104 protein-coding genes (2 of these 104 cut by a window edge) are annotated in these 115,343 nt (G+C 59.1%); 21 read left to right on the forward strand and 83 right to left on the reverse strand.

The features are described 5' to 3' along the window. The 8 genes in view from P9L99_01055 to P9L99_01090 are tightly spaced (at most 44 nt apart) and all read left to right on the forward strand, a layout consistent with a single transcriptional unit that may run on beyond the window. On the forward strand, positions 1-661 hold the 3' portion of the coding sequence (locus tag P9L99_01055; protein MDP8221920.1) for a YebC/PmpR family DNA-binding transcriptional regulator. It extends 89 nt beyond the left edge of the window; 661 of the gene's 750 nt are visible here — the last part of the coding sequence; its start codon lies off the left edge, out of view; it ends in the stop codon at positions 659-661. A 31-nt stretch (positions 662-692) separates the two neighbouring features. After that, on the forward strand, positions 693-1,202 hold the full coding sequence (gene ruvC / locus P9L99_01060; GenBank protein ID MDP8221921.1) for a crossover junction endodeoxyribonuclease RuvC: 510 nt from the start codon (positions 693-695) through the stop codon (positions 1,200-1,202). Further along, positions 1,199-1,807, forward strand: a complete 609-nt coding sequence (gene ruvA, locus P9L99_01065) for a Holliday junction branch migration protein RuvA (GenBank protein ID MDP8221922.1) — start codon at positions 1,199-1,201, stop codon at positions 1,805-1,807. The genes ruvC and ruvA overlap by 4 nt, the downstream gene beginning before the upstream one ends. Before the next feature lie 3 nt (positions 1,808-1,810). Beyond that, a complete protein-coding gene (ruvB, locus tag P9L99_01070; GenBank protein ID MDP8221923.1) occupies positions 1,811-2,848 on the forward strand; it encodes a Holliday junction branch migration DNA helicase RuvB in 1,038 nt (345 codons plus the stop codon). Continuing rightward, positions 2,845-3,354, forward strand: a complete 510-nt coding sequence (locus tag P9L99_01075; GenBank protein ID MDP8221924.1) for a hypothetical protein — start codon at positions 2,845-2,847, stop codon at positions 3,352-3,354. The genes ruvB and P9L99_01075 overlap by 4 nt, the downstream gene beginning before the upstream one ends. Further along, positions 3,338-3,745, forward strand: a complete 408-nt coding sequence (locus P9L99_01080) for a cupin domain-containing protein (GenBank protein MDP8221925.1) — start codon at positions 3,338-3,340, stop codon at positions 3,743-3,745. Before P9L99_01075 ends, P9L99_01080 begins: the two co-directional genes overlap by 17 nt. Positions 3,746-3,754: 9 nt before the next feature. Further along, the gene (locus tag P9L99_01085; protein MDP8221926.1) at positions 3,755-5,149 is read left to right on the forward strand and encodes an MBL fold metallo-hydrolase; all 1,395 of its coding nucleotides are present in this window, start codon (positions 3,755-3,757) and stop codon (positions 5,147-5,149) included. Between the two features lie 44 nt (positions 5,150-5,193). Next, on the forward strand, positions 5,194-6,087 hold the full coding sequence (locus tag P9L99_01090) for a TIGR01212 family radical SAM protein (GenBank protein MDP8221927.1): 894 nt from the start codon (positions 5,194-5,196) through the stop codon (positions 6,085-6,087). 51 nt (positions 6,088-6,138) lie between these two features. Here P9L99_01090 and P9L99_01095 read toward each other — a convergent pair whose 3' ends face one another. The 14 genes from P9L99_01095 to P9L99_01160 form a co-directional block, all read right to left on the reverse strand. Beyond that, a complete protein-coding gene (locus P9L99_01095) occupies positions 6,139-8,190 on the reverse strand; it encodes a hypothetical protein (protein ID MDP8221928.1) in 2,052 nt (683 codons plus the stop codon). A 109-nt stretch (positions 8,191-8,299) separates the two neighbouring features. Next, positions 8,300-9,424 (reverse strand): hypothetical protein, encoded by a 1,125-nt coding sequence (locus tag P9L99_01100; protein MDP8221929.1) that lies wholly within the window; start codon positions 9,422-9,424, stop codon positions 8,300-8,302. Between the two features lie 9 nt (positions 9,425-9,433). Further along, on the reverse strand, positions 9,434-10,504 hold the full coding sequence (locus P9L99_01105) for a hypothetical protein (GenBank protein ID MDP8221930.1): 1,071 nt from the start codon (positions 10,502-10,504) through the stop codon (positions 9,434-9,436). A gap of 9 nt (positions 10,505-10,513) precedes the next feature. Further along, positions 10,514-11,203 (reverse strand): hypothetical protein, encoded by a 690-nt coding sequence (locus P9L99_01110; protein ID MDP8221931.1) that lies wholly within the window; start codon positions 11,201-11,203, stop codon positions 10,514-10,516. Between the two features lie 22 nt (positions 11,204-11,225). Continuing rightward, on the reverse strand, positions 11,226-12,545 hold the full coding sequence (locus P9L99_01115; GenBank protein MDP8221932.1) for a hypothetical protein: 1,320 nt from the start codon (positions 12,543-12,545) through the stop codon (positions 11,226-11,228). Positions 12,546-12,697: 152 nt separating this feature from the next. Further along, positions 12,698-16,324 carry a hypothetical protein gene (locus P9L99_01120; GenBank protein MDP8221933.1) on the reverse strand — a complete coding sequence of 1,209 codons (3,627 nt, stop codon included), beginning with the start codon at positions 16,322-16,324 and terminating at the stop codon, positions 12,698-12,700. Between the two features lie 151 nt (positions 16,325-16,475). Then, complete coding sequence (locus P9L99_01125) at positions 16,476-17,297, reverse strand: DUF547 domain-containing protein (protein MDP8221934.1); 822 nt, start codon at positions 17,295-17,297, stop codon at positions 16,476-16,478. A gap of 136 nt (positions 17,298-17,433) precedes the next feature. Next, positions 17,434-18,189 carry a triose-phosphate isomerase gene (gene tpiA / locus P9L99_01130; protein ID MDP8221935.1) on the reverse strand — a complete coding sequence of 252 codons (756 nt, stop codon included), beginning with the start codon at positions 18,187-18,189 and terminating at the stop codon, positions 17,434-17,436. A gap of 34 nt (positions 18,190-18,223) precedes the next feature. Continuing rightward, positions 18,224-19,411 (reverse strand): phosphoglycerate kinase, encoded by a 1,188-nt coding sequence (locus tag P9L99_01135; GenBank protein MDP8221936.1) that lies wholly within the window; start codon positions 19,409-19,411, stop codon positions 18,224-18,226. Continuing rightward, positions 19,401-20,444, reverse strand: coding sequence for a type I glyceraldehyde-3-phosphate dehydrogenase (gap, locus tag P9L99_01140; protein MDP8221937.1), 1,044 nt, complete (start codon positions 20,442-20,444; stop codon positions 19,401-19,403). Before gap ends, P9L99_01135 begins: the two co-directional genes overlap by 11 nt. A gap of 132 nt (positions 20,445-20,576) precedes the next feature. Then, complete coding sequence (gene asnB, locus P9L99_01145; GenBank protein MDP8221938.1) at positions 20,577-22,373, reverse strand: asparagine synthase (glutamine-hydrolyzing); 1,797 nt, start codon at positions 22,371-22,373, stop codon at positions 20,577-20,579. Between the two features lie 9 nt (positions 22,374-22,382). Next, on the reverse strand, positions 22,383-23,036 hold the full coding sequence (locus tag P9L99_01150; GenBank protein MDP8221939.1) for a DUF366 family protein: 654 nt from the start codon (positions 23,034-23,036) through the stop codon (positions 22,383-22,385). Positions 23,037-23,117: 81 nt separating this feature from the next. Further along, positions 23,118-23,432 carry a hypothetical protein gene (locus P9L99_01155; protein MDP8221940.1) on the reverse strand — a complete coding sequence of 105 codons (315 nt, stop codon included), beginning with the start codon at positions 23,430-23,432 and terminating at the stop codon, positions 23,118-23,120. After that, the gene (locus P9L99_01160) at positions 23,429-23,761 is read right to left on the reverse strand and encodes a glycoside hydrolase family 2 TIM barrel-domain containing protein (GenBank protein MDP8221941.1); all 333 of its coding nucleotides are present in this window, start codon (positions 23,759-23,761) and stop codon (positions 23,429-23,431) included. Before P9L99_01160 ends, P9L99_01155 begins: the two co-directional genes overlap by 4 nt. A 196-nt stretch (positions 23,762-23,957) precedes the next feature. Between P9L99_01160 and P9L99_01165 the strand changes: the two genes are divergently transcribed. Then, complete coding sequence (locus tag P9L99_01165) at positions 23,958-24,554, forward strand: PilZ domain-containing protein (GenBank protein ID MDP8221942.1); 597 nt, start codon at positions 23,958-23,960, stop codon at positions 24,552-24,554. 139 nt (positions 24,555-24,693) lie between these two features. Here the strand turns inward: P9L99_01165 and P9L99_01170 are convergent, their stop codons facing one another. The 24 genes from P9L99_01170 to P9L99_01285 form a co-directional block, all read right to left on the reverse strand. Further along, positions 24,694-24,981: an EscU/YscU/HrcU family type III secretion system export apparatus switch protein gene (locus tag P9L99_01170; GenBank protein ID MDP8221943.1), complete on the reverse strand. Its 288-nt coding sequence runs from the start codon at positions 24,979-24,981 to the stop codon at positions 24,694-24,696. Then, positions 24,978-26,054, reverse strand: a complete 1,077-nt coding sequence (locus tag P9L99_01175; GenBank protein ID MDP8221944.1) for a flagellar hook-length control protein FliK — start codon at positions 26,052-26,054, stop codon at positions 24,978-24,980. The genes P9L99_01170 and P9L99_01175 overlap by 4 nt, the downstream gene beginning before the upstream one ends. Before the next feature lie 57 nt (positions 26,055-26,111). After that, positions 26,112-26,423 (reverse strand): hypothetical protein, encoded by a 312-nt coding sequence (locus P9L99_01180; protein ID MDP8221945.1) that lies wholly within the window; start codon positions 26,421-26,423, stop codon positions 26,112-26,114. A gap of 212 nt (positions 26,424-26,635) precedes the next feature. After that, positions 26,636-27,895 carry a hypothetical protein gene (locus tag P9L99_01185; protein ID MDP8221946.1) on the reverse strand — a complete coding sequence of 420 codons (1,260 nt, stop codon included), beginning with the start codon at positions 27,893-27,895 and terminating at the stop codon, positions 26,636-26,638. 64 nt (positions 27,896-27,959) lie between these two features. Next, positions 27,960-29,486, reverse strand: coding sequence for a sulfatase (locus tag P9L99_01190; GenBank protein MDP8221947.1), 1,527 nt, complete (start codon positions 29,484-29,486; stop codon positions 27,960-27,962). Continuing rightward, a complete protein-coding gene (locus P9L99_01195) occupies positions 29,467-30,258 on the reverse strand; it encodes a FliA/WhiG family RNA polymerase sigma factor (protein MDP8221948.1) in 792 nt (263 codons plus the stop codon). Before P9L99_01195 ends, P9L99_01190 begins: the two co-directional genes overlap by 20 nt. Continuing rightward, positions 30,246-30,434 (reverse strand): hypothetical protein, encoded by a 189-nt coding sequence (locus tag P9L99_01200; protein ID MDP8221949.1) that lies wholly within the window; start codon positions 30,432-30,434, stop codon positions 30,246-30,248. Before P9L99_01200 ends, P9L99_01195 begins: the two co-directional genes overlap by 13 nt. Before the next feature lie 43 nt (positions 30,435-30,477). Next, on the reverse strand, positions 30,478-31,365 hold the full coding sequence (locus tag P9L99_01205) for a MinD/ParA family protein (protein ID MDP8221950.1): 888 nt from the start codon (positions 31,363-31,365) through the stop codon (positions 30,478-30,480). A gap of 17 nt (positions 31,366-31,382) precedes the next feature. Continuing rightward, positions 31,383-32,609 carry a flagellar biosynthesis protein FlhF gene (gene flhF, locus P9L99_01210; protein ID MDP8221951.1) on the reverse strand — a complete coding sequence of 409 codons (1,227 nt, stop codon included), beginning with the start codon at positions 32,607-32,609 and terminating at the stop codon, positions 31,383-31,385. A gap of 3 nt (positions 32,610-32,612) precedes the next feature. Next, a complete protein-coding gene (flhA, locus tag P9L99_01215) occupies positions 32,613-34,685 on the reverse strand; it encodes a flagellar biosynthesis protein FlhA (GenBank protein ID MDP8221952.1) in 2,073 nt (690 codons plus the stop codon). A gap of 1 nt (position 34,686) precedes the next feature. Further along, the gene (flhB, locus tag P9L99_01220) at positions 34,687-35,757 is read right to left on the reverse strand and encodes a flagellar biosynthesis protein FlhB (GenBank protein MDP8221953.1); all 1,071 of its coding nucleotides are present in this window, start codon (positions 35,755-35,757) and stop codon (positions 34,687-34,689) included. A gap of 18 nt (positions 35,758-35,775) precedes the next feature. Beyond that, positions 35,776-36,561 (reverse strand): flagellar biosynthetic protein FliR, encoded by a 786-nt coding sequence (locus tag P9L99_01225; protein ID MDP8221954.1) that lies wholly within the window; start codon positions 36,559-36,561, stop codon positions 35,776-35,778. Then, entirely contained in the window at positions 36,561-36,830 is a 270-nt protein-coding gene (gene fliQ, locus P9L99_01230; protein ID MDP8221955.1) for a flagellar biosynthesis protein FliQ, read from the reverse strand. Before fliQ ends, P9L99_01225 begins: the two co-directional genes overlap by 1 nt. A gap of 16 nt (positions 36,831-36,846) precedes the next feature. After that, positions 36,847-37,632 carry a flagellar type III secretion system pore protein FliP gene (gene fliP, locus P9L99_01235; protein MDP8221956.1) on the reverse strand — a complete coding sequence of 262 codons (786 nt, stop codon included), beginning with the start codon at positions 37,630-37,632 and terminating at the stop codon, positions 36,847-36,849. Between the two features lie 22 nt (positions 37,633-37,654). Further along, on the reverse strand, positions 37,655-38,788 hold the full coding sequence (locus P9L99_01240) for a flagellar biosynthetic protein FliO (GenBank protein MDP8221957.1): 1,134 nt from the start codon (positions 38,786-38,788) through the stop codon (positions 37,655-37,657). A gap of 11 nt (positions 38,789-38,799) precedes the next feature. Beyond that, on the reverse strand, positions 38,800-39,366 hold the full coding sequence (gene fliN / locus P9L99_01245) for a flagellar motor switch protein FliN (GenBank protein MDP8221958.1): 567 nt from the start codon (positions 39,364-39,366) through the stop codon (positions 38,800-38,802). Between the two features lie 5 nt (positions 39,367-39,371). Then, a complete protein-coding gene (gene fliM / locus P9L99_01250) occupies positions 39,372-40,397 on the reverse strand; it encodes a flagellar motor switch protein FliM (protein MDP8221959.1) in 1,026 nt (341 codons plus the stop codon). A 12-nt stretch (positions 40,398-40,409) separates the two neighbouring features. Then, positions 40,410-40,928: a flagellar basal body-associated FliL family protein gene (locus tag P9L99_01255; GenBank protein ID MDP8221960.1), complete on the reverse strand. Its 519-nt coding sequence runs from the start codon at positions 40,926-40,928 to the stop codon at positions 40,410-40,412. Continuing rightward, on the reverse strand, positions 40,921-41,805 hold the full coding sequence (locus P9L99_01260) for a flagellar motor protein MotB (protein MDP8221961.1): 885 nt from the start codon (positions 41,803-41,805) through the stop codon (positions 40,921-40,923). Before P9L99_01260 ends, P9L99_01255 begins: the two co-directional genes overlap by 8 nt. Position 41,806: 1 nt before the next feature. Further along, the gene (locus P9L99_01265; GenBank protein ID MDP8221962.1) at positions 41,807-42,568 is read right to left on the reverse strand and encodes an OmpA family protein; all 762 of its coding nucleotides are present in this window, start codon (positions 42,566-42,568) and stop codon (positions 41,807-41,809) included. Positions 42,569-42,581: 13 nt separating this feature from the next. Further along, on the reverse strand, positions 42,582-43,346 hold the full coding sequence (locus tag P9L99_01270; protein ID MDP8221963.1) for a motility protein A: 765 nt from the start codon (positions 43,344-43,346) through the stop codon (positions 42,582-42,584). Between the two features lie 376 nt (positions 43,347-43,722). Then, positions 43,723-44,931, reverse strand: a complete 1,209-nt coding sequence (locus P9L99_01275) for an IPT/TIG domain-containing protein (GenBank protein MDP8221964.1) — start codon at positions 44,929-44,931, stop codon at positions 43,723-43,725. 9 nt (positions 44,932-44,940) lie between these two features. Then, entirely contained in the window at positions 44,941-45,921 is a 981-nt protein-coding gene (locus P9L99_01280; GenBank protein ID MDP8221965.1) for a hypothetical protein, read from the reverse strand. 18 nt (positions 45,922-45,939) lie between these two features. Then, positions 45,940-47,043: an HDOD domain-containing protein gene (locus tag P9L99_01285; GenBank protein MDP8221966.1), complete on the reverse strand. Its 1,104-nt coding sequence runs from the start codon at positions 47,041-47,043 to the stop codon at positions 45,940-45,942. A 353-nt stretch (positions 47,044-47,396) separates the two neighbouring features. Between P9L99_01285 and P9L99_01290 the strand changes: the two genes are divergently transcribed. Both P9L99_01290 and P9L99_01295 read left to right on the forward strand, forming a co-directional pair. Beyond that, positions 47,397-50,282, forward strand: coding sequence for a hypothetical protein (locus P9L99_01290; GenBank protein MDP8221967.1), 2,886 nt, complete (start codon positions 47,397-47,399; stop codon positions 50,280-50,282). A gap of 71 nt (positions 50,283-50,353) precedes the next feature. Further along, a complete protein-coding gene (locus P9L99_01295) occupies positions 50,354-52,171 on the forward strand; it encodes a hypothetical protein (protein ID MDP8221968.1) in 1,818 nt (605 codons plus the stop codon). Positions 52,172-52,249: 78 nt separating this feature from the next. Here the strand turns inward: P9L99_01295 and P9L99_01300 are convergent, their stop codons facing one another. The 5 genes from P9L99_01300 to P9L99_01320 form a co-directional block, all read right to left on the reverse strand. After that, a complete protein-coding gene (locus tag P9L99_01300) occupies positions 52,250-54,004 on the reverse strand; it encodes an AMP-binding protein (protein MDP8221969.1) in 1,755 nt (584 codons plus the stop codon). A gap of 77 nt (positions 54,005-54,081) precedes the next feature. Next, positions 54,082-55,302: a response regulator gene (locus P9L99_01305; protein MDP8221970.1), complete on the reverse strand. Its 1,221-nt coding sequence runs from the start codon at positions 55,300-55,302 to the stop codon at positions 54,082-54,084. Between the two features lie 2 nt (positions 55,303-55,304). Next, positions 55,305-56,249 (reverse strand): PleD family two-component system response regulator, encoded by a 945-nt coding sequence (locus P9L99_01310; protein MDP8221971.1) that lies wholly within the window; start codon positions 56,247-56,249, stop codon positions 55,305-55,307. After that, positions 56,246-56,614, reverse strand: a complete 369-nt coding sequence (locus P9L99_01315) for a response regulator (protein ID MDP8221972.1) — start codon at positions 56,612-56,614, stop codon at positions 56,246-56,248. The genes P9L99_01310 and P9L99_01315 overlap by 4 nt, the downstream gene beginning before the upstream one ends. Further along, on the reverse strand, positions 56,614-58,596 hold the full coding sequence (locus P9L99_01320) for an ATP-binding protein (protein MDP8221973.1): 1,983 nt from the start codon (positions 58,594-58,596) through the stop codon (positions 56,614-56,616). Before P9L99_01320 ends, P9L99_01315 begins: the two co-directional genes overlap by 1 nt. A gap of 148 nt (positions 58,597-58,744) precedes the next feature. Here P9L99_01320 and lepB (P9L99_01325) point away from each other — a divergent pair, with 148 nt between their 5' ends. Together lepB (P9L99_01325) and lepB (P9L99_01330) are read left to right on the forward strand one after the other, a co-directional pair. After that, positions 58,745-59,629: a signal peptidase I gene (lepB, locus tag P9L99_01325; protein ID MDP8221974.1), complete on the forward strand. Its 885-nt coding sequence runs from the start codon at positions 58,745-58,747 to the stop codon at positions 59,627-59,629. A gap of 78 nt (positions 59,630-59,707) precedes the next feature. Beyond that, complete coding sequence (gene lepB, locus P9L99_01330) at positions 59,708-60,592, forward strand: signal peptidase I (protein MDP8221975.1); 885 nt, start codon at positions 59,708-59,710, stop codon at positions 60,590-60,592. A gap of 9 nt (positions 60,593-60,601) precedes the next feature. Here lepB (P9L99_01330) and P9L99_01335 read toward each other — a convergent pair whose 3' ends face one another. From P9L99_01335 to P9L99_01420, 18 genes are all read right to left on the reverse strand, one after another. Continuing rightward, positions 60,602-61,672: a metallophosphoesterase gene (locus tag P9L99_01335; GenBank protein MDP8221976.1), complete on the reverse strand. Its 1,071-nt coding sequence runs from the start codon at positions 61,670-61,672 to the stop codon at positions 60,602-60,604. A gap of 7 nt (positions 61,673-61,679) precedes the next feature. Further along, positions 61,680-62,963 carry a serine--tRNA ligase gene (gene serS / locus P9L99_01340; GenBank protein MDP8221977.1) on the reverse strand — a complete coding sequence of 428 codons (1,284 nt, stop codon included), beginning with the start codon at positions 62,961-62,963 and terminating at the stop codon, positions 61,680-61,682. A gap of 85 nt (positions 62,964-63,048) precedes the next feature. Then, positions 63,049-64,371 (reverse strand): ribonuclease H-like domain-containing protein, encoded by a 1,323-nt coding sequence (locus P9L99_01345; GenBank protein ID MDP8221978.1) that lies wholly within the window; start codon positions 64,369-64,371, stop codon positions 63,049-63,051. Beyond that, a complete protein-coding gene (locus P9L99_01350) occupies positions 64,368-66,722 on the reverse strand; it encodes a DEAD/DEAH box helicase (protein ID MDP8221979.1) in 2,355 nt (784 codons plus the stop codon). Before P9L99_01350 ends, P9L99_01345 begins: the two co-directional genes overlap by 4 nt. A gap of 5 nt (positions 66,723-66,727) precedes the next feature. Next, positions 66,728-68,161, reverse strand: a complete 1,434-nt coding sequence (locus P9L99_01355; GenBank protein MDP8221980.1) for a HAMP domain-containing sensor histidine kinase — start codon at positions 68,159-68,161, stop codon at positions 66,728-66,730. Between the two features lie 75 nt (positions 68,162-68,236). Continuing rightward, on the reverse strand, positions 68,237-68,872 hold the full coding sequence (locus tag P9L99_01360; GenBank protein ID MDP8221981.1) for a cyclodeaminase/cyclohydrolase family protein: 636 nt from the start codon (positions 68,870-68,872) through the stop codon (positions 68,237-68,239). Positions 68,873-68,882: 10 nt separating this feature from the next. Beyond that, positions 68,883-69,878, reverse strand: coding sequence for a glutamate formimidoyltransferase (ftcD, locus tag P9L99_01365; GenBank protein ID MDP8221982.1), 996 nt, complete (start codon positions 69,876-69,878; stop codon positions 68,883-68,885). A 29-nt stretch (positions 69,879-69,907) separates the two neighbouring features. After that, entirely contained in the window at positions 69,908-70,924 is a 1,017-nt protein-coding gene (locus P9L99_01370; GenBank protein MDP8221983.1) for a tetratricopeptide repeat protein, read from the reverse strand. Positions 70,925-70,989: 65 nt separating this feature from the next. Beyond that, entirely contained in the window at positions 70,990-71,346 is a 357-nt protein-coding gene (locus P9L99_01375; GenBank protein MDP8221984.1) for a LapA family protein, read from the reverse strand. Then, positions 71,343-71,858 (reverse strand): HIT domain-containing protein, encoded by a 516-nt coding sequence (locus P9L99_01380; protein ID MDP8221985.1) that lies wholly within the window; start codon positions 71,856-71,858, stop codon positions 71,343-71,345. Before P9L99_01380 ends, P9L99_01375 begins: the two co-directional genes overlap by 4 nt. Positions 71,859-71,863: 5 nt before the next feature. Further along, positions 71,864-72,388 (reverse strand): metallophosphoesterase family protein, encoded by a 525-nt coding sequence (locus P9L99_01385; GenBank protein ID MDP8221986.1) that lies wholly within the window; start codon positions 72,386-72,388, stop codon positions 71,864-71,866. Further along, complete coding sequence (locus tag P9L99_01390) at positions 72,385-72,675, reverse strand: integration host factor subunit beta (protein MDP8221987.1); 291 nt, start codon at positions 72,673-72,675, stop codon at positions 72,385-72,387. Before P9L99_01390 ends, P9L99_01385 begins: the two co-directional genes overlap by 4 nt. 15 nt (positions 72,676-72,690) lie before the next feature. Next, positions 72,691-73,581: a signal peptide peptidase SppA gene (sppA, locus tag P9L99_01395; GenBank protein MDP8221988.1), complete on the reverse strand. Its 891-nt coding sequence runs from the start codon at positions 73,579-73,581 to the stop codon at positions 72,691-72,693. Between the two features lie 78 nt (positions 73,582-73,659). Further along, entirely contained in the window at positions 73,660-75,822 is a 2,163-nt protein-coding gene (locus P9L99_01400) for a 30S ribosomal protein S1 (protein MDP8221989.1), read from the reverse strand. Positions 75,823-76,252: 430 nt separating this feature from the next. Next, a complete protein-coding gene (locus P9L99_01405; GenBank protein MDP8221990.1) occupies positions 76,253-76,402 on the reverse strand; it encodes a hypothetical protein in 150 nt (49 codons plus the stop codon). A gap of 51 nt (positions 76,403-76,453) precedes the next feature. Next, positions 76,454-77,230 (reverse strand): HAD family hydrolase, encoded by a 777-nt coding sequence (locus P9L99_01410; protein ID MDP8221991.1) that lies wholly within the window; start codon positions 77,228-77,230, stop codon positions 76,454-76,456. After that, positions 77,205-77,960: an EI24 domain-containing protein gene (locus P9L99_01415; GenBank protein ID MDP8221992.1), complete on the reverse strand. Its 756-nt coding sequence runs from the start codon at positions 77,958-77,960 to the stop codon at positions 77,205-77,207. The genes P9L99_01410 and P9L99_01415 overlap by 26 nt, the downstream gene beginning before the upstream one ends. A 12-nt stretch (positions 77,961-77,972) precedes the next feature. Then, the gene (locus tag P9L99_01420; GenBank protein MDP8221993.1) at positions 77,973-79,307 is read right to left on the reverse strand and encodes a hypothetical protein; all 1,335 of its coding nucleotides are present in this window, start codon (positions 79,305-79,307) and stop codon (positions 77,973-77,975) included. 167 nt (positions 79,308-79,474) lie between these two features. On the opposite strand from P9L99_01420, the gene P9L99_01425 reads away from it, so the two are divergent. Both P9L99_01425 and P9L99_01430 read left to right on the forward strand, forming a co-directional pair. Continuing rightward, entirely contained in the window at positions 79,475-80,506 is a 1,032-nt protein-coding gene (locus P9L99_01425; GenBank protein ID MDP8221994.1) for an rRNA adenine N-6-methyltransferase family protein, read from the forward strand. A 19-nt stretch (positions 80,507-80,525) separates the two neighbouring features. Next, positions 80,526-81,818, forward strand: a complete 1,293-nt coding sequence (locus tag P9L99_01430; GenBank protein ID MDP8221995.1) for a PQQ-binding-like beta-propeller repeat protein — start codon at positions 80,526-80,528, stop codon at positions 81,816-81,818. On the opposite strand, the gene P9L99_01435 is transcribed toward P9L99_01430, so the two are convergent. The 6 genes from P9L99_01435 to P9L99_01460 all read right to left on the reverse strand — a co-directional run bounded on the left by P9L99_01435 (position 81,815) and on the right by P9L99_01460 (position 88,470). After that, positions 81,815-82,633 (reverse strand): SUMF1/EgtB/PvdO family nonheme iron enzyme, encoded by an 819-nt coding sequence (locus tag P9L99_01435; protein ID MDP8221996.1) that lies wholly within the window; start codon positions 82,631-82,633, stop codon positions 81,815-81,817. The two genes, P9L99_01430 and P9L99_01435, sit on opposite strands and share 4 nt — an antisense overlap. After that, positions 82,630-83,322, reverse strand: coding sequence for a glycosyltransferase (locus tag P9L99_01440; GenBank protein MDP8221997.1), 693 nt, complete (start codon positions 83,320-83,322; stop codon positions 82,630-82,632). The genes P9L99_01435 and P9L99_01440 overlap by 4 nt, the downstream gene beginning before the upstream one ends. Next, positions 83,319-84,053 carry a glycosyltransferase gene (locus P9L99_01445; protein MDP8221998.1) on the reverse strand — a complete coding sequence of 245 codons (735 nt, stop codon included), beginning with the start codon at positions 84,051-84,053 and terminating at the stop codon, positions 83,319-83,321. Before P9L99_01445 ends, P9L99_01440 begins: the two co-directional genes overlap by 4 nt. A gap of 11 nt (positions 84,054-84,064) precedes the next feature. After that, complete coding sequence (locus P9L99_01450; protein MDP8221999.1) at positions 84,065-86,269, reverse strand: DUF2723 domain-containing protein; 2,205 nt, start codon at positions 86,267-86,269, stop codon at positions 84,065-84,067. A gap of 142 nt (positions 86,270-86,411) precedes the next feature. After that, positions 86,412-86,762: a prepilin-type N-terminal cleavage/methylation domain-containing protein gene (locus P9L99_01455; GenBank protein ID MDP8222000.1), complete on the reverse strand. Its 351-nt coding sequence runs from the start codon at positions 86,760-86,762 to the stop codon at positions 86,412-86,414. 298 nt (positions 86,763-87,060) lie between these two features. Beyond that, entirely contained in the window at positions 87,061-88,470 is a 1,410-nt protein-coding gene (locus tag P9L99_01460; protein MDP8222001.1) for a sigma-54 dependent transcriptional regulator, read from the reverse strand. Positions 88,471-88,587: 117 nt separating this feature from the next. On the opposite strand from P9L99_01460, the gene P9L99_01465 reads away from it, so the two are divergent. The 3 genes from P9L99_01465 to P9L99_01475 all read left to right on the forward strand — a co-directional run bounded on the left by P9L99_01465 (position 88,588) and on the right by P9L99_01475 (position 91,128). Beyond that, entirely contained in the window at positions 88,588-89,952 is a 1,365-nt protein-coding gene (locus P9L99_01465; GenBank protein MDP8222002.1) for a YchF/TatD family DNA exonuclease, read from the forward strand. Between the two features lie 61 nt (positions 89,953-90,013). Continuing rightward, a complete protein-coding gene (locus P9L99_01470; protein ID MDP8222003.1) occupies positions 90,014-90,673 on the forward strand; it encodes an outer membrane beta-barrel protein in 660 nt (219 codons plus the stop codon). Positions 90,674-90,744: 71 nt separating this feature from the next. Then, on the forward strand, positions 90,745-91,128 hold the full coding sequence (locus tag P9L99_01475; protein ID MDP8222004.1) for an AgmX/PglI C-terminal domain-containing protein: 384 nt from the start codon (positions 90,745-90,747) through the stop codon (positions 91,126-91,128). A gap of 7 nt (positions 91,129-91,135) precedes the next feature. Here P9L99_01475 and glmS read toward each other — a convergent pair whose 3' ends face one another. The 12 genes from glmS to rsmD all read right to left on the reverse strand — a co-directional run bounded on the left by glmS (position 91,136) and on the right by rsmD (position 104,675). After that, positions 91,136-92,551, reverse strand: coding sequence for a glutamine--fructose-6-phosphate transaminase (isomerizing) (glmS, locus tag P9L99_01480; protein MDP8222005.1), 1,416 nt, complete (start codon positions 92,549-92,551; stop codon positions 91,136-91,138). Positions 92,552-92,566: 15 nt separating this feature from the next. Further along, complete coding sequence (locus P9L99_01485; protein MDP8222006.1) at positions 92,567-92,965, reverse strand: hypothetical protein; 399 nt, start codon at positions 92,963-92,965, stop codon at positions 92,567-92,569. A 52-nt stretch (positions 92,966-93,017) separates the two neighbouring features. After that, complete coding sequence (locus P9L99_01490; GenBank protein MDP8222007.1) at positions 93,018-93,998, reverse strand: sugar phosphate nucleotidyltransferase; 981 nt, start codon at positions 93,996-93,998, stop codon at positions 93,018-93,020. Between the two features lie 159 nt (positions 93,999-94,157). After that, the gene (locus P9L99_01495; GenBank protein MDP8222008.1) at positions 94,158-95,120 is read right to left on the reverse strand and encodes a hypothetical protein; all 963 of its coding nucleotides are present in this window, start codon (positions 95,118-95,120) and stop codon (positions 94,158-94,160) included. A 340-nt stretch (positions 95,121-95,460) separates the two neighbouring features. Continuing rightward, positions 95,461-97,011 carry an acyl-CoA carboxylase subunit beta gene (locus P9L99_01500; protein ID MDP8222009.1) on the reverse strand — a complete coding sequence of 517 codons (1,551 nt, stop codon included), beginning with the start codon at positions 97,009-97,011 and terminating at the stop codon, positions 95,461-95,463. Positions 97,012-97,392: 381 nt separating this feature from the next. Further along, a complete protein-coding gene (locus P9L99_01505; protein ID MDP8222010.1) occupies positions 97,393-98,562 on the reverse strand; it encodes a pyridoxal phosphate-dependent aminotransferase in 1,170 nt (389 codons plus the stop codon). A gap of 571 nt (positions 98,563-99,133) precedes the next feature. Further along, positions 99,134-99,700, reverse strand: coding sequence for a hypothetical protein (locus tag P9L99_01510; protein MDP8222011.1), 567 nt, complete (start codon positions 99,698-99,700; stop codon positions 99,134-99,136). A gap of 111 nt (positions 99,701-99,811) precedes the next feature. Next, positions 99,812-100,141, reverse strand: coding sequence for a cytochrome c3 family protein (locus tag P9L99_01515; GenBank protein ID MDP8222012.1), 330 nt, complete (start codon positions 100,139-100,141; stop codon positions 99,812-99,814). 85 nt (positions 100,142-100,226) lie between these two features. Beyond that, positions 100,227-102,266 (reverse strand): cytochrome c3 family protein, encoded by a 2,040-nt coding sequence (locus tag P9L99_01520; protein ID MDP8222013.1) that lies wholly within the window; start codon positions 102,264-102,266, stop codon positions 100,227-100,229. Between the two features lie 145 nt (positions 102,267-102,411). After that, the gene (locus P9L99_01525) at positions 102,412-103,605 is read right to left on the reverse strand and encodes a pyridoxal phosphate-dependent aminotransferase (GenBank protein ID MDP8222014.1); all 1,194 of its coding nucleotides are present in this window, start codon (positions 103,603-103,605) and stop codon (positions 102,412-102,414) included. Between the two features lie 12 nt (positions 103,606-103,617). Then, positions 103,618-104,124: a pantetheine-phosphate adenylyltransferase gene (coaD, locus tag P9L99_01530; GenBank protein ID MDP8222015.1), complete on the reverse strand. Its 507-nt coding sequence runs from the start codon at positions 104,122-104,124 to the stop codon at positions 103,618-103,620. Next, positions 104,121-104,675 carry a 16S rRNA (guanine(966)-N(2))-methyltransferase RsmD gene (gene rsmD, locus P9L99_01535; GenBank protein MDP8222016.1) on the reverse strand — a complete coding sequence of 185 codons (555 nt, stop codon included), beginning with the start codon at positions 104,673-104,675 and terminating at the stop codon, positions 104,121-104,123. The genes coaD and rsmD overlap by 4 nt, the downstream gene beginning before the upstream one ends. Positions 104,676-104,835: 160 nt before the next feature. Here rsmD and P9L99_01540 point away from each other — a divergent pair, with 160 nt between their 5' ends. The 3 genes from P9L99_01540 to P9L99_01550 all read left to right on the forward strand — a co-directional run bounded on the left by P9L99_01540 (position 104,836) and on the right by P9L99_01550 (position 110,121). After that, complete coding sequence (locus P9L99_01540; protein MDP8222017.1) at positions 104,836-105,108, forward strand: hypothetical protein; 273 nt, start codon at positions 104,836-104,838, stop codon at positions 105,106-105,108. A gap of 96 nt (positions 105,109-105,204) precedes the next feature. Then, the gene (locus tag P9L99_01545; protein MDP8222018.1) at positions 105,205-107,436 is read left to right on the forward strand and encodes a transglycosylase SLT domain-containing protein; all 2,232 of its coding nucleotides are present in this window, start codon (positions 105,205-105,207) and stop codon (positions 107,434-107,436) included. Positions 107,437-107,499: 63 nt separating this feature from the next. Beyond that, the gene (locus P9L99_01550) at positions 107,500-110,121 is read left to right on the forward strand and encodes a hypothetical protein (GenBank protein ID MDP8222019.1); all 2,622 of its coding nucleotides are present in this window, start codon (positions 107,500-107,502) and stop codon (positions 110,119-110,121) included. Between the two features lie 8 nt (positions 110,122-110,129). On the opposite strand, the gene P9L99_01555 is transcribed toward P9L99_01550, so the two are convergent. The 4 genes in view from P9L99_01555 to lpxB are tightly spaced (at most 3 nt apart) and all read right to left on the reverse strand, a layout consistent with a single transcriptional unit that may run on beyond the window. Next, complete coding sequence (locus tag P9L99_01555) at positions 110,130-111,392, reverse strand: glycosyltransferase N-terminal domain-containing protein (GenBank protein MDP8222020.1); 1,263 nt, start codon at positions 111,390-111,392, stop codon at positions 110,130-110,132. Then, complete coding sequence (locus P9L99_01560) at positions 111,389-112,912, reverse strand: glycosyltransferase family 39 protein (protein ID MDP8222021.1); 1,524 nt, start codon at positions 112,910-112,912, stop codon at positions 111,389-111,391. Before P9L99_01560 ends, P9L99_01555 begins: the two co-directional genes overlap by 4 nt. Positions 112,913-112,915: 3 nt before the next feature. Next, entirely contained in the window at positions 112,916-114,697 is a 1,782-nt protein-coding gene (gene msbA, locus P9L99_01565; protein MDP8222022.1) for a lipid A export permease/ATP-binding protein MsbA, read from the reverse strand. Further along, a protein-coding gene (gene lpxB / locus P9L99_01570) for a lipid-A-disaccharide synthase (protein MDP8222023.1) crosses the window boundary here: on the reverse strand, positions 114,690-115,343 show its final stretch. The gene runs 1,197 nt beyond the window's last position; the window shows 654 of its 1,851 coding nt (coding positions 1,198-1,851); its start codon lies beyond the right edge, outside the window; it ends in the stop codon at positions 114,690-114,692. Before lpxB ends, msbA begins: the two co-directional genes overlap by 8 nt.

Below are 115,343 nucleotides of genomic sequence, written 5' to 3' on the forward strand. Positions count from 1 at the left end.
CGAAATCTTGTTGGCGGCCAAAGAAGGCGGCTCCGATCCCGAAGCCAATATTCGACTGCGTAACGCGATCGCGGCGGCCAAGGGCTCCAATATGCCCAAAGACAACATCATGCGCGCCATCGCCAAGGGCACCGGCGAAGGCGTCGACGGCGCCCAATTCGTGGAATTCGTGTACGAGGGCTACGGCCCCGGCGGCGTGGCGGTGTTGGTGGAAACCATCAGCGATAACCGCAACCGAACAACGGCCGAGGTTCGGCATGCCTTCGCAAAATTCGGCGGAAACCTCGGCGAAAAAGGTTGTGTCGCATGGATGTTCGATCGCAAAGGGCTATTCGTTTTTGAAACGGACGGCTTGGACATGGACCGCCTCGAAGAAGTAGCCATTGAAAACGGCGCCGAAGATATTCGTGAAGAGGGAGAAATGGTCGAGGTGATTTGCGCCATTGAAGACTACAACACGTTGCGCGAAGCCTTCGAGCAAGCGGAGCTCGAGAGCGAAAGCGCCGATCTCGCCTTTTTGCCGCAAACGACTTTGGACCTTTCCGGCAAACAAGCCGGCAGCATGCTCAAGTTGATGGAGACGTTCGAAGAGCTCGACGACGTGGAAAACGTCTGGTCGAATTTCGACATGCCCGAAGGGGAAATGAACGAAGACGAGTGATCGCCGCCCCGTCCGCGCAGGAGACACGCCCATGCGGGTGATTGGGATAGACCCGGGCAGTCGCATCTGCGGCTGGGGGGTAGTCGAGGAACAGACCGCGCCGCAGAAACTAGTGCACGTGGATTGCGGAGGCATCATCACCCAAACACGCCGCGATTTGCCCGAACGTTTGAAACAGATCTACGACGAGTTATCAAACATCATTGCCCGCCACCAACCCCAAGAGGCGGCCGTCGAATCCCTTTTCTTTCATAAGAACGCCAAGAGTGCGCTCGTGCTCGGTCACGCCCGCGGCGTCGCGTTGTTGGCCTGCGTCAACGCCGGCCTGCCGATTTTCGAATACGCGCCCGCCCAAACCAAGCAAGCCCTGGTCGGCCACGGCCGCGCCGAAAAACGGCAGGTGGCCATCATGGTGAAAAACCTGTTGGGACTGCCGGAAGTGGCGATGGAAGACGCATCGGACGCTCTGGCTGCGGCCATATGCCATTTGAACAGCCGACGCATGAAGATCGCCATGCAGAGTCTGGGAGCCCAACGATGATTGCACGCCTGGCCGGTCGGCTTGCCGAGAAGGAATTGACCCGCGTGGTTGTCGATGTGGGCGGCGTCGGCTACGCGGTGAACATCAGCGCCAACTGTTTCTACGCCCTGCCCGAACCGCCAGCCGAAGTCACGTTACTGATCCACACCTCGGTCCGCGAAGACGATATCTCACTTTACGGATTCCTCACGGCGCTGGAAAAGAATCTCTTCCGCCACTTGGTCTCGGTCAGCAACGTAGGCCCGCGCGCGGCTATGAATTTGCTGTCGGCGTTCAAGGCCGAAGACCTCCTGAGCGCCATCGCCAACCAAGACGCCAAGGCGCTCTCCACGGTGACCGGCATCGGCAAGAAAACGGCGGAACGCATTCTGGTCGACCTGGGCGACAAAGCCGGCAAGCTGCTTGCGGAGGCCGAAATCGAGCTTCCCGCGCCGCCCTCCCCTTTGAGCGTAGCCGAACGTGACGCGCTGTCGGCACTGGTCAACTTGGGGTTCCGAGAGACCGAAGCGGAAAGCGCGGTCGCGCGCGCCCGGCAGGTCGTCGGTCCGGATGCCGGTTTGGAAGATCTGATTCGCGCCGCCCTGCGGCGGCACGCGAAGGGATAACGAATGGACAGAGACGCCATCGATCCGCAAGGCACAACCACGGAAAAGGAACTTGACGCTACGTTGCGGCCGAAAACGCTGGCCGGGTTTATCGGCCAAAGCGGCGTAAAGGATAATCTGCACATTTACATCAAAGCGGCGCGGGGACGCGACGAAGCCCTCGATCACGCGCTCTTGTACGGTCCGCCGGGACTCGGCAAAACGACGCTCGCGCATATCATCGCCAACGAATTGGGCGTGGGTTTGCATTCGACCAGCGGCCCGGTACTTGAGCGCCCCGGCGATCTGGCCGCGATTCTGACCAACCTGCAACCGCGCGACGTACTGTTCATCGACGAAATCCACCGCCTCTCGAAAGTCGTGGAGGAAAAGCTGTACCCGGCGATGGAAGATTTCGCCATCGACCTCATTCTCGGAGAAGGCGTCTCGGCGCGCACCGTGCAAATGCCGATACAACCTTTCACCCTCATCGGCGCCACCACGCGCATCGGCCTGATCGCCAATCCGCTACGTGATCGCTTCGGCATCATCGATCGCCTCGATTTTTACGAAGCCGAAGACTTGCACACAATCATTCGGCGCAGCGCCCGCATCCTCGGCGTCGAACTTGCCGAAGACGGAGCCACTGAAATCGCGCGCCGCAGCCGCGGCACGCCTCGCGTGGCCAACCGCCTGTTGCGTCGCGTCCGCGATTTCGCCCAGGTGGAAGGCGACGGCCGGGTCACGCGGGAGATCGCCGCGGTCAGCCTCAAACGCCTGGGCGTCGATTCGGTTGGTCTGGACAAGATGGACCAGCGGGTGCTACTGACGATCATCGATCACTTTCAGGGCGGGCCCGTGGGTGTGGACACGCTGGCCGCCAGCCTTTCGGAAGAAAAAGACACTATTGAAGACGTCATCGAACCCTTTTTGATTCAACGTGGCTACCTTAAGAGAACGCCGCGAGGCCGTGTCGTCACACCGCGGGCATACGAACATTTAGGCAAGACGATCCCCAAAGGCGCAACGATGGAACTTTTCACGAACGGAAGCGAAGAATGACGAGAATCCCAGACAACGTGCTCGACATCCTGGTGATCTGCTCGGGAAACATGTGCCGCAGCCCGATGGCCGCCGCCCAGTTACGCGCGAAATTGCAGGAAGCCGAAGTGCGTGGCGTGGCGGTCCGGTCGGCGGGCACCATCGCCCCACCCGGCTATCCGGCCAGCCCCGACGCCGTGGCCGTGGCCGAAGCACACGGTCTGGACATCAGCTATCATCGCACGACGCCGCTCTCCGTCGATTTGCTGCGCCGCGCCGATTTAGTTCTCGCCATGGACCGTGACCGTCACCTCGAAATCGTGCGGCAGTTGGAGCCGTCGGCAATGAGCAAGGCTTTCCTGCTAAGCGAGTTCGCTGACGCCGGCCCCGAGAAAGGCGCCACGATCCCCGACCCCATCGGCACAACCTACGCCTTCTACGATCTGATCTTCCACAAAATGGGCGGTATGCTCGACAACCTCGTCACCGTCCTGAAATCACAGCAGCCCGATGATTCCGTCGAGTGATTTCTTCCGGCTCACCGCGGTCGAAACAAGCCGCGATCAGCGCGGCTGGGTAAGCAATCTGCTGGATTTCCTACCCTTACCGGCCGAAGCGTTGCGCAACGTGCATCTCGTGGAAATGCAACCGGGATCCGTGCGCGGCAACCACGTCCACAAGAAGCAGCGTGAATGGATCATCCTGTGCGGCGGTCCACTACGTGTCGTGGTCACTGTCGGCGATGATCGTTTTGAAACCGTGCTCGCCGGCGACGCACCGATGATGCTGCACATCGAGCCGGGCGCCGCCCACGCCGTTCGTAACGAAGGCGCCGCGCGCGCCTTTCTAGTAGCGATAACCGATCAACTCTACGATTTCGAAAACCCGGACGTGCAACGCGTCCGGCTGTTGGACTAGGAGACGACCATGCAACTTGAATTCCACGGTGCGATTCGCGTCGTGACCGGATCTTGTTACCTGCTGCGCATCGGCGGTAAGCAGGTGCTCATCGATTGCGGCCTGTATCAAGGCGGACGCCGGATCGAACGCCGGAACCGCGAAGCCTTTCACTTCAATCCGCAAACCATCGACGCGGTGGTTGTGACGCACGCCCATATCGACCATATCGGCCTGCTGCCCAAGTTGGTGCGCGACGGTTACCGAGGGCCGATCCATTCTACGGCGGCCACCTCCGATTTGGCGCGCATTCTGCTGCTGGACGCGGCGCATATCGCCGAATTTGAAGCCGAGCGGCACAACCGAAAGGCAAAACGTTCCGGGCAACCGTTCGAGCGCCCGGTGTTCACCATGCGCAATGCGGAAGATGCGATCGAGTTGTTCGTCCAGCACCGCTACGGCGATGAATTCGATGTCGTCGAAGGCCTGCATGCCGTCTACCGCGACGCCGGTCACATTTTGGGAAGCGCTTTCGTGGAGATGGTCGCCTACGAAAACGGCGCCAAGCGTCGTATCACCTTCTCGGGTGACTTGGGCAATACCGACCAGGCGATCATCTGCGATCCGCAGCCGCCCAACCCGACCGACGTGCTGCTAATCGAATCTACCTACGGCGACCGCCAACATCGGCCGCGCGGCGACACGCTCAACGAGTTGGCCGAGATCCTACTGCAAGCCTACAAAGAGGGCGGCAACGTCGTTATCCCGGCGTTCGCTGTGGGCCGTACACAGGAAGTTCTCTACCGGCTTCGTGAGATGAACGACGAAGGCCGCTTGCCCGCTTTCAATGTGTTTGTCGACTCGCCGCTGGCGATTTCCGCCACGCAGATCGTGCGCGAGAACTCGCAATGCTACGACGACGAGACCGTCCACGAACTGACGGCCCTGGGCAGCGATCCACTCATGGTGCCCAGGCTGGCATTCACGCGGTCGACGGACGCATCCAAGCAGATCAACTTTGTCGACGAGCCCAGCATCATCATCAGCGCCAGCGGCATGTGCAACGCGGGCCGCATCCTGCACCACCTCAAGCACAACCTCTGGCGGCGCGAAGCGCATGTCGTGTTTGTCGGCTACCAAGGCGTCGGGACACTGGGGCGCCTCTTGGTCGACGGCATACCGCGGGTGAAAATCATGGGCGACGAGATCATGGTGGCCGCGCACATCCACACGATCGGGGGGTTGTCCGCCCATGCCGACCAGCAGGGTATGATGGATTGGGCGAAACCGCTTGCCGATAAACCGCCGCGCACCTTCGTTGTACACGGCGAAGAAGGTCCGGCGAACACGTTCGCCAAGCTGCTCAAGTCACAGTACGGATTCAACGCGCGCGTGCCGCTCTGGCATGAGACGGTCACGTTGTAGAAAACGGTCTTCCGTTTTTGCGCCACGCGCCGCATACTCGCTGCATGAGCGAAATTTTGCCGTATCTGCCCTTTTCCCGGTGGCTGAAAGAGCGCTACGGCACACCGGTGCGCAAGATTTCGCTGGATGCCGGCTTTGGCTGTCCCAACAAGGACGGCACGATTTCACGCGCCGGCTGCCTCTTTTGCGACTTGAACGAATCGGGCCCCGATCCGGAAATCGTCGCCGGCCGTTCGGTACGCGAGCAGCTTAACGACCAGATCGAACAATTCCGGCGACGTCACGGCGCGACCCACAAATTTCTCGCTTACCTGCAATCAGGTACCAACACGCACGCGCCTGTCGAAACGCTGCGCGAGGTTTACGGCCAGGCCATCGCGCACCCGGAAGTCGTATCTCTCTCGGTTTCAACGCGCCCCGATTGCGCACCGGAACCCGTGCTTGACGTGCTTCACGAGGTTGCCGGTCACCTGGACGTGTGGGTCGAATTCGGCGTGCAGTCCGCGCACGATCACACGTTGAGTGCCGTGAATCGCGGACACGATTTTGCCGCGGTGCAAGACGCCGTGGCGCGGTGCCGGCGGCGCGATTTCCTGGTTTGCGCCCACCTCATCGTCGGCCTGCCCGGTGAGACCGCCGCCGACATGGTGGAGACGGTGCGTCGCGTCGCGGGCCTGCGCGTCGCCGCGGTGAAGTTTCACCCGCTATGCATCACGCGCGGCAGTGCCTTGGAGCGTCAGTGGAGTGAGCGGCCCTTCCCGCTGCTGACCGAAGACGCGTACGTCGAGGCCGTGGTCGCCATGTTGCGTGAATTGCCGTCGGGGACCGTCGTGCAACGCATCAGCGGCTCCGGGCGACCGGAGGTTCACATCGCGCCGGATTGGACCCGCAACATCAATCGCACGAAGAACCTGATCGCCGCGCGATTCGAAAAGTAAAAGGGGCGGCTTTCCGCCGCCCCCGTTTTGTACCGCTATTTCTTTCGCGTGCTAGCAACCACACCCGCTGTCATCGTCATCGTCGTCGTCATCGGCAGGCACGCCGCCGGTATCGTCGTCGTCATCGCCGGTGGTGTCGTCGTCGTCAGTCGTATCGTCGTCGCCGGTGGTGTCGTCGTCGCCGGTCGTATCGTCATCGCCCGTGGTGTCGTCGTCGCCGGTGGTGTCGTCATCGCCGGTGGTATCGTTATCGTCGTCATCATCGTCGTCGTCGCCGAGCGGATCGCATATGTCGTCTTCTTCGACGCACATTTCGCCAGGTTCGCAGGGGTCGCCGCTGTGATTGCAGCGGTCGAAGAATTCGCCGCAGGTCTCGTCGCCGTTGCAGAACAACCCGTCATCGGGGCACGGGTCGCCACTGCTTTCGCAGATATCGTCCGTCTCGTTGCAGGTTTCGTCGCCGTTGCAGAATTGGCCGTCGTCTTCGCACGGATCGCCCGAGTGTCCGTCGCACGCGCCGGCCACGCAGACTTCGTCGCCGTTACAGAACACGCCGTCGTCACCGCAGATGAAACCGTCGCGGTTGGACCAATCGTCGTTGGCGAGGAAGGGTTGGCAGACTTCGCAATCATTGAGAGGATTCGCCTCGCCTGCGTCGTAGCACACATCGGCAATCAAACAACCCGTGCATGAGTTGTATACGAGGTCGCCGTATGTCTCCGGTACATACTTCGCGCCATCGGTGGGCCAAATGGATTCCGCGTAGTCGGTTTCCCCGTCAATGACGTTGATCAGGAAGCCGATCCGTTCACCGAAGCCGCCGTTGAGGTTTCCGGCGGTCAGGTCGATGGCGAACTCGTAAATGACGTTAGAATCGAAGCCGATGGCGCCGTCGAGGTCAGTCGGCGAAGCGCTCGACGTGCAATTCGTGGGAACCGTGTTGAGGTACGCCGTGCTGTGCAGGAACTCCGTCGTCGCGCCGCTCCACCGCAGATGATAGTACCCGTCGTCGGTCGGGGTGCCGCTGCAACTGTCGTCAAGAGCATCGTCGTTACTGTTGTCATAGTACAAACGCACCAGGTCGCCTGCGTCGGCGGAATCGTCACCGTAAACATCCAACGCGACCCACAGGGTGTCGCCGTCGGTCTTTAAGTAGGCTAGGAAGCCGGGCGTCCCCGCGAAGTCCATCTGGTAGGCATCGGTCCATTCGCCCAGGCCGATGCTGCCGTCGATCGTCGGCGCGTTGATGCTGTAGTCGGCTTCGACCATATCGGGGCGGTCGGCCACGAGTTCGACGATGAACACCGTGTCCGGCTCAGCCTGCATCAAGCCGATCAGCGCGGCCGACATTTTGGAACCGTCGATGTAGGGGACCACGCCCAAGCCGCCGGCAATCGGGCCGGAACCGCCGCCGGGCAAATCGCCGATCGTCACGCCCGTGTAATTGCCGGCCACCGGGTCGAACTGGTGGATTTCGTTGGCATCCTGTTCGAAGACCCACAGCCATGGGCCATCGGCGCTGATGTTGTCCCAGGCCATGCCGTAAACGGAGTAGGTGTTGGTGAAACTATGATAGACCGTGCCGTCGGCGTCGAATTCGATAATGTTCGAAGTAAAATTCGCCGTCCAGAAGTGGCCCGTCGCCGGATCGTACGCCAAGGCGCGATTCGGGTCTTGCGCGCCGGCAAAACTACCGACCACAGTACCGTCGGTTGTAAACGCGTCGATGTTGACGCTGTCGCTGGCATACAAGTACGCGCCGTCGTAGGCCATATCGCGCCAGCCCCACTCGGACGTGGTTTCCTGGTCAAATTGGTCGACAAGGGACGTTCCTTCAAAAACGTAAACCTGGTTCTTCCCGCCGACTTTACAGGCACCGGTTACAAATATTTGGCCGTCCACCCACTCCGCGGCGAGCATGCGGTTACAGCCGGTCGGGGTTTCGACATCTAACTCGAGAATCACGTCGCCCAGCGCGGTACCGGCTCCTGGAGCCGCCGGGGCGCGGTTTGGCGCGATTTCAGCCGTCGGCGGCGAAGCCACCAGCATCGTGGCCGCAAGTGCCACGGCCAGAAACGTCATAAACAAAACAACACGTTTCATGAAACATCCCTCCCTATTTAGCAGTTCGAACAATTTCTTCGGCAGGTACGCTATCTATACCAAAATCTAGGCGGAAGCAAAAGATCGGATCCACAACGCCGCCAGCGGTTTATTTGATGATGATGTGCAGCCAGTCGGCGAAGAGGAACTCCATCCGCCCCACCAGAAGAGCGATACGGCCCATCACGGTATAACCGAACGAAGCGCCGAAGGTGACCATCAACACCCAGATCCCGACGCGACTGGCCACTCCCATCAAGCCCTTGTGGGCGGTGGAGAAGAAGAAATAGATCAAGCTGGCTAACACGCCGATGAGCATGACGATCGCGCTGAAGGTGCCGCCCAACGAAATGTTGCCGTCGGCGTTCAACAAAACCAAGGGGCGAATCGCGCCCTCGATCTGACCGACAAAATCGCTCTGCAAATAGCCCACGAAGTTCAGCCCGGCCGTGGTGCCTACGATGAAAGCCAGCGACCACCGGCTGAGCCAGCCCAGTTTGTTCGACAAGCGGAACAGCAAGAGGACGCCGAACGCCAGTGGGATCAAGTACAACAGGTTGCGTTCGACCCCGGCGATCCCCGGGTTGATTTTCGCCACGAGCGAAGGCCACAGCTTGCCCATCAGGTTCGGCACGATCACGGTCCAGAAGCCCACGACCATCCAGTACGCCGCGCTGACACCAACAAACAGGTGCTCGGCGAACTTGTAGAAGGGATTGTCGTCGTACAGGAAACTCAAAATGCAGAGCGTCAGAAACGCGGCGAACCACGTCCAGAAACCGTGCCACGACATCTTGCGCTCGATCAGCGTTCCGCCCGAGGGTACGCGCACGTACGCCTTGCCGTCGCGGTTTTCGACCTTTACGTCCGCGGCGACGACCGCGCCGAAATGGTCTTCATCGCGGATATGCTTGAACGTCATCTCCACGTCTTTGGGCGGCGGCGGGTTGCACGGATCGACATCCCCGACGGGGGGCTCATACTTTGCCGGCACCTCCGAGACAATAGTGAATCCATTGGGGGCGACGATTCTCGCCTTGCCGGTATTGGTGTCGGTTTCGCGCCGGATCTCGTCCTGCGGCGCAACCAACAGAATATCCTTGGGCATGCTGAAGGTGTGATCGTCGGGTCCCGGCACGGGGCTGGTGATGGCGTCGCCGAAGAGCGTGCCGATCACCGCGAGCAATACGAAGACCGCGACGAAACCGATGCTGATTGCCAGGTTCCTGCTCATCGCGTCCCCCTACTGCTTCGACCGGCGGCGGTCGATGAAGAAGGTGATATTGCCGATCACGATGAACAACACAATGACCATGTGCGCGATCGCCTGCGGACCCATACGCCGGATTCCTTTTTGCGTGTAACCGAAAATCCCCACGGAGAGATCGACCAATTCACGGTCGTTCAGTTTCTCGATATCGACCGCCTTAAGCGCCACAAGCTGCGCGTTCTTTTCGGCGATCAACTTCTCACGCAATTCCTCGTCGATCTGGCGATCGGCCTGCAGCCGAGCGACCTCGGCCGTGAGCACTTCGGGCATGAGCGGCAGGCGGGTCGTCAAACGTTTGCGCAACTTGGCGAAAAGCAGCGATTCATATTCCGCCGCACCCTTCAAGCCGCCGAGCACGCCGACGAGTTGCTGCGGGAAGTAGGGGTACAGCAGCGGCGTTTGCACTGCCGTGGAGCCCGAGCAGATCGCCACGCCGGCCGGATCGCTGCCGAACTGGATCCACTCCTTGCTGCCCGGGAAACCGGCACTGATGCTGATGATCAAGTCGAAGCTCTTGAGGTTGGTCACACCCCGCATCATCGGGATGTCGGCGATGTTCGTGCCGTTGATGTCAGTCGAATAAAGCGCGCCGATGTTCGTCAATATCACCTTGATCACGCCGGGGCCGCCGGATTTAAAACCCAGGTTGACGTAGTCCTCGCCGTACACGATGCGCCGGTCCGGCTCCAGCCGCTTCATGAAGTCGACGGATTCGTTGAGCGTGTTGACGGCCATTTGCTGTCCGATGGGCCACAGGGCCGTCGTATATACCTTGTGTTTTTTCACGAAGGCGTGGCGCACCCAAGCGGTGGCCATGGGCTGCAATTCCGGCATCGAGGCCGGATCGTAGGAACAGTCGATGAGAATGCGGCTGCCGTCGGGCAGGTTGTCGATCTTGTCGAAAACGCCCTGCACCATCGGCGTGGCTTCCTCCGGGAAGTATAGGTCGAATATGAGCGGAATGATTACCGAGAGGGCGATGAACAAGAAGATCAGTCGCCTGTCGATGTCGCGGATGCGTTCGTAGAAAGCTTTTTTTGCCATGACCGCCCCCTACTCGCCGCTGTCCGCGCCCAAATAGCTGCGCTCGATACCGAGGATCAGCTTTAGGCTGGTGGAAATGATGCCGAGGGAAATGCCGATCATGATCGCCCGTTGTCCGGACAAATTCAGCGTGGACATGATCCAATTCGCCAGGCGTGGTACCTCCAGGAACGACAGGCTGTCGGGCAGCCACGCCGTCACGAAGGTGCCGAGGAAGGTTCGTCCGAGCAGGATGATAAACGCCGCCACAAGCAAGATCGTGGCTTCGGCGTTTTTCGCGCGGAAGGCCCGGTAACTCGCCGACGCCACGTAAAAAGCCAGCAGCGCGAACATTGTCGCGCCCAGTGGTTTGAAAACGTATTCGTAGATGCCGAAGAAGGTACTGCCCTGCTCGGTCAAGTCGCCCTGGATACCCCAGGGGTTGCCGATTTTGAACAGACCGACGACCAAGGTAAGGGTGAAACCTCCGACGCAAATGGCCGAATAGCCCCAACCCGCCGCGCGTTTACCGATTTTTTCGGTGTGAACCCTAAGCAGATTGCCGCCGCCCAGCACGAACGCGAACACCGAAATGATGTCGAAGAAAACTGAGAACTCTTCGCCTAACGAGCCAAAGGGGCGATGAGGTATGAAGAAACTGACAATCAGCACCGTCCCCACCAGGAAGGTGATGAAAACCGGCACGCTGCGTCTGAGCATATCCTCTCCTCGACGGGTTCGTTTAGTTCGCGACCTTGAACAGGTTGTGGATGAACTCCGCGACTTTCCAAGCGCCTTCGTTTTCGCTGAGTACGGCGACGGTCTTGGCAATGCCGCCGCCGACAATGAACAGCATCGCGATCGCCTTACCCAGATCCTGCCCCTTCAGACTGCCGAGCTGTTTGGGCTCTTGCGACAAGTACGCACTGGCGGCGAACAATTCCTCGCCGATCAGCGTGTAGTCGCAAGCCGCAATGAAGAACGGCAACTGGCTGGGCATCGCGGTGCCCGCGATTTGGATCGCGCCGATGCTGTTGCCGGTCTCGGCCAAAATCAAGCTCTCGGCGAAAAACGCCCCGAGGTAGAAACACGTGGCCGGTTTTTCGCGCACCATTATGCCGTTGACGCCGGCGACGTATCCAAACTGTTCGTCGGTCAGGTACGTAATCATGTCGTCGCTGTAGGCGTCGGGTCGGCCCGCCGCCGCATAGGCTTCCTTGACGGTTTCCCGCGCGGTAGTCATGACGAGGCTGCGGCAATTGGGCACCATCAACCGCGTGTCATACTCGGCGATGGTGCGCGCAATGCGGCCCAAGATGATGATCGAGCTGACGGTCTGCACGTCGTTCATGTCGTTGATGCCGGGAATGAACAGAATCGGCCGTCCCATTTCGGTGGCGCGCCCGATCGCTTCGTCCACGGCCTCGAGGCCCGCGATTTTGCGGATGTAAGGTTTCTTGCCGCGGCGGATTGCTTCGATGAAAAAGATAATCGCCGCCGAAATGATCGCCGCCAAAAGCAACATGTTCAGCTTATTTATCGCAAACCACTGGGCCGATGATTGCGCGAGGGGGGCGTTAACGGCAACGCTGCGGCGACCAGAAGCCGTCACGGCCACGGCGCGGTAGAAATAGTCCGTGCCGTCGATGGTATCGGCGTCCACGACGCGAACCATCGGTTCATTCCGGCCCTTCTCGTCCACACTCTGCAAGGCAAAGGCCATCACGAGGCCGATCTCCTGAAATCCCTTGGGTTCGCACACGGCGCGTTCGACGATGTAGGAAACCACGGGGACCGCAGCGTACTCGTCCGGGGACGGCGTGATCTTCACGACGATGGATCCGCCCGCATCGGAGGGGTTGTCGGCGGCGACGACTTCAACAGGAGGCGCAAGCGGTGGGACGACCGGCACGGGCGCGGCCACTTCGTCCGGAGCGTCCGTGGCAACGGCGGAGTCGAGCGGAGGCGTCTCGGGTGCCGCGTCATCCGCGGCCCAGGCCCCGGCGGTCGTAAGCATCACCATCAACCAGAGCGTTCCGAAAACCAAGCAGCGCCTGGTCATAAAATCCCCCCGTCGAAATCCGACCTACGCGAACGACTTTTGTAGCAGATCGCTACGTTAGGAGTCTGTTCCCCGTGGGTCAAGCGATCCTTGTAGAACGAAAAAGGCGACGCCCTCGCGCGGCGCCGCCTTTGCTTATTTATCTCGGCCGATCAGGGCGACACCCGTTCGATATCGCCGAAAGCACCGATGAAGTCTTGCCCCGAGCCGAGCACGAAGATGTTGTTCAAACGCGGCCGGTAAATGTCGCCGGCGACTTCGAATTCCGGCAGGCCGATTCCCTCAATGGCTTGGCTGAGGATCGGCAGAATGAAGTCAACCAGCAACGGGGCGATGTCTTCAAACAGGCCTTCGGGCAACGAAAGCGGGTTGGCCACCGTGTCGACATACACGTCCACATCGCCGAAAGCGACATTCAGTGAATTGTCTTCCCAGACGTGGGTGATATCCGTCGGTATTTTGGTGCTGGCGGAGATCGTCAGAACCGGTTCGGGATTACCGCCGCCCGTATCGGCCAGCAGATAGATGAACATGTCGCCGAGTTGAATCTCGGTTTCGATGGTTCCCGCCTTGGCCGGGTTGATAACCATCACCGGCGGCAATTGCGGCCGGATGGTGATGTTCAGCGGTACCGAACCGCCGCCATAGTGGTCGCAAATTTCCGGCAGCAATGCGTAGAACAACGTATCGCAGGCGTCGATACCGGCAGCGACATCCAGGTGCAACATGCCGGTGCGGTAGACGGTGTAGAGCACCTGGTTGACCAGGTCATCACTGATGGCAAAGGACAAACCGAAGCTCTGCCCGTTCGGGGCCAGAGCGATATCGGGTTTGACGCTTGGCGTTTTCAGGGAACCGTTGAGCGGCCGGACGATCGGATCGTACGAATCGCTGCTCAACGAAGAATTCATCCAGATGTTCATGCCGGAATCGGTCAGTTCGAGCGACTCGGGCTGCGCGTCGATGCCGATGTTGATGTCGCCCACCGGGAAGGTGAAGCTCATCGGGATATCGGCCAGCAAGTCGGCCACCAACGGCGGCACCATGGCATACAACGTGGATTCCACGGCGTCCTGGATCGCATCGCCGATGATCCACTCGAACAGGTCCTCCAGCAGGCTGGGGAAGTTGTCGATATGAATTTGGAAGTCGCCGATATTCACCGCGAAGCGCGGGAAATCGGTCATGACGTTATGCGTGTTCGGATCCAACCAGACGACCGTCGAGGTGTCGAGGGTCACCGAGTTGACTTCGACGCTGCCGTTGACCGTGAAGCTGAATAATTTGTTCTCGTCGCCCACCTTTTGCAGAATACCGATCCGCACCTTGAAGAAAACCTCCAGATGGTCGATGCCCGCATAGGTATCCAGCGCCGAAGGTACGACGTCGAAGTCAACCCACGGCACCGAGTTGTCGACGCTGGTAACCGTCGCCTTGGCGCTGGCCAGCGTGATGCCCCACAGCTCGGCTCTTTCGTCGAAGATCGGGTTCTGCGACATCAACAATTCCTCGATGGGCAGGTCTTCCAGGAACGAGGATAGCAAGACCTCGATTTGGTCGAAGCCCAGATCGGAGAGTCGGAACCCGAGCGAGTCGGTAATCATGGCGTGGTTCGGCCATTCGTTTTGCGCGTACATGACGCTGACCGCGGCGCGCGCGTGGCGTTCGTCGGCGGTGGTGACTTCCACGGCGAGGATATTCAAGCCGTTGGTCAAATTGTAGATTTCGGGACCGAAGTCGCCGGTATCCCACTCAAAGTAGATATCCATGCCGTTCAGGGTCACGTTCGTGCCCGGATCGAGGAAGTCGACGTTGAACACGTAGCCGGTCAGCGTCACCGTGGGGGCTTGCGTGTACAGCCCGCGGTCGGGTGTCTCGATCACGATACCCGGCGTCGTGTTGTTGATAACCTGAACCACGGCTTGGTCGTCGTAAGCCGGGTAATGGGACGACTGTGCGTTGAGTACGAAGTACCCGGCCTGCGTGAACGTAAATTCGTCGCCGTTGATAATCACGCCGATGTTCGGCGTCACCGAATACGTGTACGGCTCATCCTCGATCGCGTTGCCGTACTCGTCGACCAACTCGACCGCGCAAGTCACCGTCTCATCGATTTCAATGACCGGCTTGTCACACGAGAGGGTCAACTCATACACCGGCCCCGGATTCACCAGGACCGATTCGGTGTCGTACACGGCCGTGCCCACCGCGTTGGCGGTGATGAACGTCGTGCCGGCCTTTGTCAACGTGATTTCGTTGCCGTTGACCGAGGCGCCGACCGGCGGATCGATGAGGTAGGCGATGTCGAACCACGTCAGTTCGTTGCCGTCCTCGTCCGTCACCACGGCGTCGGCAAAGAGCGAATCACCAGCGTCGATCTCGTAGGCTGACAACGTTAGGTCAAGGTTGTACGGATCGGTGGCTTCGACAAACACCCACGTGTTCGCCGTGATGTATCCCCATCCTGTGTAGAAAGTGCCCACCGTGACCGTAAACAGGCCCGGTGTGTAGAAGGTCAAGCGATCGCCGTCGACCACCACGCCGCTAAGCGGATTGACCTCCATGTCCACCGTTACGTATGCCGTGATGTCGTCGCCGGTTTCGTCGTAGAAGGTATAGAAGACGTCGACGAATTCGCCGACGGAAATGGTGGTTTCGCTAATCGATAGCTCGAAGTGCGGATCTTCCAATTCGATTGTGAAGTAGATCGTCACCTCGGCCACGTCGCCTTTGGCCCCCTCGGCTTCGAAGACCAACTGGTGCTCGCCCTCGGCCACGCTTTCTTTGACACCGTAAATGTCGCCCATGAACACTTCCAACGAGCCGGTGATTTCCGTTCCGTCGAGCGTCACGGTCACGCCGGCGTCGGGCGCGTTGCCGAACTCGGCGTCAATCTCGACGTCCATCGTGAACAGGAAGTCGCCCATCTGCGGCTTGTCCACACGGATCCAGGGCTTGTCGACCGTGAACGTCGACTCTTCCTCGCTGTCCCCGTATTCGTTAGACGCCTCAATGCGCAGCGTATGAGAACCGCCGATCGCGGCATTGATCTGCCCCTGGATCAGCGTCGTGTTTACGTTGAGTACCGAAGTGATTTCAAAATCATTCAAGTACACATGCACGGTGTCGACATCGTCCACCCAACCAAGCGTGACGTTGACGTCAATAATGTAGGTGGAATACACCGCGCCGTCCGGCGGGCTGACAATCGTGATGATCGGCGCTTGCGGGAGTGGTGACGTGTCATTGTCGTCATCGTCATTGTCGTCGTCATCATTGTCGTCGTCATCATCGTCATCATCGTCATCATTATCGTCGTCATCATCGTCATCATCGTCATCATCATCATCGTCATCATCGTCATCATCATCGTCGTCATCATCATCATCGTCGTCATCATCGTCGTCATCATCATCGTCGTCATCATCATCGTCGTCGTCATCATCGTCGTCGTCATCATCATCGTCGTCATCATCATCGTCGTCATCATCGTCGTCGTCATCATCGTCGTCATCGTCGTCGCCACCAGTATCGTCGTCGCCACCAGTATCGTCGTCGCCACCGGTGTCGTCATCGCCACCGGTGTCGTCATCGCCGCCGGTGTCGTCATCATTATCGTCATCATCGGAGTTCGCGCCGGGCGCCGGACCATCGTCATCGGCTTCCTCAAAGTTACCCGGTGTTTCATCCGTGGTATCGCTCGTAGTACAACCGATGAAAGAAACGGTCAAAAAACAAACGAGAATTAAGACAAACCACAACCACCCATGGCGTTTCATAAGATTCTCCCTCCCGCGTGTGCCGCGGCTAAAGCCGTCCTATTTTATCTTGTCTAATCCTCCAGGGTCAAGAGAATGAATAAACATTCAAGCATTTACGAAAGGCTGAATGTTCGGAGGGAAAGATGATCCGCCGGTGGCCGCCTTACTTTTAGCGAGCGGCGCCGAATTCGTTCAGCGTGTCGTCTTTCGGCAGCGCGACGAGCGTGAAATCCCCTTTACGAATCATCGCTTTCGCGTCGCTATTCGTGCCGAATTTCAAGAAGATATTGGCGAACACCTGCTCCTGCTCGGTCCGCCCCATGAACTCGCCTCGATTCATGAATTCACCTTTGAAGTCGGGCATGAAGTGAAGCAAGTATTTGGAAACACGCAACGTTTTCTTCTCGACGTCCACCTCGAAATTCGATTTCATTCCGATCCATTGTCTTGTCGCCGAGCGAATTTGGTCCTTCACATTCGATCCCGTATAGGCGTGCGAACGCAAGTAACCGCCACTCGTCGTCCCGCGACTGACCGCCGTCGGCCACATAACTTTGCGAAAATCCCTCAGAAAATCGAACTCCATGGAATTCAAGGTGCGCCGCCCGAAGGGCGTTTCCCATTTGAACGCGGTCCACAAGCCCGGAATCTGCCGCGGCGAACGCGTGCCCTCCGTGGCGACTTTGTCAAGATTGCTGCTGACGGCTTCGAGCAGACACGCGTTGTAAAAATTCAGCCAATAGGCAAGTTTTTGATTCCGCGTGAAGCCCGCATACCGCTTCTCGGAAACATCTCCGAGCGAATCGATATACTTATCCAGCTTCTTGTGAGCCAGCTTCAATCCCGCGTAATCGACTTTCCCGTCCTTTACATACGATTGAAGAATCTGCTGGAAGGCCTTGTGCTGGTGGTCGAACGGCTTGCCCGCGAGCACCGACGACGACGCCAAAATCAGTGCCAACCCCACGGCTAAGATTAAACGAAACCTCATCAACCGACTCCTTCTCGCAAAAGGTGTGATGCGCCGATGGTGTCAAAAAAACAGCCATTTGACAAGTTATCGGATTTTACAGAAACAGAAAGAGCGGCATTAACCGCGCCGCTCTCCCATTCTTCATTGTCGATCGTTACTCAAACCGGACGATACGCGCAAAGCTATCCGCCTTGAGCGACGCACCGCCCACGAGCGCACCGTCGATATCCGGCTGCGCCATGAGCGCATCGACGTTGTCCGGCTTAACCGCACCGCCGTACTGAATGCGCACCGCCGCGGCAAACGCTTCTCCGAAAGTGTCGGCGAGTTGCTTGCGGATAAACGCATGTACTTCCTGCGCCTCGTCCGGCGTGGCGGACTTGCCCGCGCCGATCGCCCAGACCGGCTCGTAAGCGACCACGAGTTCGTCCAGATCCGCCGCGGTGAAACCGGCTAGACCTTCGGCGACCTGCACGCGGATCACCTCGAAGGTTTCGTCCGCTTTTCGTTGTGCGAGGGTTTCGCCGATGCAGTAGATCGGCCGCAAGCCGGCACCGAGCGCCGCCTTGATCTTGGCGTTGCAGCCCGCGTTGGTCTCGCCGAAATACTGCCGCCGCTCGCTGTGGCCGATCGCCACGTAATCGCAGCCCGCGTCACGAATCATCGGCATGGCGATTTCGCCGGTGAAGGCGCCGCCGGGTTCGGCGTGGCCGTTTTGGGCGCCCAGCGCGATATTGGTTCCCGCGATTTCTTCCCGCACGGCCGCCAGGGCCGTATACGTGGGGATAAGCACCACGTCACGGTCGGAGATGTCGCCGACTTGCCCGGCAAGAGCCGCGGCCAGTTCGGCCGCTTCGGCGATCAAAAGGTTCATTTTCCAGTTTCCTGCCAGGATGGGGCGTCGACTCATTGGTTTTAATCCTTTCACTATGATGGGCTCGATCTCACGATTCGAGGGCGGCGATTCCGGGCAGTACCCGTCCTTCGAGCAATTCGAGGCTCGCCCCGCCTCCGGTTGAAATGTGACTGATTTGGCCGGCCACGCCGGCTTTCTTCACCGCACTGACCGAATCACCGCCGCCGACGATCGATACTGAATCGCTGGAAGCGACCGCACGGGCCACGGCGAAAGTGCCTTGGCTGAATTTTTCAATTTCGAAGACACCCATGGGTCCGTTCCATACGATCGTCTTGGCCGACGCAAGCGCCTCGGTAAACAACACAATCGATTGCGGACCGATGTCCAGACCCATCATGTCGGCCTCGAATTCGCCGTTGCGTATCACCTGCGCCGCGGCGTCGGCCGATACGGCGTCGGCCACGACATGGTCGACCGGCAATAGTATCTTCACGCCAAGTCTTTGGGCGCGGTTCAGCACGGCCCGGCAATAGCCCAGCCGGCTTTGTTCCAGGAGACTCTTGCCGATTTCGTTGCCCAACGCCTTGAGGAAGGTATAGGCCATGCCGCCGCCGATGATCAGCCCGTCCACTTTGTCCAGCAAATGCTCGACAACGCCCAGCTTATCGCTGACTTTCGCGCCGCCCAGCACCGCCCAAAACGGGGGCGTCGGATCCGCCAAAGCTTCCCGCAGGTAGCGCAACTCCTTGCGCATCAGGAAGCCGGCGCCCTTCTCCGCCACGGCCCGCGGCAGCGCGTCGATGCTGGCGTGCGCCCGGTGGCTGGCGCCAAAAGCGTCGTTGATATAGACATCGGTCAGTTCCGCGAGTTGCCGCGCGAAATCGGGGTCGTTAGCTGTTTCCCGCGGATCGAAGCGCAGGTTTTCCAGCAAGAGAATTTCGCCCTCTTTCAACTGGTTGGCCACAACTCTCACGCCGTCGGAATACACGTCCAATTCCTCGCGCATGATCACCGTGCGGTCGAGCAATTCCCGCACGTGCTCACCCACCGGCTTGAGCGACAGACTCTCGACCGCCTTCCCTTTCGGCCGGCCCAGATGGCTGGCCAGGATCAGCCGGCCACCCTTGCGAAGGATCTGGCGAATCGTGGGCAGCACGGCTTGAATTCGCGTATCGTCGGTGATTTGCCCGTCCGTGATCGGCACGTTCAAATCCGCGCGCAGAAAAACCCGTTTCCCTTCGATTTCCAGTTCGTCCACATACTTAATGGCCATCGTTTCCTTCCTTCTCTGCCTGGATCATCCAGTGCATCATATCGATCAGCCGGGCCGCGTAACCCATTTCGTTGTCGTACCACAGCATGACCTTGGCCAAGCTGCCCTTTTTACCGGCGACCATCGTGCGAGCCAAATCGACCGTAGCACTGGCCCGGCAACCGTTCAGGTCGCCGGAAACCACCGGGTCGCGCGTCACCTCCACGATGCCTCGCAGCGACCCGAGCGTCGCTTGATTCAGTACATAATTAATCTCTTCTGCGTCCGTTGTCTTGCCAAACGAGAGATTTACATCGGCGAGGCTGACGTTGGGCGTCGGCACCCGCACCGACAAACCCGTGATCCTTCCTCTCATCCGCGGCAGGACGACACCCACGGCGGCGGTCGCCCCGGTGGAGGTCGGCACCATATTCATGGCTGCGGCGCGTGACCGGCAAAGGTCTTCGTGCGGCGCGTCCACCAGGTTCTGCCCCTTGGTATAGGCGTGGATCGTGGTCACCAGCGCGTGCTCGATGCCGAAATGTTCATCCAGCACCTGCACGACGGGCGCGAGGCAGTTGGTCGTGCAACTGGCGTTGGAAACCGCGTGGTCGCGCGCCGGATCGTATTGCTCGTGATTGACGCCCATCACGAAAGTCGGAAGCCGTTCGCGGTCGCCCGGATGGGGATTGGCCGAAAGCACGACTTTTCGCGCCCCGGCCTCCAAGTGGCCGGCCAACGCGTCGTAACGCGTGAACTGCCCCGTCGCCTCGAGCACACACCAAATGTCATGCGTCCGCCAATCACGCTGGCCCGGTGTCCCGCCGGACACGACTGGAATGCGGCGACCGTCGACAACGATGGCGTCACCCTCAGCCTCGACGGACCCCGGATAGCGACCGTGAACCGAATCATATTTCAGCAGGTAGGCCAACGTCGGCGCCTCGGCAACGTCGGCAATGGCGCCGATCTCGAAGACGTTTTGTTGCTGTGCTAGTCGGAAAAAGCAGCGCCCGATGCGGCCGAATCCGTGAATGGCGATGCGCGCGGTCAAGTAAACATTGTCTCCCGGAGCAGAAATTCGCGACTGGCAGGAGTTTAGCGCGAGCCCGCGCGGTGTCAACGGCATCGATCGGCGACGGCGCGTTGCGATAAGGCGCCCTGCATCAACATGGTCGCGTTGTGGTTAGGTCAACCCCGCCAGCCACAGGTTCCACGTTGCCAGTAACATGATTTTTGCCGGGCGGCGCCAGACCGATCGGCATGCGGGCCCAAACAGCAAGGCGATCGCTTTTTCGGGATCGTACAGACGGCGGCCGAAATCCGGCGGATCGGCGATGAGCCGCGCGAAGTAATCGGCGTGCGCGGGGTCGTCCAGGTACGTCGCGTACGGCGCCTGCAAGCGAATCTTCGGCCGGTACGCGATCTCGTGCGGTACGCCAAGTAGCTTCGCCGCCTCCTTGACCACGAGCTTGCCGCCCCCCTCTCCCACCAGCAAATGATGCGGCAGGCGCTGAGCAAAGGCGACTATCTCGCTGTCCAGGAAGGGGTAACGCATCTCCAGCGGGTTGGCCATGCCGATGCGGTCGTTCTTGAGCAGGATATTTTGCGGCAACGGCCCCAGCCGCTCGGTCGCCAGCACGAAGGGCAAACCTTCCGCGACGCCGTTACCGGCCCAAGTGGTCTGCATGTGTACCGCCTCACGCACAGCCTTGGCCCGGTCGGCAAGTGGCGAGCCGATCGCCGCGAGTTCCTCGGGTGAAAACACCTGCACGAGTTCGAGGTATTTCTCGATCGTGGAGCCGCCGGATTCGTAGTGACGCGGATCGCAGTGAGCGTAACCCGCGAATAGCTCGTCGGCCCCGCCGCCCGAAAGCGCGACGCGAATGTCGACCGCCGCTCGCTTCGTCAGAAAATACAACGGCGGCGAACTGATACTCATGCAGGGGATGTCCTGGCGCCGGACCGCCTCGGGGAAACTCGCCGTCAGTGCGGCCGCGCCCGCCGTAACATGAACCGGCCTGGGTGCGCCCAAGGATTCCGCGGTCTGGTCGGCGAGATCGGCTTCGCTGAAGACTTCAGAGCGTCGTTCGAAACTATCCTTGAAATGGTAATCCCGTGTGCTGCCCGAGCCCTCGAAACCCACCGTGTAGGAGGGTCGTTCGACCCGCATTTTCCGCAGCACGGCGGCGATCAAGCCCGAATCGACACCGCCGGAGAGAAAGAGCCCGTCGGGCGACTCGGTCGACAAACGCCGCGAAACCGCCGCGTGCATCAGGTTGGCCAGGGACGAAGCCGCGTCGCGCAGCGTGCCGCGAAAGCCGGGATGGAAACGCGGCAGGCCGAAGAACCGTTTCTCCAGCATGTCGGGTCGCACGGTGAGAATCGCACCGGGCTCAAGCTGCCGTACGTTTGCCAGCGGCGTTTCCGGCGCCGGGAAGAAACCCATGCGCAGGAAATACGTAATCGCGTCCTCGTCGAGTTCACGCGGTGTCTGCGGGTCGGCCAGCATGCCGCACAGTTCGGACGCAAACACGATTTCATCGGGCGTTTCGCGATACAACAGCGGCAGAATGCCCGCAGCGTCACGGGCCAGGATCAGGCGGCGCCGTCGCTCATCCCACGCCGCGATGGCGAATTGCCCGTTGAATTCAGCGATAATTTCCGGCCCGCAATGGGAAAGCAGGCGCGGCAGCAGCACGGTGTCACCGCTGACCTCCTCCAGGCCGTGTCGAAACGCCAGCTCGCGCCAATTGAAAATCTCGCCGTTCCAGACGACGGTTATCCCCCGATAGCTCGCGGGCTGCGCGCCGCCGTCATGGTCTTCGAGACTGAAACGCTGGGAAAGCAGACATACAGGTCCCGCGGCATGTATACCCATTGCGTCTGGGCCGCGGTGGGCGATGGCCGCGCCGATTCGTTCCACGCGAGCGGTATCCGCGTTCGCGCCGTCACGTCGCCAGTGGCCTGCAATGCCGCACATGCGCGAGCCTTAGGGAACCCAGCGCACTTTGGTCGTGGCGGCCAGCACTTTTTCGTAGTCTTTGGCGAAATTCTCGGCGACCCACTCGCCGTACGCGACGGGGTCGATGCCGAGCATGTCCAGCGCGGCGGTCTGCACCGGCGTGCCCTCGGTGCTCACGTTGATGCCGGCGTGAATCAGGCATGAAACCGGGCTGGCCGTGGCAATGGACACCGAGAGTTTTTTGCAGCCCGGGATGCTGTAGTGAAAGCGGCCGGAGAGCACAAACTGCGTCATGTCCTCGCCCTTGTCGAATTCGATTTCCGCCGGAAACAAGCAGTAGACATCGTTGCCGGACAATTCCACGTCGCATGCCACGTCGGGGGATTTCATCCAGCGCGCGCCGCGGGCCATCCAGCCGTTGAGCAGCCGCTGCGCCAACACCGCGGTCGTCAAGTCGATGCCGAACATCTCGACCACGTAGTGTACCTGGGAAGCGGCGAAGATGGGGCGGTCGTGTACGGCGTCGTCACGGTCGATGAGTTTCTCGACGGTGATTTCGGTCGGCGCGATCCAACCCAAAATCGAGTCGCCTTGCACGCCGAAGTTTTCGAATGCGTACAAGCTTCGCAATTGCGACGCGTCATAGAGTTCGTGAAAACCGCTTTCAAACAATGCTTTCATGATCCCTCCTGCAACCTCTGTCGGGTCAGCATACGGAGAGAATCATCGAAATAAAAGCCTGCCGGTGGTCGCGTCGCGCGGTCAGCAGCCGCAGCCCGCGTCGGATTTGTTTTTCTCCACGTCATCATCGCTCGCCGTGTCATCGTTGTCATCGTCGTCCGCGGCGGTGTCGTCGCTCGGCTCGTTTTCATTGACGTAATCGTCGGGTTCGGGACCCAAACCGCCGAACGCGGCATAAGGCGCGTAGCCGTCGCGCAGCAGTCCGGCGACCGGTTTCCATTGCTCGCGATCCATGTCGATCAAACCCATGGATTGATGGAAGGACGCCACGAAATCCGGCAGGCCGTTTTTAGTGAACCAGTCGAACACGCAGAACCACGTGGTCGCCGCCATCACGCCGGTATCTCGGACATCACGGCCATTCCGAGACGATCCGCCACCAGGTAGGTATAGGGATGGTTCGGGTAGTGGCCCATCCGTAGGAAAAGCGCGTTGAGTTCCTTGATGATCGACAAATCCTCGACGATGCGTTCCCGACTCGCGCTGCGCCCCGTATCAGGCCATTCCTCATGCCGCGCCACGCCGGGCAGAAACGCGATGCGGCCGTTGAGCATCAAGCGCCCGTTTTCCCGCTCCACCGTTCGCACGCCGAACTGCGTGTGGTGAACGTCGATGACCTCGCCCGCGGTGAAGGTTACGATCGCTTCCCGGGAGCGTCGGGTCACTGAGTGCCACTTTTCCCCGGCGGTTGGCCGCCCGTTTTCGAAAAACTAAAAAAAGTGACGTTTGGCACTTTTATTATGCGGCTATATTTCCGATATTCTTATTCAAATGACGGATAGACTCAATCACATCCAGTCGCAACGCGAAATCCGGGAAGTAATCCGAGAAGCGTGTGCCACGGGCGGTGCCATCAAAGTCGTGACACGCGATCATGGTACTTTTCACTCGTGTATCCTCCACACGTTTCACGGCGACCTGGTTATCGACCAACCGGAACCGGCTGCGGCGTGTGAGAACGTCGAGGCCGGAACGGAAGTGCAAATCCACTGCTTCCTCTCCGGCGCCGGCATGCACGTATTCAACACCCGCTACCTCGGTAAAATGGGAGCGACGTCCCAACACCGCCTGGAGATGCCGGGGGAGATTAATTTCGTCCAGCGGCGGCAGGCCTTCCGCGTGGAGCCGGGGAATTCGCTGCCGGCCGAAATCGTATCTCTCTTGGGCCGGCCCGCGTTGGCGAAGACCCGCGTGGAGAACATCAGCATCACCGGAATCTGCCTCTCGTTCATCAAGTCCGCCGGTGTGAAGCCCGGCATGGAAATTCAGAAAATCCGCGTGTTGCTTAACAACACGGAGATGTTGGAACTCGACGGCATTATTCGGGGGGCCTGGCGCTCCAAGCACGGTCGTTTCTGCCTCGGTATCGCCTGGAAGCACCTTTCCCCCGAGAACCGGAAGATCCTCAACAACTACATCCTTTCCTGCCAGCGGTTTGAATTGCGCCGCGGAAGATAGCGACTGCGGCGCGATGCGTAACAACGTTTCTCCGGCTGGTTTTTCGATCGAATAATCCGTGGCGAGGAAACAACGGTGCGCGCCATCAGGTCGGCTCATTCCACAGGCCACCCGCGACTCGTGGTTCATCAACCAGCGCTTAGACGTCGCCTCGCCCGTTCATGCGGTAGACAAACGCGAGTACTTCAGCGACGGCTTGATAAAGCGCCGGCGGGATTTCTTCACCAAGCGGCATTCTGGCCAGCGCGGCGGCAAGGTCGGGATCTTCGCGTAACGGCACACCGGCGGCGATCGCTTTTTCGATTATCTTCTCGGCGACCACACCCATTCCCTTGGCGGTCACGCGCGGCGCGCCGTCTTTGCCGGGATCGTATTTGATCGCGGCGGCGGCTTTGCGATCCACTTTTTTTTCTTTCTTTTTGCTCATGCTTTCACATCCAGCGTTCTTTTCTCGCCGTCCACTCGGATCATCGTTCGCAACTCGGGCAAGGGCCGCATGTCCAGCCCCTCGCGTACCGACACGGCCGGTGACAATCCCGCGCCGCGCAGCGCCTCGCGCAGATCCGGTATGGATTCCTCGAGGCGTTCGGCGGTTTGGGCGGTTTCGGTAAAAATCCGCACCGAGACACGAGACCCGTTCAACACAACGTGGGCCCGCACTTCCCCCAAACGCGACATGGTTAACCGAACCACGGCGGACATCGCGTCCGGATCGTCGCGCCCTCCCTCGGCGTCGTGACGTTTGTAGACCCAGATATCCGTGGGCTGCGGCTCGCCCTGATAGAGGAATGGCAGCGAAATAAACAGGGGCCGGCCGCGGGCGTCAAGCAGCGCATTGAGGCCGCGAAAAAGGCCGATTTGCTCTTTAAGTGCGCCGGCCAGGTGGGTGAGGTTTTCGGCTTCGGCCGGCGTCAAGGAACCGCTGCGCTGCAAGAGACCTTGGAAGTCCTTTTTGCCGGCTTGAAGCATGCGGTCGAGTAGACCCGGCAGGTTGACGCCGAGAAACTCCCGCAGGCGGTCTCCCGATCCCATGGGAGAGAGACCGAGGACGGCACCCAGGTTTTGCAGATTCGCGGCGAGTCCGGTATCGGCCTTGAGCAGGGGAAGCAGCAGGGCGACGAGTTTTCCATACATCCCTGCCAGGCCGGTTTTTGCGTCGCCGAGTGATTGAAACGCCGGCCCGGCCAGCACCTGGGCGATGGTCTGCGATCGTTTTTCCATGCCGCCCAGTTTGGCGCGGACGAATTTTGCGAGATTCGTGAGCGTATTGCGGTCTTCGCCGACGCGCCGCAAGACAAAGCCCTTGCCCGAGCGCTGCACTACGACGTCGATTTTCGCGCCGACCGGAAAGTCCCCTTCGGCCCGGGCGGTGACGGGCGTGCCCTTGATATCGAGCATCACCTTGCCGCTTTCGAAGCGCTCCAGCACCGTGACCGCCAGTTTGTCGCCGTGCTGGAGGTTTTGCATCACCTGCCCGCGGCGTGCAACGAAGAAAGACATCGGCAGTCGCGGGCTCGTCCCGGTAGACGGGGTGGTCGGATGAAATTGGTTCGGCATTTAGATCGTTACGTTGATGCGCTTGTAGCCTTGCGGCTTCTTTTCTTCGCCGTTTTCGGCTTCGTCGCGACTTTTAGCTTTTGCCTGCATCTTCCGCTTCCGGCGCCGCTTTTCTTCCTTTCGGCGCTTGCGGTCCTTCACTTTCTGGTTCTGTTCGGAGTTGTTGACGGATCGGTTGCGGACTTCCTGCTCGCGGGCGGCTTGCGATTCGGCGTTTTTCTGGTTGACGTCAACCGCCAGTTGCTGTGCGCTTTGCACTTGCCCAACGAGGTTGGATCCAGCGATAGTATTGGCAGCGCCGACGGGACTCACGTTCGCCTCCTTGCGAAAAGTTTAGCTCGTATCATTACGAGTCGCAACAATAGGCCGGGCTCTCCTATGTCAAACCTATCCTTCCATTAACGTATTTCGGCATTTCTCCAGGATTGTTTAGCCAAAAAACGCCACCTTTTGCGAATTTGGGAAAAAACGCGCCGCCAACGGTCTCACAAAGTTGGTGCCTGGCCCCAATCGTTATTCGGTTTTTAGGTTGACGTCAGAATGGTCACGCCCCACAACGGTTGATCATTTTCCGAAACCGGAGCATCTTCGGGTTGCCAATCGCCATCGTATCTTCTCAATATCAAAGCGTTTTCGGTTTCATCGTCATATCCGACAGCATAGCCGACGCCCCCGGGGCTGATTGCGACCGCCTCTAGGCCCCAGTCGCCGTCAGGAAGCGGCATCGTCTCGACGCTCCAACTGCCGGCGTATCGAAGAACGACGCCGGCGCCGTTGGCGGCATCATGACCGACGACAAAAAGCGCGGTCGGTTGGCAACTCACGCCGCGCAGTTCCCAGCCAGGGCTGACACTGGGCAGCGTTTCCTTTCGCCACGTTCCATCCCGGCGCACTAGCACCAATCCCCGAGACAGCGTTTCTTGGCGTCCCACAGCCACAACGCGGCCGTCCGGGCAACCGGTCACCGCGGCCAATTCCCACGCCCCGGCAACGAAGGGCGCGTTTTCCAAAGCGAAACCGTTTTCGTCGCCACTCCATAAGATGCCGGTATCGGTATAGTCATCCCGTCCTACAGCAACGGCCTCGTCCGGCCCCACCCACCACACATCGCGCGCAATGCACATGCTGTTGGCGTTGGGCTCGGTCACCGGGGCCTGTGTGAATTGGATGCCGTCGAAAATCCAGATGCGGCTTTGCGTAAATCCCATGTGCGCGAAACAGCCGGCGCCGGCCGCCCGCGATGCGCTATGCGCGCTGACGCCGAACTGCCAGCTCGAGTAGCAGGCAAAGCTGCGATCCACGAGACCGCCGTCCACGAACTCATATACCTCGGCGAATTGCCCGTAACCACCGACCAGCAACGCTTGTCCCGTGTCGAAGGCCGAAACATCGCGCAACGGATACAGACTCGGAGCGCCGGGCACCACCAGCGCTTTCCATCCCTTCGCCGTTCGAACCCAAGCGACGGGTCCCGACCCTTCCGAACCACCGACGGCGATGGCGTTTTCGGCCGCGTCGTCGTCATCGTCGTTGTCGTTATCATCGTCATCATCGTCGTTGTCGTCATCATCATCGGTGTCATTATCGTCATCATCGGTGTCGTCGGCGTCATCATCAGTGTCGTCATCGGTGTCGTCAGCGCCATCGTCGGCGTCGTCATCGGTGTCGTCGGTGTGGTGAAATGCGTCGCCGTCATTGCTTTTTTCGGGGGAGCAGCCGGTCGCGAACCCGAGAAGCAACACGAGAAGAGCGGCGGTAAGAAGAACATGAAGGGGACGTACCATGCTTCCCCCAAAAGCTCGCCGGGGTTGGTTGCCCTTGGAAACGGCAAGCGACAAGTCGATTTTGCTACAAGTACCCCAGGTCTTTCAACTGTTGTTGAAATTCGGGTTCGATGTTCACATCGGTTTCGCTTTTCTGTCGTTTATGAAGCCGGGCTTTTTCCTTTCGAAAGGCGCGGACGAATTTCGAATAGGCGCCGGCAAACCGGTCCATATCCTTCGGATACGTCTCGCCCAGATCCTTTTGCTCCTTCGGATCTTTGCCGATGTCGAAAAGCGCCCGGAAGCCATCGGTTGGGTGGTTAAAACGGTGGAATTTGCGCAATTCGGGAGTCAGAATCACCGTCCAGGTCCCTGGCCTACCGCGCCGGTGATTGGTTAGGCGGCCCCTGACGGTTTGGGAAAGCAGTTCGCGTCGCGGCAGCGGTTCGTCGTTTTCGATGACACGGGCGAGACTGAGCCCGTGCTGCAACTTGGGTGCTCCGCCTACACCCAGCAAGTCGAGAAAAGTCGGTAGAAAATCGACGTGGCTGACCGGGGCGTCGAGCGTTACGCCGCGGCGGTCAATCCACGGTACCTGCATCATGAGCGGGATGTGAATCGTTTCTTGCCAGCACTGCGCCATGTGAACGCGGCCACCGTGTTCGAGAAATTCCTCGCCATGATCCGACGTGATGACGATCATCGTGTTTTCCGTCAGTCCGCGTTTCTTCAGGCCGGCCAGAAGTCGACCGATGCCGTCGTCGGTGTAGCGGATTTCGCCGTCGTACAATGCGATGATGTGCTCGAAATCGGCGCGGTCCATATCGGGGTTGAAATCTTCGCGTCGCACCATGTCGAATGAGTCAATATTTCCTTTGTAACCTGGATCAAAAAGATCGACGTACTTTTGCTCGGGATTGTAGGGGTGATGCGGATCCCAGTAATGCAGGAAGAGGAAGAAGGGCTTTTCCCGGTGCCGGTCGACCCAATCCAATCCCCACTTCGTGACCTTGTTCGCAAGCTTCCACCCTTTGACTTCGCGGAATCGATCCTCATCCGACTTCGTCTTCTTGTCGGTCGGGTAGATGAACCGCGTATCGTAGTCGTCAAAGCCGCGATTGAGTTGAAAGCGCGGGCGCATGAAAGGCGCACAAACGATTGCGCCGGTGGCGAAGCCGCGCGTTTGAAGGATCTCGGCCAACGTGGGGATACCGTCAAGGAGCCGTTTCTGTATGGTCTCGGCGCCGTGGGTCATCGGGTACAGGCCGGTAAACATCGACCCGTGGCTGGGTAGTGTCCACGGAGAGGCGGCGTATGCTTGGGTGAACATGAAACCGTCGCGCGCGAAGCTGTCGAGATTCGGCGTTGTCGGTTTGGGGTATCCGTAAACGCCGACGTGATCGGCGCGCAAGGTGTCGATGCTGATCAGAATGATGTTTCCCTTGGGCGGCCCGGCGGGCGATGACTTTTTTCGGCAGCCGATCACGGCGCCTGCGGCGACCAAGGTAACGAGCAATAAATACGCCATCAGGGCGATTAGTCGATGTCGTTTGATCGAGGCTCCCTTTCGAACGAATTGAATCTGCGGTCGACTAAAGTAGGTTCTCGGCATCGTCACGCAGCAAGCGGCGCAGTTTTGTTTTCAGGCGAATCACCGCTTTGTTGTGGATTTGGCTGACTCGGCTTTCGGTGATGCCCAGCACCAATCCGATTTCCTTCATCGTGAGTTCGTCAAAGTAGTACATCGAAATGACGAATCGCTCGTTTTTCGGCAACTCATCGATGGCCTCGGCTAACAATTCCCGCACGTCGCGAAGATTGAGCAACGAAATCAGGTTTTCGGCATGCGGTTCCTTGAAATACTCCAGCGTGTTTCGACGCTGCCCGGTAGCCGTATTGTATCCCAGGTCCTCAAACGAAATGAGGCTGACGCCGCTGGCCTTGCTAAGTAGGTCCTGCAATTCATCCAGGGGAACACCCATTTCTTCGGCGAGTTCCTCGTTGCTGGCGGCGCGTTTGTTTTTCGCTTCGAATTGTTCCACGGCCCGCTGCAACTGATGTATTTTTTGCCGGATGGAACGCGGCACCCAGTCCAGACTGCGCAAATCGTCGAGGATCGCGCCGCGGATGCGGAATTCGGCGTAGGTTTCGAATTTGATATCGCGGGATGGGTCGAACTTATCGATGGCGTCGATAAGGCCGAGTACGCCGGTGTTGATCAAGTCGTTCAAATCGATCTGCGACGGTAACTTTCGAATCATACGATTGGCCACGAGGCGGACGAGCGAAGTGTACTTTCGAATAAGGCGATCGCGCATGCGCAGGCGGTCTTTTGCCTTCGCAGTCTTATATTCGCGGATGTCGACTTCCACTACCTCAGCCATAGTTTCTCATATACCAAGCCGCCCAGGAACGACAAGGTCCCGAAGGCCGCCGCGGCGATGATGGTTCGCATCAAGACCGTGCTAAAGGGCACGCCTTGAGTGACACCGGCCACCAACGTGACGAGCCCGGCCAGCAAGGTAGCTCCCGCAATCAGCCGTTTGGTCGCAGTTCGCATACAGTTCGTCTTTATTTCCCGTTACACCGAAGAGCAGGCGTACCTACCCGACCCGCAAGACGTGCCGCCAAAGGAACTGAATGTTCCCCTTCGGCGATGTGGGAATTTCCAAATCTAGCACGTTTTTTGCCAAATTGGCAAAGGTTTGCGCCGCCGGTGAGTGTGGATAGGCGTGCAGGAGCGGTTGGCGCTTTTGCACCGCTCGGGTGACATTGGGGTCGAGAGGTACGAAACCAAAGTAGTTTATCGATAAATCGAGGAATCGATCGGCTGTGTCGGCTATTGCGCGGAAAACGCCCAGCGCTTCTTTCTCGTCTCGGACCATGTTTACCAATAGGTTGAAACGTTTTTCCTGATATCGCGTGTAAAGCACTTTGATCAGTGCATAGGCGTCGGTCATGCTCGTGGGTTCCGGTGTCACGACGACCAAAATATGTTGGGCGACGATATTGAAGTACATGACGTTTTTGCCGATTCCGGCGCCGGTATCCAGCAGCATGACGTCGATCGGTTCGTCCCAGTTTTCGAACTGGGCGACCAAGTCCAGCCGTTCCTCTTCGGTCAAATCCGGCACTTCATCGATGCCGCTGGAGGCCGGGAGCACAAGAACCCCGTCCGGTCCCCGGGCCACGACGTCTTGGATCGTCTTGCCCCCGTCGAGAACATCTTGAATCGTGTACTGCGGTTTGATGCCGAGCAACAGATCGACGTTGGCCAGACCCAGGTCGGTGTCAAACACAAGAACCTTCTTGCCGAGCTTTGCCAAAGCGAGCGCCAAGTTGGCCGAGATGTTTGTTTTGCCCACGCCGCCTTTGCCCGACGTGATCGAAATCACGCGGACGGGTCGCCCCTCGACAAGCGGCGACCTTTCCATCGCGGCTTTGTCGCGATGCTCCTGTGCTTTTTTGCGAAGATGTTCGGCCTGATCCACGTGACTGGATCCTTTCCCTAGGTGTTCGCGGTCACGTTCAATAGCAAGTCGGCGACTCGTTCCGAGGTCGCGCCTTCGATGTCGTCCGGAACGTGCTGCCCCACGGTGAAGCAGGAAACCGGCAAGTTCGTTTGCTGCATCAAGTTGTACACATTACCAAAATTATTTGCTTCGTCCAACTTTGAAACGATCAGGCTCGTCAGCGGAAAAACGCCGTACCGGTCGGCGATATCGGACAAGTCGGCGTCGTGCGTCGTGGCCGAAACGATAAGGTGAACGTCCATCGGCACGCCGGTCTCGTAGACCTTAGCCAACTCGCCCATCATGCGCGCGTCTTTTTGGCTGGCGCCGGCGGTGTCGATAAACAGCACGTCCTTGTCGGCATGTTTGCGAACGTTTTCGATCAGGTCGACTTCGTTCATGCACACTTCGATCGGTACGTTGATGATTTTCGCGTACGTGCGCAGTTGGTCGATGGCGCCGATGCGGAAAGTATCGACGGTCAGCAGCGCCACGCGGTGACCGAATTCAAAAACCTGCTGGGCGGCCAACTTGGCGATGGTGGTCGTTTTCCCCACGCCCGTGGGGCCGACAATCATGTGAATGTGTTGGTCGCGGCCGGGATGGAAGGGCGTGGCGGTGCGCACGCGATCCATAAGTACGGCGGCGAGGTATTCCATGCCGTATACCGAGACCGACAGCGATTTGCTCGACAAGCGGCGACTGGTCTGCTCGATCAGTTCCTGGGCGTACGCGGCATCGACGCCCTCTTCCAGCAGCTTCTCGTAATAAACGGCAAGGTCCGGGTCGTAAGGCAGTGCGCCACGGCGGGAGCCCCCCGTTGAATCCACCACCATGCGCTGCAGGCTGGTGAGTCCCTTGGCGAAGCCTTCGAGCTTTTCGTTAAGGGAATCCGGCTGCAACTGCCCCTGAATCTCTTCCAGACGCCGGGTGATCACGTGAAGCTCGGCCATGATTTCGTTCACGCTCCGGCCGGCGATTTGCTTGATTTCTGCTCCGTTCTCCGGACGCGGCACTTGAGGCACTTCCGGCTCGCGGACTGCGGCTTCGACGGACGGCGTAGGCCTCTCGTCGAGCGAGGCGGTCACTTCCAGCGCGGTTTTGCCGCGCCGGTCTTTGACGGAACGAATCGAGAGGATCACCGCGTCCGGGCCCAATGTGCGTTTGACGCGCGTGATGCCGTCGCGCACGTTCTCGACTACGAAGGTTTGAACCTGTGCCATTTTCTACACTCCCAATACGCCGAGGGAATAGATTCGCGCCTTGGTGTCGATTTCGTTGTGTGAGAGCACCGAGATGCCGGGCACGAATTTGTCGATGAAGCGCTTAAAGTGACCGCGCGCGAGCGGCGAAGTGAGGAACACCGGCCGCGCACTGACCTCGTTGAACCGTTCGATCGATTTCTCGACCGCGTTGATAATCTGCTGCGCCAAACCCGGGTCGAGCGCCAGGTAGGACCCTTGCTCGGTGTGGTTGACGGCTTCGGAAAGCATTTGTTCGAGTCGCGAATCGAAGGTCATCAGCGGGATTGAACCGTCGTCGGTCACGAACTGGGTGGAGATGCCGCGACCGAGCGCTTGGCGCACATATTCGGTCAGGACCTCGGGATCCTTGGTAAGGGTCCCGAAATCGGCCAGCGTTTCGACAATGGTTAGCAGATCCCGAATACTGACCTCCTCACGCAGCAAATTCCTAAGCACTTTTTGCACCACGCCCAAGGGAAGCAAATTCGGGACCAATTCTTCGATCACCTTGGGGTAACTCTTTTTGAGGTTCTCCAACAAGTGGTTGACTTCTTCTCGGCCAAGCAGCTCGTGGCTATGAAGTCTAAAGATTTCAGATAGATGCGTCGTTATCACCGTCGCCAGATCCACGACCGTATACCCGGCAAACTGCGCTTGTTCACGATCGCGCTTGCGTATCCAGACGGCGGGCAGGCCGAATGCGGGCTCGACCGTCGGAATTCCGTCGATCGGCCTGTCAACAGTACCGGGGTCCATGGCCAGGAGGCGATCAGGCATCAGTTCGCCGGTGCCGACCTCAATGCTCTTGATAAGTATTCGATATTGACCCGGTTTTAGCTGCAAATTGTCGCGAATGTGGATCGGCGGGATGATCACTCCCATGCGTTGGGCATACTGCTTGCGAATCGCGCGGATTTTCTCCAGCAACTCGCCGCCGGCATCCATATCCACCAGGTTAATCAGGCCGTAGCCGACCTCCAATTCGATGAGGTCCATGGAAAGAACCTCTTCGACCGTTTCGGGCGGCACTTCGTCATCCTCGTATTCGTCCAGAGGCGTGGCCAGCTTGGCGCGGGTGGCGGCGCGGGTTTGCAACCCCAACACCAGCACGGCGCCGGAAAGCACCGTGAAGGGCACGAAGGGCAGCCCCGGCACCAAGCCGAAGAAAATCAGGATGCCGGACGCAATGAACAGCAGTCTCGCCTTCCCCATCAACTGCTCGCCGATCGCCGTGTGTAAATCCGACCGCGAACTGGCGCGCGTGACGATCACACCGGCCGACGTGGAGATAATCAGTGCGGGGATCTGGCTCACAAGACCATCACCGACCGAGAGCAAAGTGTAGTTCTCGGCCGCGGTGGCCGCATCCATGCCCTGCTGCGCGACACCGACGATTATGCCGCCGATAATGTTGATCAAGGTGATGATGATGCTGGCGATGGCGTCGCCGCGCACGAACTTCGCCGCACCGTCCATGGCGCCGTAAAAGTCGGCCTGCTGTTCGATTTGCTGCCGTCGCTCGCGGGCGCCCTGCTCGTCAATCAGGCCGGAGTTGAGGTCGGCGTCGATCGACATCTGCTTGCCGGGCATGGCGTCGAGGGTGAAGCGGGCGGTGACTTCGGCGATGCGCGTGGCGCCCTTGGTAATGACGACAAAGTTGATGATCACCAGGACGATGAAAACGATAATGCCGACCACGTAGTTACCGCCGACGACAAACTGCCCGAAGGCTTGGATGACCTTACCGGCGGCGTCGGTGCCTTCGCTGCCGTGCAGGAGAATCAGCCGCGTGGTCGCCACATTAAGCGCCAGGCGGAACAAGGTGGCCATGAGCAGAATCGTGGGGAAGGAAGAGAAGTCGAGCGGGCGTTCGATATACAAACTCACGAGCATGATGAGCAAGCCCAGGAAAATGCTCGTCGTAAGCAAGAAGTCCATAAAGAACACGGGTATCGGGATCACCATCACAACGACGATCAGCACCAGACCCAGCGGCATGATCAGGTCGAAACCACGTCCCCGTTCGGGTGCTTCGATCAGTTGACCGTTGGCCATGTCACACGCTCCGTCGTTCTTTGAGGTTGTAGACGTAAGCTAGAATCTCGGCCAGCGCCTGATAGAGCTGCGGCGGCACGGCCTGCCCCAGTTTCACGAGGCGGTAGAGTTCGCGGGCCAGTTCGGGCCGCTCGAGCAACGGTACGCCGTGCAGCTTGGCTTCTTCGCGAATCTTCAACGCCACGTGGCCCTGGCCCTTGGCGACGACACGCGGCGCGAGGTCGGTGAGCGCTTCGTATTTGATGGCGACGGCGACGTGAGTCGGGTTGGTGATAATCACGTCGGCTTCCGGCACTTCCTGCATCATGCGTCGCATGGCGATTTCGCGCTGGATGCTGCGAATGCGGGCCTTGACCTTCGGGTCGCCCTCGGACTGCTTCATTTCGTCTTTGATTTCTTGCTTGGTCATGCGGAGTTTTTTTTCGTGCTCGTAGCGTTGGTAGGCGTAGTCGAGCGCCGCCAAGATCAGCAAAAGCACGGCCACCCGCACGAAGATGCGAAAGGCCATAATCAGCACGAAAGTCATGACGGCCCAGGCGTCTTGGTTGGTCATGTTGAGCAGTTGGTCGGTCTCGGCATTCACGGTGCGCCAAACGACAAAACCGATGACGACGATCTTCGCGATGTTCTTGACAGCTTCGACCAGGCCGCGCAAGGAAATAAACCGCTTGGCGCCCTCCAACGGATTGATGCGGTCGAGTTTGGGTTCCAGGGCTTTGGGTGAGAACATCAGCCCGGTCTGCACGACGTGCGCCGCCACGCCGACGGTCACGATGATGCCGAGCAGCGGCCCGAGTAGTACGACAGTGTGAACCAGCAGATCCTTGAGGATCGGCCGCAACGTCGTGGCCGTTATCTCGACTTGGCCGATCAGGGTCAACGGCATACGGAAGACCATCTCGAGGTGATCCCACATCCAGGTGGCCAACGAGGAAAAAACCAGCAGCGACGCGCCGAAAACGAGGGCGCTGGGCAGTTCGCGGGTTTGCGCAACCTGCCCTTCCTCCTTCGCCTTCTCCCTCTTTTGGGGAGTTGCCGGCTCGGATTTCTCCTGGTCGTTGTCTTCCGCCATTCGCCAACCTTTCCCCTCTTACGGCGCGGCCGTCGCCATGAACTGCAGCATCCGTGTGAGGCTGTGCTGGTACATGGCGTCGATCCCGTGCACGAAATAGGGCACTCCCACGGCAGTGACGATCAGCCCGATGCCGATCGTCAGCGGGAACCCCACGATGAACACATTCATTTGCGGCACGGTGCGCGCGATGACGCCCAAGCCGATTTTCGACAGCAAGAGCGCCGCGATCGGCGCACCGGCGATCGTGATGGATGTTTTGAACGCGAGGTCCAACGTTTCGATGAACATCTGCGCCTGACTCGGATGGAATACGACCGCACCCAACGGCACGATGGTGAAACTGTCGGCGATGGCCTGCAAAAAGGGCCGATAGATCCCGCTGACGATGAAAACGATCACCGCCAGTCGCGCGTGCAGCGTCGCCATAATGCTGATGGCCGAACCGGTGCTCGGGTCCACGACGTTGACGATGGCGAAGCCCATTTGGAAGCCGACCATCTGCATACCGATGATCGCCGCCTGCACGACCCAACTGATCAGCCAGCCGCACATCAATCCGAAGATGAGTTCCTTGGCCGCACCCAACATGAAATAGAAACCGACTGCGGGAACGGTGATCGGCCCTTTGGCGATCAGGCCGACGGCCACGACCAGCGCAAAGGCGGCTACCAATCCGGCCTTGAGCGATCGCGGTATTTCGCTGCCGCCGAATACCGGTAAGGTGGTTAACAGGCCAAGCACACGCAGGTACACCAGCATGTACAATTCGATGGCCCCAACCGGCAGCGAAAATAGCGGCATTACTGCAGAAAGCTCCCCCATTCAGTGAACATGCGTTCGGTAAAATTAACGATCACGGTAATCATGCGGTCGTAACTGAACGCCACGGCCAGCGCGGCGACAATAATCTTCGGGATGAAGGTGAGCGTCATTTCGTTGATTTGGGTGACGGCTTGAAAGACGCTGATAACCAATCCGACCGCCAGACCGGCCAACAGAACCGGCGAGGCGACTTCCCATGCGGTCCAGATGGCTTCGCTGCCGATCGTGGCGAGCAGTTCTATATTCATATCCCGTGTCCCTTCCCTACGTCACGAAGCTGTTGACCAAACTGCCGATCAACAGGTACCAGCCATCGGCAAGCACAAACACCAAGAGCTTGAAAGGCAGGGAAATCATGATGGGCGGCAACATCAGCATTCCCATGCTCATCAGCACCGAAGCGATCACCATGTCGACGATCAAAAAAGGCAGCCAGATTAAAAAGCCGATGGTAAAGGCGGTTTTGAGTTCCGAGACAACAAACGCGGGCACGAGGGCGATTGTCGGCACGTCGGTAATCGTGCGCGGCTTGGGTTGGTTACTAATTTTCAGAAAGAGTCCCAGGTCTTTTTCACGCGTATGCTTGAACATGAAAACACGCAGCGGTTCCATGGCGTTTTCGATGGCTTCCTCGTAACCGATTTGCTGGTCCATGTACGGTTTGAGGGCGTTCTGATTGATCTGGGTCCACACCGGGAACATGATGAAGACCGTCAAAAAGAGGGCCAATCCCAACACGATTTGGTTCGTCGGCGTCTGGTGCGTCCCCAAGGCCTGCCGCATAAAAGAAAGTACGACGACAATGCGCGTGAAGCTCGTGAGCATCACCAGAAACGAGGGCACCAGCGCCAGCACAGTAAGCAGCAGCATAATTTTGAGGGCCGTGGATATCTGATCGGGGCTGTTGGCCTGCCCGACCCCAATGGTGATTTGGGGCATAATCGGGGAACTGGGCGCCATGGCGACGCCGCCCGCCTGCTGCGCCATGGCCGGTCCGGCCCAGGCCACAAGCAACACTATCCCTATGATGACGGTTACAATAACCCTCATTGCCGCCTCTTTTATGCTTCAGTTACAGGCGTTTCAGCCCTTTGACCCGCTCGGCGATGCTGCGCAGCGTATCGTGCCCCGCGGCCGTGCTCTCCGTCGGAACATGCCGCGAGTACGCGCGCAACTTGGCGCTGAATGTCGCCGCCGCGTCGGATAGGGAATCCGGTGCCGTTTCGGTTTCCCGGCCGAAGCTCGCCGGTTCGATCGGTTTGGGACCCATAAAACCTTCATGTTCACATTCCGCCGTTTCGGGCTCGGGTTCACCGAGTAACCGGCGGCGCGCTTGTTCGGATTCGATTTTCGTAAGCATCGTCACGCCGCTGGACGTCAACGCCACGACGATTAATTCGCCGGCCACGTCGACTACGACAATGCGACGTTTCATGTCGATCATGCCCGTTTGTACGACGCGAATCTTGCCGTGCTTCCCACCCTGCAATCGCGCCGGCAGTTTGAAGCGTCGCGCCAGCGCGGCCAACCCGACCAACAACGCCAGGGTGACGCAGAGAGCGACGATCATTTTGATGACTGCCTCGGATATGCCGAACCCGGCTTCCTGTTCGGCTTCGGCCGCAGCCGGCTCGGTCTGTTTCGCCGCCGGCTTAGGGGAATCCACGGCGGGCTTATCTTTGGGGGCAACGTCTCCGAAAATGGCGGCCAAATCGACCTTCGCCTCTTCGGGGATGTCGTTTTTCGGCGGCGGCGATAGTTTGGCCACAACCGGAGGCGCCGCGACGGCGGGCGCGAGGCCCATTTTCACCGCCACCGTGTCACCCTGCACGATGACGTGGGCGTCGGTGGTTCCCTTGTATTGATCGCGCAGCCGCGCTACGGCGCGCACTGTCTTTTTGTTGATCTGCGCCATGGCGACTTGCTGAAAGCACTTGCTTTCCAGTTTGTTGAACTGCCGCACGGGCGGGTGTGTGTAAGACACCGGGAACGTAATGTGCAGTTCCCGGCCTTTGGTGATCACGGAGGCCCCGTCGAGACCGGCGCGGTTTTTGACGTCGAATTTCAGGGAGCAAGCATCTCCCGACGGAGCGACGCCGACCACGAAATTCATTTTCATAAGGTAGGACAGTTCGGCCGCCGCCGGCGCGGCGATCCACAACGTCGCGACTAGCAATAGCAGGAATATGATCGTCCGGTGGCGCATGGTCTCTCCTACTACTTGAGCGATTCGATGCGCTCGGATTTACTGATGACGTCGGTTAAGCGAATCCCGAATTTTTCGTTGACAATGACCGCCTCGCCACGTGCCACCAGCTTGTTGTTGACGAAGATTTCAAGGGGTTCGCCGGCCAATTTCTGCAGTTCGACGATGCTGCCCGGTCCGAGGCCGAGCAATTCGCCGATCGTCATACGCGTGCGGCCCACTTCCACGGTCAACACAAGTGGAATATCGAGCACGAACTCCAGAGAGCGAGCCTGCTCTTGCTCGATGCGCACGGATCGCTCGAATTGCTCCATGGGCATGTCGCGTGACCGCTCGTCGCGTTTTTCGGCGCTTTCGGTCGCGGCGCTTTCGGTCGCGCCGCTTGGCTCGGCGGCAGTACCCTCGGCTTCACCCTTTTTCATATCCTCGTCGGACAAGCCCCACGCGGCGGGATCCGAGTTGGGATCGCCGGCCTTTTTCTCGTCTTTCTTGGCGGCATTGTCCTCGCCATCTTGTTCGGTGTTCATTTCCGACAACAGGCTGTCGATATCGTCTTGATTGAGAACGTCGTCCGGCATGATCCTCAGCCCCCGATGTGATGGATTCGCACAGCTTTGTAGCCGCGCTGAACACCGACGTGTCCATCGAACTTCGAGGTGCCTTCCACGACGAGTTCGACGGGTTCGTCAGCAAATTGGTCCAAGATAATTTCTTGGCCGACCTTCATTCTGGTCAGTTGATCGACACTCATGCTCATCTGCCCGAGTCGGGCGGTAACATTCACTTTGGAATTCAATACGGCGCGGGTGATGGTCTCGCGCCAAAGCGAATCGTCATACGCAGCACCCTCACCCAAAAAGCCGGACGAGAGTTTTTCGCGCATGGGCTCAATCATGGCGTAGGGCATGACGATTTGAATCAGTCCCGAGCTGCCCTCGACGTCGACGCTGCTTTCGATGACCATCACGATTTCGGTCGGGTGGGCGATGGATACGAATTGCGGGTTGATTTCGGTGCGCTCGAACTTGACTTTGACCGGTTCCACGGCCTCCCAGGCCTTTTGGAACTCGAACAGCCCGCTGCTGACCACTTTGCGCACGATGTTAAGTTCGATCGCGGAGAAATCGCGACCCTCCACGCGAAAGCGGCTTTTGCCGACGCCCCCGAGAAAAATATTGACCAGCACAAACGCGAAACTGCTTTCCACGATCATCGCGCCCATACCCCGCAGCGGGTCCATCTTGAACAGGTTGATGGAGGTAGGCAACGACAACCCGTTGAGGAATTCGCCGAACTTGACCAAGCGAATATCCCCGACCTCGACATCGACAACGCGCCGCAATTCGATCGAGAGCGAACTGCGAAAATCGCGACAGAATTTTTCGTGGATGACTTCCATCATCGGCATTTTGCCGCGGAAAATCCGGTCTTGGCTGGTGATGTCGTAGGGACGGACCTCGTGGTCCTCGTATGTTCTCTGAGAGCGGTTCAGGGCCTGGGAAAGCGCGACGTGCTCCTCGGGCGATAGAGGTTTTTCCTCATCGGTAATTCCCTCCGAAACCGCCGAAAGCAGCGCATCAACTTCTTCTTGGCTAAGAACCTGGCCCATGTCGATCCTTCATCACGAAATGATGAACTCCGTAAACAGGATTTCGCTGACGGAATTTCCACCGAGAATCTCGTTCAGCCGCAGCGTAATTTCCTGTTTCAACTTTAGTTTGCCCTTACTGTCACGAACTTGCGCGACGGATTTGCTGGAGAGCAACGTGATCACCGCGTCTTTGATCTTCTGTGTGCGCTTCTCCACTTCTTCGGCCAAATCCTCGCGGGTTAACTCAATGACAATCGTCACTTTCAAAAAGCGACTTTGCTCGGCATCTGACAAGTTGACGACGAAAGATTCCAGGGGAACCGTCGGCAACACTTTCGTGGGATCCGCCGACCCCACTATTTGCTCAGGTTCGAGAGCGGGATCCGCATCAGATTGCCCTCCACTTCCGAGAATACCAAATGCAAAGAGTGCGCCAACCGCCGCGCCGATCACGGCGATTACCGCGACGCCGATGATGATCAGCTTAATCTTTGATTTGCCGCCCTTTTCCTGCTCCTCGACCGGTTCCATGCCTTCCTGATCAACCATTCGTTTTGTTCTCCTGTTTCGGATCAGTCAATTTTTTGACTTTATCCGGTTCCCGTACATTTAGTATTACTTCGACTCTGCGGTTTTTTTGACGCCCTTGGGACGTTTGATTCGTTGCGATTGGCCGGGTGTCGGCATAACCGGAGGCAGCGAGTCGCTCGGGCCCGACACCGACAACTTTGGCGAGAAAGCGAACGGCCGAAGCGGCCCGCGACATACTCAGCTCCCAGTTGCTGGCAAAGCGCAGCGTACTGATGGGTCGATCGTCCGTGTGGCCCTCGACGACGGCGATCAGGTCCTTTTCCTTAATCGTTCGGCCGATGCTCTCAAGCACGAGTTTGAATTCCGGACGCAGATCCGCGCGGCCGGAGCTAAAGGTAATGCCGGCGGGCAAACGCACGATCAGGCCCCGTTCATCAGCGAAAACCTCCAACGTGCTTTCGGGTTCCGGGGCCTCGCCGTTGCCCGAGTCGGCCCCGTCGCCGCCGGGTCTGATTTTGCGCGGATCGTCGCCGCCCTCGGGAGATCCATCGGTATTCTCGGGGAAGCCGCTATCGGTACCGCCGGGGATTTCGATATTGACCAAATCCGAGCCGAGCTTCGCCCGCTCAAAGGCGATGGCCTGGATAAGAGCCCGTCGAATGACCAGTAGGCGATCGTCCTTGTTTCCGGTCGAAGGAATTGGTGGGCCGTCCATCATGCCGACGCCGACAATGGGCATCAGGGTTTCGAACGCCTCCTTGAGTTTCTTGTCGTCGAGGCTGGACATGGAGATCAGCAAAACGAAGAAGGTCAACAGGAGGGTCAGCAGATCGGAGAATGTGACCATCCACGCATTGGGATCGCTACCGGGGCCGGCGTCTTTTTTCCTTGCCATGTTACAGCCCCACTTTCGCGGGACCGGCGATGTCCTTGTTCGCGTCGATTTTTTCCCGTTCCGCTTTCGCCATGCCTGCGAAACGCAAAACGACGCGCCGGTTTTTCGCTCGGTTTTCCGGCGTGTCGTTGGCCGCGATCGGCTTGAATTCTCCGCAGCCGACACCGGAAATCTTGTGGGCGTCCACGCCGTGCACTTCCACGAGTCGCCGCACGACCGCTCCGGCCCGCGCGGTGGAGAGTTCCCAGTTACTGGGAAAGCGCGCGGTGGAGATGGGGTTGTTGTCGGTGTGCCCTTCCACGACGAGGGGGAAATCGGTTGTGGAAACGAAACCGGAAATGACTTCCAGAACGTCCGTCATCTGCGGTTTGATATAGGCTTGGCTGGAGTCGAAGAGAATGTGGTCTTTGAACACGAGCAGGAGGTCGTCTTTATCCTCGACCAGTTCCACTTTCTCGCCGAGACCCTCCTCGGCGAGCATGTCGTCGACTTTTTTTTTCAGTTCCCGCCCGGGACCTCCGGCACGCATCGCCAACTCTTCGCCGATCGTAACCAGGGAGTCGGCCCGCGGGAAAAGCGGCCCCGTCCCGAAACCGGAGAACACGGCGGTAAGGCTTCCCAAGGCCGCCTTGACCCGCTTTTCCTCCATCGTCGCCATGGAATTAAGCAGAATGAAGAAAGCCAGGAGGATAATCGATAAGGAAGTGAACATCACCGTAAAGGAGCTGGATTTTGGTTCTTCCTGCTTTTTTTTGCGCGCCAAACGGCCCTCCCCCTTATTTAAACTGCGTTTCCCTCAATTTCGGCGCGAGGAAGGCATGCAGTTTCGTTTCGAGGATGCGTGGATTGTCGCCGGCGGAAATCGAGAGGATTCCTTCCAACATCAATTCCATCGAAGTCACTTCCTCGTCGGACCGCATCCTGAGTTTGCCGGCAACCGGCAAGAAGAACATATTCGCCAAAATCGCTCCGTAGAACGTCGTCAGCAACGCGACCGCCATGGCCGGGCCGATCGTGCTTGGATCGTCCATGCTTTGCAGCATGGCCACCAGCCCGATCAAGGTTCCGATCAGGCCCATCGCCGGCGCGAAGGTGCCAAAAGCGGTAAAGAGGTCTGCCCCGATTTTATGGCGCTGCTCGACTTGCTCCAACTCTTTCTCGAGCAAGGATTGGATGACGTTGGGTTCCAGACCGTCGACCGCCATTTGAATGCCCTTGCGCAAAAATTCGACTTCCTCGCCGTCCGTAGCGCTTTCGAGGGCAAGGATACCCTCTTTTCGGGCTTTTGTGGCGTAGGTTACCAGTCGGGCGGTCAACGCGTTTAAGTCGGCGGGTTTGGCAAAGAAGGCGTTCTTGATGACCCCGCCGATGTTGAAAATAACTCGTAGGGGCCAGTTGATGAAGATGACGCCGAATGTGCCGCCGATCACGATGAGCACGCTTCTGACATCGACGTAAGCCGCGAGACCGGCCCCCATCAACAGGGAGGCAAGCACCAACCCAAACGCGACAACGATTCCGATAACGGTTGCTATGTCCACCTTCGCCCCTCTGCGCTTAGTGATTGATTCTTTTTGGTTTTCTTCTCCACAAGAGCAATTGGTGTGCCAAATAAGGCAACATTTCTGAATTGCCCAATCTGGCCGGCGCGTTCGTTCCTGAACCGCGGTGACGATGGTTTATTCTATGTTATCGAACACTTGCCGTCGCGGCAGGTTCCGCTTGCAATCCGTCGCACCGGGCTGCACATTCCAACTGGACAACCACACAAGGAATGCCGCGTCGTTTTTTTGACGGCACGCACCTCCGGCGAGGCGGTCGCAACCACGTTCATCTTTCAGTATCGAAATTTTCGGCAAACCACAAGAATAATCTTAGGTTTCTTGCAGAAAAGTCCGCTATGCGGTTTTCGCCTCGTTAGACCGTCGCGTCGTTGTCGTCGTTGTCATCGTTGTCATTATCATCGTCGTCGTTGTCGTCGTTGTTGTCGTCATTATCGTTATCGTTGTCGTCATTATCGTTATCGTCGTCGTCGTTGTCATCGTTGTCGTCATTATCGTTATCGTTATCGTCGTCATCGTCGTCATCTGGAGGTGTTGTATCGTCGTCGGTTGTATCGTCGTCGGTTGTGTCGTCGTCGGTGGTATCGTCGTCGACGGTATCGTCGTCGGTGGTATCGTCGTCGGTCGTGTCGTCATCGGTCGTGTCGTCATCGCCCGGCGTTTCGACGGTGTAACCGTTCTCGAGTTCGGCGATTTCATCCAGACTGTTGATCAACCGCACGGTGTACACGCCGGGCGTGATTCCGGCCGGCACCGTGGCGGTCAGAATATCGGACGCCACGCGCGTGACATCCTGCAAGGCGTTGGGGCCGATGAGCACCGTCATGTCTTCCTCAAAGTTGGCGCCGTAGATGGTCACCGAGGTGGAGACATCATTTGGGCCGTAATCCGGGTCGATGCTCGTAATCTGCAAAATTTCCGAGGAAAGCACTTCGTAGCCGATCGCCAAGCGGGCGGTCGCGGTAGACGAATTGCTGACGATGACGTCGTAGACGCCCGGCGTCAGGCCCGGCGGCACAGTGGCCTCAATCTTCGTGACGTCGACCACGTTGACCGTTTCCAAGGTATTGGCGCCGAGGGCCACGTTAGCGCCGGCCAGAAAATTGGAGCCGGTAATCGTGACGTTCACGGCCACGTCATCCAAACCCTGATTGGGAACGATGGATTCCACGGTCAGCGTCGTCGGGTCAATGACCGTGAACGCCGCCTGCAAGGTTGCCTGTTCGAGGGTTTCGGTGATGACGGTGATATCCAAGGTGCCCGCCGGGGTACCGGCCGGAACCTTGGCTTGGATGAGTTCGGCGGTGACGACGGCCACGGAAGTACCTTCCACGGCGCCGATCAACACGCGAGGCACGCCCGTGAACCCACTACCGCGCAGGACGATGTCAATGTCGGCCGCGTTGGATCCGGAATCGGGCTCGACGCTGGTCAGGGAAATCAACGAACCCGAGCCGGAAGGAAAGCGATTGAAATCGCGGCCGCAGCCGCCATGGGAAATCATCGCTATCACGACCGCGACGGAGCAAATGGCCAGCGTCAGCGTCAGCGTCAGCCGTTTCATGGCAGTCTCCTAAAACTGCCCCAGACACGTGAGGCCGACGCCGCCGGTCGTCACGGTTGGAGCGAAAGTTAAGCGCGTGTTGTCGGTTTCGATGGTCGTATAGTTACGCGCCGGGTCAGTCAGCAACAGGTAGGTGCCGCCGCCGAGTAAGCCTAATCCAATCGGTGCGAGAATCATCCACATCTGATCGTATTCTTCGGCGTCATCCTGGTACTGCGACAAGTCAGCTGCGGAATCTGCGTCCTGGTATTTTTGGTAAGCCTGGGCCGACAACGCCAAGTAATAACCGGCGGCCACGGAAGTAACCGCGCCGGCGGTCAGCAGACTGTAACCCCAGATTTTACGCCCGGAAATATTCGAGACTTCGATGGGGCCGCCCGCTTCGTAGACTTCGCCGATCCGTTCGGCGGCGCCGCGCACACCTTTGTTCGAAAGTTCCCGAGCCGACGGCGTGGTGACCGCTTCTCCGTACCCGGGAGCGGCCCCTTTGCCGATCAGCAACTCGTGGATGGACCAGACGGTTTCCATGGACGCAATCTCGACCAATTCGACTCGGATTTCGAATTCGGATTGATCGAGGTTCGATTGGATATAGCGAGTGACGCGGCCGAACACCACGCCGTCCGCCTTGAGTTCGCGGCCGATCTTCACGGCGCCGACGATGTTGCCGTCAAATACCCAATCCTGCAGCCGCCCATACTGCTCGGCCAGAGCGTCGGTGACGACGGTGCCGCCCACGACGTCGAAAAGGCGATCGCCCGCCAAGTCCGCCATCAACTGGTTGGTCAGGTCCACGCTGACGGCTTCACCGCCTTTGCCGCGCAGGTAGTCCGGGACGATGATCGGCAGGACGGCCACACGTTTGATTTGCCGCGTGGATAGGTCGCTGGCCACGTAGGGATCGATGGGTGTGCGGATAACCTGCCGCCCACAGCCCGCGGCCGCGAGTAGCCAGGTTGCCAACACGATGCAAAACAAAACACGACGCATCTCGTTTTTCCTAACGTCTTAGAGAATCTCCGTTTTGGCGCTCTCGAAAATTTCTTGGAAACGTCCAACCAGATCTTCAGTAGTTTCCGGTTCAAGGCGCAACATTTTCACCGCCGGCTGAGAGGCGAAATCGACCTCTTCCGGTTTCTCACTGCCGATACCCGTGTGGATGCAAAGAAGCTCTCCCACGCCGACTACAGCCACCGCGGGTTCGGGTTTGATTTGCTCTTCCGGGCGGCCGTAAAAGCGTACGACCTGATTGACAATGCTTGGCAGCGTCCATTTTTCCACGGTCAGTTCGCCGACATCGCGCTGGTATTGTTCGACGATGTTTTCGATCATTTCTTCTTGTGGTCGGAAGTCATCCTCGACGCGGCGTTGCGCGGATTCAATGACCGTCAGCGAAATCATGCGGCCGATATTGTGCATCAAGCCCGCCAAGAACGATTCGTTCTTATCGTTGTTCGTCGCACTGGCCACGACGCGGGACGCAAATGCGACGCCCACGGCTCTCTCCCAAAGCCGTTTGGCCAAGCGACCGTATAACCGACTTTTGAAGATTTTGGTTTGTAGGCTGATGGCCAGCATGAGGTTCTTGACCTCGGTTTGTCCGAGGCGCACGAGGGCCTGATTGATATTATTGATTTCCACAACGCCGGCGTAGACCGGGCTGTTGGCAATGCTGATGATCTTGGCGGCGATGGTCTGATCGGTGAGGATCACTTTGGCTAAATCCTGCATGCTGGCGTCTTCGTCGCTGGTCAATCGAATCACCTTGAGCGCCACGTGAGGCAGCATCGGCAGGTCGAAGTCCCGGGCGAGAATCGCCTTGATAACTCGCTCACGAAACGCTTCTTCTTCCGGCGATACTTCAACGGCTTCCTCTTCGTCAATGTCTTCGAATTCTTCCGATTCCGGTTCGTTCCCGCTCGCCGTCGACCCACGCTCCGTCGGTGTCGAAGGCGTATCCAAAGACAGGGCCGATTCCGGCGACGCGGCCGCCTCTTCGGCCTCGGGTTCGACTTCCGAGAGTTTGGCTTTCGGCACCGGGGCGTTGACAACGAACAAGCCACCGCAGTGAGGGCACTTTACTTTGAGCTTGAGGCGATCGGCGTCGCTCATGGATGTCCTTTCCTGCGCGTGATGGGCAGACCCGGATCATGGTCCCCGCCCGCGCACAAAACAAGCAAACCCTATGCCAGGGCGTAATCAATCGACAAAACGTTGTAAAATCAGATCAATTGCCGCTATTGTATGCCACAGGAAGCACCCGGCGCAACGGCACAAAATGCCGCCTCGTCAAAAGGTTGACATCGGCGGGCGTCTTAGCACGAGGTCTTCGTCGGTATTTTGTCGCCCCCATCACTTCGCCGGGTCGGCCACTCAACGCTCTTTCCCTGTAACCATGGTTACTTTGTTGAGTCGCGCGGCACCATCTGCTAGGTTCGTGCAACGGTGGAACTACTGGAGAAACGATGAAACGATTGCGGTATTTCCTGGTGGCGACAGCGATGGTTTTTCTCGCCGCGTCGGTTGCCGGGGCTTATCCGTTTGCGCCGGACGAAGATTTCAAAACGTTACATACGGAGCATTTTCGGATCAGCTACCCAGCCCAGTACCGTTTCGTCGCCCTGAAAGTCGCGGTTCTGGCCGAAGAAGCTTTCACCCTGATCACCAAGACTCTGAAATACGAGCAGCCCACGCCGACGGATATCTTCATAACCGACCGCGTCGACGGCGCCAACGGTTACTCCAGCGTCACGCCGGTCCAGGTGATGCGTCTCTTTTTGGCGCCGCCACACACGGCGGATCGACTCGACTTCGCCGATGATTGGTTGCGTATGCTCGTCTACCACGAGATGACTCACCAAGTGCAAACGGATGAAGTGCGCGGTTTCTGGAAAGGCATGCGATACGTGTTCGGCCGCACCCTGCCGGTGACACACTTTCAACCGCAGGGGCTCGTTGAGGGCATCGCCTTACTCCACGAGACCGAACTGACGACCAAAGGACGAAATCGCTCCCCCTACTCACGCATGCTGCTGCGCATGGCGGCGCTGGAGAAAAGCTGGCCGCCACTGGACCGCCTGACGCTCACACCCCATGACTGGCCCGGTGGAGCGGTACCCTACATTTGGGGTGGCGCGTTTCATCAGTATCTCTTCGAGCGCTACGGCATGGACAAAATCGCGGACTACTACCTGAAGCACGCCGGACAGGTTTGGCCGTTTTGGTGGGAACGCAACGCGCGTAAGATTTTCGGCACGCATCTAAACGATATCTACAAGACGTGGTCGGTCAACATGGTGGCCGAATTCGAGCACGAGGCCGCCGCGCTGCGCGACCAGGGATTGACGCAAGGTACGCGGCTGACCGACGAAGGCAACGTGCACCAGTGGCCAACATGGCTCGATGCACATCGGATCGTTTTTTACACGTCGGATCGCGATCGCGTAACGGGCCTGCGCGCGATCGACCTGCGAAACAAGAAACCGCGACCGCGACGACTGGCTGCCACGCAAGCGGTGCGCGGGGTGACGCGATCGGCCGACGGCCGCGTTGTTTTTGCGCAAAGCCAACCCCGTGATCGTTACCGTGTTTTTTTCGACCTTTGGTCTCTGGATCCGGCGAAGGGAAAGAAGCGACTGACGAAAAGCGCCCGTGTCGCCGACCCGGCGTGGATTCCCGGCACGAGGCGGGTGTTAGCCATTACTCAGGATGGCGGGCGCACGGCTCCGGCCATTGTCGATCTGGACACCGGTGAGGTCCAACCACTTTTTCCTTTCGATCGTTACGAAGGCGTCGCGCAGTTCGCAGGGGTCGCGATGCACCCGAGCGGCGAGTGGGCGGCAACCAGCGTGTGGCACGACGACGGCAATCGCGACGTATTTCGTCTCGATATCGCCAGCGGCGAATTCACGCGGTTAACCTCGCACCCCATGCGCGATATCGACCCGGCTTTCGATCCGAGTGGGCGGTACTTGGTTTTTACTTCCGGGCGTACCGGCGTCTACAACCTATTTGCCCTCGACCTTCAAACTGACGAGTTGTTTCAAATCACCAACGTGCTTGGCGGCGCGTTCATGCCCGCGGTGAGCCCTGACGGCAAACACCTGGTGTACAGCGGGTACACGGCAGGCGGTTTCGACTTGTACCTGATGGATTTCGATCCGCGGCAATGGACGGCAGTCGCGCGCGAGGAGATCAGCTCGAAGACCATCGTCGTGGGCCCCATCACCCAGGACATTCGTGAACGCGCCGCGGCGCTGGACCCGCCAACCGATGACTACCGCGCCTACCGCACCGCGTGGCCGCATTACTGGTTGCCGTCGTTTTCCTTCGGGTCCGAAGATCTCTGGCTGGGAGCGAAAACCGCCGGATTCGACATCGCCGGTTACCACTCTTGGGCGCTAGAGGCGTTGTGGGGATTCGAGCGGCGCTTTCCTTATGCGGCGGCCTCGTATACCTATTCCCGTTTCACGCCCAGCTTCCAGTTTGTCGCCGCGCACTCGGCCGAGCGGCACAGCAAGATCGTCACCGACGAAGACGGCGATCCGGAACATTATTGGGAGCGGCGGGTTTCGGGGTTGGCGACCCTCATCTATCCCCTGTTTTGGAAGCACGCGTTTTACGGCGGCTACGTGGGGCAATCGCGAACCGATTTGGATGACCTGCCCGACCAATCGCCGACGCCGGCCTTCACCGGGTACTGGTCCGGGGCGCGTCTTGGTTGGACCTACGATGCCGCACCCAGTGACCGCTACGTGTCGGTTCCGCTCGGATTGGGTGGCACCGTGCACGACGGGTTGTTCGGCAGCAACGTCAACCAACAATTCATCGGGGGCACGGCAGGGATTCGCGTTCCTCTGGGCGTGAGCGATCTGCGGCTTGCGGCCGTCAGTAACGGCGCGCTGAGCTTCGGCGACCTGCTGCCGCAGCGGTCTTTTCGGCTGGGAGGCTACGCGCAAAACAGCCCGCTCACGCTCAACTACGAGTCGGACCGCTTCCAAGTGCGCGGCTACGACGCCGGCACGGCGGCAGGCGACCGCATAGCCAACGGCACGCTGGAACTGGCGTTCCCGGTGGCGCGTATCGAGCGCGGCATCAAAGCGTGGCCGATCTATTTCCGGGACATCAGCGGCATGGCGTTCGGCGAAGGCGGCGTCGCGGTGGATCGGGACGAAGAAGTGAAGGAGGAAGACCTGCTGCCCTCGGCGGGTATGGAGCTTTATTTTGATTTCACCTTCGCTTATTCTTTTGCGGCGCGTTTGCGCTTTGCCGCAGCCTACGGATTTCGTGACCCAGAAGAACACGGGGGGTATAAGTGGTTCGTCGCCCTAACCGGTCTGATTCCTCAGTAAACAAAAAGAAGAAGTCATCCGGCGGGAAGCCCGGCGGGCGGCCCGGTCCGCCGTCACCAAAGAAAAAAAGTTTGGGGCGGCGACTCGGCGAAATCCTGCTGGTGCCGGTCGTATTGGTTGTCATTGCATTCGTTTGGCAATGGAATCTACTTTCCCACAACGTTGCGGCGTTGATCGCCAACGGCGACCCGGACCTACCGCCGCTGCTTTCCGAAGCGCAAGCCGGCGAACTGATCGACGCGGCGCGCGGCGCGTTGATGGGCGAATCAACCGGTGGCGATGCGTTGCCCTTGGAGATCATCGGCGCGGCGGTCTATGCCTACAACGGCGACGGACCGGTGCGGGGCGCGGGTTGTTTCGGCAACGACGCCCGGGCGGCGGTCACGTGCGCGGCCGAACAATTACGCAAACGCGTCCGCGGCTTTGGCCTATCGAGCGACGACCTCGTTTCGGTCCACCTGCTGCGTGAGCGGCGTTCGGCCACGCCTCTTTGGTGGCGTGATTTGGGTTTCGGTTACAGCCCGGGATTGTACGCCACGCTGCTGGTAACCGATCAGTCGGCGCGGCTGGTCACCGACTCCTCCATGCACGTGCGAGCCTTGGATCTGAAGCGCGCCTTCCAACTTCTCTCGGCACGCCGCATTGGTTTGGACCTCAAAGGAGACGCGGGCGAGACGGGCAAATTCATCGTACCGACCGAATCGTACACCGAATATCAGGGCAAGGCGGTTCGCTTGGTTAGGGCGTCGACGCCACTGACGCAAACGGATATCACGCGCGAGAGCGTGATGGATTTCTGCCGCCTGGGCGGCGACTACCTGGTAGGTATTCTGCAGCCGAACAACCAATGGCTGTATGAGGGCAACCTGGGATTTGACAAGTACGCCTCGACCTACAACCTGCTGCGTCACGCCGGTACGATTTACTCGCTGTACGAACTCTCGCTGGCCACAGGCCTAGACCGTTACCGCCAAGCGGGCGACCGCGCCTGGATTTGGCTGATGGAGCAAATTCGCCGCGAGAAAGACGACCAGGGCCATTGGTGCGCCTTCCCGGTGGAAACCAAGCGCAAGGGGAAAAAGACGCGGTATCAGGTGAAGCTCGGCGGTACCGGACTGACGCTCATTGCGCTCTCGGAGAAGCTGAAAATTGAGAAGTCACCCGCGAATTTACGCCTTGGCCGTGAGTTGGCCAATCATATTTTGCGTAGCCAGAAACCGGATGGCTCATTCCATAGCTACTGGCCTTACAAGGGCACGGCCGCCAAGGGCCGGCGGTCGATCTACTACCCGGGCGAGGCGATGTTGGGCCTGATGCGCTTCTACGCGCACGACCCGAATCCGAAATATTTGGACGCCGTCAAGCTTAGCGCCAAGTATTTTATCAACGAACGTTTCAAGATCCTCGGCATGCGTCTGCAGGTACCGCCCGATGCGTGGCTGATGATCGCGTTGAACGAGTTGCACCGGGTAGCGCCGGAACCGCTCTACGCCGACTACTGCGCCACGTTGGTCGACTCGATGATCAACGACCAGTTCGATCGCCCTTGGGAGATTAAATACCCCGATTACGACGGCGGCTACTTCCCCTACCCGCCGCAAGTGACGCCGGCGGGCGCCCGTATGGAAGGCATCACCGCGTGCTACCAGACCATGGATCGCGCCGGGATGGACACCGACCACATTGCGGCGAACATCAAGCGGGCGGCGCGTTTCCAAACCGAGCGGATCATCCGACCCGAGTTCGCGCATCTGTACCCGAATCCGCGCCGGGCACTGGGCGCGTTTCGGAATTCGCCGGTGTCGAATTTCATTCGTATCGATTACAACCAGCACAACATTTCGGGTTTGCTGGTCACGGCGGATATCCTCGGGTCCCGCGAGAATTAGCGCGCGACCGACAAACCATAAAACGACGGCACCACGCGAACGCTTCGCGCGATGCCGTCGACTCTGCCGAGATTTCGCTTAGCTTTTACTTTCTTGCTTCTGCTTGGCCGCCTGGAAGGCGGGGTCGGCTTCCTGCAAGACGCGACGCAACACCTTGCCAACCAGCGTTTTGGGCAGTTCGTCGATGAACTGCACCGAATACGGTACCTTGTAATGGGTGAAGTTCTGCTTCGCCCAGGCGATGATTTCCTCCGGCTCGATCTGGCCCTTCTTGTCCAGATTCAGCACAATCCACGCCTTGATGACCTCGCCGAATTTTTCGTGCGGAATACCCGCCACGGCGACTTCGTTGACCGCCGGGTGTTCCATCACCATGGTTTCGATTTCGGTCGGGTAGACGCTGTATCCCTTGAATTTGATGAGTTGCTTCTTGCGATCCTCGATCGTGATGCGCCCCTGCGGATCCATGCGGCCGATATCGCCGGTCAGCAACCATCTCTTGCCGTCCATTTCGACGATGGTCTCCGCCGTCTCGTTCGGATTGTTGAGGTACTCTTTCATCACTTGCGGCCCGGCGACGGCGATTTCGCCCGCTTCGTCGAACGGCAACTGCTTGGTAGCATCGCCGGAATCGACAATGCGCCATTCGGTGCCGGTGAAAGGCAGCCCGATCGTGCCGATTTTGCGATTGCCCCAGAAGGGACCTGCCGAGACCACCGGCGAAGTTTCGCTGAGCCCGTAGCCCTCGACCAACCGCGCGCCCGTCGCCTCTTCAAACTTTTCCTGAACGGGGCGGTGCAGCGGACCGGCGCCCGAAACGCACAGCACGATTTTGCCGCTGAGGTCGAAGTTCTTGATTTCCGGCCACTCGCCCAGGCGTTTGAAGAGCACTTCGGCTCCCGGATACAGGCAACCCTGGGGCGGCGTAATGCGCATGATGGTGTCCACTAAGTCCGCATCCTTCGGCGGCCTGGGGAAGAGGATCATCATGCCGCCGTGCAACGCGCAGATGTTCATCACGCACGTCATGGCAAAGGAATGGAACACGGGGATCACGCCGATGGACGCGGTGCCCACTTCCATTTTGTGCAGCCACAGGCGCGATTGCATGGCGTTGGAGACGCAGTTGAAGTGCGTCAGCACGGCCGCTTTGGGCACGCCGGTTGTGCCGCCGGTCATGATGTAGGTGTGCACATCGTCGGCGGAGACATCCACGTCGGGCAGCTTGGGATCCGTTTTGAGCAAATCGGTGAATTGCAGCGCGCCCTTTGGAGCCGGCGCCGTGGGGATTTTGCCCAGCCTTTTGCCGAGCCACCGTTTGAAGCCGGAAATCGCGGCCAGATCGGTCACGTTGGTGACGATCAGATGTTCGATCGATGTATCCCGGATAATCGGTTCGATGGCGTCTTTGTAGAGCACGTCGAGAACGACGATCGCCTTGGCGCCGGTGAGTTTCATTTGGTGCTTAACTTCGCCCGCTTTGTAGGTCGGATTGACACCGGTGACAATCACGCCGACGCGGGCGCAAGCGTAATAGCCGATGGCGTACTGGAAGCTATTGGGCAGCATGAGCGCCAACACGTCGCCTTTGCGCAGGCCCAGGCCGTGAATCGCGGCGGCGAAGCGGTTCACCTTGTCGTTGAAATCAGCGAAAGTCATGTAAGTCTCGAGAAACCACATCACATGATTGTCGGGGTTTTCCTTCGCGGCACGATCCAGCGCCTCGCCCATCGTGATTTTTTCAAAGTCGTGGTTCTTCGGCACTTCCGGCGGCCAACCGGCTTCTTCTGAAAACCACGGACTCGATTCGTCTACGTAAAACGGGTTTGTCATGATGACACTCCTCCCATCACTCAAGATAAGATATAAGGCTCTTCGCATTCTGAACGGCGGTCCAGGCGACGGTCGTCCTAGCGAAGGCGGATCATGTCAAATAGCTGTAGCGTGTAGAGCAACTGCATAACGACGAGTTCCGATTGCCCGGACTCGTCAATGATTTCGCATATCGTGTGTTCGCCGTCGATTTGTATGAAGGCTTCCAAATGGCTGCCTTGCCAATCGATTTGGCCGGCCAAGGGTAGATTGGCTTCGTTCTTGGCGACAACCCGGTCTTCGGCTCCGTCGTAGCGGGTTTTAAGCGCGGCCTCATCGAAATTGCGCTGCACGGCTTGGTAAACCTGGTCGAAAATATCCAACTCGGGTCGCTTGATTTTTTCGATCCAGGAATCGTCGGCCTCCACCGAGTAGGCGCCGTCACGCAGGTTGAGCATCGCCGCCAAGCGCACATCAACTTCCCGCAGCAAATATTCGGCCAGGTCCGCCGGATCGATGTATCCGTTCTCGACCAGCAGTTTGCCGACGGTAACACCCCGATCCTTGGCCATCGTCTGGAGCCGTTGCAGTTGATCGGCGGTCACGCGTCCGTCGTCGATAACGAGTTGAGTGAAGTTTTCCTCGGGCAGATTGCTGTTTACGAAAACGGGAATGCCGTTTTTGAAGTACGCGGTCCGCAGTGCCCCGTCGGCCGTGACCTTGAACTTGGCCGTCACGCCCCGGCAGAACAGGTTGCCGAATAGTTCGACGATGGGAGTCTGCTCGATCGTACCGGTGTCCGGCAGGGCTTCGGTTTCACTCGCTTCGGACGCCGGCTCCTCCTCCGAGGAATCGTCGACCAGGTGCAACGCCGCCGATCCACTGCCGGCCGCCTTCGCGTTTCCATCCTCGGTATCCGTTTCCGAGTCAACATGTTCGGGCCGTTCGATACCCAGCAAGCGGCAGAGCAGTCGCGCCACTTCCACGAGGTTCAAGGGTTTGATGAGGTATTCGTCGGCACCGTACTTCGTCTTGGCTTCCTGTTGCAGATTATAGGTTTTGTACAGCGCGCTCATCAGCACGACCGGCACATTGCGGCCGCTTTTTTTGATTTTCTCGCACACCTGAAAACCGTTGACCTTTGGAAGCAACACATCGGAAAGAACGATGTTCGGCATCTCCCGTTCGAATAGTTCCAGCGCCTCCTGCCCGTTTTTGGCCGGTATGACCGAGAAACCATAGGCGTCGAGAAAGTGATGAATGATGTCGAGCAGGTCCTGATTGTCTTCGACTAGAAGAATTTTCGTGGGAGTGGTCATGTTCAATTCTTTCCGTTGCCGTCTGATTCTTTGACTTTCACCACAACCCGGTTTCGGCCGTGTTCCTTGGCGTCATACAGCGCCTCGTCGGCGACGCGCAGCAGTTCGTTACCGTCGTCGACTTCCCCGGCTTTCGCCTGACAGACGCCGGCTGAAACCCGCACGGGCGTTTGTTGCCCCTCGTACAGAAAATCGGCTTTCTCCACCGCGACACGAATTCGTTCGGCCAGGGCTTGCGCGCCCTCGGTTTCCGTCACGAGGATGGCGAATTCCTCGCCGCCGTAGCGGGCCACAGTATCGCCGGCGCGCACCATGCGCTGAAAAACATCGGAGATTTTCCTCAGCACATAGTCGCCGAACAAGTGTCCGTAAGTGTCGTTGACGTTTTTGAAGTGGTCGATATCGAGCATGATCACGGCGAGCGGTCGGTTGTACCGAATTGCGCGGCTGACTTCCACCTGCAATTGCTCGACGAAGTACCGGTGGTTGAACAGCCCGGTCAGGCCGTCGGTGACCGACATTTCGGCGAGGCGCGCATTGGCGGCGCGCAGTTCGTCCTGCAGCGTTTTGATGCGCAGGAGGCTTTTAACACGGGCCGACAGTTCCTCGATATCGAACGGCTTGGTAATGTAATCGTCGGCGCCGGCGGCGAAACCTTCGAGCTTGGACTGCGTGTCGTCGCGCACCGTAACCAACACGATGGGAATGAACGTTGTCTCGTCGGCGCTTTTGAGTCTGCGGCAGACGTCGAAGCCGCTCAGTTTGGGCATCATGACGTCCAGGAGGATCAAATCAACCGGAAGGCGCGCAGCGACCATCATCGCTTCTTCGCCGTCGTAAGCGGGTATTACTTCGTAGCCCAACCCGGTGAGATACTGCGTTAACAGGTCGACATTATCCGGGTTGTCGTCGACCACTAAAATTCGGTAGCTGCGATCTTCGTTCACGGGCTGTCCAAGTATTTCTTTACGATGCGCTCCAGTTCATTAAAATCCACCGGCTTCGATATGTATCCGTCGCATCCGGCGGCCAATGCTTTTTGCTCGTCGCCGACCATCGCGTGGGCCGTAATGGCGATGATCGGGATCTCACGCGTCCGCGCATCCGCTTTGAGCGCAGCAGTCGCCTGCCATCCGTCGATCACCGGCAGGGACAGATCCATAAGGATCAGGTCCGGCCGCAATCGCTCAGCCATCGCAATTCCCACCTGCCCGTCGGCGGCCTCGAAGATTTCGTATTGGCCTTCAAAAAATTGTACCAGCAAATCGCGGTTGTCCTCAACGTCTTCCACGATCAAAATTCTTTTTCGCATCAGATGTTCCGTACTCCTTCATCGGGCGGCGCCGCATCTCGCCTATTCGGCAACGGATGGTCCGTTTCGTCGCGGACCAAAGGCTCGGCGGACCGGTGCCGCACAGGTATGACCAACGTAAATGTCGAGCCGAAGCCCGGTTCGCTTTGCACCAAAATATCACCACCCAAGAGTTTTGCCAACTTCTTGGAAATGGACAAACCAAGGCCTGTGCCGCCGTAGCGTCGGCTGGGCGAGCCGTCGACCTGCCGGAACTCGGAGAAGATGTTATCCAGTTCTCGTTCGTGGATGCCGATGCCGCTGTCTTCGACCCAGATACGCACCCAGGGTCCGGCTTCGGTTTCGGCGAGTCCGGAATGCGCGGTCACTTCGTAACCGACGCGAATATATCCCCGTTCCGTGAATTTCACGGCATTACCCAACAGGTTGATGAGGATCTGCTGCAGCTTTTGGCGGTCGGTGTGCACGGTCAATTCGTCATCGGATGCCGCCACGGATATTTCGATGGGACGCTTTTCGAGCAACGGCGCGATCGTGTACGTGCATCCCTCAAGCATGCTACGCATGGGGAACTCGTCGACGACCACGACCATGCCGCCCGCCTCTATTTTGGATAGGTCGAGAATCGAATTCAGCAGTTTGAGCAGATGAAGAGCGTTGCGGCGCACCTTGACGAGATTCTGATTTTGTTGTTCAGGCAGCCCGTCGCCCGAACGCTGCAGCACGAGTGTCGTGAAGCCGATGATGGAATTCATCGGGGTGCGCAATTCGTGGCTGACGTTGGCCAGAAACTGGCTCTTGAGCCGATTGGCTTCCTCGAGATGTTGATTGCTTAGGCGAAGTTGGTCGTCGCGCTCGCGAAGCGAATCGGACATCTGGTTGAAGGTGTTGGCCAGAATGCCCAGTTCGTCGACGCTGCGCACCGGCAATTCGATATCCATCCGCCCGGCGGCAATCGCCTGCGCGCCCATCATCAAGCGAAGGATGGGTTCGGAGATGCGCCGGGAAAGGATGGAAACGACGGTGATGATGACCACCGCGGTGAAGATGAACAGCGCCACAAACGTGAATCGCAACACGCGCGCCTGGTGGTAGATCACCTCATCGGGTACTTCCATGCTCACGATCCAAGGCAGTTTTCCAATGCTCGACCCGCCGCGCACCTGGGCGTAGGCCACGGTTTTAGGTAGCGGCCAATCCAAATGCAGAACGCCCGTGGGGCGGTGCTCGACGATGTCGGACAGGTCGACATTCAGCGGGTACGGCTGGCCGTTGAGGTCCGCGTTGGGGTGCGCCAGGTAGCGATTGTCACGCAAACTCAGCATGAACAGCGTGCCGGACAAGTCGTCGGCATGCGCCCCCTGCGCGACACTGAGGATGTCCTGCAGGTAGGACCAATTCAGGTAGGCGACCAGAAAGCCCGCGGTCTTTCCTTCGCGGCGAATGGGCGCGGCCACGTTGACGCTCTCCCGGCGAGCGCCGTATACCTCGGCGATGACGTTGGAGAGCCGCACTGCGGATAGGTAATTCCCTTTTTCGCCGGCCTCGGAAAACCACGGGCCGTTACTCAGCAAATTGCCGGCGAGACGGCCCACAGCCAATTCGCGCCCGGCCGGGTCGTGGCGATTGGTGGCGATGACCCTGTGATTCGCGTCGGTCACGAGGAGCAGATCGTACATGGGAAAAGCGGTGACCAGCCGGTCGAGGGAGTCGAATAAAGCGGCGTGATCGCCACTATCTACCGCGCCGGCGTCTACGGGCAGCAGGTCGGCCCAGGCGACCACTTCATTTCGTCGCGACTCGAGTTCGCGCTCGACCATGTATGCGGTTTGCACGGCGATCAGCGAAATCATCTCGCGAAAATTGCCGCGATCGGTTCGGGAAAGCTGCAAATAGGAGAACGCGCCGAAGCCGGCCAACGGAATCAGACTGACCAACAGGAAGTACAAGATGAGTTTCTGGTAGATCGACAGTGTTTTCATCCAGTGGACGACGCCTCACTTTTTCTTATTGTACATGGAACGCGACAACGCCGAAAGCTTGACATCGGCACCCCATCTGTGGAATTTTTCGGAACCCGACAGCCGATGAGCCTGTCTACCGCAGGCAAACGGAAAAAGAACGGAGCTTATGTACCTTTCACGCCGGTTAAAACGCGCTCGACGAACCGCACATCGTGATCTGGCTCGCATCACGCGGCGCCTCGATATCGAAACCGAACTTTTCAACGAACGCGCGCGGGAAGTGATCGGGCGCAAGGTCGAAGCTTGCGAGGCCGCCCTCAAAACAGACGACCCCCGCCGCATCGAAGCGGCCCTGGCCGAGTGTAAGGCGACGACCGACGCCTATCTGCCCGCGTGGCGCCGCAGCAACGTGCGCGAAAACGTGGAAGTGGTGCTGGTCGCGTTGTTGCTGTTTATCGTGATCCGCACGTTCGTGGTCCAGGCTTTTAAGATCCCGTCGGGAAGTATGATTCCGACTCTGCGGGTCGGCGATCACATTCTGGTCAACAAGTTTATCTACGGCATCAACATTCCCTTCACCGACTGGAAGATACCGCTTAGCAAACCGCGGCGCGGCGACGTCGTCGTATTCCTGTGGCCGGTCGACCAAAAGACGGACTACATCAAGCGTGTCGTGGGTGTGCCGGGCGACGTGGTCAAAATCAAAGGCGATTCGCTGTGGATAAATGGCGAGTTAGTCGACAAGCGCTCCGTCGGTACTTTCCGCTATGAAGACCCGCCGGGTTACGAACTTACCGGAAGCCTCTACGCCGAGGATTTCGGCGGCCGCGAGCATCGCGTGCTATACGACGCCGACACCGTGCACACCGAAGATCGCATGTGGCGCATTCCCGAGGGCAAGTACTTCTGCATGGGCGACAATCGCGACCACAGCAACGATAGTCGTTTTTGGCGGTACGTGCCGGAGGAGAACATCGTCGGCAAGGCGATGGTGATCTATTTTTCGTGGCCGCCGGGGCAATTTTCGCGCATCGCTCGCCTTCTTCGCTGACCGCGGCGTTTGACAAAGAGAGGTCGGTTTCAAATAGTGAGCGAAACTTTTCCGGCCCGCGGATAATCCGGAGCAATCATGTTTGTCGCCCATCGACTGAAAAAAGCGCGCAAAGAAGGAATGCGGTACGCCAAGCGGCTGCGGCGGGATTTGCAGCACCCGGATCTCTTCAATCAACCGACGCGAAATAAAGTGGAGCGTGCGCTGGCCCGTTTCACAGACCAGACGCTCGCATCGGAAGATCCCGCGTTGATAACCCGGGAATTGAAGCAGTTGCGGCACGACGTCGACGTCCACCTGCCCTTCCATCGTCACAGCGTGGTGCGCGAATACGCCGAGATCATCATCGTCGCGCTTCTGCTGGCCATGGTGATTCGCACCTTCATTGTCCAGGCGTTCAAGATTCCCTCCGCCAGCATGGTGCCCACGTTGCTGGTGGGAGACCACATTCTGGTGACCAAGTCTTTGTACGGCATTCCGATTCCGTTCACCGACACCAAGATTCGGCTCAGTGATCCCGAGCGGGGCGACATCATCGTATTCAAGTGGCCCAAGGACCCGCGCACGGATTACATCAAGCGCATCATCGGGCTGCCTGGGGACAAGATTGAAATCAGCGGCACCGATTTGTACGTCAACGGCCAACTCGTGCCCAAAACGATGACGGGAGAACTGGACTACAGCGACCCACGCGGCTATCGGCAGGACAGCAACGTCTATCGCGAGACGAGCGACGAGAACGAATACACCGTGCTGTACGACAAGCGCGCGCACCGCTTCGATTCCTTTTCCACGACCGTTCCCGAAGACCATTATTTCTGCATGGGCGATAACCGCGACCACAGCAAAGACAGTCGCTTCTGGGGATTCGTTCCCTACGGTTACATCAAGGGCAAGGCGCTGATCATCTACTTCTCGTGGCCGTGGCGTCAGTTGACGCGTTTCGGCCACATCCTGGAATAGCTTCCTCGATCAGGGAATCAGCGGGTGGGAAAGGACGTGTCGTCCAACCCAATTGTGGTGGCTCGCCCGCGGCTCGCCGTCGATATAGTCGATCCGCACGTACGGGCGCACGCGGCTGCGACCCAGGGTGGCGACGTCCAGGGATATCTGCTCCAACCACGAACCGGAATTGAAGTACTCGCCGTCCTTGCCACACATCATGTATTCGAGCTTGTGGCTGTGTCCCAAAATGACGATCCGATAGTTCGTACGGCGAAGGATCGCGCGGGCGTTGGCCACGAGCGGCTTGTGGTTGACGGCGTTGGCGAAGCGGCGCGGCGCGAGTGAGAATTCGCGGCGTCGGTATGCGTCGTGCGAAAACCGATTGCGCGCCCAAAAGCGAACAATACCGATCAACATCTCCCACCAGAAGACGTGGTCGTTGACGAACGCCCACCGCAGGTACTGCGAGAAAGGAATCACTTTGTCGATGTACGACCGGCGGTGCTTCATCGCGCCGAGAAACTGGATGACAAACAATGCGCCGTAAGGGAGCTTGAGGCGGACGGTTCCATCGGGCCCGCGGCGCGTGAAGCTTTTCATATCGAAGTGATGGATGAACTCATACTGGTGGCCGTGCGTGAGGTACACACCGTCAAACGAGTAATCGACGCGGCATTCCAAACGCGGCGAAATGCGTTTGTGCAACTCAGCGCGCACGGCGCCGAAGAGCAACGCCGCATCGTGATTGCCGATGATGAAAGTCAGCTTCTTGCCGGGTCGCTCGCAAAAGTCACGCAGGGCGTCCATAAGCTGGGCGTGTCCCTTCATGACCGCGCGCAGGTGCTGAACCGCCACTTCTTCGGTGATCGCCTCGGTCGGCTCGCCGGTGCCGAGTTCGATTTCCAGGAGGTTGAAAAAGTCGCCGTTGGCGATGACTTCCACGTCGTCGTCGGCGTATTCGCCGGTGGAAAAATGCTCCAAAAACTCAACCAACAGCGCGTCTTCCAAAAAACCTTCGAATACGTTGCGACGCCCATCGGGCAACCGGGCGCCCGTATGGACGTGTAAATCGCTGATGACGAGCTTGAGCTTACGCATGTCTCTCCTATTTTTTGGGCGGGCCGATCACTTCCTTGCCCATGTAGGGCACCAAAGACTTCGGCACACGCACCGTGCCGTCGGCCTGTTGATGGTTTTCGAGCACAGCGATCAGCGCCCGCGACACGGCGATCGCCGTACCGTTGAGCGTGTGGACAAAACGCGGTTTGCCTTCCGCGGGCCGGTAGCGAATATTCAACCGCCGCGCCTGGAAGTCGGTGCAGTTGCTGGTGCTGGTCACTTCGCCGTATTCGCCGCACTCGCCCCGCCCCGGCATCCACGCTTCCAGATCGTATTTGCGATAGGCCGGACTCCCCAAATCGCCCGTGCAGATATCCACCACGCGAAACGGCACTTCCAACGCGGTAAAGATGCGTTCCTCGATGTCGCGCATCTTCTCGTGGAGCCCTGCCGACGCCTCGGGGATCGTGAAGGCGAACATTTCGATCTTCGTGAATTGGTGCACGCGGTAGAGGCCGCGGCTCGCGCGACCGTGTGCTCCGGCCTCAGTGCGGAAGCAATGGCTCAGCCCGGCCAGCAGCATCGGCAGTTCGTCCTCGTCAACGATCTCATTTTGCATCATGCCGCCCAGGGTGATTTCCGACGTGGCGATCAGCGCGAGGTCCTGATTGGCGATGGAGTAGATCTGCGTTTCCTCGCCCCGCGGATTGAAACCGACGCCGTCGAGTATGGCCGGTCGCGCCACGTCCGGCGTGATATGCGGCGTGAAGCCCTCGGATGCCAGGATGTCCAAGGCGAAACGAGCCATCGCCAGTTCGAGCAACACGGCGTCGTTTTTCAGAAAGTAGAAATTCGCACCCGCCACCTTGTTGCCCGCTTCGAAATCAATCAACTCGAGACGCCTGCCGATCTCGACATGGTCCAAAGGCTTGAAGTCGAACACCGGTATCTCACCGACGCGTTTGATTTCGCGGTTCTCCTCTTCCGTGCCGCCGATAGGCGCGTCCGGATGAGTCATATTCGGAAGTTGGCGAAGGAGGTCGTCCACCGCGGCCTTCGCGGCCTTCGTGCTTTCGTCTAGGGCGGCGATTTCACTCTTGAGCGCCCGCCCCTCTTCGATCAGCCGCTGCCGCTCTTCCTGTTCCAGCTTGCCTTTCATCGACTTGGCCACTTCGTTGGCCCGCTGACGCAGGCGGTCGCCCTCCGTGAGGAGGCGCGCGCGCGCTTCAGCCAGTTCCGGCAACACGCCGATCTCGACGTGCATGTTGCGGTGCCCCAGGTTGGCGCGCACGTCGTCGAGGTGTTCCAGGACATAATTCAGATCAAGCATGTTTCCTCCAGTTGCGACAATCTTCCGGACGGCATTTAACAACGAGCGCCCCGCGCCGACAAGGCGGAAACGCAAAGCGCCGCCGTTATTCCGTTTGGTCTTTCTCGGCCTTGCGCTGCAGTCGGGCCAGGCGATGCGCCAGCGCCGCACGAATCTTTTCGTCGGCGGGACACCCGGCAAGCAAGCGTTGCACAACCGCGATCGCCTCTCTGAAGCGGCGTTCTCGGTGTTCCAGATGTTTCGCCAGTTCCTCCCCGGCAAACAGGTCTTTTGAGTCGTGGACCAGCATCTCGCGCCACAGAGCGACAGCCGGTTCGGCCCGCTGCGAACGCTTAAACAGCATTGAGAGTTCCCGCCCCGCGGCGTCGCGCTGATGCTTCGGATCGGCCGCGACTATCTTGCACAGAAAACGCTCTGCCGTAACGGGATCACCGCGTAGCAGGTGGAGTCGCGCCGCGGCGACGACGTCGTCCGTCTCCGCATCCGGCGTATCCGGGCCGTGCGTGAGCAGTTCGGACATGTGCGCCGCCAGCACGGCCATGCTGACCACGTCGAGCCGATTGTGCTTCAAGATGTCAGCCACGAGCCGGGCGTCGCGCGTGTGCAGGAAATCAAAATAGCGCTGCGGTATCTCGCTGCCCGGGATGTCGCCGTCGCGACGCACGCCCAGCACTTCGGCTTCCAGCGTCGTCAGGCGGGAATTCGGCAGCCGATGCCCCAGCAAGCGGCGCGCCGGCGCGAGTAGATCCAGGTGCGGCAGATCGGCCAAGGAGTCGGGCGCGCGGTTCAACACGAAACGCGTGGTGAGCAAGGGGACGTCGAAAGTACGTCCGTTGAAAGTGATCAAGTACTTTTTTTGCGCCGCGAATTCAGTCAGCGTATGCAGCGCCGCCGCTTCCTCGAGGAAGTCGCGGGCGAAAATGAGCCGCGTTACGAAGCGCTCCCGCTCAACCCACCCCAAACCGATCAAAAAAGCGAAGGTTCCAGTGCCGCCGGACAGGCCCGTGGTTTCCGTATCGAGAAACAGGGCGTCGGCGGGATCGTATTCGGCCACGCGGCCGTCGCGGGCCAGCAACGCCGCGGCGCGCGTATTAAGAGCGGCGAATTCACGCAAGCGCCGGCGACCCCAAAACTCGCCGACGTCAATGTCGTCCTCGACTACAAAAACAGGGCCGTGCGGGGTTTGGTACTCGCGGCCCGATGCAACATCGTTGAGCCCCAGGGGCGGCAGGCGGCGGTCCGGTACGGCTGCGCTCGGCGTGGTTGCACCGGCGCCCGGCCGCCGTTCGAGGATCCGTTCGATGCGGCCGCGTAGGTTCTCAAGTTGCCGCTGTTTGGCGTCCTTCTCGCGTTGCTCCGCGTCGGCGTTTTCGCCGGTCAAACGTTTGAGCCGGTCGACGACGCTCATGGGTGGATCAATGCGAGAATCGCCAGGGCGACTTCCTTGCCCCGGGGACCGACCTCCAACGTGGGACCCACGCAACTAGGGCAGCCGGTTTCGCAGGGACAGGCGGTGATGCGTTCGCGGGCGGTGGTGAGCAAAAGGTCGTGTTTATCGAAGAGCAGTTCGGAAAAACCGATACCGCCGGGATAGGCGTCGTAGATAAAGATAGTGGGGTCGAAGGCATCGACGTTGGGCGTCTGGTCGCCACCGGCGTCAACAATTGTGCGACCCGCCGCGGAATGTCGCACGAACCAATTGCCGCTTTTATCGCCGAGGCAGCGGTCCAGATCGCGCGGATCGGCCATCAGCAACATGGCGGCAAGGTGATGCAGGCTGTATCCGAGGCCGGTGAGTCCGTCGATGAGTTCGTCCCGCGTAAAGGGCAGCGTCTCAAGCCTGTCTTTGGGAATCGTGAACCAGTAGCTGGTCGTGTGCATGTCCTTTTCGGGCAGGTTGACGTCGCCGTAACCCAGATTCTCGGCGGTGTAGAACTTGATTTTCTTGTAGCCGACCACCTTGCGCACAACCTGCACCTCGCCCTGCTCGAAAATCAGTTCGGGCTGCGGCGTCGAGTCGAATTCCTCGATGACCCGCACCTTCGTGTAGGTCATGGCGTCGGTGTAGTAATCCACGTCCACCTTGCGCACGTACGCTTTTTGCCGCTCCAAATCCAGTTCGTCGACGTGGAACTGCTGCGACTCGACCATGTAAATCGCCTCGGTGTGCACGGTCGTAAACGCGCTGTCCCAATCGACCTCGGCAATGACGCGGTGGCTGGCCGGGTCGGTCGTATCCACCACGACCACGTTCTGCGGATTGATCGAACGCAGCGACACTTCGTCGGCCGGGTAGCTGTCGGTCGCCCAATGCCAGCGATCGCCGACGCGATGCAATACATCTTTTTCCGTGAGGTAATCGAGCAGTTCCTCAATGTTCTCCTTGCCGAATTCCTCACCCCGCTCGAAAGGTAGTTCGAAGGCCGCGCTCTTCAAGTGGTGAAGCAGGATCAGCAGGTTGTCCGGATTGACCCGGCAATGCTCCGGGCTGTGGCCGAAAAAGTATTCGGGATTTTCGACGATGTATTGATCGAGCGGATTGCTGCGCGCCACAAGCACCGCCAGGCTGTGCCCCGAACGCCGCCCCGCCCGTCCGGCCTGTTGCCAGGTGCTGGCGATGGAACCGGGATAACCGGCCATGATGCACACTTCGAGGTCGCCGATGTCGATGCCCAGTTCCAGGGCGTTGGTACTGACCACGCCCATCACCGTACGTTTGCGCAGGCCCTTTTCGATTTGCCGTCGCAAATTCGGCAGGTAGCCGCCGCGATAGCCGGTGACGTACTGATCGTCGATCGGTTTGCCCTTGGCGAAGCGATCCTTGAGATACTTGGTGAGCACTTCGACATTGAGGCGGCTCGTGGTGAAGACGATGGTTTGCAGCGAGTTCTCAATCAACTGTGTGGCCATACGACGCGCGGGCTGTAGGGCTCCCTGCCGAATGCCGAGCTCGCGATTGATCACCGGCGGATTGAACAGCACGAAGGATTTAGCCGCCCGCGGCGCGCCGCTTTCGTCGATCAGTTCGACGGGGCTTTCGATGATGTTCTGCGCGTGCTCCTGCGGGTTGGCGACCGTGGCGCTGCACAGGATGAAAATCGGGTCGGCGTTGTAGAAGCGGCAAATGCGGCGAAGGCGGCGGATGACATTGGTCAGGTGACTGCCGAAGACGCCGCGGTAGACGTGCAGTTCGTCGATCACCACATACTTGAGGTTGTTGAACAGCTTCTGCCACTTGGTGTGGTGCGGCAGGATCGCGGTATGAAGCATGTCCGGATTGGTGACCACGACGTGCCCCTGCTTACGGATCGACTGCCGGGCGTCGGCGGGCGTATCGCCGTCGTAGGTGAAGGTTTTGATGTTGGCGCCAAGCTTGCGAATCAGGCCGTGGATCTCATGCATCTGATCCTGGGCCAGCGCTTTGGTCGGAAACATGTACAGCGCCCGGGTTTCGGGCTCGTCGATGATCGCCTGCAGCACCGGCAGGTTGTAGCACAGCGTTTTGCCGCTGGCGGTGGGAGTTACCAACACGATATTTCGTTCGGCGCGAACGTGTTCGACAGCCGCGGCCTGGTGGCTGTAAAGGCGCTCGATGCCCTGCTCGGCGAATACGCGCCGCAAGTCGGCATGGACCCAGGTCGGAAAGTCGCGAAACTCGCCGGGCACTGCCGGCAGCTCCTTGAAAGCGCGCACGTTCTCCATGAAACGAGGGTCGTCGCGCCAGCGTTGCAGGATCTCTTCAAGCGTAAGTTTGGCCATGAATGTCAGCTCGTTTTCTTTTTTCGCCGTGTCGGCTCAAACGGCAACCGAATGATGAAGGTCGTGCCGGCATCGAGCTTGCTGCGAACGCTCACGACGCCGCCATGCTCCTCCACAATCGTCCGCACCGAAAAGAGCCCGAGTCCCAGGGAACTCGGAGTACCGCGGGTGCTGAAGAACGGCTCGAAAATCTGCGGCAGGTATTCCGCGGCAATTCCTTCGCCGTCGTCCTCGACTTCCAGCACCAGGGTGTCCTCCTCCTGCCGGGTCCGTATCGTGACCCGCCCGCCGGGACGATGGATGGCTTCAAACGCGTTGACCAAGAGATCAACGATCATTTGTTCGAGCTGGCTTTCAATGCCCAGTAGGCCCGGCGTGTTTTCGTCAAGGATGGAATCCACGACGACGCCGCGCCGCTTGCGCTCGGGTTCCAGGGCTCTGAGGCAACGCATGATCAAGTGGCGCATATCGATCGGCGAATGAACGGCGTCGCCGCGTTGTTTGGTCAGCAGCCGCAGGTTATCGATCAGCAGCGACATGTGCTGGGCGTTTTGCAGTACCCGTTGGAGCGTCGTGCGCGCTTTGTCGAGCCGGTCTTCGAATTTCAAAAAGAAGAGTTCGGAATCGCTGATGATGATCGAGAGCGGGTTGGTCATGTCGTGCAGAATACCGGCCACCAATTTGCCCGTTGCAGAAAAGCGCTCGGCGCGTAGCAACTGCCGGCGCGCGTGCTGGGCGTAATCCTGATTAGCGCGGCCGCGATCCAGCGCCGCCTCCAAATCGTAGAAGCTGCGCGTCAGTTCGTCGTTGGCCGCACCCAGTCGCCGCTGAAGATTGCCCATTTCGGTTTGCGCTTCGCGGCGTTGATCGGCGGAGCGTCGATTGATGAAGAAAGCCAGCGTCAAGAGTACGAAGAGGAACGGCACCTGCCACGCCCACACGTCGGAAATCGGCAACGCCGGGCCGGTCAAGGCGGCGGGCATGAAAAAGCGATGCGCGGCGGCCACGATCAGCAACGACGCGGCCACCCCGCCAACCGTCAGATCGATCAAACGCCGGTTATCGTAAAAATACGCCGCAAGTAATGGAAAAAGGAAGATGCAAAGAAAGGGGCTGCTGAGTCCACCGGTGTTTACCGTTACGCTGGTGATGGCCGCCAGATCTAAGAACAGAAGGTCTAACGTGGTGGCGATAGGAAAACGCCAGAGGTACACGCGCGGTAATAGAAGCACGTAAGCAACGCCCACCAAGCCGAATCCGTAAATCGCCAGCAACAGGTACGGACGCGGGGGCGCGAAGTTCCAGGAAACCATCCAAAATATGGCTGCCGCAATCAGATTCACGAAACGGCCGGTCATCAGGCCGAGCGTCGGGCCGCGATGGCCGACATCCTCCAGCCCGGTGAACCATTTACCTACCGCAGCGCGTGTGAATTCCATCCCGCCTCTCTCCGTGATTCGCTAAAGTAGCAAACACCCGCAGATCGGAAAAGCCTAGCGTCGGCCCGACTCCCGCTAATCCGCAAGCAGGCTGCGAATATCAAGCGTTACCGTTTCGGCCAAGGGCGTAATTTCCGCCAACGCGTCGGCGACGATCGCGGCATGCTCGGTGTTGAACTGCTCATCGCCGGTCGTGGACAAGTTGATCTGCACGTTCATGGCCGCACCGATCACCGCCGTGTAGGCGAGTTGCATTCCGGTGCCCGCATCCGACAGGCAATTCCTGTTCGTTTTCCGGTAAAGCGACTCGATCAACCTCGCCACTTTCGCCGACGCCGCCAACGTTTGAGCGGGCACTTGAGCCGCCCCCTTGGCCGCGTTGCGAATCGCTTGCCGCCGCGCCGCCTTCTCTTCGTCGGTACCCTTGGGCATCGCAAAAGCGTCGCCGAACTTGTTGTACGCATCGGTGTCGGCGTCGACCAGCGCCATTAGTTCACCACGTAAACGCTCGAGCGCCTCCAGCGCATTCTGCGCTTCTTCCTCCACATCGGCGTACTTCTTTTTGCCGATGGTCAGGCGGCAGACCATCGCCATCAATGCGGCTGCCTGTGCGCCTGCCAAGGCTGCCACGCTGCCGCCGCCCGGCGCCGGTTCGTTCGAGGCGAGTAGATCGACGAATTCATTGACTTTCAACTCCACGAGCTTGGACATCGGCGACTCCTTACAAGCGTTTGGCGATCAAGTATTCGAGCACTTTTTCATCGGGATCGAAGGGCGCGAGATCCGCCAGGCCCAATCCCTCGGCGGCCGCGCGCACGGCCGCGGCGTCATCGAGATCGGCGCCGCCGTAGTGACGGCCGCTTTCGGCCAGGGCAACCAGCGGCAAGAGGCCGACGATTTCCGAACCCGTGACCTGCACGTCTTTTTCGGCGGCGAGTTCGACGATTTTGTCGTAGACCACATGCATGTTGGTGACCTTATAGTTGACCAAGTTCATGCTGACTTGCGCTAGTTTGCGGCCGGGGACCTCCAACGCAAAACCCATCCCTTTGACTGCTTGAAAAAGGCCCGGGATGCGCTCGCCGTCTTTTTTGTACCCGGACTCGCGGAGGGTCTTGGCGATCGTGTTGGCGAAGCCGACGTCCTCGGTCGCCAGGTTGACGTTGTAGGCGATAAGAAACTGCCGCGCGCCGATCGCGGTTGCGCCGGAGGCCGGAACGAATTTCGCGGGACCGAAGTCCGGCGTCCACTCCGGGTCGCTCAACTTCTCGAGCAATCCCTCGTACTGGCCTTTGCGGACCTTGGCCAAATTAGTGCGCTCGGGCCTACGCGCCGCCTCGCCATACAGGTACACCGGTATGCCGATCTGGTCGCCCACACGGCGGCCCAACTTGCGGGCCAAGCGCGCACAATCGGCCATCGTTACGCCCTTGACCGGCACAAAAGGAACGACGTCCGCGGCACCCATGCGCGGATGCTCGCCTTGATGTTGCTGCATGTCGATCATTGAAGTCGCAGCGCGTATGCAGGCAAAGGCGCCGTCGACGATCGTCTCGGGGTCGCCCACGATCGTGATGACCGTGCGGTTGTAGGTCGCTTCGGCCTCGGCGGAAAGCACGATGGCGCCCGTGCGCTTAATCGCCTCCAGCACGCTGTCGATCTTGGCCTGATCCCGTCCCTCGCTGATATTAGGTACGCATTCGACAATTTGATTCATGATGTTCCTCCCGATCGTCACGACCAAGGTTACGGCAGTCGTTTGGCAACGGTTTCAACGTGAAAACGTCGAGTCAATTCATTAGCAAAATTTTCGGCGTCGGACTCCGTGTCGAACTCGCCCACCAGCAATTCGCAACGCTTGCCACGCAATACGAGATGCACGCGAAGCCCCGCCGCGGAGAAAGATCCCGAGGCGCGTTCGGCGGCGGCGAGGTTTTCGTAGACACCGACACTCAAGCTGAAGCGCGCCTTGCTTTTCGGCGGGCGGATTTCCGTCGGACCCCCGTCGCGAAAGAGCGTGCTCTCGAGGCGATCCTTGGCTCGCCAGGCGACCAACGTTTCGGGCCAGTTTTGCACCAGCAGTCGATAGTAGTGGTGGGCCATGTCGTATCGATGCTGTTTTTCCGCGGCCAAGCCAAGATGAAAATAGATCGAAGGCAAGTCTAGAATATTCGAGTTGGCCTGCAAGGCGCGCATGTAGGCCTCAACGGCGCCCGGCCAGTCTTTCTGCCTCACCTTCATGTCGCCGAGGCCGGCCAGTGCTTGCGCCGCACGCGGGTGGTCCGGGTGCTTGGCCAAAAACGTGGCGAAGCTGCGTCCGGAAGTCGATCCCAGCGGCAACCGCAGTTCCAAGGCTCCGCGCAGCAACAAGATATCCGGAGCGGCGGGATGATCGGGGTGCTTTCGTAGAAATTCATCGGCGCTGTTGATCGCCGTGCGATCCTCGCCGCTCAAGTGCAGAAGGCGAACCAGTGCGGCGCGGGCCGTCGCTTCTTCCGGTCGCTGGGCGCAGTTTTCGATACATTCGCGCAAGCGTTTTTTGGCGTCGAAGAAGGGGCGATCGGCTTGTGCGGCCGCCAGTAAGACGGGGCAACGATTGGCGGGGTCGGTCTCCGCTTCGAGGAAGTCGTCGAGCGATTGATCGGCCTTGGCGATTTCCCCCGTCGCGTACAACTTCAGGATATTTTCGGCAACGTCATCGTCCCCTGCCACGGCCGGCAGGCAGATCAGCAAAACAAGCACAACGGAGATTCGCCAGTGCAAAAATGACGCCTTTTAGCTTATCGTTCGCGCCGCGCTCGGCGCTTGGTGTATCGGAAAACTGGGCGTCAGGTTTCAAGCCGGTCGGCTTGATACACCTCGTCGTCTTCGGCCGGACCGCGCAAACGCTCCAATTCGTCGTTCGCATCTTCCAGTTCCCGCCGAGATCGCTTGGCTATTCGATTGGACTTGATGACCGCCACAAGTGACAGCAACATCACGAGGAATCCACCGCCGACGAAGCAAATAGCGAAGTAACTAGCCACCGAAAGCTGCGCCGCAGTCTGGAACATCGTATCCGTGAACGGCACTTGGAACTTGAAAGGAAACGTCCTGGTTAGTTCGTCTCGGTTCGACTCAATGGCCTGGGCCACCAACAACACCAAGACGACGAAGAGAAACGCCCAAATGACAACCCGTTTCATTCCGATCCCTTTTTTTTGTCTTGTGCGATTAGTTCTTCAAATGCGCGCCGAAGCGCCGCAAAGGTTTCACCTATATGTTCGTTGATCACGCGCACATCGGCCAGCACCGGCATGAAGTTCACGTCGCCGTTCCAGCGCGGCACGACGTGCATGTGCAGGTGTCCCTCGACACCGGCGCCGGCAACCCGTCCGATGTTCATGCCGATGTTGAAGCCATGCGGTCGCCCGTACATTTCCAGCGCGCGCACGCAAAGCGTCGTCAGTTCCATCACCTCGGCCCACATCTCGGTGGAAAGAGCCGTCATCTCGCCTAGATGCGCGTACGGGGAAACCATCAAATGCCCGTTTGTATAGGGGTATTTGTTCATGATGACGTAGGCATGAACGCCCCGGTGCAACACGAGCTTTTCCGCATCGTCGTCCGCCTGCGCGGCGTTGCACAGCACGCACCCTTCCTCAGGTTGATCCGCCTTGATGTAATCGATGCGCCACGGCGCGAAAATCCTGTCCATGCGGGCTACCGGCTTCCCTCGAGAGTGATGTGCGTCCATTTCGGCCGGCCGGCGGAAAGCGTGAGCAACCCGACGCTTTCCCGGCTGTTTCGCGGCCAGAACATGGAACCTGGGTTAAAGTAGGTGACTTGCCCCCCCGTTGCAAGGTGGGGCTGGTGTGTATGCCCGAAAACCACTGCGTTCACATCATCTTGGGCGAAAGCACGGGCGACTCTGTGCGGCGTTCGCGCGGCGTCGCCCCAGCCGTGAATCAAACCGATGCGGTAACCATGAATGTCTAGGATGCGGCGGGCCGGTAAACGCGGGTCGTCTTGCTCGTCGCAATTGCCGGCCACCGCCGTCACCGGCACCCCGGCCAGGGCCACGGCGGTAAGCCAGTCGTAATCACCAACGTCGCCGGCGTGCAGGACTCTTTCCACTCCGGCGAAGGGGCCGGACAACAGGCGCCGAAACGGTTCGGGGTTCCAGGGGCCATCCAGGTGGGTATCGGAAAGGATTCCGATGCGGACCGTACGACCGGCTTCCCTCATTCGCTTCCGTCGAAGTCGACGAGTTTTTTCAGTTCCTTGCCCGCTTTGAAAAAGGGTACTTTTTTCGCGGGCACGTGGACCTTCGTAGCGGTCTTGGGGTTGCGGCCGACGCGATTTTTCCGCTCACGCAGATGGAAACTGCCGAAACCTCGAATCTCGATACGTTCACCCTGGCGAAGGGCGTCGGTCATGCTGTCGAAAATCGTGTTGATGATCACTTCCGCGTCTTTTTTCCGTTTGCCCGGAATCTTCTCCGCCACTGCAGCGATCAAATCACTTTTCGTCATCGGTCGAATCCCTCCTCATCGATAATACAGCCGACTCTTGGGCGTTGTCCCAGGCCACTGTTCGAGGCGACCGAACACGTCGTCCAAGAACAAGTCCATTAAATCGGGTTTTTTCCGTTTCGGGAAAATGAGCTTCACTTTCCCTGTAATGTCCAGCTTTTCCTTCAACACGTCAACGGCATCGTAAAACGTGCCGAGTTGGTCCACCAAGCCGATTTCTATCGCCTGAGCGCCGGAGTAAATTCGGCCGTCGGCGATTTCACGCACGCGCTCAGGTTCCAACCCGCGTCCCGCCGCGACCGCCTCCACGAACTGCTCATGCACCGAATCGATCGTCGATTGCAGCATCTCGCGTTCGGCGGGCGTCAACGATCGCGCATAATTGCCTGAATCCTTGAAGGGCCCGGACTTGATGACTTCACTTTTCAGGCCGAGCTTTTCAAACGCGCCTTCGACCGTGATGAATTCCATAATCACGCCGATCGAGCCGGTCAGTGTGCCCGGATTCGCAACGACATAATCACACCCGGCCGCTACATAATATCCGCCGGACGCAGCGGTCGATCCCAGCGACGCCACAATGGGAATACCCGTTTCGGCCGAAGTGCGCCGCAGTTCCGAGTAGATCTCCTGAGTCGGAGCCACGACGCCGCCGGGCGAGTCGATGCGCACCAACAATCCGGCGATTCCCGAATCCTCGGCATAGTCCCGTATTTGCTCGGTGATTCGCCGACTCGAATCGATCACGCCGACGATTTCCACCACGCCAATGCTTTCAGAGAACCACGAAACTCCAAACGACCGGCCGGTTCCCGCAAACGAGAACGAAAACACGACCACTGCGTAAAACAACACGGCCACTAGGCCGAAAATCAGAAACCCCAATAGGAACGGGTATCTCTTCATGCCGCTCTCGCATTCGCCAGAGTTTTAAGGCGCGGCGGTGTGCGGTTCACACCGCCGCGCGTATCGCTCATGCGTTTATTAACTTTCGGACTTTTCGGTATCGTCGGCTTCCGGCGCCTCTTCCGTGGGCTCTTCGTCCGTTGATTCCTCGGTAGCTTCCTCAGGAGTTTCCTCAGGAGCTTCCTCGGCTTCCGGTACCTCGTCGGCCACGACGTCGACTTCTTCCTCAGCCGGCGCTTCCTCAGCGACTTCCTCGGTCGCCTCTTCAGCAGGCTCGGTTTCGGCCTCTTCGGCTTCCGCTTCGGCTTCTTCGGCTTCTTCGGCTTCCACTTCGGCTTCGTCAGCTTCCGTTTCGACCACTTCGGCTTCGTCGGCTTCCGGTTCGACCTCTTCAGCTTCCGGTGCGGCCTCTTCGATTTCCGCCGGAGCGTCTTCTTCTTCAGCGGCCACTTCCGCTACTTCTTCCGCTGCGGAGGTGTTGGCGGCCTTGGCGATCAAGTCGCCGATGTGCACCGTGCTGGAACCTTGCTTCTGCATGAAATCGGCCATGTCGGCTTTTTCACGGTTGACTTCCAAGCTGCGGCGCGACAGGCGAATCTTACGTTCGCGTTCGTCGATCTTGATGATTTCCACCATCACCTTGTCGCCGACGCTGAAGATCTTGGACGGGTCGTCGACTTTCTTGGTCGACAATTCCGACACGTGGATCAAGCCCTCGATGCCATCGCCCAGGTCGACGAACACGCCGAACTCCGTGATGTTGATCACGGTGCCTTCGACGATGTCGCCCGTCCGGTGTTTGTCCGGCAACGCTTTCCACGGGTCTTCCTGGAGCTGCTTGATGCCCAGGGAGAAGCGCTCGTTTTCGGTGTCGATGTTGAGCACGACGGCTTCGACTTCCTGGCCCTTCTTGAAGATCTCGGACGGATGCCGGATCCGCTGCGTCCAGGAAATGTCGCTGATGTGAATCAGGCCGTCGATGCCCTCGTCGATACCCACGAACACACCGAAGTCGGTAATGTTGCGGATTTTACCCAGGATGCGCGTACCGACCGGGTATCTTTCCCTGATCTTATCCCACGGGTTGTCGGCGGTTTGCTTCAACCCGAGGCTGATGCGCCGCGACTCCACGTTGATATCCAGCACAACGGCTTCGATCACGTCGCCGATGGCCAGGATTTTGCTCGGATGCTTGATCTTCTTGACCCAGCTCATTTCGGAGACGTGGATCAAGCCTTCGACACCCTCTTCCAATTCGACGAAAGCGCCGTAATCGGTCAGGCTGACGACCTTGCCCTTGACCTTGTCATTGATCTTGAATTTCTCGGGAACCTCAGTCCACGGGTCGGGCTGAATCTGCTTGTACCCGAGGCTGACGCGCTGGCGTTCCTCGTCGTACTTGAGGACCACGACGCGAACTTCGTCGCCGACTTCAAACAATTCGGACGGGTGGTTGATGCGGCCCCAGCTCATGTCGGTGATGTGCAACAGGCCGTCGATGCCGCCCAAATCGATGAACGCACCGTAATCGGTGATGTTCTTGACGATACCGTCGAGAACGGCGCCCTCTTCGAGTTGCTTGAGCGTCTCGGCACGCAGTTGTTCGCGTTCCTTCTCCAACAAGGCGCGGCGCGAAAGAACGATGTTGCCGCGGCGTTTGTTGAATTTGAGGATCTTGCACTCGACTTCTTGACCGATGAACTTTTCGATATTGCGCACGGGCCGCAGGTCGACCTGGCTGCCGGGCAGGAACGCGCGCACGCCGATGTCGACGGAAAGACCGCCTTTGACCCGCGCCACGACCTTGCCGCGCACAACGCCGTCGGCGTTGTAAGCCTTGTAGATTTCATCCCACACCTTCATCTTGTCCGCTTTCTCCTTGGACAAGACGACGACGCCGACTTCATCTTCGATGGCTTCGATCAGCGCTTCAACTTCGTCACCTTCGCTGATGGTGACCTTTCCGGTTTCATCGCGAAACTCGCTGGCATCAATGTAGCCTTCGCTCTTGAAACCAATGTCGACCAGAACGTGATCCTTTTCGATGCGGATCACGACGCCCTTGACGACTTCGCCTTCCTGTTGGGAAGAGGTCAGGGTTTCCTCGAGCATTTCCGCGAACGTGAGCTCCCTTTCGCCTTCTTCCTCGACTTCTTCGGTCGGCGCAGGCGTGTCCGGGATCGCGGCATCCGACTTGGTGTCGGGTTCGTTAGGGTTGGGGGTGTTAGTGTTGTCTGTCATGCGTTCATTTCTTCCTTTCGAACGGTATTTCGATCACCCGGAGGTGTTCGATGCACTTGGCGGCTGCCTTGTCCGGCCTCGCCGATTGGGGCGAACCGGCCCAAAGCAGCAAAAAAACCATAATATTCAATGATTTGCGGGCATTCCCCGAAAAAACGAGGCTGCATTCTAGCGCAGCGTTACAGGCCGTGCAAGAGCAAATGTTCATATTTTTCGTGCCATTAGCGCGCTCCCGCCAGGCGGTGCCTGGACCCAAAACCGTGTGCATCCGGCGACCATATTGTCACGGCGACCGCGCCCGCTTGTCGCTCGGCGAGCTTCATGCAAAAAAACCAGGGACATGCACTTGTTGCGTGTCCCGTTCTTACCTCGACAATTAAGCATTGTGCTTCCCTTGAAATAATAACCCGAAGAGGTGACGCGCGTCATTCTATGTTTCGTCGGCGTCGCTCATTGTGTCGGCATTGGCGACATTATCGTCACCAATTGCTTCGTCATCGGTGACGGCGTCACATTTTTTATCATCAGCCGGAGCCGCGGTGGCGACGAAATCGCCGGTCGCGGTGCAACTCAGTCTCACGATGCCCCGGCTCGCGAGAAAGACAAGCGGTCTTCGGGGCGCGTCGATCGGCTACACGCCGCGGCAGACCAGGATGCGGCGAAGCAGCCAGAGCGCGCCGGCGGCGCGGGGGGCGGGCAACATGAACAGGGGACGATGCTGCAATTGGTCGAGGTACTCCGCGACGTTGGCCACGCCGACCGAAAAGGGAAAGTAAGCCGGGTTGAACAGCGGTTCGTCGTTAACGCTGTCGCCGAGAGTAAGTACTTGTTGGCGGTCGTCGATCGCTTCCTCTTCACAGATACGGCCCAGCGCGGTGGCCTTGTCGTGCCCGGCGGCGAAGTAGTGCACGTGAATGGAACTGGCCACGCAGCGTAGCCCGGCCTCCTCGGCGGTGGCGGCGGCCGTGGCCACTTCGTCAGTGGAAAGCGTCGCGCGATCGATCGTCCAGTCCGTTAGGCGCCCGATGTTGTCGCCGGTAGCCCGGGCGGCAGGCAGACGCTTGCGCAAACGTTCGAAGGCCTCGATCAGTCGGGCGCGCCCGTCGCCGATGAGGCTCGTGTCGGCCAGAAGGCGGACTTCCTCGCCACGACAGATCACGCCGCCGTTTTCGGCAATCACCCCGTCGACGTCGAGGTAATGCGACATCGCCTGCCCCCAGGCGGCGGAGCGTCCGGTTACCAGCCAAACGCGCACGCCGTCATTTTTCACGCGTTGAAGGGTCTCAAGTACAGCAGGGGGAATGTGGCCTGATTCGGTGAGTGTATCGTCAATGTCGCTGGCCAGCAGGCGCAGGTCACGCAAGCGGTGTTCGGGAATGTTCTCAGCCGGATGCGGGCGCATGGTCATTTTCATTCTCCAGTTCCCGCACCAGCAGGGTGGCGCCGATGGCGGCCACGGGAAGCAACAGGAAATTGAGCAGCGGTACGAGGGTCGTCAAAAAGACGGCAAGGCCGAAGCCGACGGCGTGGGATTTGTATCGCCAGGCGAAATTGATCTGGTCGCGAGTTCCGGTGCGCCGTCGCGTCAGCGGCAGGTTGAAGAACTCCAGCGCCAGCAGAAAACCGCCCGTCAGCGGCGACAGCACGGCATACAAAATGCCGCCGACGACGGGAACAAACCATAGCAACAGCAACAGAAGCTGGGTCGAAACGAACAACAACAGCACAAGCACGGTAAAAGTCACGGTAGACCACGTGTCGCCGAAGAACTGCCGTAGGTTCGTGCGGGTGTCCGGGCGGCCTTCCTTTTTCTCCACACGCTCGGAAAGCATGTCCAGAAAGGGCCCGGCAACGAGACAGCCCAGCAGCGTGAACCCGAACACGACCACGACGGCGGCGACCGCCACGAGCAGGATAATCGCGAGCACGTAGACGACCCACTGCCACCAAACTTCCGGGTAGTTGACGAACACGTCGAGAATGCGGGGGAAGAAATAGACGTACGCGGTCAAGCCGCCGGCGAAGACAAGGACGTTGATCAGTATCGGCAGCAACGCCGTCGGCCACAAATCGCTATGACGCATCAAGTATGAGAATCCGCGAAATGCAAAGCCGAAACCGCGGGTCAGGCCCCTCACCCGCCGCCTCCTTTAGGTCAACAGTTCCGGAAGGAGCGCCGCCACGACATCCCAAAGCTGAACGATGTTCCAGAGCAGATCCTTCAATCCCGTCGGCGAGGGATCGGCAAACCAGGGGCCGACGTCGATGGGCAGGATGTACGGGATTTCATCGATGACGATGCGAAAGTCGTCGCCGAGGAAGGGGATATCGATGCCGAGGGATTCCAGGAACTCTTTGTTGATCACGAAGGGCAGAATATCCAAGCCTTCCAGGAGTCCGTTGGCGTAGGCGATGTAGAAGGGATTAGGGATGTTAGGCGCGGTGTCGTAGTCGGTCTGGTCCCAGAAAGCGCTCGCCGTCAACACGGCCAACTCATCGAGTCCTTGCGTGAGGCCGGGGTCCAGCACGCCGATGGCAGGGATGTACAGCGACTCGGACTGCGGGTCACCCAGGTTGTCGCGGTTGGAATCGATGTAGCGCACCGTGGCGAGATCCTGCGCGCCGGTTTCCGCGTAGGCGGATTCGATCATCAGGTGGAGCCGCCAGAACAGCGAGCCCAATTCCACGCCGGCGTTTTTGATCCGCTGGGCGCTCTCTTCATCTTTGAAGGTGAGGAAATCCGGGTTGTCCTCGTAGGTCAGCAGGTCTTCCAGGAGTTGGAAAATCGGGTCGAGCGATTCAATCAGCGCCGCGATGGCCTCTGGGTCGTCCAGCGAGAGGTTGCTGAAATCGAGCGCCAGTTCCGGTAATTGAATCGAGAAGAAGTCGTAGTTGATGTCGTAGGCGAGCGCGATATCGGCGATGGCGCGCACCAGCGAATTGAGCACGCCGAAAAGATGCAGGTCCGTGCGGTCGAGTCGCCCGCCCAAATCAAAGCGCAGCACGCCCTGCACTTCCATGCTGAAATAATCAATCTCGAAATAGGGGTCTTCGACCAGCATCAACTCGTCGTAGATGGCGTCGACCTGCTTGTACCAGCGATCCGCGCTCTGCTCCAGAAAATCCTGGATGTAATCGCCGATGGGTTCGGTTTCGGCCAGCACCAACGCATCGAGGCCGTTGTCAGGCGGTACGGTTTCCATCGACGTTGCGAAGCTGATGAGCGCATCGAGCAGCGCAATGAACTGTTGGTTACGCGCAATGATGATCCCGAATTTTGCCTCGGAGTAATCCGGGGCGATGCGCAGGGCGGCCGAAAACGCCTCCGCGGCGCTGCCGCCATTGCCTTCGCGCAAGTACCCTTTGCCGATGTCCATGATCTCGTCGAGAGTCGGGTCTTCCTTGGTGTCGAAATCTTCGCCGCACCCGGGTAATCCGCACGCCAGACCAACCAGGATGAAAACGATAATAAGGTAACGCCGCATACAGACCTCCCGCCGCTCGCCGAGCGAATGCGGGCAGTTTAGAAAGGCGTCCGCCGGGTGTCAAACGAAAGTGGCGTGAAATAAGTGAATTCTCTCCGCACCTGCCGCGACACTTGTGCCAGGGAGGCAAACTGTCTTAACCTTAGGGCCTCATTACAGGAGAAGGCATGATGCTTCTTTTCGCGTTGAATCCGCGGCGACGTTGTCCCTTATCTGCGGCGTTGCTCGTTGCACTGATAATGATGATCCTGTTTGTCGGCTGCAAGGGTGGCGACCAGCCGCCCGCTCCCGGCGGGCAACCGCCCGAGGGCGACACGGGGCCGGTTCTAAGTCCGCCGAAACCAATCGGTACCGCGCCCGCCGTGCGGACTAATCCAAACGATCCGGTCCAGGCACCCGGCGTACCTCCCCCCTCCGGCGTGCAAACGTACGTCGACCCGCGCACCGGCAAGACGATCGACTCCAAATCGGCCGAAGCGCTCGCCACGCTGCCGTTCATCCCCTCGGGCAAACGCGAATTCAACAAGAGGGACGTCATCGGCAAAATCAAGGATCGTGCGGTGAACGCGACGGATCTTCCGAACTTTTACCACTCGACGGTGTTCCAAAATCGCTGCGTCACGGATCTGGAAATCCCTCCTGACGCGACGGTCGCCGAGCTTTACGCGGGAACCGGCGCACTGGCGGCGTCGATTCTGGCGGCGGATAAAAAATTCGCACGCCTGTACGTCGTCGAATCCGGAGACGATGGCCGCGAAGTCTTTTCATTCCTTTTGAACCGCTTTTTCAGTCAGCGAAAAGACGACGTCCAGGTTGTCGCCGGTGACTTTACTGATTGGCGGCTGCCGGCCGACAGCCTTGACCTGGCGGTGATTTACGAAGGCGATTTCTTCGTGCCGGCCCTCGTGAAGGATGAGGCCAAGATCGCGGAAGTCGTCGCGGGGCTTAAGAACCTGCGCGCGACGTTCAAGCCCGAAGGAGAGTTGTACGTTTTTCAAACCGCACCGTGGAGCGCCGCCGAGCGCCCTCTGGAAGCGCCCGCCGCCAGCGAGGAAGTGAAGGCATCCAAGGAGACGATGGCGTTTCGCGACAAGCAACTCGACGCCATGGCCGGTGTATTCAAGCAAGCCGGTTTCCGCGTCGCAGAAAAGAAGATCGACGACAAGTGCCAATGCTACATCCTGAAGCTGAACCCGTAAGCAACGACGTGCTTTGTTGATGTCGAATTTCACCGCCTACTCTCGTTGTTTGTGGCTCGTTGTATGCTTGGTCGCCCTCTTGACCGGCTCGGCGACCGCGGACGATGAATCGGTGAGGCAACTCACACCGCGCCTGCAAATTGATGTCGGCGAGCCGCTCGTCGACGCCGTTTCGGCCCACGGGCGACTTTTCGCAGCCACGGCGGACGAATTGCACGCCTTCGATCCGGCGTCAGGCCGGGCGATATGGCGTCGGCGGATTCCCAATCTGCAGAGCCTTGCGGTCGGCGCGCACCGGGTGTGGGCCGCCGCCAAGGGTTCGCTGCGCCAATACCGGATCGAGGACGGTACCCCCATTTTGGTAACCGAAACCGAAGGCGATCATATGATGTTGGCGCCTGAGCCGGTCGCACGGCGGTTGGCGGCCCAGGTCGACGGCTCGTCGGTGATCATGCGGGCCGGGGATCACGAAATCCTTTTGCGCCATGCGGAACCGTTGTTTCCTTCGCGTTGGGAGATATTTGCACGGCAAACCGGTTTCTGGCGGGCCCGTTTGGACGAGAATAACGAGCGCATATTTTTTGTTGCCGGCCGGAGGTTAACGGCGGCGTCCCTGCAAACCGGCGCGGTTCTTTATGAAAAGTCGTTGCGGCACGCTGCCGTGGGCTGGCCGACCTACCTGGACGGGTCTTTGTATTTTTTCGGAGCGAACCGCTTTTTTTGCGTGGATGCCGACAACGGCAAAATACGCTTCGTATCGCGGCTTAACACACCGCGCCCCCCGGTGCCGGTGGTTGTCGCGCGTCAGGAATCGACACAACGCGTTTGGTATGAGCGCCTTTGGTATTGGGGCCGTCGCGTAATGGGTCTCTCGAGAACCTACGTGGTATTACGCTACAAAAACGGCTTGGCGTTTCATTATCGGGAGCGTGACGAAACGCGTCTCTTTCACCCCATGCCGGGCGACCCGCTGCCGCTTTTCGATGACGGCGCGTCGGTATTTTGGCTTATGCGGTTCAAGGACGAAGTCGACGGGATCGAGAAGAGCGCGCTCATGCGGATGTCTAAGTACGGAAACCAGTGTTACGGCCGCGCCGAATTCGCCGGCACGGCCTCCGGACTGCATGTGCTAAGCCGCCAGAGAGTATATGCCGAAATGGCGCCGGGGCGCTTGGTCTCGTTTGGCATTGTCGATCTGCGACCGCGAGCACTGTACGATTTCGGTGATCGGTTGATCGCGTTGACGCAAACCGGCGGCTTCATCGTCGCAGCCGCGGCCAATGGTCGTATCGCGGTGTTCAACCGGCGTTAGGGGTCCGCGCAACAACGAGTGCCGTCGTCGGTAAGAACGCTGTCGGGCCCGTGATGATGGATGGAACTGCACGCCTGGGAGTAGGCTGTAAATTCCCAAAATCCGTCCGGTTGTTTCTCTTGGCGATTCGCCGGGTTGACGTTATACCCGCCGCCGCGCACCGTCCGGTCCTGCCACCCTTCCTGCCAGATGTCTTCGGTCCATTCCGATAAGTTGCCGGCAATGTCGTAGACACCGTATCCGCTGATGCATGCGGGCCACGCCCCGGCACGCGCCACTTCACGCGCGGCCCACTCGTCGGTGTGCGTATTGCATATTTGATCGTCGAATTTGTCGCCCCAGGGATAGACCGTGTTGTCGGGTCCCGTGCAGGCTTTCTGCCATTCCGGTCCGCTGCACAAGCGTTTGCCGATTGCGGCGCAAAGCTGCGCAGACTCGTTCCAACTCACCGGCAGCGGATACTCACCGGCGATGTTGGGGTATTCGAACTCGTCGATGCAGTAATCATCGAGGTCTATACGCTCACTGGACAAACCGGCTTCGTCGTAACGGTCGCCGTCGTAGCGAAAGATGAAATCGCTCGCCGGAATCAAGATCATCTCGGGACGGCCGGGGCAACGCGGGAATGGAGAGTCGGTATCATCGTCGTCGTCGTCCGACGGCGCGGCGGTGTCGTTGTTGTCGTCATCGTCGTCGCCCGGCACGGGAGTGGCTTGACGCCCGTTTCGTTCGTCGTCCCCCGCCGACTGGCACGCCGCCCAAACGATCACCAACGCCGCGACGATCACCAGCGTGAACAACCACGTACGATTCATCGCGATTTCCGGAGGCGTCGCACGACCCGTAGGGCATCACGCGTGATGCTCCACGACATTTTCGATTCACCGGCGCGGCGCTTGGCAAACACGATAGGGATTTCGCGGACGCGCCCCCCGAGGGCCACCGCGTGGAAGAGCATCTCGTAGAGGAACGCGAAACCGGAAGCTTCCTGCGCCAACGGCAACACGCGGCCGAGGAACTCCGTGCGCCACGCTCGATAACCGCTCGTGGGATCAGCCACCGGCACGCCGAGTCGCGAGCGTACAAACGCGCCGGCCATGCGAGAGAGCCATCGCCGGGCGGGGCGCAAGCCTTCCAGACTGCCGCCGAACACATAGCGCGAACCGATTGCCACATCGACTTCGTCGAGCGCCCGAAACATGACGCCCAACCGGTCGGGCGCGTGGCTACCGTCGGCATCGAGTTGGCAGACTTGCTCGTACCGCTCGGCCAGCGCCCAGGCGAAGCCGTCCCGCGACGCGGCGGCGTATCCGGGGCTGCCTTCCCGCGCGATCAAATGCACATGCGGATCGGTGGCGGCGGCGGCGCGAACCAAGTCGGCGGTGTTGTCGCTTCCCTTGTCGTCGACGACGAGCAGGTCGAAACCGCGGTCTCGAACGGCGGCGATCATCGCGGAGATATTGGGGGCTTCGTTGCGTGTGACGGTAAGCACGAGGCGCTTCATGGCGCGCGGTATCCTCCCCTCGCCCACCGCCAGCGCACACGCAGCAATTCCAGGAGGCTGCGGGGCAAATCGATCACGAGACGAACTTTGGTCTCCGGATTGTTTTCCCAGAGTACCGGTACTTCTTCGATTTTCAGGTCGTATCGCAACGCCAAGAAGAGTATTTCGGCGTCGAAACTCCAACGATTGATGACGCTTTGGTCATAGAGCGACTCGGCTGCCGCAGCCCGAAAGGCTTTGAAACCGCAGGTGATATCCGAGAGGCCCGGCGTGAAGAGCCAGCGCGTTGTGCGACGAAAAACCTCGCCCAACATGGCGCGGTGCCGTGGCTGATGCACGGTGACCTGACTCGCGGCAACTTTTCTCGTTCCGATCACCACGTCCGCCCCCGCTTGGCAGCGCCGCAGAAAATCCGCGGCCCTGTCGATGGGTACGGAAAGGTCGATGTCGGTAAACAGTCGCACATCTCCGGCGGCGGCCAGCATGCCGACTTTAACGGCGTGTCCTTTGCCGCGATTTTCGGGAATCTCGATGAGGCGGCAGTCGTCGCGACCCTCGATGGTTTCGGCCACGCGGACGGCGGTACCGTCGGTGCTGCCGTCGTCGACGACCAGCAGTTCCGTCGAGAAAGGAGCCTGTTCCATGAGCGCCAAAATATCGCGCAAACCCGCATCGAGGCGGTTCCGCTCGTTGTACACCGGCACGAGAATGGTAAGATCATAGTTGTTCATTCGTGTTCCATTTATCGCAACTTCTCGCCGCGGCGACAAGACTCCACCCAACGGGCAAGGCCCTGATCAACCGGCTCGTTTCTCTCGGCTTTTTCCAGATATTCAGCCGCTTTTCGACACTGTCCTAAGTGGGCGTACAACATCACGAGCGCTTGTTGAATGTGCAATTCCTTTTCTCGATCCAGCGGCAGTCTTTCCACGCGTCGCAGGACGTCGACGGCGTCCGCTGGACGCCCGGCGTCCATCAATTGTGACGCTAGTGTCATCCCTTCCGACGCTGAATCGGCCCGCAAGCGGTATGCGGTCAGAAAATCCTCGAGCGCCAGATCCGGATGTCCGAGGTGGCGACGCAATTGGCCTCGCGCCTGCAAACTCATGACGCTATACGGATCGATCTCAATGGCGCGATTGATCTCCCGGCTGGCCGCGCCCACTTCCCCTTGCGCCAAATGGATCAGGCCGAGCAGAGCATGGTTGTCGGCGAAATCCGGGCGAATGGCGATCGCCTTCTCGACGGCTTGCGTGGCGCGCGACCACTCCGCGCGGTCGGCGAAGAACTTGGCGCGGACATTAAACGCGCGGGAATAGACTTCCCGCGCCGTGAAATCGAATCCACCCGGCCGCACCGCGGGATCGGAATACAGCGGCTCAAAGTCCCGCTGCCACAACGCGCGGTCGTCCAGCGTGCCGTCCCAGGGCTTGTCAAGAAGCTGAAAAACCATCCCGTTGGGGCGCATGCGGGTCACGTCGACGTAGGGGATGTTTTCCCAACCAAAATCCCAATAGGCGCCGGCGGAACCGGCGTTGGCAAAGAGCACATCGTGCATCCGCTGCGGATCGTCATCCCTCAAGGCGGCCAGATCCCAGTTCGGGAAGCGGTATTGAATTTCATCGCGAAAGGGCAACCACGCACGGTGGGCAAATTGAATATCATCGCGCCAACGCTCGATATACTGCTGATAAAAGGCGCTGTACGCCAAATGATCCTGATAACCCACGAGCACCGCGCCGGTGGGTAGCCCGGCCAACACGGCGCGCCCATGACGATGCGGCACCTGGTAGTCCGCCCGGCAGCAATAGGATCCGTGAGCCCAAACATTAGTCACAACCACCACGACCGCCAGGGCCGCCAACGCCGGACGCAACGCGGCGCGCGATTCGGCGGTGCGGTGGGCGGTCAAACGATCCCACACCCAGGTCAATCCCAAACCGGCGATCCACGCGAACAGGAGAAAAATCGGAATGTATCCGAACGCGGCCGACCAATCCTTGATGTACAGATAGAGGTGGCCGGTGATGAGCAGCGCAATCAGCAAAGCCCCGCGCTTCGAGCGCACCGCGACGACGCCGAGGCCCACGATGGCCGCCAATGTCGTCACCAGTCCCAATTCGCCGGGAATGTGCCGCGCCAAGGCCAGCGTGTTACGGAGGATGCGGCCCCACGGAAATTGGTGAATCACGGCGGCGTATTTCTTCCCCGTAATATGGGCGATGAACGCGTCCCACGTTTCGGGGTTACCATAATCGTAAGGCAAATTCGTCAACGACCGCACCGGGAGGTAGGCAAAAACGGCGAATCCAGCCACAAAAGCCACGCCCATCCACCAGGCGGCGCGCCAACGCAGAATCCCCGGACGCACGACAAGCAGCGCCGCGGCAAATGCCGGGATGTAGAGAATCTGCGCCATGTGAACACCGCATGACAGGCCAAGCAAGAAACCGACCAGAGCGATCCGGCGGACGTCGAAATCCGCTTGAATCGCCGTGGCCGTCAGCCACAACAAAGCAGCGAGCGCCGCCGCTTGTAGGGTGTAGACTTCGGCAACCTCGCCCCAAGCCCAAAAGGCCTGTGAGAAAGCCATCGCCAGCGCCGCAACGGCCCCGCAGCACCACGCGCCTTTCTCATCTTGACAACCGAGCACGCCGGCCCAGGCTTGCACGGCGCGCCACAGCAGAAGCACGGCCGCTACCGCCGCCAACGCGCTGAGCAGATTGGCTCGCCACGCGAGGTTTCCCAGGGGCAAGAAGCTCAACGTTTTCGATAGCAAAGAGAAGGTAGGGGATCCCGCTGGGTGACCGATGTCCAGTTGGTGCCCGATCAGACAGAACTCCAGGCTGTCGCGCCAAAACACGCCCGGCGCGATCGCCGCCAAGTAGACGACGAGCAACACCAAGCCGGTGAGCCAGAACACCAAGCGGCGGATAGGAAACGTCACGGCTCCATCTTCATCGCGTTAGTACGGATCGAACATGTCAGAATTACCGTGTTTTCGCAAATCGTCGGGTAGTTGAAACAGAATACAAAAAAGGACCCGGAATACCGGGTCCTTTTGGTTCCAGCCTAAGCTATCGAATTGCTTAGTCGGAGAACTCGTAGGAGGTGTCACCTTTGTGGTGGCTGGTGTTGAAGGTGTAACCGGACTGGTTAGATCCCACAAAACTGAACGTGACCAACGCATCGTCCGTCAAGTTCTTGTCCCACGCGAGCAGATCGGCCAAGGAGCTGGTGTAGCCACCGCCGTTGTCGCCACCGCTGTTCTGATAATACAGCTCTTGGGCGATCTTCGCATTGTAGCCGGCGCTCTGAGCCGAAGCGTTGTAAGCTTTGGCGCGAAGCTGCACGAAGTTCGGAATCGCGATAAGGGCCAAAATACCGATAATGGCGATAACGATCATCAGCTCAATCAGCGTAAAACCTTTGTTTCTCATCTCATCTCCTCCTGCTGTGTTAAGTATGTGTGCTCCACATTATAATTCGCACATTCGCGGCTTATGATTTTGCAATGCCCGTACCAACCATTATCGATTTCGATAGATCCATCATAACTATATGATTAATAACATAAAATGTTTTTCGCAACTAAACTCGTCACTGGAAAACTCGGCTATGGGGGGCCGAGAAACGTCACTCAAAAACGGGAAGTGACGATAATTGTCACTCCGTGTCTCCCAGAAAGCCATAAATTATTTGCCCATATTACCAGATATTGGACCCTTTGCGCGCCGATCAATCGAGGTCGTCCTCTTCGTCATCCTTGCCGGGGTCGACGCCCAGCTTGGACAGCCGGTAGCGAAACGAGCGGAAGGAAATCCCCAGCAGTTCCGCGGCAGCTTTCTTGCCGCCGCCGGACAGCTCCAGCGCCTGGGCCAGGAAGTCCGCTTCGATCTCCAGCATAACTTCGTCGAGGTTGACGCCTTGCGGCGGAATCGACAGATGCTGCTTGAGCCGCGACATATCCAAATCCTGCCGCAGAACGTGCGGTGGCAGGGAGTCGGGCATAATTACATCGCGGATTTCCAGCGCTACGGCGCGTTCCATAATATTCTCTAGTTCTCTGACGTTACCGGGATAACCGTAGCTTTGCAGGAAGTTCATCGCTTCGCTGCTGATACGCCGGATGTCGCGCCCGAGGATCTTGACGTACTTCTCGAGGAAGAAATTGGCCAGGAGGGGTATGTCGCCCCGGCGATCCCGCAGCGGCGGCATGGCGATTTGAATCACGTTGAGCCGGTAAAACAGGTCTTCGCGAAATTGTCCCTCCTTCACTTCGTGCTCGAGGTCGCGGTTCGTGGCGCAAACGACGCGGACATCTATTTCCACCTCGCGCATCGACCCCACGGGCATGATGCGGCGTTCCTGGAGCGCGCGTAGCAGTTTGACCTGCAGAGCCATCGGCAATTCGCCGATTTCATCCAGGAACACGGTGCCGCCGCTCGCGATCTCGAATAAGCCTTTTTTGTCGGCGATGGCCCCGGTGAAGCTTCCCTTGCGGTGACCGAATAGTTCGCTTTCCAGCAGTTCGGCCGGAATCGCGCCGCAGTTGATCACGACGAAGGAATGGTCTGACCTGTTGCTGTTGACATGCATCGCCCGAGCCACGAGTTCCTTGCCGGTTCCGGTTTCCCCGGTGATCAGTATGCTCGTGGGGGTGCCGGCAACGCGGCGGATCATGTCGTAGATCTCCAGCATGCGGGGGTCGCTGCCGACTAGGTTGCCGAAGCCGTAGCGTTCGCCGAGTTGCTGTTTGAGGGCGATGTTCTCGCGCGACAGTTCGCGCCGTTCCAGCGCCTTGCTGACAATCAGGCGCACTTCGTCCACGTTGAAAGGCTTGGTGAAGTAGTCTAAGGCGCCTTCTTTCATGGCTTGCACGGCGGTTTCGTGGCTGGCGTATGCAGTGACCATCAGGACGGGCATCGCGGAATCGACTTGCTTTGCTTTCTTCAACACCTGCATACCGTCGACTTCCGGCATGCGCAAATCGGTGATAACCAAATCGAAGCGATGGCGGTCGAGAAGTTCGCACGCGGTCTTGCCTCCGGCCGCGGTAATCACCTCGTATCCCGCCTTGGCCAGGAATATCTCCAGGAATTCGCGCATGGACACTTCGTCGTCGACAACCAAAACACGCGGTTTCATCAGGTCCCTTCCCAGTGCGCAGGAATTGCGCTGTTCCTTTTTGCCAAAGGCGGACGGGGCAAGTCAACTGGACAAGTACCGCGCCGTCTCTATGATAAGAGCCCACAAGGAGTCATCATGCTGATCGACACGCACTGTCACCTGGACTGGGATTCGTTTCAAGCCGACCTACCGGACGTAATTGCGCGGGCGCACGAGGCCGGCGTACAGCGGCTGCTCACGATCGGCACGGACGTGCAAACATCTCGCCGCGCGGTGGAGATCGCTCACCAATACGATGCGGTCTACGCCGCCGTGGGAATTCACCCGCACGACGCCAAAACTGCCGACGACGCCGCGCTGGCGGCCATCGAGGAGTTGGCACACGAAAAGAAAGTTGTCGCCCTTGGCGAAGTCGGCCTGGATTTTTTCAAGAACTACAGCCCGCACGACGTCCAGCGCCTCGCCTTTCAAAAACAAATCCGCTTGGCGCGCCGCCTGGGTTTGCCGCTGATCGTTCACGACCGCGATGCGCACGAAGAGACGCTGCGCATATTGCGGGAAGAAGGAGACCGCCACCGCGGCGTGTTTCACTGTTTCGCCGGGGACGAAAAGATCGCCGACGAAGCGCTCGCGCTCGGATTCGACTTGAGTTTCACCGGCAACGTTACGTTCAAGAAAAACGACGCTACCCGCGCCGTCGTACGCCACGTGCCTCTGGAGCGCATCATGGTCGAAACCGACGCCCCCTTCCTGGCGCCGATGCCGTACCGTGGCAAGCGTAACGAGCCGGCTTACACGGTGCATGTCGCCGAAAAGATCGCCGCTGTTCACGGTGTGTCGCTGGAAGAAGTCGCGCGCGTTACCTCCACGAACGCCTTTCGGTTATTTCGCTTCGAACATTTCGGGCGCCGGGGCGAAATCGCCTACGGGCACCGCAGCGGCGCAAAGTACGTGAATTTGACAAGCCGCTGTAGCAATTGCTGCGTCTTCTGCATCAAACAACCGGATTTTACGCTCGGCGAGCACTACCTCTATCTCGATCCCGACGATGAGCCGACCGTGCAGGAAGTGCTGGCCGCGGTGGGCGATCCAAGCGCGTACCCGGAAATCGTCTTCTGCGGTGAAGGCGAGCCGACGGTTCGTTGGGACGACATGATCGCGATCGCCAAGGAACTCAAAAAACGCGGCGCGCGCCGTGTTCGATTGAACACCAACGGCCAAGCCGAGTTGATCCACGGCCGGGCATTGGCCAGGGAAATGAAGGGCGCGATCGACGCGGTCAGCGTTAGTCTCAACGCCCCGGACGCAGCCGAGTATCAGCGGTTATGCCGTTCCGAGTTCGGCGAGCAGGCGTTTGCGGCGGTGACCGATTTCATCGGCCAGGCCAAGCGCTACGTGCCGGAAGTGATCGCGACGGCGGTGACCCAAAGCGGCGTCGATATCGAAGCCACGCGACGTTTTGCCGAAACGATGCTCGGCGTGGCGTTCCGCGCTCGCTGATTCCTTTCACAGCCGCCGTTTGCTAAGATAAGGTTTACTACTTCGGACGGGAGCACTTGCCATGGCTTTGGTGAAAGCGTTGTTGTTTTCGCTTGCGATCGGGCCCTTCTTCGGTTTCCCGCTGGCTGATAGTTATCGGGATTTTGCCGGCAACCCGATCTACGGCTTTGACCTGAGTTTGCGGTATCAAGTCAACGAACGCTTTTCGATGGGCTTGTTGACCGGCGCCGCGTTCAGTTCCCGCGAAGACGAACTCGGTCTGCCGATTATCGACGGTGCCGAGATCTCCAATGAGTCGTATACGCAGGTTGTGACCGGCTACCAGGTGCCGTTTCAAGTGACGGGCACTTTCTACACCTTGCCCGGCGAGCGATTCAATCCGTACCTCGGAGTGGGTTTGGGCGGCAGTTACGCGGGCGTCGCGGCCAAAGCGCGGGATCTACCCGGCAACGCGGATGTGAGCGAAGGCGACCTGACGGATTCAGAGTCTGATTTTCTTTTCGCGTTCTCGCCTTATTTGGGCTGTGACGTGGAAATTAGTCGTCACGTCGGCGTTTATCTCGAAGCTCGTTACAACTACCTTTCTAGTTTGAAATTCGAGCGCGACGTGGCCAATCCGGTCCGCGTGGGCGGGGCGCGCGAGGCGCCCACGGTGACGGAAAAGAGGGATATCGAGATGTTTAATGTGGGCGGTTCGCTTGGGGTGAGGTTCCGCTTCTAAAACATCGCTTGACCATTGCCGTGCATCACGCGACACTGGGGGAGCAGGTCAAGGCCGAAGGGAGGGCATCCATGCGGTATTTGGTCCTATTTTGTCTTGCCATTGCGGCGTTAACCCCGCTTCTAGCTGACGCAGCGGAACCCGAACAGATCGACATCGAAAGCATCAGCGGGCGGCGCTACAAGCTCGCGCTCCATCGTTCGATGGAGACGATCACCAAGTGCTACGACGATGCGCTGAAAAAGAACGCATCGCTGGCCGGCAGGCTGGTAGTACGGGTGGATATCGACGCGGGCGGCAAGACGGCGGGCGTGCAAGCGCGGGACGACACTCTGGGCAACGCCGGCGTCACGAAATGTATCGTGGAAGCGTTGCACGAGAAGACATGGCCATCGGCCGACGCGCCCCGCTACTTCGAAACCGTGTTCAAGTTCGCCGCCACCCCAACCAAATAACGCCGCCTTATTCGACGGTCACCGATTTGGCCAGGTTACGCGGTTGGTCGATATCCGTGCCCAGGTGGTCGGCAACGTGGTAGGCCAGCAGTTGCAGCGGCAACACCATCAGCATCGGCAAAATGAGTGAATCGGCTTCGGGCACCTCGATGACGTCGTCGGCGATATCTTCCGGCACGGTCACTCCGCGCTCCACGATCGCCACAACCTTGCCGTCCCGGGCGCGCACTTCCTGCAGGTTGGAAATCATCTTGGCGGCCATTTCGCCCTGGGGCACCAACCCGAGTACGAGCATGTTGTCGTCGACCAGGGCGATGGGGCCGTGTTTCATCTCGCCCGCGGCATACCCTTCGGCGTGCAGATAGCTGATCTCTTTTAGCTTGAGCGCCCCTTCCAAGGCGATGGGGAAATTGGGGCCGCGACCGAGAAAAAGGAAGCACCTCATGCGGTGGAACTCGCGGGCGATGAGCTTGATTTTCTCTTCGCAGGCGAAAATTTCTTCCATTTGGTTGGGAACCCGCAGCAACGAGTGGAGCCGCAAAAGCGTGTCGGCTGCGCCGAGGTGGCCGGTGGCGCGTCCCATCTGTACCGCGAGCTGGTACAGCACCACCAATTGCGTGGTGAAGGCCTTCGTGGACGCCACGCCGATTTCCGGACCGGCGTGGGTGAACAACACGCTGTCGGCCTCGCGGGCGATTGTCGAGCCGGGCACGTTGACGATCGCCAGGGCCGTGGCGCCGCGTCGGCGACCTTCGCGCATCGCCGCCAGGGTGTCGGCGGTTTCGCCGGATTGGCTGACGACGACCATCAGTGTTTCTTCATCGACGATGGGGTCGCAATAGCGGAATTCGGAGGCGTACGTAAATTCGGCCGGCACCCGCGCCAGGTTTTCGATGTAGGTTTTGCCGATCATGCAAGCGTGGTAGGCGGTGCCGCAGGCCACCAGATAGCAGCGTTTGAATCCGGCAAGCTGCTCCAGGGTCAAGGCCTCGTCGATATAGAAAAACGAGGCCTGGCCGGGGTCGTAAGTATCCTGGATGGAGTCGATAACGGCGCGGGGCTGCTCGAAGATTTCCTTGTGCATGAAGTGTTTGTGACCGCCCTTTTGGATGTCGATGCGGTTCCACGTCACCGTTTGGGGAGCGCGCTCAACGGTTTGGCCGTCGGCGTCTAGAACTCGAATTTCGCCCGGGCGGATGAAGGCGACCTCGTCGTCGTTGAGGAAATCGACCTGTCGCGTGCGGCCGATCACCGCCTGCAGATCGCTAGCCACGAAGGACTCGCCTTCGCCGTGCCCGACCACGAGCGGGCTACCTTTGCGCGCGCACACGAGCGTGCCGGGCTCTTCCACACTCTGCGCGACAAAAGCGTAGGCGCCTTCGAGCCTCGTAATCGAAGCCCGCACGGCTTCGAGAAGGCTCATTCCCCGGCCGATGTTTTACCCGATGAGGTGGGCGACAATTTCCGTGTCGGTTTCCGATTCGATTTCCACGCCCGCTTGGATCAACTCTTCAGCCAGCCGGTCGAAGTTTTCGATGATGCCGTTGTGCACGAGGCTGATCGGCCCCGCCTTGTGCGGGTGGGCGTTGATGATCGACGGCTTGCCGTGGGTGGCCCACCGCGTGTGCCCGATACCCTGCGTTCCTTCCAACGGATCGTCGCGTAGCGAGAGTTCCAAATTTCGCAGCTTGCCCACACTGCGGCGCAAGCGCACTTTGCCGTCGCACAGCACGGCCATGCCCGCTGAATCGTAGCCTCGGTATTCTAACCTTTTGAGACCGTCGAGGAGAATCTCGGACGGATTGGCCGGACCGACGTATCCAATTATTCCGCACATTGAATCGACTCCGTGGCCCGCTCGGTTTTCGGTTGCGTGCTGTATCTTTTCTTTATTTTCGGCTTTTTTTCAAATCCGCGTGAGCGGGAACTTCCGCGTCGTCGGCGACGATTGCGTCGTGCAAACGAGCACCTAGACCGATGCGGCAGCCCGCACCGACGCGCGTTTTCCCGGTCAGCATCACGCCCGGTTCGAGCACGGTATCCGGCCCGATCTTGACGCCGAAGTCGATGTACGCGTTGTAAGGATCGAGCATCGTCACGCCCGCCCGCATGTGCTCGTCGTTGATGAACCCGCGCACGAGCTCGGCGATCCGCGCCAAATCCGCGCGGCTGTTGACGCCCGACACTTCTTCGGCATCCTCGGCGGCGAACGTATAGACGCTTTTCTTGGCCGCGCCCGCCACGTGCACGATATCGGTAAGGTACATTTCACCCTGGGCGTTATCGGTGCCGATCTTCGCCAGCGAACGCCAGAGCAACTGAGAATCGATGCAGTAAATTCCCGCGTTGATTTCTTCGATGCGCCGCTCGGCGGCCGTGGCGTCCTTATGCTCGACGATGCGTTCCAAGCGACCGCCCTCGCCCACCACGCAACGCCCGTAACCGGTCGGGTCGTCCATGAAGGTTGTCATCACGGTGAGGTCGGCTTTCTTGCTCAGGTGTTGCCGCTGCAAGGCGCGAAGAGTATCGAGTTGCAGGAGGGGTACGTCGCCGGAGAGGATCAACACCTCGCCGCGGAAACCGCGCAGCGCCTTTTTGGCCTGCAACACAGCGTGGCCCGTGCCGTTCTGTTCGCTCTGCAGCGCGAAATCGACCCTCACACGGGGGCGGAGAGTGCGAATGGCCTGCTTGACCTGCTCCGCTTGGTGCCCCACCACGACGACCGTCTTGTTCGCCCGCAAACGCGTGGCCAGATCGATGGGGAAGAGCACCATCGGCCGGCCGCAGATTTCGTGCAGCACCTTGGTTTTCGCCGATTTCATCCGCGTTCCCTTGCCGGCGGCAAGGATGATCACCGCGAGAGAACTCACGTGGCACTCCTTTTGTGTTTATCGCATCGGGATTATACGGCTGGTTACGCGCGTTGTCTGCCGGGTTGTTCGTCACCGTTGCGCACGGCGATTTCGCTTTTCCCGACTCGTTGACAAACGGGTACCGTTGACGCCGCTACGCTAACCACATACGCGGCGCTAAGGGCTTGGCTCCCTTACGTGGTCGTCAAAGAAATCGAATATTCGCGGCATGATGCTATTGTTCGTATGGGGATCGCGATAGCCGTAGGGCGCTTCAAAAACGGGCCTTCCAATGTTTTCAAAATCGTTAATCGCCTCGTGCAGGGGGAAAAGGCCCGGCAGCATGTCGTCGAAGTAGTTGTCGTCAAAGCCGCCGCGCTCTGATACGGACCGATGGTAGGTGCTGACGTTGTCGGTCACGCACGCTCGAAAGCGGGGATCAATACGGAACACCAGGTTACCCAAAGCGGAGCCGCCGGAATGGCCGATCAGGCCAAGCCTTTCACTGTCTACCGCTTTGTTTGCGAGCAAGAATTTCACCGCGAGAAGCGTCTCGTAGCAACGCACGCCCAACAGGCTGTGGCCGTGCAGAAGCAACTCCTTCGAAATCTTGCCTTCCGAAGCCCCGCCGCACATCAGGCGAAACGCGGGTATCAATATTGCGTAACCGTGCGCCGGATAGTCTTTTCCGAACAAGCGGTCGCGAAAGCTTTCCGGACTATCACCGTGGCCATGCAACGCGACAATCGCCGGGTGCGGTCCCGGCCCCTTCGGCAACAGAAGAATCGCGCGCCAGGTACCCACGTATTCATTGGAAAGAAGCAGTTCCTGCTCGAAATAATTCTGATGTTCCCGTTTTTGCGCGATGGTTACGTGCAGGAGTTCGCTCTCGATATTGTCCCAAAAGAAATCGACATTCAGAATCCGGACCAGTCGATCCGCCAGTTCCTTCGGGGTTACGGATTCTTGGGCAACGCGCCCCTCATCCGCGTTGCGAAAGGATCCCTTCAGTTCGTCTTCCGTCTTGGCGTTATCGCCGGCTCTCGCCATTTCCAGGAACTGCAAATAGCCGTCAACACAGTCGCATCCTCGTTTATGTCTGCAATCCCATTCGCTGCCCTGACTTTCGTTGACGAGCACGCCACCACCCTGGAACGTGGAAGCTCTCTCTCGGGATGGGGGCGTAAGTTCATCATCAAGCCCGGCGTGCGGTGGCGTGCGAGTGGCTGCACCGTGAAAAATCAAAACGAAAACAAGCGTCACGGCGCCCAGGAACAAGAGTCCATATGCGCCGTACCGGATATACTTGATTTTTCGGATGCGAGACTCCACTTCGAACTACGTCCAATCCAAACCCGAGAAAGTAGAACGCGCGAAAACAATAGGCCGCGTATGGAAACACGTCACGACAGCAACCGATCGTCGCATGCAGTAAAAGAAGCTCTCTTACGCTCCGCTTACGCCGCCCTGTTTCGGGGCTCTACAGCGGAATATTGCCGTGCTTCTTGGGCGGCAGGTCGTCTTGCTTGTTGCGCAGCAGCATCAACGCTTCGTAGATTTTGCGGCGCGTCTGGCGCGGCACGATAACTTCGTCGATGTAGCCGCGGCCCGCCGCGATGTAAGGGCTGGCGAATTTTTCGCGGTACTCGCCCACCAATTTGCCACGCTCAGCTTTGGGGTCTTCGGCGGTTTTGATCTGCTTTTTGAACACGATGTTCACTGCGCCGTCGGGGCCCATCACCGCGATCTCGCCGCCCGGATAGGAATAGTTGATGTCGGTGCGCAGGTGCTTGGAGCCCATCACGACGTACGCGCCGCCGTAGGCTTTGCGTAAAACGACGGTGATTTTCGGCACGGTCGCCTCGGAGTACGCGTAGATGAGCTTCGCGCCGTGGCGGATGATACCGCCGTATTCCTGATCGGTGCCGGGCAGGAAACCGGGCACGTCGCAGAAGGTGACGATCGGGATATTGAAGGCGTCGCAGCAACGCACAAAACGCGCGCCCTTCACGCTGGCGTCGATGTCCAGCGTCCCGGCCTTCGCCGCGGCCTGGTTAGCCACAATGCCCACCGGCCGACCGCCGAAGGTCGCGTAGCCCACCACGATATTCGGCGCGAAATTCGCGTGCACTTCCATGAAGGATTGCACGTCGACCACGCGGTGAATGACGTCGCGCACGTCGTACGGCTGGTTCGGGTTCTCAGGCACGAGGGTGTCGAGTTCGGGGTCTTCGCGGTCGACGGGGTCGTTCACATCGTAGATCGGTGGATCGTCGGTGTTGTTGCTCGGGAAATACGAAAGCAAGCGGCGGACCGCCTGCAGCGTCGTCGTCTCATCCGGGTAGGCAAAGTGGGCCACGCCGCTGGTGGACGTGTGCGGCCCCGCGCCGCCCAGCGTGTCGAAGGTGACATCTTCGCCGGTGACGGTTTTAATGACGTTGGGGCCGGTGATGAACATGTGGCTCGTTTTTTCCACCATGAACACGAAGTCGGTGATGCCCGGGCTGTAAACCGCGCCGCCCGCGCACGGCCCCATGATGACGCTGATCTGCGGGATCACGCCCGAGGCCAACGTGTTGCGCAGGAAGATATCGCCGTAACCCCCAAGGCTGACCACGCCCTCTTGCACGCGCGCGCCGCCCGAATCGTTCAGGCCGATCAGGGGCGCGCCGTTGGTCATGGCCAGATCCATCGCCTTGCAGATTTTCTGTGCCGCCACGCCCGATAAGCTGCCGCCGAAGGTCGTGAAGTCCTGGGCGTAGGCAAACGCGGTGCGTCCCTCGACCGTGCCGTAACCGATCACGACCGAGTCGCCGAGTATCTGCTTTCCTTCCATCCCGAAGTCATGGCACCGATGGACGACAAAGCGGTCGATCTCGCGGAAGCTACCGGGATCAAACAGGGTTTCGAGGCGCTCGCGAGCGATCATTTTGCCGCCGGCGTGGTGCTTGTCGATGCGTTCCTGCCCGCCGCCGAGCAGCGCTTGCCGATTCGTCTCTTGCAGTCTTTGCAGCGCGTCTTTTTCGCTCATGGCAACCCCTTTTCACAGCTCCGGACAGCGTGCGGCCGGACTCGAAGGTCCGCGTCGGCGCCGACCGTGGAAGTTGCCATACGTTTAGCGTTTGTACCGGAAAAAAACAATGAGGGCCCCGGGATGAAGCATGGAGCCGTTGAATCTTGCTTCGCTCCGTGGGTATCCGAACCACAGCCTGCGTTTGCGGCCTTATGGCGATCCTTAGACCATGCGTGCTTGAACCGCGCGATTCGGACGGCCGGCGAACGCGGTGCGAATGGGAGTCTGTGCACGCACGCACAACATAGAAGAAGTTTTCGAGGAAGGACCATGATTCACGCGGTTATGGGTGTCCCTTAAATTCCGAAACTCTGTAGGCACCCTTTGAAAAGCGGTTGTTTAGCTGAAGAAGGCCTCCATTCGATCGAAGGCCGTGTTTATCATCTCTTCGGGCACACAAAACGACAGCCGCAGATGCCCTTCGCCTGTCGGTCCGAAATCGATCCCGGGCGTTGTCGATACCTTTGCTTCCCTCAGGAGTTTCCTGCAAAAGATTCCCGAGTCGGCTCCTTCCGCCAATAGTATTTTGGGAAACATGAGATAAGAACCGCTAGGCTTTTGGTATTCAAATACATGACTAAGATTATCGAGACGCGAACACATCAAATCCCTGGCCGACTCGTACTTTCTCCGGAACTCTTCGATACAGTCCTGCGGTCCTTTTAAAGCGGCAAGCGCGGCGTATTGGGAGGCCACCGGCGCGCAAATTGCTAAGGGAATATGGGCTTTGGCGATCTGAGGGATAATATCCTTATCGGCATGCAAGTAGCCGACTCTCCATCCGGTCATGGCATAGGTCTTGGTAAAAGTGTAGCAACTGATGGCGTTCTTTTTCATTTCCGGAATCGACGCAATTGAAAAATGTTTGTGACCGTTGAAAGTAAAGTACTCATAAGCTTCGTCGGTGATCACCATCAAGTTGTGCTTCAATGCGAGTTCAGCAACTTGGCGAAGCTGCCTTTCGTGGAAAACGGTACCGGTCGGGTTGTTTGGGGTGCAGTATAGAATCGCCTTGGTCCTGGATGTTATGGCTTTTTCCAAAGCATTGACATCGATAGTAAAGCCGTCATCCTCGATGAGCGGAACAAAAACCGGCTTTCCCGAGGCGAGAACAACCTGATTGACGTGGGTGGCATATGTGGGCGAGGGAAGGATAACTTCATCTCCCGGGTCTACAATGGCCATTACCGCGGCCGCCAGACCTTCGATGGCGCCCACGGTGACGATGATTTGGGAAGGGTCGGCATCAATCTGGTTATCCCTTTTAAGCTTTTTTACGATTTCGATTCGCAACGACAATAGTCCTGAACTTTCGGAGTAGCCGTCCGTCAGCCCCTCTCTAATCGCCTTGGTCGCCGCATCCCTGATATGCAGCGGCGCCTTTGATGTCGGCTTGGCCCATGACAAAAACGCGACATCCTCTATCTCCTTTGATAAACGCGTCATCTCATGGATGGCTGATTTTGGTATTCGCTCCACTCTTTTAGAAATCATTGTTGTATTGCTCATTCATAAATCCTTGTCGATCTGCGGTTAGTACACCTTTTCGACGCGTCTTCCTGATTCGCTTGAATCGCATGTTAATCGGGAAGTAAGGTATCAAAGTTTTTAGAATACACTTTCTGAGAATTCGTGACTACACAACACACCACAGCCGGCCCCTTCCTCGTCGCCTCCGTTGGAACTTGAGGGCGCACTGTGATTCCCGGCAATTCCCAGGACAGCATGCTTAATTATCGGACGTATCTTTTGCTCCGTCGAGACCGTCATTCAGGATGATCCTTTCGAACTCTTCCGCTCCGTACCAGGCACGATTCGGCGCGTGCTTCTGGATTCCCGCTCCTGCAGCGTAAAAACGGAACACATAACAAGTATATGTCCCCGTTTTCCCCCAGCCGCACAGCCTCCCCGCCGATGGCGGTGAGACTATGCCACCCGGCATTCCTACGGTTTTGTGTGAAGCTCGCCAAGGCGACGAAGACGCCGGTCGCAGATGCAGTGACGTCGGGTGCACGCGGTCCTAGCCCCGGACCTTGTCCGGTCCAGGCACCGCTTGGCGGGCCTTGTCCGGGTGGTGATTCTACTTCGGCATCCACCAGGATTTTTGCGGTCTGCTCATGATATACGCCAAGCCGGGCGTATCAAAAAGGAAGCGCACACCGGCCTGATGGCGGATTTCGAACTCGTCTTCCTCACCGGTCAGGGGCAGGTCCAGGCGATAAAAAACTCCGACCAAGTGCGCCCGCGTGCGCGGACCTTCCGGTGAGACAAAGGGATACGAGAAGGCGACAACCGGCCCCCCGGCGAGTATGCCGCGGTGGCCGTAGGTTTGGGAGATGGAGCCACCCAGAGTCAGGTAGGAAAACCCGGCGGTCGCTTCGCCGCGTATCTGGCCCGCGGAAGAAGCCGGTAGGTAATCGCCCTCGAAAAGAGCCAACCACGAAAAATTCTCGATGTGCCCGATGCTCAGCCCGCCGCCCATAAAGCCGTCGGCGGCTTCTGTAGCAGCATCTTTTTCGGCTTGGAAGTGTCCGCCCGCAGTCAAGAAAGGGCCGAACGCGAGCCAATAGTCGTTACCGGCAGGCGAAGCGGCAGCGAGAGCAACCGCGGCCAAAACGCAAAGGATAGCGAGAGACAATGTGCGCATGCTTCGTTTCCTTTTCCCCATTCTCTGAGCAAAAAGATAACCCGTTTACGGCGATTCAACAAAAAAAAAGCCCGGGAAACCCCGGGCTTTCCTGTTTTTTTTACTAGCCGATCAGCCGGAGTGACAATCTTTGCAGCCGGTCGGGCCTTTCCCCATTTTCTTGTGGCAGTCTTTGCACTGCTTGTGGAAGGCCGTCTTTGTGTTGATACCGCCGGCCTTGCTGCCCGTGGCATCGTGACAAGTGTGGCATGCGGTGTTTTCACCCGTATGGTGACATGTCTTGCAATTCCCACCCGCGTAGTCGTTGTGTTTCTTGTGCGTGAAATCCAAACCACCCTTGTAGTCTTTGGCGAGCTTGATCACATCATCGACCGCCAAGACGGCGCCCGCGATCGCCATCACAAAAGCAAGGGCCATCAGGATTGCGAGAGTCTTCTTCATCAGAAAATCCTCCTTCTACCCGTAATTGACATCAACAAAGCCGAATGGTTCAGCCCATTCCGGCAAAATCCTCAACGCGGCGGGATTATTGCACATCTTCCTCGCCTTGGCCAGACTCTTTTTGGGCCGCCAGGCGCTTTTCGCGCTTGATACGCTCCCATTCGGCGGCGTGCTCGTGCTCCATTTCTTCCTCGGTTAACGTGCCGGTAAGCCAGTGCGTGGCCATCGGCGCGACATCCGGATTGAGCAACACTGAGTAGAAGTGCCAAATGATAATCGCCAGCGTCGCCAGGATCGCTTCCATGTAATGCACCAGGTGCGCCACATCGAGCGCCCACAGCGGCAAGAACCGAAGCATCGGCTCTTCGAACCACAACATGAAGCCGGTGATAACCATCACCGCCGTGCCCCAGATCATGGCGAGGTATTCCATTTTTTCGATGTAGCTGAACCGCTCGAATTTCGGTTTTTTCTTCCACAGCCCGACGTTGTAGGCCATCGTATAGACCATGTCGTAGGCGTCTTTGAGCTTGGGAATCATGCCCAGCACGTAGCCGCGGCCCCGTTTGGTCGCCAGCACCCAATAGAAGTGGAACAACGCCCAACCGACCATCCCCAGCGCAGCGATACGGTGCACGTAGGCGCGTAAGGTTTCGTTCGTTTCCCCGGAAAGACCGGGTATTTTCCAGCCGAAGGTAAGCGCAAAGCCCGAGATCGCCAGCAGCGAGAAGCTGATCATCAGCACGATGTGCTGGTAACGTTCATTCGGCGTCAGGCGCTGGTGCACACCCATCGCGCGCATGCGGCTCAAATGCTTGCGGACCTTCTTGAGCCAGTCGATCAGGTTGTGGAAGAACATGAAGCCCAGGGTGCCTGGAATCAAAAACAAGTATGCGTAACGCACCCACCACTGCACTTTTTCGCCGATCGTATCCGCGTTGCGGTCGAGCACCGAGTGCATTTTGCCCACCGCTGCGCCCTTGCCGATGCTCGGGTGACACTTGCCGCACGTGGTTTGCAGGTTGTCGGGGTGAATGCTGCTTTTCGGATCGCTCGAACTTAGAATCAAGTGCGACTCGTGGCAACTGGCGCAATCGGCCGAACGCAGGTCGCCTTTCTTCAGCGCCAGCCCGTGGAAGCTGTCTTCGTAAGTTTTGTTGACATTCGTGTTGAGCGCGAAGCGGCTGTTGATCCGCTCGGCTTGATGGCACTGGCCGCAGACGCCGCGCACCGCTTTGTATCCGTAGACCTGCGAGTCAGGATCCGAAACGGCCTTGACCAAATGCGCCCCGTGACAATCGGTGCACGTCGGGCTCGATAAGTTGCCCGCCGCCAGCGCCGCGCCGTGCGCCCCGGCTTCGAAGTCTTTCCGCGATTTCTCGTGGCACTTACCGCAGGTGCGCGAAATATTCGCTTTGGCCACCGAACCTCGGAAGGGGCCGACCTCGTGGCTGCTGTGGCAGTCGTTGCACGTCGCGTTGACGCGCTTGCCGTCTTTGCGCTGAGCGTGAATGCTGCCGTTCCATTCCTCGAGCGCCCCTGCCCTTTGATGCCCCGGCAGTTTGTCGGTCGCGTGGCACTGGCCGCAGGTTTTGGCGACGTTTTCCCGGTAGACGCTACTGCCCTCTTCGCTGGGCGACACCATGTAATGGGCGCCGTGGCAGTCGGCGCAAACGGGAGAATTGACGTTCCCTTCCTTCGCCGCGCGCCAATGGGCGGAGCTGAAATACGCCTCGACGTAGTCGTCGTGACAGTTGCCGCATTTGACCGGTTGGAGTTTGGCGTTGTGATTGAGTTTGGTGATGTCGGCGTGACAGCCCAGGCAGTCGGTGCCGTGCACGGCGTCTTTCATCTTTTTCAAATCGATGGTCAGCGAGACGCCCGCGCGCTTGGCCCCGGCCTTGGGGCCTTCGACTTTCCACTCAGGCGGATTCGGCTCGAGCATCTCCGCCTTTTCTTCCGGCCCCGCCTCGGCCGCCATGCCGTCGTGGCATCCCATGCAGTCCTGCGTTGTCGGCTTGGGCGTCGACGCCGGTTCGTCGGCCAGGGCCCAGGTTACGGCCAGGCACAGAAGAACCGTCAGGGCGAAGATAAGGCGTCGCGTCCTCGCGTTTTGGATTGGCATGTTGAGACCACCTCGGCTGCTGAATGAGCGTTCACTCAATTTTAAACCAAAGAAACGCCGGAAAGTCAATAATTTGATGACTTCCGCTTCCTATTCCTGCGCCCGGGCGACCGATTGCGATACGCCGCGGATAAACGCGCGTCACCTACTTCAGCGCCCGCACGGCTTCCTGAATGCGGTCGAGGCCTTCCTGGATCTGGTCGAGGCTCGTGGCGTAGCTGAGGCGGATGTTCTCGTCGGCGCCAAAGCCGATGCCGGGCACTGCCGCCACCTTCACCGCATCGAGCAGGTAGTCGCACAGCGCCAGCGAGCCGTCGATCACCTTCTTGCCCGCCTTCTTACCGTAGTAGTGCGAGAAGTTGGGAAAGACGTAAAACGCGCCCTCGGGCTCCGGGCACGGCACGTGGGGAATCTCGCACAAGCGATCGAGAATGTACTGGCGCCGCTGAGTGAACGCGGCCTTCATTGTCTTGACGCAATCCTGCGGTCCGATGAGCGCCGCACGCGCCCCGGCCTGGGCGAAGCTGGTGGCGTTGGAGGTTTGCTGGCTTTGCAGCCGGCCGAGCATTTCGATCACACCTTCCGGGCCGATCGCCCAGCCGATGCGCCAGCCGGTCATGGCGTAGGTTTTCGCCGCGCCGGACACAACCAGCGTATGCGCCGCGATTTCCGGGCTGATCGTAGGCACGCTGGTGAAACGGAAGCGGCCGTAGGTCAGTTCCTCGTAAATTTCATCGGAAATGATCCAGAGTTTCTTGTCCACCGCAATTTGCGCCAGCGCCGCCAACTGCTTTTTCGTGTAGGCCGCACCGGTCGGATTCGAGGGGCTGTTGAGCACCACGACCCTCGTGCGGTAGTTGATCGCGTCGCGCAACTGGTCCGGCGTGATACGGAAACCGGATTTCTCGGTCGTCGGGATGATCACCGGCTCGCCTTCGGCCAGGCGCACCATTTCCGGATAACTCACCCAATAGGGCGCCGGAATGATGGCCTCGTCGCCCGGGTCGAGCAGCAGTTGAAAGATGTTGTACAGCGCGTGCTTGCCGCCCACGGTGATCACCGTGTTTTTGCCGGTCATCGGCAGGCCGTACAGGCGGGTGTAGCGCTCGGCGACCGCTTCGCGCAGCGGCGGCCATCCGGCGGCAGGCAGGTAGCGCGTCATCCCGTCACGCAAGGCTTGGATGGCGGCTTCCTTGATGTGCTCCGGCGTATCGAAATCGGGTTCGCCGGCGCCGAATGCCACAACGTCTTCGCCGGCGGCTTTGAGCGCTTTGGCTTTGGCGGAAACCGCCAGGGTGATCGACGGGTTCAGTTGTCCCACGCGTTTGGCATACGTCATCGCATTCCTCGACTATCCGATGTGTTCTTTTTTGACTTGATCGACCTTGCTTCGCAACACCTCGAGCACGTTCGGCGGCACCATGCTGGAAACGTCGCCGTTGAAATACACGATCTCCTTGACCATGCTCGAGGATAAATAGACGTGCGGTTCGCTGGCCATCAAGAAGAAGGTTTCGATATTCGGCGCGAGCTTGTGATTGGTCAGCGCCATTTGGAATTCGTAATCGAAATCGGTCACGGCCCGCAGGCCGCGGATGATCACGTTCGCGTTTATTTTCATCAGGTAATGTATCAACAGATCCGAAAAAGCTTCGACGCGAATTCGCGTGTCGGCCAAGGTTTCGCGAATCATCCCGATTCGTTCTTCGGGCGTAAACAAGTACTTTTTTCGTGGATTGACGGCCACGCCGATGATCAAATTCTCAAAGGCGCAACGCGCCCGTCTGATCAAATCCACATGCCCGTTTGTAATCGGATCAAAGCTCCCGGCGTATACCGCTAGTTTCCCACCGCTCATGTTGTGTCCCTCGCCGTCAAAAAGGTAACTTTCGAATCACCGTAAGTCCGCTGATCCACGATTGAAAGCCCCACCGGGGCAACCAGCGCTTCCTTGTGGTGCTGCTTGGCCACGACCCGGCCGTCGGGCGCCACGAGTTTGCACTGGGCAACGATTTCCAACGAACGATCTATCAGTCCCTTTGGATAAGGGGGGTCGACAAATACCACGTCGTACGGCCCGTCCTCAGCCAAACGCGGCGCCACCCGAAGAAAGTCGCCGACAATCAGGCGCGCGCGCTCTTCCAGCCCCCAGGCGGGCAGCAACGCCGCCAGATGCCGGCTCGTCGGCTTGTGCAACTCCACAAAGGTCACAAAAGCCGAACCGCGCGACAGACATTCCAGCCCCAACAGACCGGTGCCGGCGAAGCTGTCGAGCACCCTCGCGCCGTCCAGCCGCGGTCCGAGAATGTTGAAGATCGCTTCCCGAACCCGCTCCAAGGCCGGTCGCAAATACTTGGAAGCCGGGGTATGCAAACGCCGGCCGCGAAGTTCTCCGCCGGTGATTCGCATGCCCGTCCTCCACCCGCGCGGCGCACCGCGCCGAAATACGCAGCGATACTAAACAAATCGCCCGTTCGGCGCAACGTCCGCGCGCCTTTCCGCCGCTTGCTACTTGCTTCCGAAGTTGGGGCACGTTAGGGTTTGAAAAACAACCAAGTAGGAGGCCAACGTGGCGTTCGGCGGCAGTCCGAGAGAGATGGCGAAAGCCGTGGCTGATGGTTACATGAATTTCACTTCAGCTAATCTTCGTCGGTTCAAAACGCCGGAGAAGCTACGGGAAGTGTTGAATTTTCTCACCGTGATGGAGCGTGAGGTCCGCAACGAAATCATCGCCGATGACGACTTCGACGGCACGCGCAAGAAGCACTTTCGCTTGGGAAATTTGCGCAAAGCAAAAATGGTCATTCAGGGATTCGCCAAATCCCGCCGCATCCAACTGTAGTGACGTCCGGCGAATTTCCTTCGGCTCCGCTTTTTTCCGGGTCTACCCCCTGAAGAAATTACCGCTGCGGTGATGTTTGTGATACCCTCAATCCCCATGAAATCACGACCCTGCAGACGTTTCGGATCGCAGCTCTTTGCCGCCATGATGGCCGTGGCGCTTGCGACTATTGCGGTCTTCGTTTTGGCTTGCGACCAGCGGGCCGCCTTGGCTATGGGTGACAAGCCGCCGGTCGAAATCGGAGAGATCACACCAACCCCGACCCCGACGCCGGTTGCCGAGACCACGCCCGAACCCTTGATCCCCGGCAAACCGGGAGCCACGCACTACGTCGCCCGCGCCCGCGCGGCCGAGCAAGCGGGGGACGCAATCGCCGCCGCCACGTTGTTCTTAAGAGCCGCGCAAGCCTATCCAACGGTTGCCGATGGCGCCCTGGATGAAGCCGCGCGACTGCAATCGGCGGCCGGTCGGCATACCGATGCCATCAAGACGCTGCGCATTTTGCAGCAAAGTCACGGTGCGCGCGCCGTCGCATTGCGAGTTTTGGATCGCCTGGCCAAGGCGCATGACCAAGCCGGCGATAAGCAAACCGCCGTTCGCTTGCACTTAACCGCCGGCAACGAGGGCGGTGATGTCAACCGCAAAGCCTTTCATTTGCTGCGCGCCGCCGAACTTCAACACGAGATGGGGCAGAACGCCTCGGCCGTTACGCTGGCCAAACGCCTGCTGAACGAATTGCCCCCGCATCGCTACACAATACGCGCCATGACGCTCTATCATCAGTGGGCGCTGCCCGGCGACCTTCCCGCACAGGCGCGGCATGCCGAAGAACTCGGTCGCCGCATGTTGAAGAAGGATATGTACGAGCAAGCCGCGGCGGCGCTGCACGCTTCGGTGACGCTGCGCACCCGGGCCGGCAAGCCGGTCGCCCCCACGAGCGAATTGTGGCGCCTGGCCGGCTACTCGCTTTACCGTACGCACCACAACGAGCAGGCCGTTGTCTACTACGAAAAAAGGTTTGCAGCCGGCGGAACCCCAACGGCGGAAAACCTGCACGAGCTGGGCAAATTGTACGCCCGCTTGGGCGACGCCAAGGGTGTGAAGCGCGCCTACGACAGGGTGTCGCGGCACGGCTCCGGCTCCTATCATTTGACCGCCGCTTACCAGAAAGCTTGGCTGGCCATCGAGGAAAGAGATTACGCGAAAGCTCACGCCTATTTCGCCAAGCGTTGCCAAGCCACCCGCAACCGCAACGAACTGGCGTGCTGGCTCGCCGGTTGGACGGCCTTTCAACGGGGCCATAAAAAAACCGCCATCAATTATTTCACCCAAGCGGCGGCGAACCGACGTTTTCAGGAAACGTGGCGCTACAAATATTGGCGCGGTCGTGCGCTGCTGGAATCCGGAGGCGTCGAGAAAGGCCTCGCGGCCCTGCATCGCCTCAACAAGGACCGCCCGCACGACTACTACGGGGTTCTAGCCGCGGACATACTGCGTCAACGCAAGGCGCCGTACATCGACTTGAAAGACCATATGGCCCGGCCCGCCGCCGGCGGCTACTCGTTGGCACCTCCGCCGGCCGGTTGGTGGCGTGAATACGACGAACTGAAAAATTCCCTGGGACACGTCATCGAACTGACCGACGTCGGCTTGTGGCGCGCGGCGGGGGCGGAATTGGTGTTCGTGCAATTGCCCAAGAAGCTGTCGCCGCCGGAAGATTACGCGCTGGCCGAGATCTGTCGCCGAGCCAAGCGCTACGATCTGGCGCGCAAGTGCGCGTACCGCGGCGGGGTGTATCACTACGTCAAGAATTCTCGGGTTTCGTTGTTGGACGGCTATTACCCGTACTACCTGCCGCTCGGCTACGAGGATTGGGTATTGCAGTACGCCAAGCAATTCCGGCTACCGCCTGCCCTTCCCTTTGCGATCATTCTGCATGAATCCGGATACCGCGCGCAGGTGGTCAGCCCGGCGTATGCGGTGGGCTTGATGCAAATTCTTCCGCAAACCGGGGCGCAGATTGCCCAAGGATTGGGCGAAGCCTACGATGAAGACAGTTTGTACGATCCGGAGACCAATATTCGATTTGGCTGCTGGTATTTGCGGCACTTGCTCGATGAACTGGGCGGCGATCCGGCGTACGCCATCGCCGCATATAACGCGGGTCCGAAAGCGGTCGGGAAGTGGCTGCGCAACAAACGGGATGCCGCTCAAACCCAGTTCGTCGCGGAAATTGTTTACCAGGAGACGAATCGATATGTGCGCCGCGTTTTGACTTCGATGAAAAAGTACGAGGTTCTGTTGCAGAGTCGCGATAACTCAGGCTAAAATGGCTCAATTGGGTTCCCATGTATTTGTTTGGTTTTGAGTCACAAAAGGTAGTGGAAAACGATGAGTAGCCAACCGCTCACTCCCGACCAACTGAAGTTGATCCTCGATTCGATTCAGGCGATCGGTGGCACAATCATCAACATCAGGCGTTATCCAACGGGTTCATCGTTGATCAAAATGGCGTTGGAACGAGCCACTTCGCAATTCGATCGAATTTTCGAAGAGATGGATTCGTTCACCGTCAGCGAGAGCGAAAAGCAGATTCTGATCAACGACGAGCGGCTACCGGAGAAGTTGGCCAACCTCGCCTTTGTCGTACGCTTTCTTTCCACCATCATGGACCGCAACGTTCGCAGTTTGACTTTCAGCAAAGGGCTGACCGCCCGGGAATTAAAAGATTTCATCGAGTTGCTTGGTCACCACCCGGACGAGCTCAAGACCATGGGCGCCATCAACGACCTGCTTCAACAAACCGGCGTGGAACACATAACCATTGACGCCAAGGTTTTCGTGGCGATTCGCAAGGACCAAGTCGTCGCGGAGATAAACGCTCTGGAAGGTTTGCGGGACGATATGACGATCAGCGCGGAGGGGTTTCAAGACAGCACCTTCATTAAGTATTTGCTGACCAAATTGCGCGACGGCGAACTCGCGATTCCCGAAGCCAAGCTAAAGGAAATCAAAAGCCGCATCGATTTCGACAAACTCGCCGATGCGAAAAACATCGACTACGATAAAGTCGGCCCGTTGATTTCCAGCATGCTCGAAGCGTTCAACGAGGACATACGTCAAGTCGAAGAGATGCCCGATACGGACATGACAACCGTTGCCGTCGCCGCCGATATCGCCCCCTCGCTGAGTCCGGAACTATTCGACGCCATCCGGTCGCAGACTCTGACCGTGCGGCAGGATGCTGCCGAGTCTGAACGCGACGATCGCGTCCACAAACTGACCAAGACTTTCGAGGGAATCAGCCAAGCGATTTTCGGTTTTAAGCAACCGGCAGTCCGAACCAAGCTGCTCAACGACTTCCTGACGATCGTCACGAATTTCAAGACGCGCACGCTCGGTCAGATGCTCTTGTCGCGCCTCGCCGACAATCCCGCGCACGATAAAGAACTAAAAGCGCACGTCATCTCCACACTTTCGCTCAAGAAAAAATCGGCGCTCATCGACCTCTTTTTGGGCAAGTATCAGCGGTGGATTGAAGGGCTTTCGCCGGCCGATTTCGAGGTCGAATCAACCGAAGTGGAGAAAGCCGAGGACCTGCTAAAGAAGCTGCTCGGCGTAATCCGCCGCCAAAAATCACCTCCGGAATTGGAGGAGAAAGCACGCCGCGCGTTGGCGGTTGTGCACAATTTCCGCGAGGAAGCACCGACCCCGGAAAAGCTTCTCATTCTTAAAGTGCGGCGGTTATTGTCGAAGGATCCCTCGTTCCTTGTCGAGGAAAAGATCGAGGCTTTCATCCCCGACTTGTTGTTGCGCCTGGTGGATATGAAGCGCCCGGACGTTGCCAAGAAGATTCTTGAAAAGCTCAATATGAACGTGCAAAGCGAGGACGAACAAACCCGTCTGCGCGTGGCCGGCACCATCGTACGGGTTAGCCAACAATTGCTGGACGCGAACGCCCACCTTCTTCACGGTACGATTTTCGGGTTGCTGCTGCGCGACTTCCGCCGCGAGAAGGAGCAAAGAGTCTTCGCCGCGTTCTTGGCCGCACTGGTTTCCGACCTCGGCCGCTTGATCGACGAAGGTCACTTCAATCTGGCCATTCAAGTCTTCAAGGGTATCAGCACGCTGAAAGACAACGAAGATAATCCGGTCAAAATCAAGTTCCTCGAAATGGCCGAGAAAAAGATCACCTCCCACGCCGAATTGCTCGACCACCTGGTGAAACAGTTCACCGAGGCCGACGAGAAACAATCGGACCTTGCCCTGCAGATTCTGCTGCGTATCGATGAATCGCGGACGGTGATGACGATGTTCGATTTGTTGCTCAACAGTGAAGAAATGCGCGTGCGGAAAAAGGCGATGCATGTCTTGACTCGCATACCCGAGGCCGCCGGCCCGCAAATCCGCGACCACCTGTCGAAACCGGAACACCCCTGGTATTTCGTGCGCAACCTGATTCACCTGGCCGGCGATATGAAGGCCGCCGGCGCCCTACCCGAAGGCATCGAGCGCGCCGTTGCCGCTCACGCCAAGCATGAAAACGAGCAGGTGCGCAAAGTCTGTTTGTCCACGCTCGTGAAAATCGGCAACGACAATGCCGACGGAATCCTTGCCGAAATGTTGCCGAAACTCGACGAAGGCAGCCGGCGGATCGTCATCAACCACATGGGACATCGCCGCTCACCGCAGGCAATCGAATACATGTTGGGACTGCTGGAACCCGGCCTGGTCGATCGCGATGAGGAATGGGCTTTGGAGCTCATCAGCGCGTTCGGCCGTATCGGCGACGAGCGTGCCGTGCCCCCGCTCAAGAAAACCCTTAAACCGGGCGGGCTGGCCGGCTTGTTCAAGCGCGGTCCCAACGAGAAAGTCATCGCCGCCATCCTGCGCGCCCTCGGCAACATCGGCGGCGAGGACACGAAATCCATCGTCAGCAAGTTTACGCACGACGCCAACGCCAATGTCTCCCGGGCGGCCCAGGACGCGTTGCGCAACCTTTCGGCTGAGTGAAAGCTTCCCTAGCGGTCGAGTAAATCCTGTAGAGCTTGGAACGTGCGCGCCACGGTGCCTTGGTGAGATTCGAGCGCACTGCGCGCCGCAGTTCCGGCGGTCTGTCTCGCGTCCGCATCGCTGAGCCAGAGTTCGATCGTCCCGGCGAGTTCCACCCCGGACGCCACCACCGTCAAGCCACCCGCGGCCCGCAGCGCCGCGACCTCCATGCGGAAATTCGGGGTGTAGGGCCCGACCACGACCGGCACGCCGTGCACCGCCGCCTCTAACACGTTTTGTCCGCCGCGTCGCCCAAACGAACCGCCGACGAACGCGGCGAATCCAATTCCATACACCCAGGAAAGTTCGCCGAGCACATCAACCAGAAGCACGTCGGCCTCCGCCGCTTCCTCGACGCGGGAACTCGCGCGCCGCGCCAGGGACAAGCCGCTTCGCATAATATCCGCTGCCGCTTCGTCGCAACGATTAACGTGGCGCGGAGCGATGACGAGAGCCAAATCGGGATGCGTTTTACGCAATTCAAACACGGCCTGCGCAACCAGCGACTCTTCGCCCGGGTGCGTCGATCCCGCCACGAAAACGCGTCGTCCTTCGGCGAATTTTTCGTAGTATGCCGCCTCTTTCGGCGCGGGAGGCGCGACGACGTCGAACTTCAAGCTACCCAACACCTGCATTCTGTCCGATGAAACACCCAATGCGGCAAAGCGCTTGGCGAAAAGGTCGCTTTGCGGAAAAACGGCGGTCAACTTCTCCAACGCCGGTCGCATACCACAACGGATGATCCGATACCAACGATAACTCCTGTCCGACAAACGGCCGTTGACCAGCACCACTTTCGCGCCCGTCCGCCGCGCCGCAAAAATTGCGCACGGCCACAATTCGGTCTCGAACAGCACGAGCAAACGCGGTTCAACCCGCCGCATCCAACGATACGCCAACGGCGCAATATCGACGGGCACGATCGTCGCGATTCGCTCGCCGAACAATTCACGCGCCCGGGCGTATCCAGACGGCGTAAACGTCGCCACCAGCACCGGCGCGCCGCCTTCGTTGAGGAAGCGGCGAATCAGGCCCTGCGCCGTGTTCACCTCACCCAGCGAAGCGCACCAAACGACGACCGGGCGTTCGCCCGTCCGGCGCGGCACGAAGCCGAAACGCGCGGCGAGACCGTCCCATAATCCTGGTTTGAATAAGCCGAGAACGACCACGACGAAAAACACGGCGGGCGCGAGGTGCACTCCCAACAGGGCGTAGATAAACAGGAAAATCACGGCGCGGCGCTCCTTTCCATCCGCCGGCGCTGTCGCTCCAGGTGATGGCCGACCGGATCCCGCATATAGAATGCCTCCTGTCCTTCCAACCGGAAATTACGCGCATGATAGACGCGCAATGTCTCCACTTTCTTACTCCCTCGCAAGCGGAAGATCGGCGGCAACTCGGTCACCTCCTCGAAATGCCGGGCGAATTTTCGCGGCATGCCCCCTTCTTCTACGAAAAGCACGTCCCGCCCGGCCAAATTCCGAAAATCCTGCCACAGCGTAAACTGACTGCCGCGATGCGCGTAATCCGCAGTATAAATCGGCGGGTGGTCCGGCAAATGATAGCGCAGTTCGGCGGCGGTCTGATAGGTCTTGGTCGCCAGTTGTACGCCTTCGAACGACTGTCGCCTTTCCTGCACTTGTCGCGCTACGTCGCCCCAGCCAAAGGATTGGTCGCTCATGTCCGGCTTCAAGGGCACAACGCCCAACAACGCCTGTAAATACACGGCGATGAGTCCAAGCAACGAAATGGTCAGACCGATCACAAAGACTCGGCGCATCCGATCACCGCGGGCTTTGACGTATGCAATAGCCAGCGGCAGAAAACCCAACCACATCACGGCAGGCCAATTGCCTTGCACTTTCGCCCGCAGACTGTTGACCGCGAAGTAGGCGGCGATAAACAGGGCCGGCACCGCCAGCAACCGAAGGCCGCGGGATGGCTCGCCCCGTTGTCGCACTGCCCATAGCGCGCCGAGAAAACCGAGCACAGCGAGAATGGGGGAGACGATACCCAACTGCGCCAGGAGGTAGTCGCCGAGGGAAAGCAGCCGTTGCCATCCCACAATATCCGGGTCGACGGCCAGCTTTCGCACGGCGAAAAATGTGACCCATTGATGCATTTCGTTCCATTTGATGACCGGTACGACACAAATTGCGACCGTTGCGGCCCCAAAATACGGCCACGGCGACCTAAAATGGCGTCGGCCAACGGGATCTAGTGTCGCGGTCGTCACCAAACCGAACGCGAAAATGATGGCGCTGAGCTTCGCATAGAGCGCCAGCGCCAGCAGTGCGCCGACGACAATCCAACCTCGCGGGCGATCGTCGAGTATCGTGCGCGCGAGGACCCACCACGCCGCGGCGATCAGCGGCAGCATCAAGCTGTCGTGCATAACCAACGCACCGCCCGCTCCGAAAAGCGGTACCGCCTGCATGAGTAGCGCCGCCCAAAATGCGGTTTGCTCGTCTATCGTTCGCCGTACGAGTCCGAAAACCAACAACGAACCGGCCAGGGAGCAGAGGGTCGCCAGCACCCGCAGCGACACCAAGCCACTGCCGAAGAGCGCCGACCACCCGCCATGCAGCCAGGCGATGCCGCCGGGTTGATCCCAATAGCACCAGTCAAGCTGCAGGCCCCACGTCCAGTAGTAGGCTTCATCGGGAATGATGCCGACGCCCAGCGAAACGATAAGCCGCACGAGGTGAATCGCGCCGAGGATGGCCAGTAATCGGAGGAAAGTGCTTCGCACGCTCTAATCGTGGTCGTGAAATTGCAGATTGTAAAGGCGCGCGTATTCGCCGTTGCGCGCCATCAACGCGTCGTGGTCGCCATCTTCGACGACCTGCCCGTCGCGCAACACGACGATGCGGTCGGCGCGGCGGATCGTGGAAAGTCGGTGCGCAATCACAAAGGTCGTACGCCCGCGCATGAGGTTTTCCAGCGCATGCTGCACCTCGCGCTCGGACTCGGTATCTAGGGCGCTGGTCGCCTCGTCGAGAATGAGAATCGGCGCGTTTTTGAACAGCGCCCGCGCGATGGCCAGCCGTTGGCGTTGCCCGCCGGAGAGCTTCACGCCCAGTTCGCCGATGCGGGTGTCGTAGCCGTTGGGGAAGGACGTGATGAACTCGTGGGCATGCGCCATTTCGGCCACGCGCACGACTTTGTCGAACTCGGCCTCCGCCTGCCCGTAGGCGATGTTGTTGCGAACCGTGTCGTCGAACAGGAAGGTATCTTGGGTCACCAGGGCGATTTGCAGACGCAGCGATTCCAACCGCAGTTCACGAATATCGTGGCCGTCGATCAGCACGCGCCCACCGGTCGTGTCGTAGAAGCGGGGAATCAAATTGATAAGCGTCGTCTTCCCGGCGCCGCTGCCGCCGACAATCGCCACCGTCTGGCCGATTTTCACGTCCAAGTCCACGCCGCGCAGGACCGCCTCGTTGGGATCGCCGTAATGGAAATGAACATTCTCCAGATGGACGCCGTCGCGGACCGGCGGCAGTTCCCGTGCCCCCGGGGGGTCGGCAACCGTGGCCACTGTATCCACGACTTCGAACACCCGCTGCGCCGCGGCCAACGCCGATTGAAACGCGTTGTTCATGCGCCCGGTGCGCTTAATCGGTTCGTACATCATGCCGAGCGCGGCGAGGAAACTGAAAAAACTACCCGGCGAGATCTTGTCGCCGATCACTTGCATACCGCCGTAGAAAATCACCGCCGCGGCCGCCAAGCTGCCCAGCGCCTCGATTGCGGGCGCCGTGATTTCCTCCCATTTGACACGTTTGACGTTCGCGGAGTAGTTGCGCTGGTTTTCATCGTCGAAGCGCTGCTGCTCGTACTTCTCCATCGCGAAGGCTTTGATGACCCGAATACCCGTGAAGTTTTCCTTCAGGATCGAAGTCAACTCGCCCATCGACTCCTGGCCGCGCTTGGTGTACTTGCGCACCTTCTTGCCGAAACGCACGATCGGATACGCCGTCAGCGAAAACAGGACGATGATGATCAGCGCCATGTCCCACCACATGAAGATCGCGACAATCGCCAAACCCAAAATCGTCACCGGTTCGCGAAACAAATTCGTCAGTGAGGAAACCGCGCGCTCCATCATGTTCACGTCGTTGGTGATGCGGCTCATCATCACGCCCGTGTTGGTATCCGTGTAGTAGTCGACGGAGAGCATCTGGTATTTTTCGTAGAGCTCCTGGCGAATGCGGCGAATCACACGCTGGCCGACCACGCGCAACACGTAGTTTTGCACGAAGCGGAAAACGCCCTTCATCGCGTAGATGCCAATGACGAGAAACGGCAGAAACTGCAGCCACATGCGGGCTTCGCTTTTGTCGGGGTTGGCGAAGATGCGGTCCATTGCCGGCTTCACCAGATACGCGGTGGCGCTACCCGCGCCCGATACCAGCAGCGCGCAGCCGAAAGCGACGGTCACCAGCGCCGTGTACGGCTTAAAGTAGACGAGCAGCCGCAGGAATTCCTGCCAGCCCTCGCCCTTCCAGAATTTGACTCTCGCTTTTTTAGCCATTCACTGCCTTTTGGCTGTGCCGCCGCGTCACAAAATCAAGCACGACGTCCGCCACGTGGGCGCTCACTTCGCCACGGGTCAGCGCCGCGCGCACTTGGTCGCAAGCCTCCAAAGCGGCATCACGGGCCGGGCCGTCACGCAACAAATCCTGCGCTTCGGCTGCCACGATCTCGGGCGTGCAATCTTCCTGAATGAGTTCGCGAAATGCAATCCGGTCCAAAACGATGTTCGGCAGACCGATCTTGTCCGTCTTTACCAGACGCCGGGCCAACGCGAAGTTGAGCCGGTTGCCGCGGTAGACCACGACGTGGGGCAAACGGGCCAAGGCCGCCTCAAGCGTGGCGGTACCGCTGGTAATGACGCCCGCGTCGGCCACGGCCAACAGAGTGAAAAAATCATCACGCAAGTACTTCGCCTCGACGTCATACCGGGAAAAGTACGGGCGCACGTCCTGTTCGGCGACCGTCGGCGCTAAGGGCACGACGAACTGGACATCGGGGTTTCCATCACGCACCAGCGCCGCCGTTTCGGCCAGCACCGGCGCCAAATGGAGAATTTCGTTCTTGCGGCTGCCCGGCGCCAACACCAAGACCGGGCGTTCCGGATCGAGGCCGAGTTGGTTTCGTGTTGCCGCGCGCTCCGGTGC

It is taken from the genome of Candidatus Lernaella stagnicola (assembly GCA_030765525.1).
In the GTDB taxonomy this organism is placed as follows: domain Bacteria; phylum Lernaellota; class Lernaellaia; order Lernaellales; family Lernaellaceae; genus Lernaella; species Lernaella stagnicola.

Coding starts and splice junctions, on each gene's coding strand:
- P9L99_01460 (MDP8222001.1), bottom strand. CDS start 88,470: ATGAAACCGCGTGTTTTGGTTGTCGACGACGAAGTGTCCATGCGCGAA.
- fliP (MDP8221956.1), bottom strand. CDS start 37,632: ATGAGGGTTATTGTAACCGTCATCATAGGGATAGTGTTGCTTGTGGCC.
- sppA (MDP8221988.1), bottom strand. CDS start 73,581: ATGAAGAGATACCCGTTCCTATTGGGGTTTCTGATTTTCGGCCTAGTG.
- P9L99_01195 (MDP8221948.1), bottom strand. CDS start 30,258: ATGGCTGAGGTAGTGGAAGTCGACATCCGCGAATATAAGACTGCGAAG.
- P9L99_01485 (MDP8222006.1), bottom strand. CDS start 92,965: ATGTGCGGAATAATTGGATACGTCGGTCCGGCCAATCCGTCCGAGATT.
- P9L99_01500 (MDP8222009.1), bottom strand. CDS start 97,011: ATGAGCGAAAAAGACGCGCTGCAAAGACTGCAAGAGACGAATCGGCAA.
- P9L99_01380 (MDP8221985.1), bottom strand. CDS start 71,858: ATGGACAGGATTTTCGCGCCGTGGCGCATCGATTACATCAAGGCGGAT.
- serS (MDP8221977.1), bottom strand. CDS start 62,963: ATGCTTGATCTGAATTATGTCCTGGAACACCTCGACGACGTGCGCGCC.
- asnB (MDP8221938.1), bottom strand. CDS start 22,373: ATGTGCGGCATTGCAGGCCACTGGCGACGTGACGGCGCGAACGCGGAT.
- ruvB (MDP8221923.1), top strand. CDS start 1,811: ATGGACAGAGACGCCATCGATCCGCAAGGCACAACCACGGAAAAGGAA.
- P9L99_01110 (MDP8221931.1), bottom strand. CDS start 11,203: ATGCTCAGACGCAGCGTGCCGGTTTTCATCACCTTCCTGGTGGGGACG.
- P9L99_01240 (MDP8221957.1), bottom strand. CDS start 38,788: ATGCGCCACCGGACGATCATATTCCTGCTATTGCTAGTCGCGACGTTG.
- P9L99_01435 (MDP8221996.1), bottom strand. CDS start 82,633: ATGAATCGTACGTGGTTGTTCACGCTGGTGATCGTCGCGGCGTTGGTG.
- P9L99_01470 (MDP8222003.1), top strand. CDS start 90,014: ATGGCTTTGGTGAAAGCGTTGTTGTTTTCGCTTGCGATCGGGCCCTTC.
- P9L99_01185 (MDP8221946.1), bottom strand. CDS start 27,895: ATGGTACGTCCCCTTCATGTTCTTCTTACCGCCGCTCTTCTCGTGTTG.
- P9L99_01305 (MDP8221970.1), bottom strand. CDS start 55,302: ATGACCACTCCCACGAAAATTCTTCTAGTCGAAGACAATCAGGACCTG.
- P9L99_01545 (MDP8222018.1), top strand. CDS start 105,205: ATGAAATCACGACCCTGCAGACGTTTCGGATCGCAGCTCTTTGCCGCC.
- P9L99_01350 (MDP8221979.1), bottom strand. CDS start 66,722: ATGGCCAAACTTACGCTTGAAGAGATCCTGCAACGCTGGCGCGACGAC.
- P9L99_01170 (MDP8221943.1), bottom strand. CDS start 24,981: ATGAGCAAAAAGAAAGAAAAAAAAGTGGATCGCAAAGCCGCCGCCGCG.
- lepB (MDP8221974.1), top strand. CDS start 58,745: ATGTACCTTTCACGCCGGTTAAAACGCGCTCGACGAACCGCACATCGT.
- P9L99_01515 (MDP8222012.1), bottom strand. CDS start 100,141: ATGAAGAAGACTCTCGCAATCCTGATGGCCCTTGCTTTTGTGATGGCG.
- P9L99_01315 (MDP8221972.1), bottom strand. CDS start 56,614: ATGCGAAAAAGAATTTTGATCGTGGAAGACGTTGAGGACAACCGCGAT.
- P9L99_01120 (MDP8221933.1), bottom strand. CDS start 16,324: ATGAAACGCCATGGGTGGTTGTGGTTTGTCTTAATTCTCGTTTGTTTT.
- P9L99_01075 (MDP8221924.1), top strand. CDS start 2,845: ATGACGAGAATCCCAGACAACGTGCTCGACATCCTGGTGATCTGCTCG.
- P9L99_01445 (MDP8221998.1), bottom strand. CDS start 84,053: ATGAACAACTATGATCTTACCATTCTCGTGCCGGTGTACAACGAGCGG.
- P9L99_01455 (MDP8222000.1), bottom strand. CDS start 86,762: ATGAGAAACAAAGGTTTTACGCTGATTGAGCTGATGATCGTTATCGCC.
- P9L99_01430 (MDP8221995.1), top strand. CDS start 80,526: ATGTCGAATTTCACCGCCTACTCTCGTTGTTTGTGGCTCGTTGTATGC.
- P9L99_01525 (MDP8222014.1), bottom strand. CDS start 103,605: ATGACGTATGCCAAACGCGTGGGACAACTGAACCCGTCGATCACCCTG.
- P9L99_01090 (MDP8221927.1), top strand. CDS start 5,194: ATGAGCGAAATTTTGCCGTATCTGCCCTTTTCCCGGTGGCTGAAAGAG.
- P9L99_01360 (MDP8221981.1), bottom strand. CDS start 68,872: ATGTCCAAGCTCGTGGAGTTGAAAGTCAATGAATTCGTCGATCTACTC.
- P9L99_01375 (MDP8221984.1), bottom strand. CDS start 71,346: ATGAAACGGGTTGTCATTTGGGCGTTTCTCTTCGTCGTCTTGGTGTTG.
- P9L99_01320 (MDP8221973.1), bottom strand. CDS start 58,596: ATGAAAACACTGTCGATCTACCAGAAACTCATCTTGTACTTCCTGTTG.
- glmS (MDP8222005.1), bottom strand. CDS start 92,551: ATGAGCCTTCTCGAAGCCGTGCGGGCTTCGATTACGAGGCTCGAAGGC.
- flhA (MDP8221952.1), bottom strand. CDS start 34,685: ATGGCCAACGGTCAACTGATCGAAGCACCCGAACGGGGACGTGGTTTC.
- flhB (MDP8221953.1), bottom strand. CDS start 35,757: ATGGCGGAAGACAACGACCAGGAGAAATCCGAGCCGGCAACTCCCCAA.
- P9L99_01520 (MDP8222013.1), bottom strand. CDS start 102,266: ATGCCAATCCAAAACGCGAGGACGCGACGCCTTATCTTCGCCCTGACG.
- P9L99_01345 (MDP8221978.1), bottom strand. CDS start 64,371: ATGAGCGTCGTCGACCGGCTCAAACGTTTGACCGGCGAAAACGCCGAC.
- P9L99_01175 (MDP8221944.1), bottom strand. CDS start 26,054: ATGTCTTTCTTCGTTGCACGCCGCGGGCAGGTGATGCAAAACCTCCAG.
- P9L99_01200 (MDP8221949.1), bottom strand. CDS start 30,434: ATGCGAACTGCGACCAAACGGCTGATTGCGGGAGCTACCTTGCTGGCC.
- P9L99_01275 (MDP8221964.1), bottom strand. CDS start 44,931: ATGAAACGGCTGACGCTGACGCTGACGCTGGCCATTTGCTCCGTCGCG.
- P9L99_01100 (MDP8221929.1), bottom strand. CDS start 9,424: ATGAGCAGGAACCTGGCAATCAGCATCGGTTTCGTCGCGGTCTTCGTA.
- P9L99_01150 (MDP8221939.1), bottom strand. CDS start 23,036: ATGAAAGCATTGTTTGAAAGCGGTTTTCACGAACTCTATGACGCGTCG.
- fliQ (MDP8221955.1), bottom strand. CDS start 36,830: ATGAATATAGAACTGCTCGCCACGATCGGCAGCGAAGCCATCTGGACC.
- P9L99_01355 (MDP8221980.1), bottom strand. CDS start 68,161: ATGGAATTCACACGCGCTGCGGTAGGTAAATGGTTCACCGGGCTGGAG.
- P9L99_01300 (MDP8221969.1), bottom strand. CDS start 54,004: ATGACAAACCCGTTTTACGTAGACGAATCGAGTCCGTGGTTTTCAGAA.
- P9L99_01410 (MDP8221991.1), bottom strand. CDS start 77,230: ATGACCATGCGCCCGCATCCGGCTGAGAACATTCCCGAACACCGCTTG.
- lepB (MDP8221975.1), top strand. CDS start 59,708: ATGTTTGTCGCCCATCGACTGAAAAAAGCGCGCAAAGAAGGAATGCGG.
- P9L99_01125 (MDP8221934.1), bottom strand. CDS start 17,297: ATGAGGTTTCGTTTAATCTTAGCCGTGGGGTTGGCACTGATTTTGGCG.
- P9L99_01085 (MDP8221926.1), top strand. CDS start 3,755: ATGCAACTTGAATTCCACGGTGCGATTCGCGTCGTGACCGGATCTTGT.
- P9L99_01550 (MDP8222019.1), top strand. CDS start 107,500: ATGAGTAGCCAACCGCTCACTCCCGACCAACTGAAGTTGATCCTCGAT.
- rsmD (MDP8222016.1), bottom strand. CDS start 104,675: ATGCGAATCACCGGCGGAGAACTTCGCGGCCGGCGTTTGCATACCCCG.
- P9L99_01465 (MDP8222002.1), top strand. CDS start 88,588: ATGCTGATCGACACGCACTGTCACCTGGACTGGGATTCGTTTCAAGCC.
- P9L99_01255 (MDP8221960.1), bottom strand. CDS start 40,928: ATGGTTGATCAGGAAGGCATGGAACCGGTCGAGGAGCAGGAAAAGGGC.
- P9L99_01505 (MDP8222010.1), bottom strand. CDS start 98,562: ATGAGCAATACAACAATGATTTCTAAAAGAGTGGAGCGAATACCAAAA.
- P9L99_01135 (MDP8221936.1), bottom strand. CDS start 19,411: ATGGCCATTAAGTATGTGGACGAACTGGAAATCGAAGGGAAACGGGTT.
- fliN (MDP8221958.1), bottom strand. CDS start 39,366: ATGCCGGACGACGTTCTCAATCAAGACGATATCGACAGCCTGTTGTCG.
- msbA (MDP8222022.1), bottom strand. CDS start 114,697: ATGGCTAAAAAAGCGAGAGTCAAATTCTGGAAGGGCGAGGGCTGGCAG.
- P9L99_01260 (MDP8221961.1), bottom strand. CDS start 41,805: ATGGCAAGGAAAAAAGACGCCGGCCCCGGTAGCGATCCCAATGCGTGG.
- P9L99_01095 (MDP8221928.1), bottom strand. CDS start 8,190: ATGAAACGTGTTGTTTTGTTTATGACGTTTCTGGCCGTGGCACTTGCG.
- P9L99_01425 (MDP8221994.1), top strand. CDS start 79,475: ATGATGCTTCTTTTCGCGTTGAATCCGCGGCGACGTTGTCCCTTATCT.
- P9L99_01510 (MDP8222011.1), bottom strand. CDS start 99,700: ATGCGCACATTGTCTCTCGCTATCCTTTGCGTTTTGGCCGCGGTTGCT.
- P9L99_01105 (MDP8221930.1), bottom strand. CDS start 10,504: ATGGCAAAAAAAGCTTTCTACGAACGCATCCGCGACATCGACAGGCGA.
- coaD (MDP8222015.1), bottom strand. CDS start 104,124: ATGAGCGGTGGGAAACTAGCGGTATACGCCGGGAGCTTTGATCCGATT.
- flhF (MDP8221951.1), bottom strand. CDS start 32,609: ATGGCACAGGTTCAAACCTTCGTAGTCGAGAACGTGCGCGACGGCATC.
- P9L99_01385 (MDP8221986.1), bottom strand. CDS start 72,388: ATGAGGGAAGCCGGTCGTACGGTCCGCATCGGAATCCTTTCCGATACC.
- P9L99_01390 (MDP8221987.1), bottom strand. CDS start 72,675: ATGACGAAAAGTGATTTGATCGCTGCAGTGGCGGAGAAGATTCCGGGC.
- P9L99_01225 (MDP8221954.1), bottom strand. CDS start 36,561: ATGCCGCTATTTTCGCTGCCGGTTGGGGCCATCGAATTGTACATGCTG.
- P9L99_01285 (MDP8221966.1), bottom strand. CDS start 47,043: ATGAGCGACGCCGATCGCCTCAAGCTCAAAGTAAAGTGCCCTCACTGC.
- ftcD (MDP8221982.1), bottom strand. CDS start 69,878: ATGAATCAAATTGTCGAATGCGTACCTAATATCAGCGAGGGACGGGAT.
- P9L99_01440 (MDP8221997.1), bottom strand. CDS start 83,322: ATGAAGCGCCTCGTGCTTACCGTCACACGCAACGAAGCCCCCAATATC.
- P9L99_01335 (MDP8221976.1), bottom strand. CDS start 61,672: ATGCGTAAGCTCAAGCTCGTCATCAGCGATTTACACGTCCATACGGGC.
- tpiA (MDP8221935.1), bottom strand. CDS start 18,189: ATGAGTCGACGCCCCATCCTGGCAGGAAACTGGAAAATGAACCTTTTG.
- P9L99_01080 (MDP8221925.1), top strand. CDS start 3,338: ATGATTCCGTCGAGTGATTTCTTCCGGCTCACCGCGGTCGAAACAAGC.
- P9L99_01475 (MDP8222004.1), top strand. CDS start 90,745: ATGCGGTATTTGGTCCTATTTTGTCTTGCCATTGCGGCGTTAACCCCG.
- P9L99_01400 (MDP8221989.1), bottom strand. CDS start 75,822: ATGACAGACAACACTAACACCCCCAACCCTAACGAACCCGACACCAAG.
- P9L99_01190 (MDP8221947.1), bottom strand. CDS start 29,486: ATGCCGAGAACCTACTTTAGTCGACCGCAGATTCAATTCGTTCGAAAG.
- ruvC (MDP8221921.1), top strand. CDS start 693: ATGCGGGTGATTGGGATAGACCCGGGCAGTCGCATCTGCGGCTGGGGG.
- P9L99_01115 (MDP8221932.1), bottom strand. CDS start 12,545: ATGACCAGGCGCTGCTTGGTTTTCGGAACGCTCTGGTTGATGGTGATG.
- P9L99_01420 (MDP8221993.1), bottom strand. CDS start 79,307: ATGCGGCGTTACCTTATTATCGTTTTCATCCTGGTTGGTCTGGCGTGC.
- P9L99_01290 (MDP8221967.1), top strand. CDS start 47,397: ATGAAACGATTGCGGTATTTCCTGGTGGCGACAGCGATGGTTTTTCTC.
- P9L99_01280 (MDP8221965.1), bottom strand. CDS start 45,921: ATGCGTCGTGTTTTGTTTTGCATCGTGTTGGCAACCTGGCTACTCGCG.
- fliM (MDP8221959.1), bottom strand. CDS start 40,397: ATGGGCCAGGTTCTTAGCCAAGAAGAAGTTGATGCGCTGCTTTCGGCG.
- ruvA (MDP8221922.1), top strand. CDS start 1,199: ATGATTGCACGCCTGGCCGGTCGGCTTGCCGAGAAGGAATTGACCCGC.